The 115,343-nt window shown below is 67.6% G+C and carries 97 protein-coding genes, 1 pseudogene and 1 riboswitch (2 of these 99 running past the window's edge); of the genes and pseudogenes, 39 read left to right on the top strand and 59 right to left on the bottom strand.

Annotation, left to right across the window (positions count from 1 at the left end; translation table 11 throughout):
* The 4 genes from ABLE94_RS09465 to ABLE94_RS09480 all read right to left on the bottom strand — a co-directional run.
* Positions 1-495 carry the beginning of a DUF222 domain-containing protein gene (locus ABLE94_RS09465; RefSeq protein ID WP_348808642.1) on the bottom strand. Its footprint begins 1,776 nt before the window's first position, so 495 of the gene's 2,271 nt are visible here — the first part of the coding sequence; it begins with the start codon at positions 493-495; its stop codon lies off the left edge, out of view.
* Positions 496-779: 284 nt separating this feature from the next.
* A complete protein-coding gene (gene meaB / locus ABLE94_RS09470; protein WP_348808643.1) occupies positions 780-1,778 on the bottom strand; it encodes a methylmalonyl Co-A mutase-associated GTPase MeaB in 999 nt (332 codons plus the stop codon).
* A gap of 14 nt (positions 1,779-1,792) precedes the next feature.
* Complete coding sequence (scpA, locus tag ABLE94_RS09475; protein WP_348808644.1) at positions 1,793-4,057, bottom strand: methylmalonyl-CoA mutase; 2,265 nt, start codon at positions 4,055-4,057, stop codon at positions 1,793-1,795.
* Entirely contained in the window at positions 4,054-6,000 is a 1,947-nt protein-coding gene (locus ABLE94_RS09480; RefSeq protein WP_348808645.1) for a methylmalonyl-CoA mutase family protein, read from the bottom strand. Before ABLE94_RS09480 ends, scpA begins: the two co-directional genes overlap by 4 nt.
* Before the next feature lie 131 nt (positions 6,001-6,131).
* Here ABLE94_RS09480 and ABLE94_RS09485 point away from each other — a divergent pair, with 131 nt between their 5' ends.
* Positions 6,132-6,881: a TVP38/TMEM64 family protein gene (locus tag ABLE94_RS09485; RefSeq protein WP_348808646.1), complete on the top strand. Its 750-nt coding sequence runs from the start codon at positions 6,132-6,134 to the stop codon at positions 6,879-6,881.
* Between the two features lie 33 nt (positions 6,882-6,914).
* Here the strand turns inward: ABLE94_RS09485 and ABLE94_RS09490 are convergent, their stop codons facing one another.
* The 3 genes from ABLE94_RS09490 to ABLE94_RS09500 are packed head-to-tail and all read right to left on the bottom strand — an operon-like array spanning position 6,915 to position 9,464.
* A complete protein-coding gene (locus ABLE94_RS09490; RefSeq protein ID WP_348808647.1) occupies positions 6,915-8,174 on the bottom strand; it encodes an SPFH domain-containing protein in 1,260 nt (419 codons plus the stop codon).
* A complete protein-coding gene (locus ABLE94_RS09495; protein ID WP_348803790.1) occupies positions 8,162-8,590 on the bottom strand; it encodes an NfeD family protein in 429 nt (142 codons plus the stop codon). Before ABLE94_RS09495 ends, ABLE94_RS09490 begins: the two co-directional genes overlap by 13 nt.
* A gap of 46 nt (positions 8,591-8,636) precedes the next feature.
* Complete coding sequence (locus tag ABLE94_RS09500; protein WP_348808698.1) at positions 8,637-9,464, bottom strand: DUF3097 domain-containing protein; 828 nt, start codon at positions 9,462-9,464, stop codon at positions 8,637-8,639.
* A gap of 91 nt (positions 9,465-9,555) precedes the next feature.
* Between ABLE94_RS09500 and ABLE94_RS09505 the strand changes: the two genes are divergently transcribed.
* Positions 9,556-10,344, top strand: coding sequence for an Rv1486c family protein (locus ABLE94_RS09505; protein ID WP_348808648.1), 789 nt, complete (start codon positions 9,556-9,558; stop codon positions 10,342-10,344).
* A 45-nt stretch (positions 10,345-10,389) separates the two neighbouring features.
* Here the strand turns inward: ABLE94_RS09505 and ABLE94_RS09510 are convergent, their stop codons facing one another.
* The 8 genes from ABLE94_RS09510 to ABLE94_RS09545 all read right to left on the bottom strand — a co-directional run bounded on the left by ABLE94_RS09510 (position 10,390) and on the right by ABLE94_RS09545 (position 19,064).
* Complete coding sequence (locus ABLE94_RS09510; protein WP_348808649.1) at positions 10,390-11,523, bottom strand: ferrochelatase; 1,134 nt, start codon at positions 11,521-11,523, stop codon at positions 10,390-10,392.
* Positions 11,524-11,533: 10 nt separating this feature from the next.
* Positions 11,534-12,367, bottom strand: coding sequence for an NADH-dependent enoyl-ACP reductase InhA (gene inhA, locus ABLE94_RS09515; RefSeq protein WP_348803787.1), 834 nt, complete (start codon positions 12,365-12,367; stop codon positions 11,534-11,536).
* Positions 12,368-12,459: 92 nt separating this feature from the next.
* Positions 12,460-13,203 carry a 3-oxoacyl-ACP reductase FabG1 gene (fabG1, locus tag ABLE94_RS09520; RefSeq protein ID WP_348803786.1) on the bottom strand — a complete coding sequence of 248 codons (744 nt, stop codon included), beginning with the start codon at positions 13,201-13,203 and terminating at the stop codon, positions 12,460-12,462.
* 66 nt (positions 13,204-13,269) lie between these two features.
* On the bottom strand, positions 13,270-14,247 hold the full coding sequence (locus tag ABLE94_RS09525) for a VWA domain-containing protein (protein WP_348803785.1): 978 nt from the start codon (positions 14,245-14,247) through the stop codon (positions 13,270-13,272).
* 7 nt (positions 14,248-14,254) lie between these two features.
* Positions 14,255-15,193, bottom strand: coding sequence for a DUF58 domain-containing protein (locus ABLE94_RS09530; protein ID WP_348803784.1), 939 nt, complete (start codon positions 15,191-15,193; stop codon positions 14,255-14,257).
* Positions 15,180-16,388: an AAA family ATPase gene (locus tag ABLE94_RS09535; RefSeq protein WP_348803783.1), complete on the bottom strand. Its 1,209-nt coding sequence runs from the start codon at positions 16,386-16,388 to the stop codon at positions 15,180-15,182. The genes ABLE94_RS09530 and ABLE94_RS09535 overlap by 14 nt, the downstream gene beginning before the upstream one ends.
* A 139-nt stretch (positions 16,389-16,527) precedes the next feature.
* Positions 16,528-17,955: an NlpC/P60 family protein gene (locus ABLE94_RS09540; protein ID WP_348803940.1), complete on the bottom strand. Its 1,428-nt coding sequence runs from the start codon at positions 17,953-17,955 to the stop codon at positions 16,528-16,530.
* A gap of 494 nt (positions 17,956-18,449) precedes the next feature.
* Entirely contained in the window at positions 18,450-19,064 is a 615-nt protein-coding gene (locus tag ABLE94_RS09545) for an Rv1476 family membrane protein (protein ID WP_348803782.1), read from the bottom strand.
* A gap of 407 nt (positions 19,065-19,471) precedes the next feature.
* Here ABLE94_RS09545 and ABLE94_RS09550 point away from each other — a divergent pair, with 407 nt between their 5' ends.
* From ABLE94_RS09550 to ABLE94_RS09580, 7 genes are all read left to right on the top strand, one after another.
* Positions 19,472-22,288: an aconitate hydratase gene (locus ABLE94_RS09550; protein ID WP_348803781.1), complete on the top strand. Its 2,817-nt coding sequence runs from the start codon at positions 19,472-19,474 to the stop codon at positions 22,286-22,288.
* A gap of 17 nt (positions 22,289-22,305) precedes the next feature.
* Positions 22,306-22,890: a TetR/AcrR family transcriptional regulator gene (locus ABLE94_RS09555; protein WP_348803780.1), complete on the top strand. Its 585-nt coding sequence runs from the start codon at positions 22,306-22,308 to the stop codon at positions 22,888-22,890.
* 61 nt (positions 22,891-22,951) lie between these two features.
* Positions 22,952-24,598, top strand: coding sequence for a GMC oxidoreductase (locus tag ABLE94_RS09560; RefSeq protein WP_484494646.1), 1,647 nt, complete (start codon positions 22,952-22,954; stop codon positions 24,596-24,598).
* Positions 24,599-24,610: 12 nt separating this feature from the next.
* A complete protein-coding gene (locus tag ABLE94_RS09565) occupies positions 24,611-26,296 on the top strand; it encodes a thiamine pyrophosphate-binding protein (protein ID WP_348808650.1) in 1,686 nt (561 codons plus the stop codon).
* Positions 26,293-26,955 carry an SRPBCC family protein gene (locus ABLE94_RS09570; protein ID WP_348803778.1) on the top strand — a complete coding sequence of 221 codons (663 nt, stop codon included), beginning with the start codon at positions 26,293-26,295 and terminating at the stop codon, positions 26,953-26,955. The genes ABLE94_RS09565 and ABLE94_RS09570 overlap by 4 nt, the downstream gene beginning before the upstream one ends.
* Positions 26,952-27,980 (top strand): 3-oxoacyl-ACP synthase III family protein, encoded by a 1,029-nt coding sequence (locus ABLE94_RS09575; protein WP_348803777.1) that lies wholly within the window; start codon positions 26,952-26,954, stop codon positions 27,978-27,980. The genes ABLE94_RS09570 and ABLE94_RS09575 overlap by 4 nt, the downstream gene beginning before the upstream one ends.
* Positions 27,977-29,113 carry a pyridoxal phosphate-dependent aminotransferase gene (locus ABLE94_RS09580; RefSeq protein ID WP_348808651.1) on the top strand — a complete coding sequence of 379 codons (1,137 nt, stop codon included), beginning with the start codon at positions 27,977-27,979 and terminating at the stop codon, positions 29,111-29,113. The genes ABLE94_RS09575 and ABLE94_RS09580 overlap by 4 nt, the downstream gene beginning before the upstream one ends.
* Here ABLE94_RS09580 and ABLE94_RS09585 read toward each other — a convergent pair.
* A complete protein-coding gene (locus tag ABLE94_RS09585; RefSeq protein ID WP_348803774.1) occupies positions 29,020-29,862 on the bottom strand; it encodes an alpha/beta fold hydrolase in 843 nt (280 codons plus the stop codon). The two genes, ABLE94_RS09580 and ABLE94_RS09585, sit on opposite strands and share 94 nt — an antisense overlap.
* Positions 29,863-29,983: 121 nt before the next feature.
* Between ABLE94_RS09585 and ABLE94_RS09590 the strand changes: the two genes are divergently transcribed.
* Positions 29,984-31,531 (top strand): AMP-binding protein, encoded by a 1,548-nt coding sequence (locus ABLE94_RS09590; protein WP_348803773.1) that lies wholly within the window; start codon positions 29,984-29,986, stop codon positions 31,529-31,531.
* Positions 31,532-31,806: 275 nt separating this feature from the next.
* Positions 31,807-32,364, top strand: a complete 558-nt coding sequence (locus tag ABLE94_RS09595) for a hypothetical protein (RefSeq protein WP_348808652.1) — start codon at positions 31,807-31,809, stop codon at positions 32,362-32,364.
* A gap of 169 nt (positions 32,365-32,533) precedes the next feature.
* On the opposite strand, the gene ABLE94_RS09600 is transcribed toward ABLE94_RS09595, so the two are convergent.
* Entirely contained in the window at positions 32,534-32,917 is a 384-nt protein-coding gene (locus ABLE94_RS09600) for a hypothetical protein (protein ID WP_348808653.1), read from the bottom strand.
* A gap of 173 nt (positions 32,918-33,090) precedes the next feature.
* On the opposite strand from ABLE94_RS09600, the gene ABLE94_RS09605 reads away from it, so the two are divergent.
* Together ABLE94_RS09605 and ABLE94_RS09610 are read left to right on the top strand one after the other, a co-directional pair.
* Entirely contained in the window at positions 33,091-33,408 is a 318-nt protein-coding gene (locus ABLE94_RS09605; protein ID WP_348808699.1) for a prealbumin-like fold domain-containing protein, read from the top strand.
* A gap of 47 nt (positions 33,409-33,455) precedes the next feature.
* Positions 33,456-34,037 (top strand): class F sortase, encoded by a 582-nt coding sequence (locus ABLE94_RS09610; protein WP_498041313.1) that lies wholly within the window; start codon positions 33,456-33,458, stop codon positions 34,035-34,037.
* A gap of 275 nt (positions 34,038-34,312) precedes the next feature.
* Here the strand turns inward: ABLE94_RS09610 and ABLE94_RS09615 are convergent, their stop codons facing one another.
* Positions 34,313-35,941 (bottom strand): ABC-F family ATP-binding cassette domain-containing protein, encoded by a 1,629-nt coding sequence (locus tag ABLE94_RS09615; RefSeq protein WP_348808655.1) that lies wholly within the window; start codon positions 35,939-35,941, stop codon positions 34,313-34,315.
* 177 nt (positions 35,942-36,118) lie between these two features.
* On the opposite strand from ABLE94_RS09615, the gene ABLE94_RS09620 reads away from it, so the two are divergent.
* From ABLE94_RS09620 to ABLE94_RS09635, 4 genes are read left to right on the top strand one after another with little or no spacing between them, the layout of a single operon-like run.
* A complete protein-coding gene (locus ABLE94_RS09620; RefSeq protein WP_348808656.1) occupies positions 36,119-38,179 on the top strand; it encodes a glycosyltransferase in 2,061 nt (686 codons plus the stop codon).
* A complete protein-coding gene (locus ABLE94_RS09625) occupies positions 38,176-40,392 on the top strand; it encodes a hypothetical protein (protein WP_348808657.1) in 2,217 nt (738 codons plus the stop codon). Before ABLE94_RS09620 ends, ABLE94_RS09625 begins: the two co-directional genes overlap by 4 nt.
* A complete protein-coding gene (locus tag ABLE94_RS09630; protein WP_348803765.1) occupies positions 40,389-40,586 on the top strand; it encodes a hypothetical protein in 198 nt (65 codons plus the stop codon). The genes ABLE94_RS09625 and ABLE94_RS09630 overlap by 4 nt, the downstream gene beginning before the upstream one ends.
* Before the next feature lie 35 nt (positions 40,587-40,621).
* Entirely contained in the window at positions 40,622-41,512 is an 891-nt protein-coding gene (locus ABLE94_RS09635) for a glycoside hydrolase family 16 protein (protein ID WP_348803764.1), read from the top strand.
* Positions 41,513-41,554: 42 nt separating this feature from the next.
* On the opposite strand, the gene ABLE94_RS09640 is transcribed toward ABLE94_RS09635, so the two are convergent.
* Both ABLE94_RS09640 and ABLE94_RS09645 read right to left on the bottom strand, forming a co-directional pair.
* The gene (locus ABLE94_RS09640; protein WP_348803763.1) at positions 41,555-42,961 is read right to left on the bottom strand and encodes a lipopolysaccharide biosynthesis protein; all 1,407 of its coding nucleotides are present in this window, start codon (positions 42,959-42,961) and stop codon (positions 41,555-41,557) included.
* Positions 42,958-43,810 (bottom strand): annotated as a pseudogene (locus ABLE94_RS09645) (glycosyltransferase family 2 protein). Before ABLE94_RS09645 ends, ABLE94_RS09640 begins: the two are co-directional and overlap by 4 nt.
* A gap of 177 nt (positions 43,811-43,987) precedes the next feature.
* Between ABLE94_RS09645 and ABLE94_RS09650 the strand changes: the two are divergent.
* The 5 genes from ABLE94_RS09650 to ABLE94_RS09670 all read left to right on the top strand — a co-directional run bounded on the left by ABLE94_RS09650 (position 43,988) and on the right by ABLE94_RS09670 (position 50,857).
* Positions 43,988-44,812: a 2-amino-3,7-dideoxy-D-threo-hept-6-ulosonate synthase gene (locus tag ABLE94_RS09650; protein ID WP_348803761.1), complete on the top strand. Its 825-nt coding sequence runs from the start codon at positions 43,988-43,990 to the stop codon at positions 44,810-44,812.
* Positions 44,813-44,879: 67 nt separating this feature from the next.
* Positions 44,880-46,052 carry a 3-dehydroquinate synthase II family protein gene (locus ABLE94_RS09655; RefSeq protein WP_348808658.1) on the top strand — a complete coding sequence of 391 codons (1,173 nt, stop codon included), beginning with the start codon at positions 44,880-44,882 and terminating at the stop codon, positions 46,050-46,052.
* A complete protein-coding gene (locus tag ABLE94_RS09660) occupies positions 46,039-48,609 on the top strand; it encodes an AMP-binding protein (protein WP_348803759.1) in 2,571 nt (856 codons plus the stop codon). The genes ABLE94_RS09655 and ABLE94_RS09660 overlap by 14 nt, the downstream gene beginning before the upstream one ends.
* Entirely contained in the window at positions 48,606-49,577 is a 972-nt protein-coding gene (locus ABLE94_RS09665) for a beta-1,6-N-acetylglucosaminyltransferase (RefSeq protein ID WP_348803758.1), read from the top strand. Before ABLE94_RS09660 ends, ABLE94_RS09665 begins: the two co-directional genes overlap by 4 nt.
* Positions 49,574-50,857, top strand: coding sequence for a lipopolysaccharide biosynthesis protein (locus ABLE94_RS09670; RefSeq protein WP_348803757.1), 1,284 nt, complete (start codon positions 49,574-49,576; stop codon positions 50,855-50,857). Before ABLE94_RS09665 ends, ABLE94_RS09670 begins: the two co-directional genes overlap by 4 nt.
* Before the next feature lie 17 nt (positions 50,858-50,874).
* Here the strand turns inward: ABLE94_RS09670 and ABLE94_RS09675 are convergent, their stop codons facing one another.
* Positions 50,875-51,780 carry a glycosyltransferase family 2 protein gene (locus ABLE94_RS09675; protein WP_348803756.1) on the bottom strand — a complete coding sequence of 302 codons (906 nt, stop codon included), beginning with the start codon at positions 51,778-51,780 and terminating at the stop codon, positions 50,875-50,877.
* A gap of 4 nt (positions 51,781-51,784) precedes the next feature.
* Positions 51,785-52,771 carry a glycosyltransferase family 2 protein gene (locus tag ABLE94_RS09680; protein WP_348808659.1) on the bottom strand — a complete coding sequence of 329 codons (987 nt, stop codon included), beginning with the start codon at positions 52,769-52,771 and terminating at the stop codon, positions 51,785-51,787.
* Between the two features lie 124 nt (positions 52,772-52,895).
* On the opposite strand from ABLE94_RS09680, the gene ABLE94_RS09685 reads away from it, so the two are divergent.
* Together ABLE94_RS09685 and ABLE94_RS09690 are read left to right on the top strand one after the other, a co-directional pair.
* Positions 52,896-53,717: an SDR family oxidoreductase gene (locus ABLE94_RS09685; RefSeq protein WP_348803752.1), complete on the top strand. Its 822-nt coding sequence runs from the start codon at positions 52,896-52,898 to the stop codon at positions 53,715-53,717.
* Between the two features lie 22 nt (positions 53,718-53,739).
* Positions 53,740-54,879 (top strand): lycopene cyclase family protein, encoded by a 1,140-nt coding sequence (locus ABLE94_RS09690; RefSeq protein WP_348803751.1) that lies wholly within the window; start codon positions 53,740-53,742, stop codon positions 54,877-54,879.
* A 41-nt stretch (positions 54,880-54,920) separates the two neighbouring features.
* Here ABLE94_RS09690 and ABLE94_RS09695 read toward each other — a convergent pair whose 3' ends face one another.
* Together ABLE94_RS09695 and ABLE94_RS09700 are read right to left on the bottom strand one after the other, a co-directional pair.
* Positions 54,921-57,488: a polynucleotide kinase-phosphatase gene (locus ABLE94_RS09695; RefSeq protein ID WP_348803750.1), complete on the bottom strand. Its 2,568-nt coding sequence runs from the start codon at positions 57,486-57,488 to the stop codon at positions 54,921-54,923.
* Entirely contained in the window at positions 57,485-58,819 is a 1,335-nt protein-coding gene (locus tag ABLE94_RS09700; protein ID WP_348803938.1) for a 3' terminal RNA ribose 2'-O-methyltransferase Hen1, read from the bottom strand. The genes ABLE94_RS09695 and ABLE94_RS09700 overlap by 4 nt, the downstream gene beginning before the upstream one ends.
* A 196-nt stretch (positions 58,820-59,015) precedes the next feature.
* Here ABLE94_RS09700 and ABLE94_RS09705 point away from each other — a divergent pair, with 196 nt between their 5' ends.
* Positions 59,016-60,731 carry a flavin-containing monooxygenase gene (locus ABLE94_RS09705; protein ID WP_348808660.1) on the top strand — a complete coding sequence of 572 codons (1,716 nt, stop codon included), beginning with the start codon at positions 59,016-59,018 and terminating at the stop codon, positions 60,729-60,731.
* 45 nt (positions 60,732-60,776) lie between these two features.
* On the opposite strand, the gene ABLE94_RS09710 is transcribed toward ABLE94_RS09705, so the two are convergent.
* The 8 genes from ABLE94_RS09710 to ABLE94_RS09745 all read right to left on the bottom strand — a co-directional run bounded on the left by ABLE94_RS09710 (position 60,777) and on the right by ABLE94_RS09745 (position 67,896).
* The gene (locus ABLE94_RS09710; protein WP_348803937.1) at positions 60,777-61,133 is read right to left on the bottom strand and encodes a DnaJ family domain-containing protein; all 357 of its coding nucleotides are present in this window, start codon (positions 61,131-61,133) and stop codon (positions 60,777-60,779) included.
* Between the two features lie 90 nt (positions 61,134-61,223).
* A complete protein-coding gene (locus ABLE94_RS09715; RefSeq protein ID WP_348803748.1) occupies positions 61,224-61,655 on the bottom strand; it encodes a metal-sulfur cluster assembly factor in 432 nt (143 codons plus the stop codon).
* Entirely contained in the window at positions 61,652-62,122 is a 471-nt protein-coding gene (gene sufU, locus ABLE94_RS09720) for a Fe-S cluster assembly sulfur transfer protein SufU (protein ID WP_348803747.1), read from the bottom strand. Before sufU ends, ABLE94_RS09715 begins: the two co-directional genes overlap by 4 nt.
* Positions 62,122-63,402: a cysteine desulfurase gene (locus ABLE94_RS09725; protein ID WP_348808661.1), complete on the bottom strand. Its 1,281-nt coding sequence runs from the start codon at positions 63,400-63,402 to the stop codon at positions 62,122-62,124. The genes sufU and ABLE94_RS09725 overlap by 1 nt, the downstream gene beginning before the upstream one ends.
* 56 nt (positions 63,403-63,458) lie before the next feature.
* Positions 63,459-64,232, bottom strand: coding sequence for a Fe-S cluster assembly ATPase SufC (sufC, locus tag ABLE94_RS09730; RefSeq protein WP_348803744.1), 774 nt, complete (start codon positions 64,230-64,232; stop codon positions 63,459-63,461).
* Between the two features lie 183 nt (positions 64,233-64,415).
* The gene (gene sufD / locus ABLE94_RS09735) at positions 64,416-65,597 is read right to left on the bottom strand and encodes a Fe-S cluster assembly protein SufD (RefSeq protein ID WP_348803743.1); all 1,182 of its coding nucleotides are present in this window, start codon (positions 65,595-65,597) and stop codon (positions 64,416-64,418) included.
* Positions 65,597-67,051 (bottom strand): Fe-S cluster assembly protein SufB, encoded by a 1,455-nt coding sequence (sufB, locus tag ABLE94_RS09740; RefSeq protein WP_348803742.1) that lies wholly within the window; start codon positions 67,049-67,051, stop codon positions 65,597-65,599. The genes sufD and sufB overlap by 1 nt, the downstream gene beginning before the upstream one ends.
* Positions 67,048-67,896: a helix-turn-helix transcriptional regulator gene (locus tag ABLE94_RS09745; protein WP_425476172.1), complete on the bottom strand. Its 849-nt coding sequence runs from the start codon at positions 67,894-67,896 to the stop codon at positions 67,048-67,050. The genes sufB and ABLE94_RS09745 overlap by 4 nt, the downstream gene beginning before the upstream one ends.
* Positions 67,897-68,072: 176 nt before the next feature.
* Here ABLE94_RS09745 and mptB point away from each other — a divergent pair, with 176 nt between their 5' ends.
* The 4 genes from mptB (at position 68,073) to ABLE94_RS09765 (ending at position 72,893) form a co-directional block, all read left to right on the top strand.
* The gene (gene mptB, locus ABLE94_RS09750; RefSeq protein ID WP_348803740.1) at positions 68,073-69,872 is read left to right on the top strand and encodes a polyprenol phosphomannose-dependent alpha 1,6 mannosyltransferase MptB; all 1,800 of its coding nucleotides are present in this window, start codon (positions 68,073-68,075) and stop codon (positions 69,870-69,872) included.
* 79 nt (positions 69,873-69,951) lie between these two features.
* On the top strand, positions 69,952-71,022 hold the full coding sequence (locus tag ABLE94_RS09755) for an ABC transporter ATP-binding protein (protein WP_348803739.1): 1,071 nt from the start codon (positions 69,952-69,954) through the stop codon (positions 71,020-71,022).
* Positions 71,019-71,816: an ABC transporter permease gene (locus ABLE94_RS09760; RefSeq protein WP_348803738.1), complete on the top strand. Its 798-nt coding sequence runs from the start codon at positions 71,019-71,021 to the stop codon at positions 71,814-71,816. Before ABLE94_RS09755 ends, ABLE94_RS09760 begins: the two co-directional genes overlap by 4 nt.
* A 57-nt stretch (positions 71,817-71,873) precedes the next feature.
* On the top strand, positions 71,874-72,893 hold the full coding sequence (locus ABLE94_RS09765) for a COX15/CtaA family protein (RefSeq protein ID WP_348803737.1): 1,020 nt from the start codon (positions 71,874-71,876) through the stop codon (positions 72,891-72,893).
* Between the two features lie 57 nt (positions 72,894-72,950).
* Here the strand turns inward: ABLE94_RS09765 and ABLE94_RS09770 are convergent, their stop codons facing one another.
* Positions 72,951-73,340 carry a hypothetical protein gene (locus ABLE94_RS09770; protein WP_348808662.1) on the bottom strand — a complete coding sequence of 130 codons (390 nt, stop codon included), beginning with the start codon at positions 73,338-73,340 and terminating at the stop codon, positions 72,951-72,953.
* 129 nt (positions 73,341-73,469) lie between these two features.
* On the opposite strand from ABLE94_RS09770, the gene ABLE94_RS09775 reads away from it, so the two are divergent.
* Positions 73,470-73,979 carry a phosphoribosyltransferase gene (locus ABLE94_RS09775; protein WP_348803735.1) on the top strand — a complete coding sequence of 170 codons (510 nt, stop codon included), beginning with the start codon at positions 73,470-73,472 and terminating at the stop codon, positions 73,977-73,979.
* A gap of 52 nt (positions 73,980-74,031) precedes the next feature.
* Positions 74,032-74,997: a quinone oxidoreductase family protein gene (locus ABLE94_RS09780; RefSeq protein WP_348808663.1), complete on the top strand. Its 966-nt coding sequence runs from the start codon at positions 74,032-74,034 to the stop codon at positions 74,995-74,997.
* Positions 74,998-75,033: 36 nt separating this feature from the next.
* Here ABLE94_RS09780 and ABLE94_RS09785 read toward each other — a convergent pair whose 3' ends face one another.
* Positions 75,034-76,014 carry a heme o synthase gene (locus ABLE94_RS09785; RefSeq protein ID WP_425476173.1) on the bottom strand — a complete coding sequence of 327 codons (981 nt, stop codon included), beginning with the start codon at positions 76,012-76,014 and terminating at the stop codon, positions 75,034-75,036.
* 528 nt (positions 76,015-76,542) lie between these two features.
* Here ABLE94_RS09785 and tkt point away from each other — a divergent pair.
* The 5 genes from tkt to pgl are packed head-to-tail and all read left to right on the top strand — an operon-like array spanning position 76,543 to position 83,031.
* Entirely contained in the window at positions 76,543-78,621 is a 2,079-nt protein-coding gene (gene tkt / locus ABLE94_RS09790) for a transketolase (protein ID WP_348808664.1), read from the top strand.
* A 47-nt stretch (positions 78,622-78,668) separates the two neighbouring features.
* Positions 78,669-79,790: a transaldolase gene (tal, locus tag ABLE94_RS09795; protein WP_348803732.1), complete on the top strand. Its 1,122-nt coding sequence runs from the start codon at positions 78,669-78,671 to the stop codon at positions 79,788-79,790.
* 4 nt (positions 79,791-79,794) lie between these two features.
* Positions 79,795-81,339: a glucose-6-phosphate dehydrogenase gene (gene zwf, locus ABLE94_RS09800; protein WP_348803731.1), complete on the top strand. Its 1,545-nt coding sequence runs from the start codon at positions 79,795-79,797 to the stop codon at positions 81,337-81,339.
* Positions 81,340-81,373: 34 nt separating this feature from the next.
* A complete protein-coding gene (locus ABLE94_RS09805; RefSeq protein ID WP_348803730.1) occupies positions 81,374-82,288 on the top strand; it encodes a glucose-6-phosphate dehydrogenase assembly protein OpcA in 915 nt (304 codons plus the stop codon).
* Entirely contained in the window at positions 82,288-83,031 is a 744-nt protein-coding gene (pgl, locus tag ABLE94_RS09810; protein WP_348803729.1) for a 6-phosphogluconolactonase, read from the top strand. The genes ABLE94_RS09805 and pgl overlap by 1 nt, the downstream gene beginning before the upstream one ends.
* Positions 83,032-83,049: 18 nt before the next feature.
* Here pgl and ABLE94_RS09815 read toward each other — a convergent pair whose 3' ends face one another.
* The 12 genes from ABLE94_RS09815 to uvrC form a co-directional block, all read right to left on the bottom strand.
* Positions 83,050-83,832 (bottom strand): ABC transporter permease, encoded by a 783-nt coding sequence (locus ABLE94_RS09815; RefSeq protein ID WP_348803727.1) that lies wholly within the window; start codon positions 83,830-83,832, stop codon positions 83,050-83,052.
* Positions 83,833-83,835: 3 nt separating this feature from the next.
* Positions 83,836-84,789, bottom strand: coding sequence for an ABC transporter ATP-binding protein (locus tag ABLE94_RS09820; protein WP_348808665.1), 954 nt, complete (start codon positions 84,787-84,789; stop codon positions 83,836-83,838).
* Positions 84,790-84,808: 19 nt separating this feature from the next.
* Complete coding sequence (locus tag ABLE94_RS09825; RefSeq protein WP_348803726.1) at positions 84,809-86,923, bottom strand: glucose PTS transporter subunit IIA; 2,115 nt, start codon at positions 86,921-86,923, stop codon at positions 84,809-84,811.
* Positions 86,924-87,182: 259 nt separating this feature from the next.
* The gene (ppc, locus tag ABLE94_RS09830) at positions 87,183-90,017 is read right to left on the bottom strand and encodes a phosphoenolpyruvate carboxylase (protein WP_348808666.1); all 2,835 of its coding nucleotides are present in this window, start codon (positions 90,015-90,017) and stop codon (positions 87,183-87,185) included.
* Between the two features lie 161 nt (positions 90,018-90,178).
* Positions 90,179-90,418: a preprotein translocase subunit SecG gene (gene secG / locus ABLE94_RS09835; protein WP_348803724.1), complete on the bottom strand. Its 240-nt coding sequence runs from the start codon at positions 90,416-90,418 to the stop codon at positions 90,179-90,181.
* 119 nt (positions 90,419-90,537) lie between these two features.
* On the bottom strand, positions 90,538-91,326 hold the full coding sequence (gene tpiA, locus ABLE94_RS09840) for a triose-phosphate isomerase (RefSeq protein WP_348803935.1): 789 nt from the start codon (positions 91,324-91,326) through the stop codon (positions 90,538-90,540).
* The gene (locus ABLE94_RS09845; protein WP_348803723.1) at positions 91,320-92,531 is read right to left on the bottom strand and encodes a phosphoglycerate kinase; all 1,212 of its coding nucleotides are present in this window, start codon (positions 92,529-92,531) and stop codon (positions 91,320-91,322) included. Before ABLE94_RS09845 ends, tpiA begins: the two co-directional genes overlap by 7 nt.
* A gap of 36 nt (positions 92,532-92,567) precedes the next feature.
* Positions 92,568-93,584: a type I glyceraldehyde-3-phosphate dehydrogenase gene (gene gap, locus ABLE94_RS09850; RefSeq protein WP_348803722.1), complete on the bottom strand. Its 1,017-nt coding sequence runs from the start codon at positions 93,582-93,584 to the stop codon at positions 92,568-92,570.
* A gap of 185 nt (positions 93,585-93,769) precedes the next feature.
* Positions 93,770-94,747 carry a DNA-binding protein WhiA gene (gene whiA, locus ABLE94_RS09855; protein WP_348803934.1) on the bottom strand — a complete coding sequence of 326 codons (978 nt, stop codon included), beginning with the start codon at positions 94,745-94,747 and terminating at the stop codon, positions 93,770-93,772.
* A 104-nt stretch (positions 94,748-94,851) separates the two neighbouring features.
* Positions 94,852-95,856 (bottom strand): gluconeogenesis factor YvcK family protein, encoded by a 1,005-nt coding sequence (locus ABLE94_RS09860; protein WP_348803721.1) that lies wholly within the window; start codon positions 95,854-95,856, stop codon positions 94,852-94,854.
* Positions 95,853-96,752 carry an RNase adapter RapZ gene (gene rapZ / locus ABLE94_RS09865; RefSeq protein ID WP_348803720.1) on the bottom strand — a complete coding sequence of 300 codons (900 nt, stop codon included), beginning with the start codon at positions 96,750-96,752 and terminating at the stop codon, positions 95,853-95,855. The genes ABLE94_RS09860 and rapZ overlap by 4 nt, the downstream gene beginning before the upstream one ends.
* A gap of 62 nt (positions 96,753-96,814) precedes the next feature.
* Positions 96,815-98,893: an excinuclease ABC subunit UvrC gene (gene uvrC / locus ABLE94_RS09870; RefSeq protein WP_348803718.1), complete on the bottom strand. Its 2,079-nt coding sequence runs from the start codon at positions 98,891-98,893 to the stop codon at positions 96,815-96,817.
* A gap of 620 nt (positions 98,894-99,513) precedes the next feature.
* Here uvrC and ABLE94_RS09875 point away from each other — a divergent pair.
* Positions 99,514-101,730: an HNH endonuclease signature motif containing protein gene (locus ABLE94_RS09875; RefSeq protein ID WP_348808667.1), complete on the top strand. Its 2,217-nt coding sequence runs from the start codon at positions 99,514-99,516 to the stop codon at positions 101,728-101,730.
* Between the two features lie 54 nt (positions 101,731-101,784).
* On the opposite strand, the gene ABLE94_RS09880 is transcribed toward ABLE94_RS09875, so the two are convergent.
* The 5 genes from ABLE94_RS09880 to ABLE94_RS09900 are packed head-to-tail and all read right to left on the bottom strand — an operon-like array spanning position 101,785 to position 105,521.
* On the bottom strand, positions 101,785-102,612 hold the full coding sequence (locus ABLE94_RS09880) for an SAM-dependent methyltransferase (protein WP_348803714.1): 828 nt from the start codon (positions 102,610-102,612) through the stop codon (positions 101,785-101,787).
* The gene (locus ABLE94_RS09885) at positions 102,609-103,073 is read right to left on the bottom strand and encodes a PH domain-containing protein (RefSeq protein ID WP_348803713.1); all 465 of its coding nucleotides are present in this window, start codon (positions 103,071-103,073) and stop codon (positions 102,609-102,611) included. The genes ABLE94_RS09880 and ABLE94_RS09885 overlap by 4 nt, the downstream gene beginning before the upstream one ends.
* 32 nt (positions 103,074-103,105) lie before the next feature.
* Positions 103,106-103,591, bottom strand: a complete 486-nt coding sequence (gene ribH, locus ABLE94_RS09890) for a 6,7-dimethyl-8-ribityllumazine synthase (protein WP_348803712.1) — start codon at positions 103,589-103,591, stop codon at positions 103,106-103,108.
* A complete protein-coding gene (locus tag ABLE94_RS09895) occupies positions 103,588-104,880 on the bottom strand; it encodes a bifunctional 3,4-dihydroxy-2-butanone-4-phosphate synthase/GTP cyclohydrolase II (RefSeq protein WP_348803710.1) in 1,293 nt (430 codons plus the stop codon). Before ABLE94_RS09895 ends, ribH begins: the two co-directional genes overlap by 4 nt.
* Positions 104,880-105,521, bottom strand: a complete 642-nt coding sequence (locus tag ABLE94_RS09900) for a riboflavin synthase (RefSeq protein ID WP_348803709.1) — start codon at positions 105,519-105,521, stop codon at positions 104,880-104,882. The genes ABLE94_RS09895 and ABLE94_RS09900 overlap by 1 nt, the downstream gene beginning before the upstream one ends.
* A gap of 54 nt (positions 105,522-105,575) precedes the next feature.
* Positions 105,576-105,729, bottom strand: a riboswitch (FMN riboswitch).
* Between the two features lie 67 nt (positions 105,730-105,796).
* On the opposite strand from ABLE94_RS09900, the gene ABLE94_RS09905 reads away from it, so the two are divergent.
* On the top strand, positions 105,797-106,147 hold the full coding sequence (locus ABLE94_RS09905) for a lipopolysaccharide assembly protein LapA domain-containing protein (protein ID WP_348803708.1): 351 nt from the start codon (positions 105,797-105,799) through the stop codon (positions 106,145-106,147).
* 50 nt (positions 106,148-106,197) lie between these two features.
* Here ABLE94_RS09905 and ribD read toward each other — a convergent pair whose 3' ends face one another.
* From ribD to map, 3 genes are read right to left on the bottom strand one after another with little or no spacing between them, the layout of a single operon-like run.
* Positions 106,198-107,226, bottom strand: a complete 1,029-nt coding sequence (ribD, locus tag ABLE94_RS09910) for a bifunctional diaminohydroxyphosphoribosylaminopyrimidine deaminase/5-amino-6-(5-phosphoribosylamino)uracil reductase RibD (RefSeq protein WP_348803707.1) — start codon at positions 107,224-107,226, stop codon at positions 106,198-106,200.
* A 14-nt stretch (positions 107,227-107,240) separates the two neighbouring features.
* The gene (gene rpe / locus ABLE94_RS09915) at positions 107,241-107,933 is read right to left on the bottom strand and encodes a ribulose-phosphate 3-epimerase (RefSeq protein ID WP_348803706.1); all 693 of its coding nucleotides are present in this window, start codon (positions 107,931-107,933) and stop codon (positions 107,241-107,243) included.
* A 43-nt stretch (positions 107,934-107,976) separates the two neighbouring features.
* Positions 107,977-108,744 (bottom strand): type I methionyl aminopeptidase, encoded by a 768-nt coding sequence (gene map, locus ABLE94_RS09920; RefSeq protein WP_348803705.1) that lies wholly within the window; start codon positions 108,742-108,744, stop codon positions 107,977-107,979.
* A 77-nt stretch (positions 108,745-108,821) separates the two neighbouring features.
* On the opposite strand from map, the gene ABLE94_RS09925 reads away from it, so the two are divergent.
* Positions 108,822-109,088: a helix-turn-helix domain-containing protein gene (locus ABLE94_RS09925; RefSeq protein ID WP_348803703.1), complete on the top strand. Its 267-nt coding sequence runs from the start codon at positions 108,822-108,824 to the stop codon at positions 109,086-109,088.
* 159 nt (positions 109,089-109,247) lie between these two features.
* Here the strand turns inward: ABLE94_RS09925 and ABLE94_RS09930 are convergent, their stop codons facing one another.
* The 5 genes from ABLE94_RS09930 to coaBC form a co-directional block, all read right to left on the bottom strand.
* Positions 109,248-110,720, bottom strand: a complete 1,473-nt coding sequence (locus tag ABLE94_RS09930; RefSeq protein ID WP_425476174.1) for an RsmB/NOP family class I SAM-dependent RNA methyltransferase — start codon at positions 110,718-110,720, stop codon at positions 109,248-109,250.
* Complete coding sequence (gene fmt / locus ABLE94_RS09935; RefSeq protein WP_348803702.1) at positions 110,717-111,658, bottom strand: methionyl-tRNA formyltransferase; 942 nt, start codon at positions 111,656-111,658, stop codon at positions 110,717-110,719. The genes ABLE94_RS09930 and fmt overlap by 4 nt, the downstream gene beginning before the upstream one ends.
* Positions 111,659-111,702: 44 nt before the next feature.
* Complete coding sequence (locus tag ABLE94_RS09940) at positions 111,703-113,640, bottom strand: primosomal protein N' (protein WP_348803932.1); 1,938 nt, start codon at positions 113,638-113,640, stop codon at positions 111,703-111,705.
* A 78-nt stretch (positions 113,641-113,718) separates the two neighbouring features.
* On the bottom strand, positions 113,719-114,930 hold the full coding sequence (gene metK, locus ABLE94_RS09945) for a methionine adenosyltransferase (protein ID WP_348803701.1): 1,212 nt from the start codon (positions 114,928-114,930) through the stop codon (positions 113,719-113,721).
* Between the two features lie 105 nt (positions 114,931-115,035).
* Positions 115,036-115,343, bottom strand: partial view of a bifunctional phosphopantothenoylcysteine decarboxylase/phosphopantothenate--cysteine ligase CoaBC gene (coaBC, locus tag ABLE94_RS09950; RefSeq protein WP_348808668.1) — the end only. It continues 982 nt past the right edge of the window; only the last 308 of its 1,290 coding nucleotides appear in the window; its start codon lies off the right edge, out of view — the gene reads right to left on this strand; its stop codon occupies positions 115,036-115,038.

The following is a 115,343-nucleotide window of genomic DNA, read 5'->3' on the forward strand; positions in this document are numbered from 1 at the left end:
TTCGGTGGCCTTCTCACCCAAGGTGGCTTCGGCCGCGACCTTCTTGTCGTGCGGAACGGCGTTCGGGATGTTGTCCAACGCTTCGAGTGCTGCCGAGAGGTGGGTGTGGCCGATCAAGCCCTTCTCATACGCGGCCGACAAGGTCGGGAACTTCGGCTCCTCCGGTTGCCCGGTCAAACCGTGGAATCGGGCGGTGGCCTTCATGTGAGCGATGCGCATGGTGGGTTGCGCGATCCGCAGATCGTAGTTCAGAAAGTTCGACAGGCTGACTTTGCCGACCTTGCGGTGCACACCACGATCCGAGATTTCCAGGATCGCCCGATCACCTTGAAAGTGGGTACGGGTCGCGATCTGTTCGGACAGTTTCGCTGCCTCGATGACTTCGGTGTCGGAGCATGCGGTCATCGGGGTGGCGGCCAGTTCGTCGAGCAATGCGTTGATCTGGTGCATCAGTGCCAGTGGTTGCGACATGGGGGTGTCGGTGGTGTCTGTCATGCTGATGTCACCTCCCCCGAGAAGGCCGTTATGGCGTATGTGTTCTATTGTAGCTGTCCTGCATGACGCCGCAAGTGTTTTCTATCCACAGCTTATGGATGAACCAGTGTGGTTGGGGTGGTGGGGTTTTCGGCGTCGGCTTGCGTGGTCTCGACACGGGCTTCGCTAGCGCTCCGCCCGGCTCGACCGGCGGGATAGCGGCTCGACCTGCGGGATGAAAGTGTTCGACCGGCGGGATGAGGGTCTCGACCGACCGGGATGAGGGGTGCTCGAGGCGGGCGGAATCAGGTGCGCGATTCGCCGTCGAAGATCTCGACGATCTGTGCCGCACCGAGAGCCGGCGTCAATTCTGCTCCGCGCACGCGTCTTTCGATGTCAGACCGCTCGGCCTTGACGGCCGGGCTGTTGGCGAGGCGGGACACCACGGTGTCGCGGGCCATCTCCCACATCCAGTCGATCTGTTGACGACTGCGGCGCGCATCGAATTCGCCTGCGGCCATCAGTGTTTCACGGTGCTTCTCGATCGCCGCCCAGTAGTCGTCGACTCCGGTGTTCTCGATCGCACTCATGGTCTGCACCGGCGGGAACCACAGCGCGTCATGCGGATAGATCAGTCTCAGCGCGTTCTTCAGTTCGCGCGCAGCCGACTTGGCCTCGGTGAGGTGTTTGCCGTCGGCCTTGTTCACGACGATCACGTCAGCAAGCTCGAGCACACCCTTCTTGATGCCCTGGAGGGAGTCACCGGTGCGGGCCAGCGTGAGGAAGGAGAAGGTGTCGACCATGTTGGCCACAGCCACCTCGGACTGCCCGACGCCGACCGTCTCGACGAGCACCACGTCGAAGCCGGCAGCCTCGACCAGCACGATCGTCTCCCTGGTCGCCTTGGCGACGCCACCGAGAGTGCCCGAGGTCGGCGACGGACGGATGTAGGCGCGTCGGTCCATCGACAGCCGCGCCATCCGCGTCTTGTCACCGAGGATGGACCCGCCGGTGCGCGTCGATGACGGATCCACCGCGAGAACCGCGACCTTGTGGCCCTTCTCGATCAGATAGAGCCCGAGCGCCTCGATCGTCGTCGACTTCCCCACCCCGGGCACACCGGTGATCCCCACGCGAAAAGACTTGCCCGCGTGCGGAGTCAGCCGGAGCAACAACTCCTGGGCGGCCCTCCGATGCTCTGGACGGGTCGACTCCACCAGCGTGATCGCCCGCGCCAGATCTGAACGACTGTCCTCCAGGATCGCCTTCTCGAGCTGGTCGACATCGATCGGACGTCGCGTCACCCTCGCTGTACCGGTCACTCCGACGCGGCGCCCGCGAGTTCGAGGCCAAGGTTGTCGGCCAGTTTGTTGACCAGTTCCACCGCCGAGTCGGCGATGACCGTGCCGGGCGGGAAGATCGCGGCGGCACCGGCCTCGTACAACTCATCGAAGTCGCCGGGCGGGATCACGCCACCGACCACGATCATGATGTCCGGACGACCCACCTTCTCCAGGGCCTCCCGAAGTGCCGGCACCAGGGTGAGGTGCCCGGCGGCCAACGACGACACGCCCACGACGTGCACATCGTTGTCGGCGGCCTGCGCGGCCACCTCCTCGGGTGTGGCGAACAGCGGGCCCACGTCGACGTCGAAGCCGAGATCGGCGAACGCGGTCGCGATCACCTTCTGACCTCGGTCGTGGCCGTCCTGACCCATCTTGGCCACCAGCACGCGGGGACGCCGGCCCTCCGCCTCGGCGAAATCTGCCACGATCTTTGTGGCGGCGTCGACGCCGGTCACTTCGCCCACCTCATGTCGATACACCCCGCTGATGGTCTTGATCTCTGCCTGGTGCCGACCATAGACCTTTTCCAGCGCGGCGGAGATCTCACCGACGGTCGCCTGTTGCCGTGCCGCCTCGATCGCCAGGGCCATCAGGTTGTTCTCCATGCCACCCTCGGTGGCCGCGGCGGCCCGGGTGAGGTTGGCCAGCGCCGCCTCCACCGCCACCGAATCCCGGCCCGCGCGAAGACGTTCCAGCTTGTCGAGCTGTTCGGCGCGGACCTTGGAGTTCTCGACCTTGAGGACCTCGATCTCCTCGTCGTCGGCCACCCGATACTTGTTGACACCGATCAACGGCTGCTGTCCCGAGTCGATACGTGCCTGGGTGCGTGCCGCCGCCTCTTCGATGCGCAGCTTCGGCAGGCCCTCGTTGATGGCCTGGGTCATGCCGCCGGTCTCCTCGACCTCGGCGATGTGGGCGCGGGCCTTCTGCGCCAACTGATGGGTCAGCCACTCGACGTAGTTCGAACCGGCCCACGGATCGATGGGTCGCGTCGTCCCCGACTCCTGCTGCAGCAGCAGCTGGGTGTTGCGCGCGATGCGCGCGGAGAAGTCGGTCGGCAGGGCGATCGCCTCGTCGAGGGCGTTGGTGTGCAGCGACTGGGTGTGTCCCTGGGTGGCCGCCATCGCCTCCACGCAGGTGCGGGCGACGTTGTTGAACACGTCCTGGGCGGTCAGCGACCAACCCGAGGTCTGCGAATGTGTGCGCAGCGACAGCGATTTCGCACTCTTCGGATCGAACTGGGCGACCAGTTCGCTCCACAGCAGGCGTCCCGCACGCAGCTTGGCGACCTCCATGAAGAAGTTCATGCCGATGCCCCAGAAGAACGACAGCCGCGGTGCGAACTTGTCGATGTCCAGACCCGCGTCGAGACCCGCCCGGATGTACTCGACACCATCGGCGAGGGTGTACGCCAACTCCAGATCGGCGGTCGCCCCGGCTTCCTGAATGTGGTAGCCGGAGATCGAGATCGAGTTGAACTTCGGCATCTTCTGGCTGGTGTACTCGAAGATGTTCGAGATGATCCGCATCGACGGTTTCGGCGGATAAATGTAGGTGTTGCGGACCATGAACTCTTTGAGGATGTCGTTCTGGATGGTCCCGGCGAGCTTCTCCGGTGGCACGCCCTGCTCTTCTGCGGCAACCACATACAGCGCCAGAATCGGCAGCACCGCACCGTTCATCGTCATCGACACGGAGACGCTGCCGAGATCGATACCGTCGAACAACTGGCGCATGTCGAGGATCGAGTCGATCGCCACACCGGCCATACCGACGTCGCCGGCCACACGGGGATGATCGGAGTCATAGCCACGGTGGGTCGCCAGGTCGAAGGCCACCGACAGGCCCTTCTGTCCGGCCGCGAGGTTGCGGCGGTAGAAGGCGTTTGACTCGGCGGCGGTCGAGAAGCCCGCGTACTGACGGATCGTCCACGGCTGATTCACGTACATCGTCGGGTACGGACCCCGGATGAACGGCGCCGCACCGGGAATCGAATCCAGCGGATACGGATGGTCGTCGTCGGCGGTCACCGCGTCACGGTCGGCGCGGGTGTACACCGGTTGGACGTCGATCTGCTCCGGGGTGCTCCAGGTGACCTGCTCGGTGGTGTAGCCGTGAGCACCCGACAAGGTCTCGATGACGTCGTTGCCTGCGTCCGCACTCACCGCCGGGACGTCGACGTCGAGTTCGACGTCGGCGAAACTCGGTACGGCGGTGCGCTGTTCGGTGTTGGTCATGCGGATGCTCCCGAGGTCGCGGACTCGGCAGGTGCGAGCCGGTCGAACAGTTCGGTCAAGGTGGTCACCGCGTCGATCCCGACACGTAGCGAGCCATCCGGGCTGTCGTCGCCGGCCGGCCACTCCCGATCCGGGCCGGCGAGCAGCACCTTCTCGAGACCCGCGGCACGGGCGGCGGCGAGTGCGGCGGCACCGTCCGATGCATACCGCGCCTTGGTGCCGCAGAGGACGGCGATCGAGGTGTTGGCGTCGGCGACGGCTCCTGCGATGGCCTCGGCCGTCAGCGGTCCGGGATTGATCGCCGAGATGCCGCCGGCCGCGAGGAGGTTGGCGACAAAGGTGGTGCGGCCGTTGTGCTCGGCCACACTTCCCAGCGGCAGCAACACGATCCGCGGGCGGGATCCGGTCTCGGCGAGTACCCCGTCGGACCGGTCACGCAGTGCCTCGAAGGCCCGGCCGACCCTGGCGAGCCGTGGCGTCGCACCGACGAGGTCCGTCGCGGCGGAGACATCGGCACCCAGCGGCTTCTCGTCGAGGTTCGGGAATTCGTTGACACCGGTCACCGACTCGCGACGATGAGCGACCTCCACGTCGCGGGTGGCCAGCGATTCGGCAACCCGCTCGGCGATCCAGCCGTCGTCGAGGGCCGCACGGTAGCCACCCCGGGCCTCGATGTCGCCGAAGACCGCCCACGCATTGGCGGCGAGGTCGTCGGTCAGCGCTTCGACGAACCACGAACCACCGGCGGGATCGAGGACGCGCCCGACGTTGGATTCCTCGAGCAGCAGCAGCTGCGTGTTGCGTGCGATGCGTCGTGAGAACGTCGCGCTCGACGTGCGGTGGTCGGCCGGAATGGCCGCGTCGAAGCCGAGGACGGTCACCTGGTCGGCACCGCCGACGCCGCCGCCGAAAGCAGCGATCGTGCTGCGCAGCATGTTCACCCACGGGTCGCGCTGCGAGTACATCGACAGATCGGTGACCGCGTGGGTCAGGGCCGCTCCGGCCGCGCGTGCGCCGAGCACGTCGGCCACCCGTGCCCACACGCGACGCAGGACTCGCAGTTTGGCGATTCCGGCGAACTGGTCGTCGTCGACGGAGACCGCGAACGAGATCTGTCCGAGTGCCTGATCCACGCCGAGTCCCGCGGCGGTCAGCTCGCGCAGATGCGCCACGGCTGCGGCGACGACGAGCGCGAGCTCGAGTCCGTTGTCGGCGCCGGCGGTCGCGAAGTCGGTGCCGTCCACGCGTAACGTTCGCACCCCGGCCGGGCCGTCGGTGGCGACCTCGACGGCGAGCGCGGTGGCGGCCGCCGGATCGACGGTGTCACGACCGGAGAAGGCGGCGGTCAACGGGGACAGACCCAGCGACACCGTGGTGGCAGCGGTCGGTGCCGCGGCACCGGATACCGATGCGGATGCCTTCTTGAGATCGAGCAGCGCACGGGCGGCGTCGATGCCCAGGGCGCCGGCGTCCAGGGTGACCGGTACGAGGTCGAGGTACACACCGGAGAGAACTCCGGCGAGGTCGTCGACGCCGATGTCCTCGCCGATCTTGAGCCACAGTCCACTCGCCCCGTTGGTCATCGCCTCGAGGATGGTGGTGTTGATCTCGGAGATCGCCGTGGTGCCGGATTCTCCGGTGGTCGGGTCACCGAAACGTTCGGTCACCCGCCACCCGGTCAGCACGTCACGCTCGGGGTCGGCGCCCCGCACATAGGGGAACTGGCCGGGGACTCCGGGCTCGGTCGTCTCGTCGCGGCGTGTGTAGAGCGGGCGAACGGTGAGACCGTCCCGCGTCTTCGTCGACAGCAGTGCCTCGGGACTGTCGGGCAGATCCGCGACCTCGACTCGTCGGGACTTGGCCAACACCGCCGCCGCGGCCACCGACCACGCCTGATAGGCCTCATCGAGTGTCGGCTGAGCTTGGGCTGATTGCTCGGGCATCGTGTGGGACACACCTCCGTCGTGCACTCGGTTCGAGAGCGTAAATGACCTTAGCCGATCGCTCGCTCGGTCGACGCATGTGGTCGGCATCGTGAGATATGCCACGCCGTCACGGCCGGTAAAGTGAGCCGGTGCCCTCCGATTCTCCCATCACCGACGACGCCACGACGGCGGATCGGTCGGCATCGGCCCAGTCAACATCGGCCCAGTCGGCGCACCGATCCGTCCAGGCGCAGGGACGACGGAACATCCGCAACGCGGTGATCGGGTTTCTCGCCCTCTGCGCGGTGCTGGCCATCTCCTATCTCATCCCGATTCCGTCGATCTCCAGTGTCCGAAGCTGGGGTGAACACCTCGGACCGGCATTCGTCTGGGTGTTCTTCGTCGCCTACGTGCTGTGCACCCTGCTCCCGATCCCCCGGACGATCTTCACCGTCATGTCGGGTGTCTTCTTCGGTCCGGTCGTGGGCTTGGTCGGGGCGATGATCGCGGCCACCACCGCCGCCTTCCTGGCATTCGAGATCTCCCGGCGGGTCGGGCAGGAACGCGTGCAGAAACATCTGCGTCGACCGGTGATGCGCGCTATCGAGTACCGCCTCAACACCCGTGGGTGGCTCGCCGTCGGGTCATTGCGCCTCATCCCGATCTGTCCGTTCTGGCTTCTGAACTACTCGGCGGGACTCTCGTCGGTGCGCGTCGTGCCGTACATGATCGCGACGGTCGTCGCCATGGCACCGGGTACGACGGCGGTGGTGTTGCTCGGTGACGCGCTGACCGGCACCCGCAATCCGTGGCTGATCGCCCTCAGCGGCTGCTTCTTCGCCATCGGTGTGGTCGGGCTCATCCTCGACGCACGGATGCCGGTCCGACAGCGGTCCTGATCGATCCCGGACCGCGGGCCCCGGACTGCGGGCTCAGCCGGGCTGATACCCCTCCGCCGGCCCATCAACGGCGGGTGTCTGCGGCACGCCCGGCACCGCGGGAGTCTCGATGCCCGTGCCGCCGGCGATCCCCGGGGTCGCGATGTCCGGCTTCGTGATCTCCGGTCGACGCATCGGAACATCGGGTTCGACGGGCTGTCGTGCCACGGCCTCGGCGGCGGCAACCGCCTCGGCGACCTTGGGATCGGTCGACATGTCGAACCACGTCTCGGTCTCGGAGTCGTCGACGTCGGGCGCCGGGTCGTCGGCGGGTTGGTACCGGAACACCCCGTCGTCACCCTGGACGCCGAAGGACTTCGCGAATCCCTGCAGGGCCGAACCGAAGTCGGTGGGCAGCACCCACACCTTGCTGGCCTCGCCCTTGGCCATCTCCGGGATCTGCTGCAGGTACTGATAGGCCAGGATCTCCGGGGTGGGTTTGGCGGACTTGACCGCGGCAAAGGTCTTCTGGATCGCCTTCGCCTCGCCCTGCGCCTTCAGGTAGGTCGCGGCACGGTCACCCTGGGCGCGCAGGATCCGGGACTGCCGGTCGGCTTCGGCGCCGAGGATCGCGGCCTGCTTGGCGCCCTCGGCGGCCAGAATCTGACTTTGCTTGGCACCTTCGGCGGTCTTGATCGCCGATTCGCGTTGGCCCTCGGCCGCCAGGATGGTGGCGCGCTTCTCGCGGTCGGCCTTCATCTGCTTTTCCATCGACTCCTGGATCGACGGTGGCGGCATGATCGACTTCAGTTCGACTCGCGCCACCCGCAGTCCCCACCGGCCGGTGGCCTCGTCGAGGACGCCGCGGAGCTGACCGTTGATCGAGTCACGTGAGGTGAGGGTCTCCTCGAGGGTCATGCCGCCGACCACGTTGCGCAGCGTGGTGATGGTCAACTGCTCCACACCGGCGATGTAGTCGTCGATCTCGTACACCGCCGACCGAGGATTGGTGACCTGGAAGTAGACGACCGTGTCGATCGAGAGGGTCAGGTTGTCCTCGGTGATCACCGGTTGCGGCGGGAAGGACACCACGCGTTCACGGATGTCGACGCGCGCCCGGATGCGGTCGATGAACGGCACGAGCAACGTCAGTTGGCCCGACACGGTCCGGGTGTACCTGCCCAGTCGCTCGATCACGGCGGCCTCCGCCTGCGGGATCAGTGCCACCGACTTCGCCAGCACGACCACCACCAGCACGATCAGCAGGACCGCGATCGCCAGTCCGAGATACTCCACGCCACTCACCCTTTCCATACGACGGCGGTCGCGCCGTCGATCTGCATCACGGTCACTTCGTCGCCCGCCTCGAAGACATCACCGGGGGTCATCGACCTGGCCGACCAGATGTCCCCACCGATCTTGACCAGGCCCTCGTGCTCATCGACACGCGCGGTGACGGTGGCGTGCTTGCCCTCCAGCGCCTCGGTGTTGGTCAACAACGCGGGACGAGAAAGCATGTGCCGCTTGGCAACCGGGCGCACGAATGCGAGTAGCAGGACCGACACGACGGCGAAGACGATGCCGTCCACCCAGATCGGCGGGGAGAACAGGAAGTCGGTGGCCGACGCCGCGAGTGCTCCACCCCCGAGCATGAGCAGCACGAGATCGCCGCTGACCATCTCGCCGATCAGCAACACGATGACGGCTGCGAGCCAGAGCAATGCGCTCATACCACCAGTCTGCCAGACACCGGGCCGGCGGCAGCCCGACTCGAGGTCAGGCGTCGCCGTCTGCGGCGGTCACGAAATCGATGAGTTCCTCGACCGGCCGGAGCAGATCGACCTCCAGATCCTTGTACCCCGATACTCCGCCGAGCACCCGGCGCCAGCCGTCTTGTGGTGTGCCCCAACCCAATCGGGTGCAGATCCCGGTCTTCCAGTCCTCCCCGCGCGGCACCCTCGGCCACGCGGCGATGCCGACCGAGGTGGGCTTGACCGCCTCCCAGACGTCGATGAACGGGTGCCCGCACACCAGCACGTGTTCGCCGACATCGGCGGTCAGGCGTTCCTCCTTGGATCCGGCGACGAGGTGATCGACGAGGACACCGGCACGACGATGTGCGGCGGGCCCGAACTCCTCGAGCACGCCGTCGAGGTTGTCGAGTCCGTCGAGACCGACGACCACCACTCCCTCCGCGCGCAGGTCGGCGCCCCACACGCGTTCGATCAGCGTGGCGTCGTGGACGCCCTCGACGAAGATCCGACTCGCGCGCGCCCGACGGGCGCGGGTCGTGGGTGCCACCCGCGACCCGGACGCGGTGCGTGTCGCGGCGACGGGACCGCGGCCGCGAGGTCGCACCAGGGTGACGGGCTTCCCGTCGATGAGGAACGCGGCCGGATGCATCAGGAACACCCGGGTGCGTCCATGGCGGTCCTCGAGTCGGACCAGGTCGCCGGCGTAGCTCTTCTCGTGGCCGACGACTGCCCCGCAGAATCCGCTCGCCGCGTCCTCGACGACCAGATCTCGCTCGGCGGCGACCTCGGGCACTCGGGGTTTGGCCCGACGCGGCGACGACAAGACATCCCGTCCGTATCGATCATTCATCACTCGGGTCACGCTAGTTAACACGTGCCCCAGGACGTGGGTGCCACGCCGACGGGCCGGCCGGCATGGCGAACGGTACTGTGGAGTGCCTATGACCAGTACCGACCACGGCATCGCAGCGGCCTGGCCGGCCTGCGCCCTCGGGGCGTGGGCAGCGGCCTGGATCGCCGGTCGCTGCTCCCCCGACGACGTCGTCGACACCCTGGCGACCTCGGCGGACCTGCACATCGTCGACGATCGCACCGACGGAGCCGACACGTCGCACACCGGCGTCCTCGCGCTCCTCGGACGACTCCGCGGGGCGCACGGACTGTCGGTGCGGTTGCCCGTGGCCGGCGATCCCCAGGGCCTCCCACCGGGCACGGCGACGGCGGCGGCCCTGGCCGCCGGCGAGGTCCTGCTCGTCGACGACGGCCGGGCCACGCCGCTGGCCCTGATCCCCGCCGAACACGACGGCAGTTGCCGCTGGACGGTGCTGCGCTATGACGCCGAGGTGCCGCTGGCCCCGTCGCGGTCGCCCGGTGACGTCGAATACGAACTACGGCAGGCGGTGTCGTCGGCCACCGAGCTGATCACGCGTGTGGGTACCCGGTCCAGTACGGCGCCGGCCGACCTGCGCGGAACCCTGCGCACACTGACCCATCGGCACATCGTGGAACTGCCGCCGCACGACGACGCCCGCATCACCCGCATCATCGCCACCGCGGCACAGGTCGAGGCCATCGTCGCTCTCGCCGCCGACGGGGTGGGCATCGGCGACACGGCTGGCCAGTGGTCCGCCGGTGACGGCGAATTGCGGCGACTGGTGACCCTGACCCACGCCGCGCGGTCCGCAGCGGTCAACCGGCTCATCACCGAATTCCTGCCCCCTGCACCGTGATCGGTTGCGGGCGCCGACGGTGATCGGCTCGACCTCGACGCCCGGTCAGGACCGACGCGCCGGGCGTTGCACCGGGACGCAACAGCGGTCGCGGCACACCCGCCCGTTGTCACCGCATCCCATCGCGCCCAGATCGCCTGCGCCGGAGGCATACTCGTCGATGAGGTCGGCGATCATCGCGACGAAACGCCGATCGGTGCCGACCGTGTCGGCGCGTTCGTAGGCCATTCCCAGCCGGGCGGCGAGATCGGCGGCCTCGTTGTCGAGGTCCCAGATGACCTCGAGGTGATCGGAGACGAATCCGACCGGATAGACAACCACCCGCGAAACGCCCTCGGCGGCAAGATTTTCCAGATGATCACAGATGTCCGGCTCCAGCCATGGCACCTGCGGCGGGCCGGATCGTGACTGCCACACCTGGTCGAACTCGGTGAATCCCGCAGCGTGCGCGACGAGCTCGGCGGCGCGTGCCACCTGCCGCGAGTAGAGACCACCACCGTCGGCGGCGGGTCCGGATGCCGCGTCGGCGGACGTCGGCACCGAATGCGCGGTGCACACCAACCGCACCCCCGCCCGATCGCTGCCCACCCGATCGCTGCCCGCCCGAACATCGTCAGGCAGTGCGGCCACCGCCCGGTCGATGGCGTCGCGACCGGCGGCCACCATGGCCGGATGATCCCAGTACTGCGGAAGTTTGCGCACCAGTACCGGATCCGAGGCCGATGCGGGGCGTCGCACGGTCAACGCCGCGATCGCCCGCTCGATGTCCTCGTGATATTGCCGGCATCCGGAGTAGCCACCCCACGCCGACGTCGGGAACAGCAGGAACCGACGATGCCCGTCGTCATAGGCGTCGACGAGGACGTCCTCGATGAGCGGATGCCAGTTACGGTTCCCGAAGTACACCGGCAGAGCGCCACGTCCGCGGGAATCGAGTTCGGCGCGCAGCGTCTCGATCATGTCGAGGTTGAGGCGATTGATCGGCGACACCCCACCGAAGTGGAGGTAGTGTTCGGCGACCGCCTCGAGTCGTTCCCGGGGCACGCCGCGACCACGGGTCACGTTCTCCAGGAACGGCATCACCTCGTCGGGGCCGTTGGGCCCGCCGAAGGACAGGAACAGCACCGCATCGAAATCGGCACCGACGACGTCGGCGCGGCCGAGACCCCCGTCGCTCACCGACGCACGCTCACTTGATGAAGTCCTCCGGGAACCAGGTGTTGTGGCTGGCGCCGCCGTCGACGTAGACGATCGATCCGGTGGTGCCCGGCAGGTAATCCGACAGCAGGGTGCAGACGCTGGTACCGACCACCCCCGGGTCGTTGACGTCCCAGCCGATCGGCGAGGCCCCGTTCCAGTAGTCGTTGAGCATGTTCAGCTTCTTGGCATCGTCGGTGGCGGTGCCCGAGATCGCCTTGGCCGCAAGGGTCTTGATCGGTCCGGCGGCAACCAGATTCGACCGGACTCGCTTGGCGTAGCCGACCTCGCGGGCCACGTAACGGTTCACCGACTCCAACGCCGCCTTGGCCACGCCCATCCAGTTGTAATCGGGCATCGCCGTGCGCGGATCGAAGTCCATCCCGACGATCGAGCCGCCCTCGTTCATCACCGGGAGCACGGCGCGTGCCAGCGACGCGTAACTCCATGCCGAGATCTCGAACGCCTTGGCCACGTCGGGCCCGGGACCGTCGAGGAACGGCACCGCGTCCGGTCCCATCAGCGTCTTGGGGGCGAAGGCGATCGAATGGACCACGCCGTCAACGCCTTCGGGTGCGAGTTCACGCACGGCGTCGGCCAGGGCCGACAGCGACTCCTCGTTGGTCACATCGAGGGCAATGGCCGGCGGCACCTCCTGTGGGAGGCGCTTGGCGATGCGGTCGATGAGCCGCAGCCGCTCCGGGATGCCGGTGATGATCACCTTGGCGCCCTGTTCCTGGGCGACCTTGGCGGTGTGGAACGCAATCGATGCGTCGGTGATGATGCCGGTGATGAGGACGGTCTTCCCGTCCAGGATTCCGCTCATGGTGGGGCTCCTGTCGTACGTGGTCGAATCTGGTTGGCGGGGCCGTGGTCGGCGTGAGCCGATGCTGCTGTGGGAGTCGCGGGACGTGACGGTCAGTGCCCCATGCCCAGACCACCGTCGACGTTGATCACGTTGCCGGTGACGTAGGCGGAGTCGTCGGAGGCGAGGAAGCTCACCACGGCGGCGACCTCCTCGGGCTGTCCCATGCGCTTGGCCGGAATCGCCTGATCGACCGCGGTCTTGGTGTATTCCTCTGGCAGTCCGCGGGTCATGTCGGTGTCGATGAGGCCCGGTGCGACGACGTTGGCGGTGATGTTGCGGCTACCGAGCTCACGCGTCACCGACCGGGCGAGTCCGATCACGCCGGCCTTGGACGCGGCGTAGTTGGCCTGACCGGGGGTACCCATGAGTGCGACCACCGAACCGAGATAGATGAACCGGCCCCAGCGGGCACGCAGCATGCCGCGGGTGGCCGCCTTGGTCACCCGGAAGGCGCCGGTGAGGTTGGCGTTCACGACGTTCTCGAAACTGTCCACGCTCATCCGCATGATCAGCGTGTCCTCGGTGATGCCGGCGTTGGAGACGACCACCTCGACGGGGCCCTGGTGCTCGGCGACCTCGGCGAACGCCCGGTCGACGGATTCGGTGTCGGTCACGTCGCAGACGACGCCGAACAGCCCCTCGGGCGCTCCCGAACCGCGGTGGGTCACCGCGACCTTGTGGCCGTCGGCGGCGAGGCGGCGGGCCACCGCCAGTCCGATCCCCCGGTTACCACCGGTGACCAGCACCGACCGCGACACCTTCTCACCATTTCCGGCTTCGTTGCTCTGCACCATGCGCCCCAACCTATCGGTTCGGCCCTGTCCGGTTCCCGTCAGGTCCGGTTCGTATCGGCCCGCGTCTCAGGGGAGTCGCTGGTTGATCACCAGCGACCCGATCACCGCGACGATCGCCAGGATGGTTCCGGCGATGATCCACGGACGGGAGTTGTCGCCCTTGCGCATCTCGTAGCCGATCTCCTCCTGCAGTGTCTCGTAGACCTTGTTGAGTTCGTCGAGACTCGACGCGGTGAAGAATGTGCCGCCGGACAGGTTGGCGATCTCGCGCAACGAGTCGTCATCGACGGGAACCGGTACCCGATCACCGTCGAGATCGACCGTGCCCGTCATCGTGCCGAACGAGATCGTCGACACCGGGATGTTCTCCTCCTTGGCCTTGCGCGCCGCGGTGAACGCCCCGCGCGGGTCGTCCGGGTCGTCCGGGACGGTCTGCTTTCCGTCCGAGAGCAGCACGATCCGTGCGGGCGGGGCTCCGGCCGCGCCACCGAGCACCGCGTTGAGGGTCTGGATCTGCTGGATCGCGGCGAAGATGCCCTCACCGGTGGCGGTCTTGTCGGCGAGCACCAGCTTGTCGACCGCGGCCTTCGTCGCGTTGTGATCGGGGGTGGGCGTCACCAGGTTCGACGCGGTGCCGGCAAAGGAGATCAGACCGAGGTTGATGCCGTCGGTGAGTTCGTCGGCGAACTTCTTCGCGGCGGCCTGGGCGGCCTTGATCCGCGACGGCGCGACGTCGGTGGCCTCCATGGATCGGGAGACGTCCATGACGAGGATGACCGTGGCCTTGTTGCGGGGCACCTTGCGGTCGGCCTGCGGACCGGCGGCGGCCACCACCAGCAGCAACAACGCGACCATCAACAGTGCGATCGGGGCGTGCCGGAGCCACCGCATCCATTTCTTCTCGGGTGGGGTGATCTGGTCGAGCACCTCGAGATTCGCGAACTGCAGGGTACGCCGGCGACGCGCACGCAGGATGTAGGCGTAACAGCCGCCGAGGACGACGACGAGCAGGGCAAGGAACAGCCACCAGGGGTTGGAGAACACCGCGACCTCACCCCACCCCGGCCGCGAGCCCGCGGCGTCGTCGGCCGACGAACTTCACGACGTCGGTCAGCCAGTCCCGATCGGTGCGCAACGACAGCACCGGTCCACCGCAGCTGCGGATGGTGCGCAGCACCTGATTCTCGTGCGCCTGCGCAGCCGCGGCGAAGTCCCGGCGCAGGCCGTCGGTGATGGTCACCTCGCGGATGTCACCGGACTCGGCGTCGGCCAGCCGGACCTGTCCGACCGGCGGGAGTTCCTGATCTCGGGGATCGAGGACCGCAACGGCCAGCAACTCGTGGTGGCCGCCGATCGCCCGCAGCGATCGCTCCCAGTCGATCGGACCGAGAAAATCGCTGATCACCACGGCCAGTCCGCGTCGACGTTCCGGTCGACGCAGGGCTTCGATGCCGGCGTTGAGGTCACCACGTACGCCCGCGGAGGCACGTCGGGTGGTGGCGATGGCCTTGAGCAGGTGCTGGGCGTGCATCCGGCCGGTTCGCGCCGGGATCCGCACCACCTGATCGCCGGTCACGATGATGGCGCCGTGCCGGTTGCCCCCGCCGGAGGTCAGATGCACGATCGCGGCCGCGGCGGCGACGGCGAGGTCGCGTTTCGTGCAGTTCACCGTGCCGAAATCGAGGCTTGCCGAGGCGTCGACGACCAGCCAGGTCTCCAACTCGCGGTCGGCGATCATCTGACGGACGTGGGGCTGGGTGGTGCGGGCGGTGACCGACCACTCCATCTGACGGATGTCGTCACCGGGCTGGTAGGGACGGGCCTCCCCCGGCTCGGATCCCGGCCCGGGGATGAGTCCGAGGTGCTCGCCCTGGAGTACGCCGTCGAGCTTGCGGCGGACCGTCAGCTCGAGCATCTTGAGGGCGGCCGTCAGCTGCGGCTCCTCGGCCACCCCCGCCCCGAGCGACGGCAGATCGCTATTGGCCGCCATACTGCGCGGGTGCCTGGTTCGGAACGGGTGCCGCGGCCGCATTCGGCACCGGCGGCTGTACGGGATTCCCCACGCCGGGGCCGCCCTGTCCGGGTGCCGGATACTCGGTGGGTGCCGGCGGTACCGCGGGCGCCTGAGCGGGATACCCGGGGGTCGGGGCGACGGGTTGCGCGCCCACCTGGGGAAGTCCGATGGTCTGCAGGATGCGCGCGATGACGGCATCGGCGGTGACCTCGTCGGCGAGGGCGTCGTAACTGAGAACCAGCCGGTGCCGCAACACGTCCGGGATGATCTCGACGACATCGGCGGGGATCACGTAATCGCGGCCGCGCACCAGGGCCAGTGCCCGCGCCGCGGCGACGATACCGAGCGTCGCGCGAGGTGAGGCGCCGTAGGACAACCAGCTCGCGACATCGGTGAGACCGACCTCGGCGGGCCGGCGGGTGGCGTTGATGACGCGCACGACGTAGTCGACCAGCGCGTGGTGGACGAATACGTTGGCGGCGGTGCGCTGCAGGCGGATCGTCGTCTCGGGGTCGAGGATCTGCGAGGCCGTCGGCGGCACATTGCCCATCCGGTAGACGATCTCGCGTTCCTCCTCGACCGAGGGGTAGTCGACGAGGACCTTGAACAGGAAGCGGTCCCGCTGCGCCTCGGGCAACGGGTACACGCCCTCATTCTCGATCGGGTTCTGCGTCGCCATCACCAGGAACGGATCCGGCATCGGGTAGGTGGTCCCGCCGATCGACACATGCCGCTCGGCCATGACCTCCAGCAGCGCGGACTGAACCTTGGCCGGCGCGCGGTTGATCTCGTCGGCGAGGAGGAAATTGGCGACCACCGGTCCGAGTTCGGTGTCGAACTCTTCGCGGCCCTGGCGGTAGATACGGGTGCCGATGAGGTCGGTGGGCACGAGGTCGGGGGTGAACTGGACACGCGAGAAGCTGCCGCCGATCACGGTGGCGAAGGTCTCCACGGCCAGGGTCTTGGCGACGCCGGGCACGCCCTCGAGGAGGATGTGCCCGCGGGCCAGCAGACCGACGAGGATGCGCTCGACGAGCTGATCCTGTCCGACGATGACACGTTTGACCTCGTAGATCGCTCGTTCCACCAGCTTGACGTCGCTGTCACTCAATTCGACGCCACCGGCGCCGCCGGTCGGTGCCGACGAATCGGCGGTGGGATGTGAGGTCAACCCCTACTCCTGTCCTCGGCGAGGTGATGTGGTGGCGGTGCGGACCCTCGCGCCGCGCGCCGTTGCCAGCCTAGCGGCGTCGACTGAGAACTTGCCACGAAGGTCGGGGCGGGTGTCGGCCGGTCGAGTGAGTGTGGGCTCAGAGCAGGCGCACGACGTTGGGCATGGCGCCGTCGGTGCGCACCGGCGACACCTTGACCACGTCGCCGGATTGCGGGGCCTCGACCATCTTGCCGTCGCCGAGGTACAACGCGACGTGCTCGCTGGCGTTGGGACCGTAGAAGATCATGTCGCCGCGTTGCATCTGGGCGAGGGGGAACTGCGGTCCGGAGGTGTACTGGTAACCCGTGTAGTGCGGCAGTTCGATGCCGACACCGGCGAAGGCGTAGACCATCAGGCCCGAGCAGTCGTAGCCGACCTTGGCGTAGTCGCCGTAGCTGTCGGCGACACCGCCGTCGCGGATGCCCTGGGTCGGGCCCTCGGCGTTTCCGCCGCCCCACGCGTACGGCACGTTGAGTTGCGACAGGGCCCGGTTGACGACGATCTCGACCGCCTGGGGTCCGCGCAGACCGGGTCGGACCACGCCGCCGCCACCGCCGGAACTGCCGAACAGGCTGCCGAGGCTGCCCGAGCCGAGGCGGGCGCTCAGGGTGTCGCCACCGCCGTCGCTGCCGAGTCCCGCGCCGCCGACTCCCAGTTCGTCGAGCAGTTCCGAATGCGGCACCTGCTGCTGCCCGACGAGGGCGGCGAGCACCTTCTGCGAGACATCGAGCGCCAGTCGTGCCGCGGCCTCGGCGGCCACCTGCATCGTCTGGTTGTCGCCCTCGGCCTGGGTGGGACTGATCGCCGCGGGACCCGGTTGTTGTTGTCCGGGGAGGTTGCGGAACAGGCCGGTGAGCAGGTCGGTGGGCTCCGGGTCGGCGACCGGGGTCGGGCGCACGGTGCCGCGGAGCGCGTCGAGCCGCGCCTGCACCGAGTCACGCTGCCGAATCAGGGTGGCGCGTTGACGTTGTTGGTCGACGATCGCGGTACGGGCCTCGGTCACCGCCGCGACCGCCGAGTCACGTCGGGTCGCCGCTCCCTCGGTGGCATAGGCGGTCTGCCGTTTGGTCGCCTCGAGCGCCGCGACCTGGTTGGCCTGCTGATTGCGCGCCACCTGCAGCCGACGGATGGTCTGCTGTTGATCGCGACCGATCTGGTCGATCACCGCCGCCCGGTCGAGGACACGCTGCGGATCCGGCGACGACAGGTAGTTCGACATGGTGGCCTGATTTCCCCCGGTCCGATAGACCGACCGGACGAACTCGTCGAACTCGCGCTGGGCGGCCGCGGTTGCCTGCGTCGCGCGGGTGAGCGACGACCGGGCATTGGTGGCCGCCACACTGGCCAGGCGCTGAGCGGCCAGGGCGTTCTGGTAGTCGACGACCGCATGATTGGCCGCCTCCTGGCGCAATGCGACGGCCTTGTCGAGGTCGCTTAGGTTCTGGTTGACCTGCGCGATCTGATTGATCAGGGACGAGACCGGGGAGGTCGTCGGAGTCGGTGCGGCGTGGGCCGGCCCCATCATGGCGGCGGCACCGGCGATGACGGACGCCACCGCGGCCGTGACCTGCAGCCGACGCCGCGGCACATCGCGGCGTGTCGCCGTGGTCCTTCGCCTCACTGGCTGCTCCCTCACCGTTTGCCGAGTGCGGGTGCGTGGCAGTCGATCTGCCCCTCCGGCTCCGATGGCCGTCAGAAACCCCCGCACAGGCGCACCTCTGTCGCATGTACAACTCGCATCACATGGAGCGCACTGATGAGCAGATGCACCACACGTGACATTGGAACCGTACGTCACATCTACCACTCGCGAAAACAAGCGCAACGAATTACAAAGACGTGATTACCTGCAGAGATGGGCGTGAACAGCCGAAAGTCCGCGACCTCTGGTCACGTTTCGAATTGGTAACAGAGCCGGGCGTCGGCGGTCGCGACACTTGGAGAGCTCGGCGCCCCGGTGTAGATGCGGCCGATCATGAGAAGCCGAGCGGCGACGGCGAGACGCTGCCCGGTTGGCGATCAGTCGTTCGCCACCGCGGAAGCGGGCGTCGGGTCGACCTCCGCCTCATGATCTGGATCATCGGCACGTCGACGCAACGACCGAAGGCGGCCGAGGACGGCGCCGATCGCGACGACGACCATCAACACCAGCGTGATCAGCGTCCAATCCAGGCTCGGAGCCGTGATCGAATCGACCATCTCCGCGGCCGCCTGCGGCGGGTTGGACAGGGTGAGATTGTCGGTCGACTCCTCGAGGACCACGCGACTGAACTCCGGAGAGGCACTCCCGACCGCGTTCGGTCCGAACACCAGGACCGTTCCACCGACCTGTTGCTGCAACTCGGTGGCGATGTCGCGGTACATGGTGAACACCGGCATCTTCTGGTCGAGGACGACGATGTTGATGTCGTGGCCCTGTCCCTGGGCGTGATTCACCACGGCACGCAACGCGTCGACCTGATCGGGGTTCTGGGTGTAGACGTGATCGTCGCGCAGGCCGTCGGCGATGGTCGCGAGGACGATGCCACCGGGCGCCGTGGTGTCGGTGACGCCCGGCGAGTCGTACTCCGACGCCGGGGCGGCCACCGGAGCGGCGAGAATCAGCGAGCCGTCGGCGACGGGGCCAGGAGTCATGCTGTCGCTTCCTCACACCACCAGGTGACCCGCCCGGAACCGGACGGCCACGTTTCACGATCATTAAATGTGCGTGGTGCGGCGTCTGCTCACCGAACCTCGACCAGCACGGTACGACAGAATGGGATGGTCATGGGCCACCGGGTCCGCCGTGGCTCGCGCGCGTGTCGGTGGTTGTTAACAGTACGGACGTACTGTTAGACTGGTTTGCGTCGCCGCGGAAACCCCGCGGTCGCTGGATGACACAGCTGGATGACACAACAGCACGACCCCGGCGCAGCCCGTCGGGGGATGGTCAGAGTCGACGAGATGGTGACGCTCGCCGATGAGCCCGGAGTAGGCCCGGACTTCTCGCCCGGGACGCACAATGCCGACGCAGCCCGTCGGCCAGAGGAGAGTGGAACAACGTGAGCATCAATTCGTTTGGCGCCCAGGGCACCCTTGAGGTGGGCGACAACTCCTACGAGATCTTCCGCCTCAGCGCGGTCAAGGGCACCGAGAAACTCCCCTACGCCCTGAAGGTCCTCGCCGAGAACCTCCTGCGCACCGAAGACGGCGCGAACATCACCAAGGAGCACATCGAGGCGATCGCCAACTGGGATCCCTCGGCCGAACCGAGCATCGAGATCCAGTTCACCCCGGCGCGCGTCATCATGCAGGACTTCACCGGCGTCCCGTGCGTGGTGGACCTGACGACCATGCGCGACGCTGTCAAGGAACTCGGTGGCGACCCGGAGAAGGTCAATCCCCTCGCACCGGCCGAGATGGTCATCGATCACTCCGTCATCATCGAGGCCTTCGGCAATTCGCAGGCCCTCGAGCGCAACGTCGAGATCGAGTACCAGCGCAACGAGGAGCGCTACAAGTTCCTCCGCTGGGGCCAGGGCGCGTTCGACGACTTCCGGGTTGTCCCCCCGGGCACCGGCATCGTCCACCAGGTCAACATCGAGCACCTGGCCCGTTCCATCATGGTGCGTGACGGTGTCGCCTACCCCGACACCTGCATCGGCACCGACTCGCACACCACCATGGAGAACGGCCTGGGCGTGCTCGGTTGGGGCGTCGGCGGTATCGAGGCCGAGGCAGCGATGCTCGGACAGCCCGTGTCGATGCTCATCCCGCGCGTCGTCGGTTTCAAGCTCACCGGTGCCGCCAAGCCGGGTGTGACCGCCACCGACGTGGTGCTCACCATCACCGACATGCTCCGCAAGCACGGCGTGGTCGGCAAGTTCGTGGAGTTCTACGGCAACGGCGTGGCCGAGGTGCCCCTGGCCAACCGCGCCACCATCGGCAACATGAGCCCCGAGTTCGGCTCGACCTGTGCGATGTTCCCGATCGACGGCGAGACCATCAATTACCTCAAGCTCACCGGCCGCAGCCAGGAGACCCTCGACCTCGTCGAGGCGTACGCCAAGGAACAGGGCATGTGGCTGGAGAAGGATGCCGCCGAGGCCGAGTACTCGGAGTACATGGAGCTCGACCTGTCGACGGTCGTCCCGTCGATCGCCGGCCCGAAGCGCCCGCAGGACCGCATCGAACTGTGGGACGCCAAGAACGCCTTCCGCAAGGACATCCACAACTACGTCGAAGAGGGCAACACCCCGCAGATCAACGGCGTGGACGAAGCCAGCGAGGAGAGCTTCCCGGCCTCCGACGCGCCGGCCACCTCGCCCGGTGCGGCCAAGCTGTCGTTCTCCGACGACGAGGTTCCGGCGCACGACGCGTCGAAGGGTTCGGCGGGCCGTCCGTCCAAGCCCGTCGTGGTGGAGTCGGCCGAACGCGGCACGATGGTGCTGGACCACGGCATCGTGACGATCGCCTCGATCACCAGCTGCACCAACACCTCCAACCCGTCGGTGATGCTAGGCGCAGGCCTGCTCGCCAAGAAGGCGGTCGAGAAGGGCCTGACCTCCAAGCCGTGGGTCAAGACCTCGATGGCCCCGGGTTCGCAGGTCGTCACCGGCTACTACGACAAGGCCGGCCTCTGGCCGTACCTGGAGAAGGTCGGCTTCTACCTGGTCGGCTACGGCTGCACCACCTGCATCGGCAACTCGGGACCGCTGCCGGAGGAGATCTCCAAGGCGATCAACGACAACGATCTGACCGCCACCGCGGTGCTCTCGGGTAACCGCAACTTCGAGGGTCGCATCAACCCCGACGTGAAGATGAACTACCTCGCGTCGCCGCCGCTGGTCATCGCCTACGCCCTGGCCGGCACGATGGACTTCGACTTCGAGACCGATCCGCTGGGTCAGGACACCGACGGAAACGATGTGTTCCTCAAGGACATCTGGCCGTCCAACGAGGAGATCGCCGAGACCATCAAGAGCTCCATCTCGGCCGAGCAGTACGCCGAGGACTATGCCGACGTCTTCAAGGGCGACGAGCGGTGGCAGAACCTGCCGACGCCGGACGGCAAGACCTTCGAGTGGGACGACGAGTCGACCTATGTGCGTAAGCCCCCGTACTTCGAGGGCATGAAGCTCGAGGCCGACCCGGTCAGCGACATCAAGGGCGCGCGTGTGCTGGCGAAGCTGGGCGACTCGGTCACCACAGACCACATCTCCCCCGCGTCGACCATCAAGCCCGGCACCCCCGCCGCGCAGTACCTGGACGAGCACGGGGTGGCCCGAAAGGACTACAACTCGCTGGGTGCCCGCCGCGGTAACCACGAGGTGATGATCCGCTCGACCTTCGGCAATATCCGCCTGGCCAACCAGCTCGTCGATGTCACCGGTGGTTACACCCGCGACTTCACTCAGGAGGGTGCGCCGCAGGCCTTCATCTACGACGCCGCGCAGAACTACGCCGCCGCGGGTACTCCGCTGGTCGTGCTCGGTGGCAAGGAGTACGGCACCGGAAGTTCGCGTGACTGGGCCGCCAAGGGCACCAGCCTGCTGGGCGTCAAGGCCGTCATCACCGAGAGCTTCGAGCGTATTCACCGCTCGAACCTGATCGGTATGGGTGTCATCCCGCTGCAGTTCCCGGAGGGCGAGTCGCACAAGTCGCTGGGCCTCGACGGCACGGAGACCTTCGACATCACCGGTATCGAGGAGCTGAACTCGGGTACCACCCCGAGCACGGTTCACGTCACCGCCACCAAGGAGGACGGCTCGACGGTCGAGTTCGACGCCAAGGTGCGCATCGACACCCCCGGTGAGGCCGATTACTACCGCAACGGAGGCATTCTGCAGTACGTGCTGCGCAACATGATCAAGGGCTGATCGGGGGTATCTGCACAGTGCCCAAGGTCAGCGATGACCGCCTTGCCGCGCGTCGTCGGGAGATTCTCGACGGCGCGCGGCATTGCTTCGCGGAGTACGGATACGACGGAGCCACCGTCAAACGCATCGAGGAGTCGACGGGTCTGTCGCGCGGTGCGATCTTTCACCACTTCCGGGACAAGGAGGCGTTGTTCCTCGCCCTCGCGCAGGAGGACGCCGAGCGGATGGCCGACGTGGCGGCCGAGCAGGGCCTCGTCCAGGTCATGCGGGACATGTTGACCAGCCCGCAGGACTTCGACTGGCTCGGCACCCGGCTCGAGATCGCCCGGAAGTTGCGCACCGACACCAAGTTCCGGGATGCGTGGAGCGCCCACTCGGCGGATCTGGAGAAGGCCACGGCGGCGCGACTCGAACGAGGCCGCGCCTCGGGCCGACTCCGTGACGACGTGCCCACCGAGGTCCTCGTGGGGTACCTCGACCTCGTCCTCGACGGGTTGATCACGCGGCTCGCGACCGGCCAACCCACCGATGACCTGCACAAAGTTCTCGATCTCGTAGAGGAATCGGTGCGTGTCTCGCGAAATGCGGGAAGTGAGACGTGAATCACACCCAGGTGCCCCTAAAGAGGTATGCCTAGCCTAATTTTCTGGCTAGCTTCACAGGGTGCATTCAGACTTCTCGTCCACGGGACTCCCGACCGCCCCCCTGACCCGACGCTCTCTGCTGCGCGGCATCGGTGTCGGGTCGGTGGGTGCCGGCCTCGCCGCCGCCGGACTCGGTTCCACGTTCGCCGCCGCACCCGCGAGGGCCGCCGACGGTGCCACCGCCATCGTCATCGGCAGCGGCTTCGGCGGGGCCGTTGCGGCCCTGCGGTTGGGGCAGGCCGGAATCCGCACGACGGTCCTCGAACGCGGCCGCCGATGGCCGATCCGGGGCGACGGCAACACCTTCGCCACCTTCGACCGCCCTGACCGGCGGGCCGCCTGGTTCGACACCACCGCCGGGATCTCCAGCGTCGGCCGGACGCCCACCACCCCCTACCCCGGTGTGCTCGACACGATCCGCGGCAACGGGATCGAATCGGTCCACGGGGCCGGCGTCGGTGGCGGCTCACTGGTGTTCGGGGCCTTCACCCTGCAGCCGGACAAGGCCGACTTCGAGCATGTCTTCCCCGGTGGTAGCGGATACGACGAACTGTCGCGCACCTACTTCCCGCGCGCCCGGAAGGTGTTGGGTACCGGCCCGCTCCCCGATGACATCCTGGCGCATCCCAACTACGTCGGCGCCCGGTCGTGGCTGACGATCCTCAAGCGCTATGGAATCGCGCCGCAATTCGTCGACTACGCGATCGACTGGGACCGCGTGCGGGCCGAGTTGGCGGGTCGCGCACCGAAGGGCGTATCCATCGGCGACCTGTCCTACGGCGTCAACAGCGGCGCCAAGAACTCCGTCGACCACAACTACCTGCCGGCGGCCGAACGCACCGGATTCGTGACGATCAAACCGATGCACGAGGTCTTCGAGATCACCGAGCGCACCCGGCGACCGGGCTACGTCGTGCGGTCACGACTCATCGACGACGCCGGGCGCACCGTGCGGATCGTCACCACCGAGGCCGACTACCTGTTCATGGCCGCGGGCTCGTTCCACACCACCTCGCTGCTGGTACAGGCCCGGGCGCGCGGAACGCTGCCGCGCCTGTCCCCCAAGATCGGCAACGGCTTCGGCGGCAACGGCGACTTCCTGATCATCCGTACCGCGCTGCGCGATCAGCACGGGCCGGTCCAAGGTGGTCCCGGGTATGCCCGGATCCGGGAGGATCGCATGCCCGGCGGGCCGGCGACGATGATCTATCAGGCCAGTCCCTTCCCGGCCCCGGCCGGCTCACTGGCGACCACACACCTCATCCAGGTCCACACCGACGAGCGCGGCACCATCGACTACGACCACACCACCGGCCGCACCACGCTGAACTATCCGCACCCCGCGGGCACCAGCGACCTGGACCGGCAGGCCATCGCCTTCGCCCGGCACTTCCATGACCGGACCGAGGGTCGATTCGGGCACGCGCTCAACGGGATTCCGGTGTACGACCGTCTCTCCGGCTTTGGTTCGGGCGCTACCTTCCACGGACTCGGCGGAGTGGTGGTCGGACAGGCCGCCGATGCGAACGGCGCGGTCAAGGGCTACGACAACCTCTACGTCGTCGACGGTGCGTTCGCCCCGGGGGCCGTCGGCCTGGTCAATCCGTCCCTCACCATCACGGCACTCGCGGAGCGGACGATGGACCGCTTTCTGGCCGCACACTGATCCGCCTCGCAGATGACGCCGGGTGCGCGATCGGCCAGGGTCGCCGATCATGTCTGCGCACGACTGTACGAACTGGGCATCTCGACGGTGTTCGGGGTGCACGGCGCCAACATCGAGGACATCTTCGACGCGGCATCGGCTCACCCCGGCATCACGCCGGTGATCGCGAAACACGAGTTCGCGGCCGGCGCGATGGCCGACGGCGTGGCCCGCATGCGAGGCGCGCCGTCGGCGGTGCTGACCACCTCGGGCGGCGGAGCCCTCAACGTCATCGCCGCACTCGGCGAGTCGTATGACAGTCGGGTGCCGGTACTCGCCGTCATCGGTGCACCACCCTCGAACACCGTCGGCCGCGGCGGATTCCAGGACATGCTGTCGCCACCGGACACCATCGATCTCGAGGTGGTGCTGTCCGGGGTTGTCGGCGCCGTTGCGGTGGTGCGCACCGTCGACGACGTCGACGCCGCACTCGACACTGGCGCCGCGACACTGCGCCGATCGCTGCCGGCGGCCGTCGTGATACCGAAGAATATTGCGGCACAACATTTTTCCGAAGAAGCAGGCAACAGGCGTGCGCATATCGACGCCCCGGCCGATGTAACGGCTCATCCGGACCCGGACGTGTTGGACCACATCGCCGAAACCCTCTGCCGTACAGCAGGTCCCGGTCAGGTGTGCATCTGGTCGGGTGAGGAGGCGGCACGGCATCGTCTTGGTGGCGCGGTGACGGAGCTCGCCGACCTGCTCGGCGCCACCACGGTGGTGTCCCCGGGCGGTCGGGACGTCGCCGGGCCCGGGTGCGCGGGAGTGACGGGGGTGATGGGTCATCCGTCGGCACATGCCGCCCTGGCTGAAGCGTCGACGATCCTGGTGCTCGGCTGCCGGATGTCGTTGACCGATCGCGCCGGGCTCGACGACATCCTCGCCGAGCGGACCGTCGTTCATCTCGGCGCGCATCCACCGCGCACCGGCGGCGTTCGCCACATCGGCTGCGATCACCTCGAATACGCTCTCGCACAGGTGGTCTCACGAGTTCGTCGACAGTCGAGGTGCGTGCCCGGAGCCGCCGCCCGGGAGGTCGTCGCCCTCGTGACCCCGAAATTCGACGGCCCGCACCCCGACATGCGTTCGGTGATCGAGGCCGTCGGCGCGGCACTGCCCGACGACGCCGCGGTGTTCGCCGACGCCGGCAACACCGGAGCCGCCGCGATCCACCATCTGCCCTTCGGTGTCGGACGGTTCGCCGTGGCCCTGGGCATGGGCGGCATGGGATACGCGATCGCGGCCGGTGTCGGTGTCGCCATCGCCGGTGGCGACGGGGATACACCACGACGCACGGTGGTGATCGCCGGCGACGGCTCCTTCCTGATGCACGGTATGGAGATCCACACCGCGATCGAGCACGATGCGCCGATCACGATCGTGGTGGCGAACAACGACGCGCACGGCATGTGCCGCACCCGCGAGGATCTGTACTTCCCGGCCACCTCATCGCTGAACAGCTTCCGGCACACCGACTTCGCCGCCGGACTCGACGCGATGTTCCCGACGCTGACCGTCTGGCATGTGACCGAATCCGGCGAGCTCGACGCGGCCCTCGGCGCCGCACTGACACATCCCGGGCCGAACTGCGTCGTCGTCGAGGTCGACGCCGACGACCTACCGCCGTTTGCACCGTTTCTGAGAGGACACCCATGACGACGACCACCACCGCATTGTCGGATCTTCCCGAGGGAGAACACCTGCCGGGAGTGATCAGGGTCGAGACCCATTCCCGGGCCGAGTCGACACCGATGCTCGTCGACCGAATCCGGTCGGTCTATCCGCATCAGCAGATCTACGGCGACTACTGCACCGTGCAGGGCTACGTCGACGCGCCGCCGCGCCCGCTGTACGCATGGCTCGCCGACCCCCGGTCACTCGAGGAATGGACGTACAGCACACGGGGTCTGCGCGTCACGCGGACGCCCGGACTGTTCCTCGGCCAGGATCGCCTCAATGACGACACCGACATCTACGTGCGGGCCGTCACCCACGATGACGCGATGACGGTGGACTATCACTGCGCGTGGGACCAACCCGATCACCTGTGGATGGTCTATCTCATGCGGGTCGTCGACGCGCAGGTGGTCCTGAATCGCCCCGGTTCGGTGGTCACGTGGACCAACTGCCGGCACCCGTTCTATGACTCGAACCCCTACCCGGATACCGCCCCCGCGGGCCGGGAGGAGTGGGTCGGCGATCTCTGGGACATGTTCGCCGCCGGGCATCAGGTCGAACTCGACAATCTCACCGCGATTGCCGAGTCCCGGCACCGCGCCGGTCTTCCCCTCACCCCGGAATGGATGCGTTCATGACCGCCTCGATCAGCCCCGCGATCAGCCTGGCCGACGTGGCGACCTACCGCCCCACCAACCGGGTACCGGCCACGTGGTTCGCCGAGTATGCGGCCGACGACGCACTCGCCGACAATGTGATGTTCCGAGCCCCCGCACACCGCCATCATGCGGCGGACGGGGAGACCTCGGCCGACATGATCGTCGCTGCGGCAGCGGTATTGGCCGATCGGCACGGTTCGGACTACCTCGACGACGTGGACGTGGTGCTCACCCACAGCCAGCTTCCCGAGGTCCCGGTGCGCGGATGCGTGGGCGAGGTGGCCCATCGCCTGGGGTTGCGGCCGACGACCGTCCTCGACGTCCACAACGGCGGATGCGCCGCCTTCGTGCACATGATCGAGATCGCCGGCGCACTCCTGCGCGTCCGCGGCGGAGGCAAGGCACTGATCGGGGTGGCCACCAACACCGCCGGTCAGATCTTCACGCAGGAACAGGTGCGGCCCAAGGCGCAGGCGGCGATTCCCGGGGATGGTGCCGCGGTGGCCGTGCTCACCCTCGACGGGTGCAATCCGGTGCTGGCCACGGTGTGCCGGTCATTCGGGGAGTACTCGGCGGATATGACCGCGGTCAGCGATCCGCCACGCAAGTATTGGGAGGCCGGCCCCGGCCAGATCCACGTCGGCTTCACCGACGCCAAGATCGCCAAGGTGCTTTCCCGCGGAAACCGTCTCGTGCCGGAGGTGTCCTACGAGGTCGCCGGCCGAATCCCGGTGGCGCCGCGGGATCTGGACTGGTTCATCACCAATCAGCCGAACCGCATCTTCCTCCGGAACTGGCGCGAGGCCCTCGAGTTGCCGGAGTCACGGCATCCGGACACCTTCGACGACTGCGGCAATCTGTTCGCGGTCGGTATCCCGATGACGCTGGACGCCCTCGTCGACAGCGGCAAGGTCGCCGACGGTGACGTCATCATGATGTCGGCCTTCGCCCACGCCGGTGACTTCGCCGCGGCCTGCGCGGTGCGTTGGTCCGGACGGTCGTGACCCCGCGCGGGTCCACCGTCGCAGATACGCCGGTGCGGTGTGACCTCAACGAGTCGGCGTTCGCACCGCTGCCCGCCGTCGTCGAGGCCATGGCGACCGCCGTCCGCGACGCCCATCGATATCCGGAGTTCAGCGCCGACCGGCCGCGCCTGGCCATCGCCGCCCATCTGGGGATCGGCGCAGACCAGGTGACGGTCGGTCCGGGTGGAACCGCGGTGGCGCAGGCGATTCTGGCGGACGCCGTGTTGTGCGCCCGTGGACGCGGGATCGCCGGGCCCACCATCCTCACACCCGCCCCGACCTTCGACGGGTTCGGCATTCTCGCGCGGATCCTCGGCGTGCGACTCGTCACCACACCTCTCGACGAGCATGGATGTCCCGACCTCGATGCCCTGGCCGCTGCGGTCGACTCCTCGTCGGCCGCGGTGATCCTGTGTTCACCGCACAATCCGACCGGCGCCGTGCTCGGCGAGTCGCGCCTGCGCGCGTTCCTCGCGGATCTCGACACGGCGCTCCCGGTGATCCTCGACCAGGCCTACATCGAGTACTGCGAGCGCCCGGTCGATGCACTGGCCATTGCCGCGGAGTTCCCGAATGTCTGTGTGCTACGCACCTTCTCGAAGGCCCATGCCCTCGCCGGGGTCCGGATCGGGTACGCATTCGGCGCGCCGTCGGCGGTGGCCGGCGCACGCAGCCAGGAGATACCCTTCGCGATCAGCGCGGCCGCGGCCGCCGCGGCGCCGGTGGCACTGCTGGCCCACCGGGAACTCGACGCGCGGATGTCGGCCGTTCGCGCCGAACGCACACACCTCGCACGGTCCCTCGCCTCCGTGGGTGTGCAGGTCCTCGACGGCCACGCCAACTTCGTCTACCTACCGGGTGCCGACGGCCTCGCCGTGGGACGGGCGCTGGCCGCGAACGGGATCCACGGCAGGTTCTGTGGCTCGGACGGTTTCCTCCTGACGGTCCTCGACCGTGCGGTCACCGAGCGGATCATCGGTACCGTCGTTCGCACGCGGAAAGCCGGTCTGCCCCGCACTCACGAGTCGCCGTCGAGGAATCGGGTGATCAGCCGCCAGGCGGAGTCGACGAGGGCCTCATCGAGTTCGTCGGCGACCACCGCACCCAGGTAGTCACCGTGTGCCGCGGGCACCACCAGCGCTCGACCATCCGGGACGAGCCGGCTCATCGCGAGGGTGTGTTCGCCGCGGACGATGTCGTGGTCACCGCCGACGAACATCGTCGGCGCACGCAGGTTCGCCAGGGCGGCGTCGGTCCAGTCGACGAATCCACGCATCAGGGTGACGTCGAGTTCGAACATCCGGCGAAAGTCGTCCGGGGCGGGGTTGATTCGGCGATAGGCCTCGGCGAGCAGCGGCGGCACCCCGTCCGGATCCGGATCGTCGAAGGAGTCCCAGAAACCGTCGATCATGCCGTCGCGGCGCGTGAAACCCGAGGCCACCACCACACGCCTGGTGAGCTCGGGCCGACTCAACGCGAACCGCAGGACCGTCGGCCCGCCGTTGGAGAAGCCCATGATGTCGACCTGTCCCACACCGAGTGACTCCACCAGCGCCGCGATGTCGGCGGCGGAGTTGTCGAAGGTGTACGGCCGGCGATGGTGTGGGGTGTGGCCGTGTCCCTGCAACTCCACGGCGATCAGTGTGCGGTGTGGGGACAGCACGCGGATCCCGTGACCCCAGTCGACGTCGATCACACCGGCGCCGCCGTGTACCAGGACCAGCGGTGTGGAACCGTCGTCGGGTCCGTGGATCTCGTGGTACAGGTCGATCGTGGTCATCTCGGGCCTCTCGTGGTGGTGGTGTGTGGCCGGTGGTGCCGAGTGGTCGGGTACGTGCGCCGCGGTCATACGTGCGGTCATACGTGATGACCGTCGCCGACCGTGGAACTCACCGGTCGCACATCGGACAAATCGGCCCCGCCGAGCGAACGCTCGCTATAATCTGAGTTCTACTTGTGTCGTTCGTCACCGAGGAGTGAGCGTGTTCCCTGGAGTTTTTGCTGCCCGTACCCCCGACAAGCCCGCCGTGATCCGCGCGTCCACCGGCGAGCAACTCACCTACGCCGAGCTCGACGAGTACTCCACCCGACTGGCCAATCACCTCGAGACCCTCGGGCTGAAGCCCGGCGACTGCATCGCCATGATCTCCGAGAACGATCTGCACATGTTCGTGGCCTATTGGGCCGCGCTCCGCAGCGGGCTCTACATCACCGCCATCAACCATCATCTGACCGCGGAGGAGACGAACTACATCCTCACCGACTCCAACGCCCAGGTGCTGTTCGCCGGCGCCTCGGTGGCCGCCGCCGTCGAGAAGAGCGGCGACATCTCCGCTCTCGCCGTGCCGGGCCACCGCATTGCGTGGGGCGGCGACATCGCGGGCTTCGAGTCCTACGACGCCGTCCTCGCGAGCGCCTCCGCGCAACCGCGCACCGATCAACCGCGCGGCACCGACATGCTCTACTCCTCGGGTACGACCGGACGCCCCAAGGGAATTCAGACTCCGCTGCCCCAGGGCCAGGTCAACGAGATCCCGGACGCCTACACCGCGATCTTCGCCCCGATGTACGGATTCGACGAGAACTCGGTGTACCTCTCCCCCGCTCCGCTGTATCACGCTGCGCCACTGCGGTACTGCGGTGTGACCAACTCGGTCGGCGGCACCGTGGTCTTCCTGGACCGGTTCGACCCCGAGGACGCCCTCGCGGCGATCGAGAAGTACGGCGCCACCCACAGCCAGTGGGTGCCGACGATGTTCATCCGAATGCTCAAGTTGCCGAGCGAGGTTCGCGATCGTTACGACGTCTCCAGCATGAAGCTCGCCGTCCACGCCGCCGCCCCGTGTCCGGTCGAGGTCAAGCAGGCGATGATCGCGTGGTGGGGCCCGGTCATCCACGAGTACTACGCCTCGACCGAGGCCGCCGGTGCGACGTTCATCGGCCCGCAGGAGGCCCTCGATCACCCCGGTTCGGTGGGTAAACCGCTCCTCGGGGTCGTCCACATCTGCGACGAGGACGGCAACGAACTCCCCGTCGGCGAAGTCGGGCTGGTGTACTTCGAGCGCGAGGAGGTGGCCTTCGAGTATCACAACGACCCGGCCAAGACCGCCGAGGCCCGCCACCCGGCACACGAATTGTGGTCCACCACCGGCGATGTGGGATACGTCGACGACGAGGGCTACCTCTATCTGACCGATCGCAAGGCGTTCATGATCATCTCCGGCGGCGTCAACATCTACCCGCAGGAGGCCGAGAACGTCTTGGTGAATCATCCCGCGGTGTTCGATGTGGGTGTCATCGGTGTCCCCGACGCCGATCTCGGTGAGGTCGCCAAGGCCTGCGTGCAGTTGGCCCCGGGGTACACGCCGTCCGACGAACTCGCCGCCGAACTGCTCGAGTTCACCGGGTCACGCATCGCCACCTACAAGGTTCCGCGGTCGGTCGACTTCGTCGACGAACTCCCCCGCACACCCACCGGAAAGCTGGTCAAGGGCATTCTGCGCAAGTCCTACTGGCCCTCGACGGTGTAGGCCGCCGGTGTAGCCCACGATCACGAGCCCATAACATTCCTGCGCGACGCTAACGATCTCCCCGGCCCGACGGATATTCCCCTTGTCGGGATCACACAGTCGGGACCACACAGTCGGGACCACACAGTCGGGACCACACGATCCACTCCGGGTCGGGGAGATCGCGAGTCCGCGCCATGCGCACACTCACCGAATACCGTCGCACGCAGCCGCGTGGCGGACGTCCAACTCACCATCGAAACCGCTGCCACACAGGCCCTCCCATCCGAATCGCGATGGCCCTGACCGCCACGATCGGCTGTTCGCTGATCGCCGGCGTCGGCCCGGCTGCCGCCGAGCCGGTCAATACCACCACCACGCCGGCCCCGGACTCATCCACACCGGCCGATCCGTCGACGCAGCCCAGCCCGTCCACGCACCCCAACCCCACCACATCGCCCGGCCCACCGGTCACGTCGTCGTCCGAATCGAGCCCGAGTCCGCTGCGCCGTGCTCTGATCACCGCCGTCCTCGACGGCGCCCATGACACCGTCGCCGGGGTGACCGTCCGCATCGCGGCACCGTCGCCGTACGTCTACGAGCTTCCTGCCACCATCGACTCGCCGACCGACTCGATCCCCGTTCGGGTACTCACCGTTCCCGCCGGACTCACCCTCGTCGGTCCATCGGACTTCACCATCGGCCTCACGCCCGGCGAAACCGTCACCTACACGGTGCATCTCACCACTGCATCGACATCGCCGGGATCCCCTGGCGGAACCGTACCCGGCCGTGATCCCGCGGGCCGCGTGCCGCTGACCTCCATCCCGTCGGGTCCGATCACGCGGTCGTGACGTCGGCCGCGTGAATGACATTGTCCGCCCATTTCCTATGCACGGCTAACGACCGGACCGGGTCGCGCGACACACCCCATGCCGGCACCGGCACTCCGCATTCCAATCCGCATTCGAACCAGGGTCGGGGAGACCTCGGGAATCATCATGAGCCGAAAGCACTTCCGCGTCATCCGCACCGCTGCACTCCCATCGGTGGCGCTCGTCGTGGCCACCATGACAGCGGGCATCGCCGCGGCCGAGACACCACGACCACCACCCCACCGCCGATCGCGTCCACCACCACACAGACCACACCGCCGTCACCGGCAACCACACCACCATCCACCACCGGCAGCGATCCCGCTCCCCCGTCGACACCCGCGTCGACCAGCGTTTCGGTTCCGCCGTCGGCACCATCGACCAGCAGTCCTACTTCGACGCCGCCGGAGGGCCAGGGAACGCTGAACCTCACCACCCGCGACACCGCCGGCAACCCGGTCCCCGGGGTGGTGATCGACTTCGCCGGACCGTCGGGCAGCCAACCGATTCCGCTTCCGGCGTCGATCAACAATTACCCGGGGTCGTACGGCATCACCGTCACCGACGTTCCGGCCGGCTATCGGCTCGTCGGTTCCGGCGGATTCTCCGTCGACATCGTCGCCGGGCAGACGGTGAGCCATGAGTTCACCTTCACCCGCACCGACAGCGGACTGAACTTCGGTTGGCTTCAGGTCACCAAACGCGATCGGATCGACGGCCACACGTTGCCCGGGCGCCCAATTCGCCGTGGCGACCTGCGACGGGCAGGGCCTCGGCGTGATCACCACCGACGCCGAGGGTATCGCGTCGAAACGGGTTCGCGGCGGATGTTACACCGCCCGCGAAATCGCTGCTCCCGCAGGTTATCTCAACGACGGATTGACCTACACCTTCGACGTGCTCGGCGGCCAGACCACCGATCAGTCGATCTACAACACCCGCGCTGGGTATGTCAGCTCCCGCAATCCCGCAGGCCGAGTACCGCTCTCATCGATCCCGTCGGGACCGGTGAACCGGCCGTGACGACCATCGTGAGCACGGCGACGCCGACGCGCGCCACACTGCACCGCATGGCCTTCCTCCTGGCCTGCCTCGCCGCGGCGATCCTGACCGGCTGCGCGACCACCGGCACACCGTCATCCGAATCCGGCACTTCCACGGTGGCACAGTCGGATCTGCGTCCACCGGTCAGTGCGCGAACGGGCGATCCGGGCGCCCCTACCTCGGTGACCGCGGGTGGCGGGACCGCCCCCACCGAATCCGTGGCCACCGATACCTCGGGCGCATTGCTGCCGCCCCAGGATGTCGGCCACCTCGGCTGGTGGGTGGACTCGGCGCTACCCGGCTCGGGAACCGGCACGGTGGTGATCACCGGGCACGTCGACGACGTCGACCAGGGACGGGGATTCGCCGCCCGATTCGGTTCACTGACACCAGGATCCGAGGTCACCCTGCAGACCGCGGGCGGCGATACGGTCCGGTATCGGATCCGGGATGTTCAGACCGCCGACAAGGAAAACGGTTTCCCCGCAGCACAACTCAACCGGCTCGACGGACCGGAGACACTGGCACTGGTGACCTGTGGCGGACCATTCGTCGGTCCACCACTCGGATATCGGGACAACATCATCGCCTGGGCGGTCCGCTCCTAGACCGCCGACCGCATGCGCAATCGCGTTGACAGCGCCCACCCACCCACTGACTGTGCTCGCCTACCCGTTGGTCGAGCCCGACGAGGCGCCAGCCGAGGAGGTGTCGAGACCTCCGCAGGTTGCGCTGGGAAGACACAGAGCGCTGTCAACGCGAAAGCAAGCGCTGTCAACGCAATTCAGAGCGCTGTCAACGCGAAAGTGAGCGCTGTCAACGGATTTCAGAGCGCTGTCAGCGTGGTTCAGGGCGCTGTCGACGCAGCGAAAGAGAGTGGTGCTCAGGCCAACTCGATGAGTTCCTGATACTCGTCACTCCAGTGGTCCTCGGTGCCGTCGGGCAGCAGGATCACCCGCTGCGGCTCCAGGGCCGCCGCCGCACCGGGATCGTGGGTGACCAGGACCACCGCTCCGGTGTAGCTGCGCAGAGCCTCGAGGACTTGCTCACGCGAGATCGGATCGAGATTGTTGGTCGGCTCGTCGAGGAGCAGCACGTTGGCGGCCGAGGACACCAGCCCGGCCAGGGTCAGGCGCGTCTTCTCGCCGCCGGACAGCGTGCCCGCGGGCTGGTCGAGTTGGGCGCCGGAGAACATGAACGCGCCCAGCAGCCCTCGGAGATCCTGCTCCCCCGCGTCCGGCGCGGCGTGCCGGATGTTCTCCCACACCGACGCGGCGTCGTCGAGGGTGTCGTGTTCCTGGGCGAAGTAGCCGATCTTGAGTCCGTAGCCGGGTTCGATGGAGCCGGTGTCGGGGGCCTCGGCGCCGGCCAGCAGCTTGAGCAGCGTCGTCTTTCCCGCACCGTTGAGACCCAGGACGACCACCCGGCTGCCCTTGTCGATGGCCAGATCAACGCCGGTGAAGATCTCCAGCGAGCCGTAGTTCTTCGTCAGGCCGGAGGCCATCAGCGGGGTCTTTCCGCACGCGGCCGGCTCGGGGAACCGGATGTGTGCGGTCCGGTCGGCTACCCGCTCCTCGTCGAGCGCATCGAGCATCCGGTCGGCCCGCTTGAGCATGTTCTGCGCCGCGGTGGCCTTGGTGGCCTTGGCGCCCAGTTTGGCCGCCTGCGTGCGCAGCGCCGAAGCCTTCTTCTCCGCGTTGGCGCGTTCGCGTTTACGACGTTGCTCATCGGTGGCGCGGGCGTCGAGGTATCGCTTCCAGCCCATGTTGTAGATGTCGGCCTCGCCGCGCACCGCGTCGAGGAACCACACGCGGTTCACCACGTCGGCGAGCAGGTCGACGTCGTGGCTGATCACGATGAGTCCACCCTCATGGTTCTGCAGGAATCCACGCAGCCAGGTGATCGAGTCCGCGTCGAGGTGGTTGGTCGGCTCGTCGAGCAGCAACGTGGTCTGCGATTTGCCGGCACCGTCGGAAGCGGCGAACAGGATGCGCGCCAACTCGATTCGACGTCGCTGCCCACCCGACAACGTCCGCAGTGGCTGACCCAGCACGCGGTCGGGCAGGCCGAGGCTGTGACAGATCCGCGCCGCCTCGGATTCGGCGACGTATCCGCCGAGTGCCGAGAATCGCTCTTCGAGTTGCCCGTACTTGGTCACCGCGCGATCGCGGACCCGCTCATCGGCGGTCTCGGCCATGAGCGCCTGCTGCTTTTCCATCTGCCGCAGGATGGAGTCGAGGCCGCGCGCCGACAACACCCGATCCTTGGCGAGGACCTCGAGGTCACCCTCTTTCGGGTCCTGCGGAAGGTAGCCGATCTCGCCGCTGCGGACCACGGTGCCGGCGTACGGTTCGGTCTCTCCGGCCAGGATCCGCAGTGAGGTGGTCTTGCCTGCTCCGTTCCGACCGACCAGGCCGATGCGATCGCCCGGCTGGATACGTAGCGCGGAACCGGGCGCCGACAGCAGGGTCCGAGCGCCCGCACGGACTTCGAGGTCGGTCGCGGTGATCACGACGATCGAGTCTATCGACTTCACCGACGGCGACCGAATCGGCGAAAGGCGGCGACGGTCACCGCACTCGATTGGGTAGAGCCACTAAGGGTCCACTACAGTAGCTTAGGCTCACCTTATTGTGGGTCGTTATTGCCTGGCCCCCGACCCGATGCGCCCGACCGATGGAGATACGCGGTGACCACACCCCACCAGCTGGCACTCACCGATGCCGGTGCGATCAGTCTCGGGGTGATCATCTGTTGCTACACCACCGAACGCCGGGATCAGCTGGGCGCCGCGATCGACGCCGCGGCGGCTCAGCTCGGCGCGAATGACCGCCTCATCGTGGTCGCCGACCACAACGATGAGTTGCTCGGCTGGGTGAAGAGCCGGGTCCACGACGGGAACCGTCGCGTCGACGTCGTTCCCAACGCGCACGGCCGCGGACTGTCCGGCGCCCGGAACACCGGCCTCGACTGTTCGGACGAGGATGCTCTCGTCTTCCTGGACGACGATGCGGTGCTCGCCACCGATGGTCTGGCGGCGGTGCGTCGCGCATTCGGTGATCCGTCCGTCGTCGCCGTCGGCGGAGCGGTCACACCGCGGTGGCCCGCCGGCACCGCACCCCGCTGGTTCCCCGACGAGTTCGGTTGGGTCGTCGGCTGCGACTACCGCGGCATCGCCGAGGACGGCGCCGACATCCGCAATCCCATCGGCGCCGCCATGGCGGTGCGGCGGTCGGCCCTGCGCGAGATCGGTGGTTTCGCCACCGAGCTCGGCCGCGTCGGCGACCTCCCGGCGGGCTGTGAGGAAACACTCATGGGTATCGAACTGCATCGCGCGTTCCCCCGGGGGCGTGTGGTCCGCGACGTCGGCTTCGGCGTCGCCCACAGCGTGTCGACCGATCGCGAATCCGCCCGCTACTTCCTGCGACGGTGCCTCAACGAGGGAAAGTCCAAGGCGGTCCTGTCGAGGATGGCCGGTTCCGGCGACGCCCTGTCCGCCGAGACCTCCTACGTGCTGCGGACCATCACCTCCGGCGCGCTGCGCTACCTCTCCCACCTTCTGCGCGGCGACGCGGCCGCGGCCGCCCGCCTGGCGATGATGATCATCGGGGTCGCGGTCACCGCCGCCGGCACCGCGTGGGGCACCGGTGCCGGTGCGCGACAGCGCGCCGGCACCGACTCCCGGCTCGTGCCGGCGCGGTCGCGGCGTCGCCGGGCGTCCTCGATCGGACCCGACGATCTGGTGACCGTGGTGATCCCCACCATCGGCCGCGACCTGTTGATCGATGCCGTGGATGCCGCTCTGGCACAAGACCATCCGAACATCGAGGTGATCGTGGTGGACAATCGCCCGGGACACGGGCGGGTCGCCTCCATCCTCGCTGATCGTCGTGATCCGCGGCTGCGCATCGTGACCGAGACGTTCCCCGGCATCTCCGCGGCCCGCAACGCCGGTATCCGTGCGGCCCGCGGCCGCATCGTCGCGTTCACCGACGACGACGCCCACCCGGCCACCAACTGGGTGAGTGCCGTCGTGGCGGCGTTCACCGACGATACGACCGGATCGGTGGGCGCGGTCACCGGACGCGTCGTCGGGATCGACACCCCCACCGAGCTGCAGGAACTGTTCGAGGATGCCAAGGTTTTCGACAAGGGCTCCGACGCGATGATCTGGGCGTTGACACCCGAACCGGAGCATGTGGCCGCCGGTGTCGCCGGGCCGCACAACTTCTTCTTCCCCTACACCGCCGGACAACTCGGCAGCGGCAACAACTTCGCGCTGGATGTCGAGATCCTCTCCGACACAGGCAATTTTGACGAACGACTGGGGACCGGCACCCCGTCCAACGGCGGCGAGGACCTTGACCTCATGCGCGAGATCATCTTGTCCGGATGGGCCATCGCGTACCGGCCGGATGCGGTGGTGACCCACTATCACCGCGACAACATGGACGATCTGCGGACCCAGGCCTACGGATACGGCACCGGAATGTCGGCGTCGGTGACCAAACTGCTGTTCTCCCGCCATGCCGTTGCCGTGGCCAAGCGGATCCCGGCCGGACTCTGGGCGCTGCTCGTTCCCGGGTCGGAGAACACCTCGGCGTTCTCGCGTGCCCAGTGGCCCGCCGAACTGCGCAGCCTGGAATTGCGCGGCTATCTCGCGGGTCCGCTGCTGTTCGGCCGCGGCCACCTCCGCTGCCGTGGCCGTCGGCAGCAGGTCACCGGGCCACGGACGGATCACGCGTCGTGACACTCACAGTCTCACGATCCTCGGCTCGGCAGACCACACCGGATGCACCCATCTCCTACGGATTTCCGCCCGGTGGAGCGCTCGTCGTCGGTGGGGTACTGGCCGCAACGCTTCTCGTGCTCGATGTGCTGGACGGACTCGGTGCCGACCCACTTCCCGCCGCCGTCCGCGCACTTCTGGTGTTCGCCGGAATCCTCACCCTGCCGGGCATCCCGATCGTCGTGGCGCTGCGGATCCCCGGTCGAGCGCTGGCGGGGATCCTTATCCCCGCCATCTCGTTGTCGGTGACCGTCCTGCTCACCCAGACCACGATCGTCGCCGACTGGTGGAGTCCGCTGCGCTCCCAGGCGATTCTGACCGCAGGTTCGCTCGCCGCCTGCATCTGGGCCCGTCGCACCCTGCCCGCGCATACCCGCACGGGCTCATTCGGATTCGACCGAGCCCATTGGACCCGGCGCCGCGCGGTGGAACTCTCCGCGCTCGCCGCGTCGTTGGGATGCTTCGGGCTGGCCGTCGCCGATCTCGACGTCGCCGACACCGGCCGATTCGGGGTCATCCCCGCCCTCGACCCCGTCTATTTCCTCGGACTCGGCCTGCTGGCCGCGGTCATCGTGGCGGCACTGCTGTCACGACGACTCGACACCCTCGTCCTCGGCGCCGTCACCGTCGTCACGGTGGCCTACAACTCGATGCTGGTCGGCGGCGCCACCGGCGAAACATCCATCCCCACCTCGTTCGTCCACCGCGGCTTCATCGACGTCCTGGCCGCCAGTCACCATCTCCCCGACCAGATAGACGCCCGCTTCAGCTGGGCCGGATTCTTCACGATGTCGGCCCACGTGAAGGTCGTCGGCGGAATCGGTGACCTGACGCCGGTGCTGCTCTGGGCGCCGTTCGTCGCCGGGGTCGTCGTGTCATTCGGCATCTACGCGATCGCGATCGCCATCACCGGCCGTGCCCGACTCGCATGGGTGTCGGTACTGCTCTACCACGGGTTCAATTGGTACCAGCAGGATTACTTCTCGCCGCAGTCCATGGCGATCATCGGATACACGGCCATCCTCGGCACTCTGCTATGGCAGTTGCGCGCCGCGCCGTTGCCGCGACTCGACGGTGGCCGGATCGCGGGTATCGTCAACGGATTCCGCCGAACTCCGGGGCGGGTGCCGGGCTTCGGTCCGGGCCGGACGGTGGGCATCGAGATGGTCCTCATCGTGATCATCGCGGCCAACACCGTGTCCCACCAGATGACGCCCATGCTCACCGTGCTGGCGCTGGCGGCCTTCGCCGCCACCGGGACCACCCGCTACCGCACCCTGTGGCTTGCGGCCGGACTGATCTTCGCCGCCTGGTTCTCCTACGGCGCCACCGACTTCTGGCTCGGGCATCTGCAAAGCCTGGTCGATGAGGTGGGCAAGGTGGGTCAGTCCGTCGAGGCCGGCCTCGGCGATCGCCTCAGCGGCGATCCGACCTACACCCGCATGCAGTATCTGCGGATGCTCGCCTCCGGTGGCTTCGCCGTCGTCGGACTGATCGGTTGGCTGATCTGGCGGTCCAAGAAGGCCTGGCTGGTCGGCGGGTTGCTCTGCGCCGCACCCTTCGTCCTCGTCGCCCTGCAGAGCTATGGCGGCGAGATGATCATCCGCTGCTTCCTGCTCGCGTCTCCCGTGCTGGGACCGTTCGCCGCGCTGGCACTGGCCGCAGGCGGCGCCGCACTGCGACGACGACTACGCGCCACCCACCTCCGATACCTCGGATACGGGTTGCTGTGGGCAGTGGTGATGATCCTGGCGCTGCTCGAGACCACCAACCGCGGTCTGAACACGGCCTTCGAGGCGACCACCCGCGACGAGGTCACCACGACCGACGATTTCATCGCCTCAGTCCCGCCGGACGCCACGGTGATGAGTTTCAGCTACGCACCGCAGAGCACCGGCGTGCGGCGCATCCTCGACCCACACGGGCCGCGGTTCTCCTTCATCGACTCCTTCCCGTGTCTCGACGACGTCGCGCGGTGCGCCCGCGAGCGATGGCCGGACTATATCTACGTGACCAATCAGGGATTGAAGATGCTCGAACTGCAATACGGTCAGTCACCCGACGCGCTTCGGGACGCCGTCGACGGGCTGATACGGACCGGCGAATATCGCCTCGTCGTCCGTACCGAGAATGTCGAGATCCTACGCGCCGGAACACCTTTGGAGGACCAGTGAGCATCACCGTCGTTCTGCTCGTGATCAGCGCGGTACTGCTGGTGCTGGGTGCGGCGCTACGCGAGTTCGAGGTGGGCTCCGACGGCGCATCCCGCCGGGGCACGCTGGCCCACCGACTCACCCTGGTCACCGCCGGATGCGTCATCGTGGCAGCGTGTCTGACCTTGCAACGGTTGGCGGCAATGGCACTGTGAGGCGCCATGGACACCGCCGAAGACGTTGCCTGGCCATGGTCATCGGCGTCGCCGCGTCGGCGATGATCAGCAATGGTTGCACCATCGGCGACGGCCACGGTCTCCACAATGCCGCCCGGACGACGTGTCTGAGCGACCGCGGCCCGGACGGATCCGGTGCCACCCCCGAGACCGTCGACCGTGCCCTGTGGAAACGAACATTCCTCGACACGTTCGACCGGTGCGATCTCGGCGACCAGTGGGGTACCTATTCCGGCAGTCCCGGGGGCAATCCGGTGGGCCACTGGGATGAGTCGATGGTGTCGGTCGACGCCGGCGTGATGCGTCTGTCCGGCAAGAAGACCCCCTCCGGATGGGTCACCGGGGGCGTCTCGAATTACCCGGTCACCCAGACCTACGGACGGTGGGAGATCCGCATGCGCGCGACGCCGAGCGCGGATCTGTCCTACCACATGCTGTTGTGGCCCAAATCCGACGAGTGGCCGCCGGAGATCGACTTCGCCGAGAGCATCGCCTCACGGAGAGACGCGATCTCGGCGTTCGTGCATTGGAAGGACGACGGGGAGAACCGCAAGTCCCAGGCGGATGCCACCGGTGACTTCGCCGACTGGCATGTCGTCGGTGTCGAGTGGCTTCCCGGACTGATCCGGTACCTCCTCGACGGCAAGGTGTGGGCCGAGGTCCGCTCGGCCGAGATGGTACCGACGATTCCCATGTGGTTGGGCATGCAGGTGGAGGCCGGCGCATGTGAACGGCGCGCGGACTGGGGAATGACACCGTGCGCGGCCGGTGAACCGCGTCCGGTCACCGCCGAGGTCGACATCGACTGGGTGACGGTCTACGCACCGGTCGATGACGTGGCCGCGTTCACCCGCGCCGGATACCTCCGGCCGACCCGGGGCGCGATCCAGCTCCGCGACAGGTGATCTCGAGACCCCCTTGCGCGGTGGCCGGCGGATCGAACCCGCTCAGGACGCGATGCGCTCCGGGGTCGACGACCGGACGACGGGACGCAGCGGGGCGCGTCCCGATACCGCACGCGCCACCGGAATGATCACCAGTGCCGCCGCGGTGCCCTCGGCCAGGATCATCGCCCAGCCGGCGGCGACCAGGCCGTGCTCACCGATCCAGAATGCGGTGGCCGACAACATGATCGTGGCGCTGATGATCTGCACGACGAGCGCCGGCCACAACCGGCACCGTACCCGGGAGATCGCGACGTAACAGAGTCCGACCGCCGCCAACGGCAGAGCCACCGCTCCCAGACGCAGGAGCGGCGCACCGTATTCGGCGTAGTCGGGGCCGGCCAGGCGCAGGAACAGCGGACCGATCACCTCGAAGCCGACGGCCGCCACCGCCGCCCCGCCGATCATGATCGCCACGAACAGTCGTGTGAGCCGCAGTGCCGCAGTCGAATCGGGCCCCGCACCGAGACCATCGACACCACCGTCGGCGTCTCCGCCGGGTCGGCGATCGACGCCGGCGGCGCTCATCGACGCGACATACGGTCCCAGCATCATGGTCAGCAGCACGAGCACCGCGCTCACCAGTGACCAGACGATCGAGAAGTAGGCGTTGTGATCCGCGCCGACCCGCGCGATCACCACCGGGGGCAGGATCAGCGGCGTGATCGCACTCGCGATGTACACGCCGTAATTGCCGGCCAGGAACCGGCCCTGATCGCGCAGCGGCGGCATCAGGGTCGCATCGGCCCGCGCAACCCGACGTCGAAGTTCCCGTCCGGCGAACCACCACAGGACGCCGCCGGCCACCGCGGCTGTGACGATCCAAGTGCCGACGAGGCCCGCTCGACTGGCGAGTCCGGCGAGGGCGATCGCGCCGAGGAGTTTGACGACGGCGTGGATGACGTTCTTCTGTGCCGACCAGGTGGCCCGGCCCATGGCGATGCTCAGGTGATCGAGCAACGCAAACGAGGACAGGACCATCACCACGACCGGGAACAGCACGAGTTCGATTCTGCTGGTGAACATCTCATCGGTGGGCCCGACGAGCAGGAAACCCGTCGCGAGCACCGCGCCGCAGATGGCGCCGATGCCGAGTCCGAGGGTGGGCAGGGCGTAGCCCCGTCGACCCGCCACGGGCAGGAATCGCTCGAGATATGCCCCCAGACCAAGGTTCCCGAACGCCGAGAGCATCGTGGCCGTGGTGATCACCGCCGCCGCGGCCCCGACCTCGCGGGCCGGGTACAGGCGGCCGGCCACCACCCAGTAGACCAACCCCAGTGCTGCGGTGAGCATCCCGGATACGGCAACGGCGCCCGAGCTCTTGGCGAGCCCTGCGGATTCACCCGGCGCGCGCTGTCCCGATCCGCGGTCCCCCGGACCCGGTTCGCCTGCGACGCGGGCGGCGATCACCCCGCGAGTTCGTCGGAGACGACCTCGACGGCCGCCCCGGCACGCACGCCGTGCCGTGCCGCCGCGCGGTGGCTCCGCCAGTGCTTGAACTCCTGATTGATGGTGCGCAGCACCCGCATTCCGTCGCTGTAGGCGTTGAGGTTGCTGCGTCCGTGCAGACGCGGGCCCTCGAAGCTGCCGACCTCGGTGATCGCGAGTCCGGCGGTGGCGAGCCGGACATTGATCACCGTCTCGATCTCGAAGCCGTCACCCCACTGGGCGCGGCTGTACTGCGTCGGCGGCAACTCGATCTGCTCGGCGTGACGAGCCCAGAAGGCGTTGTAGCCGTAGCAGAGATCGGTGAACTTGGTATGGAAGTACACGTTGACGATGGTGTTGAGGACCTTGTTGCCCCATCGTCGCAGCGTGGTGATGTCGGTGCTGCCGCCACGTCCGACGAAGCGGCTGCCCTTGGCGAGATCGGCCCCGTCGATCAACGCGGTGACGAACAGCGGGATCTCGGCCGGGTCGGTCGAGCCGTCGGCGTCGATCATCACGATGATGTCACCGGTGCATGCCTCGATGCCGCAGGCCAGGGCGTTGCCCTTACCCGACCGGGACTGAGTGACGAAAGTGGCTTCGGGCCAGAGTTTTTTGGGCGACGGCGACGGTGTCGTCGGCCGAGTTCCCGTCGACGAAGACGATCTGATCGATGTCGTCGGGCATGCGGAATGCCACGTACGGGAGGTTCTTGGCCTCGTTCATGGCCGGGATGATGACCGACACACTCGGACGGCCCGTGCTGGCGTCGGAGATCGGCGACACCTCGGGCGATCCGGTCGAAGTGTCGGCTCGCGGGGTCTCGTGCATGCGGTCCCTACTCGTTGGGGTCGGTACTTCCTGAAGCTTGGCTTAGATTAGCGTAAAGGTTAGGCTAACCAAAGACCAGCCTGGAGTTGCTCTTCTCACCTCGGCGGAATTGCCGATGACCAAGAGGGTAGCCTACCCTAAGCACAGGTTGGGAACCAGGCATTCAGGAGCACGTTGATGACAACATTCGTGGACGGCCATCGCCGCCCAGCGCCCACCGGCGGCAAGGCGATTCGGCTGTCGAGAATCGCCGACCCGACCACGTTGCGGTCCCAGATCGTGCCGATGGACCATTCGATCACCCTCGGCCCGCTCGGACCCGTCCAGCACACCGAACGCATGGTGCGCCTGCTGTCGGATTCCGGTTGCGACGCCGTGGTGTTGCACCGAGGCCGGGTGGGACAGGTACCCCCGGCCGCATTCGCCTCCATGGGTCTGATCGTGCACCTGTCCGCCAGTACCTCCCTGGGACCGGATCAGGACGCCAAAGTTCTTGTCGGCGGCGTCGATTCGGCTCTACGCAGCGGCGCCGACGCGGTCAGCGTGCACGTCAACATCGGTTCCGGGACCGAGAGTGGTCAACTCGAGGACTTCGCGGCCATTTCGCGGGAATGCGAGACGCTCGGCGTTCCCCTGCTCGCGATGATGTATGCGCGCGGCCCGGCGATTCCCGCCCGGCCCACGACGGCGACGTTGGCGCATCTCGCCGCCATCGCCACCGACCTCGGTGCGGACATGATCAAGCTGGACTACGCCGAGTCGGCCGAGGCCATGCGCGCGGTCGTCGACTCCACCCCGGTGCCGATCTACGTCGCGGGCGGCGCGACGCGGGATGACGACGACGCCATCGCATTCGGCGCCCAGGTCCTCGAGAGCGGGGTCGCCGGCCTGAGCTTCGGCCGCAACATCTTCGGGGCGGAGAACCCCTACCGCGTGGCCAACACCCTCGCCGATCTGGTTCATCGGCGCAGCGTCGGGGTCTCGACGCTCGAATCCGCCTGATCACCAGGGCAATTCCACCCGGCCCTTCGCTTCGACAGCCCACATCATCGGCAGAACAGGAACACCCATGTCTTCGACCACCTCGAACGAGATCGTCGTCACCGATCAGATCATCCCGGAATCCGGTGTCACCCACGAGCGCTCCACCTCGCACTTCGGGTGGGTGGACGTCCGCGGTCTCACGGACTCAGTCCGGGACGCGGTCATCGCCGCCGCCCTGAACTATGGGCTGGACGGCATCATCTCCGACGACCCGGCCGTGCTCCGCGACCTGCCCCCCACCGTTCGTCGAATCCTGTTCTCCGACACCACCGGCGCCGTGGACTCCGATGAGACCGACTCGTCCGACGCCGATCTGGTGCTGGTCAATGACGCGAACTCGCCCGAGCACGCCCCGACCGCGGTCCACGTGGTCGTCTCCGATGCCCCCACCCTGTCGCGGGCCTGCGACCTGGTCCGCTACACCCCCTGGACCGTGCTCACCTTCACCGACCCGACCAAGATCCCGCTCGAGATCGTGATCGCGGCGGCGGAGAACTCCGGTGGTAAGACGGTGACCGTCGTCAACGACATCACCGATGCCGAGATCGTGAAGCTGGTGCTCGAGCACGGCTCGGACGGACTGCTGCTCGCCCCTCGGCACGCCGACGACGTCGTCGCACTGGCCGCCATCCTGACCCCGTCGGCCGACCGCGTGCAGTTGTCCCATCTGACGGTGACCGGCGTCGAGCACATCGGCATGGGTGAGCGTGCCTGCATCGACACCTGCTCGCTTCTCGAGCTCGACGAGGGGTGCCTGATCGGCTCCTTCGCCAGCGGAATGTTTCTGTCCTGCAGTGAAACCCATCCGCTGCCGTACATGCCGACGCGTCCGTTCCGGTGGAACGCCGGGGCCGTCCACTCCTACGTGCTCACCCCCGACAACCGCACCCGCTACGTCAGCGAACTGCGTGCGGGCCAGCCGATCCTCGCGGTTCGATCGGACGGCACGGCGCGCGAGGTGCGCATCGGCCGGGTGAAGATCGAACGCCGGCCGCTGATCTCGATCACCGCGACGAGCCCCGACGGCAAGGTCATCAACGTCATCGCACAGGACGACTGGCACGTCCGGTTGCTCGGCCCCGGCGGCAGTGTCAACAACGTCACAGAACTCCGGGCCGGCGACGTGCTTCTGGGTTATGTGCCGACCGAGGCCCGCCACGTCGGTCTGCCGATCACCGAATTCTGTGACGAGCGCTGACACAGTCGGGCAACGGTTCGCCGAAGTCTGCTCGGCGCAACCGGATTCGGTCGCACTGCAGATCGGCGAGCGACGCTGGAGCTACCGCGAGCTCGCGGACGAACTGAGCGCACGCAACGCCGAACTCGACCGCACCGAGCCCGACACCGCACGTCCGGTGGCGGTGGTGGTCGACGGCTCGCCCACCACCGTGCCGGCGATGCTGGCGGTCCTGATGTCGCCACGTCCGCTCATTCCGATCGACGCCGCCTCACCCGTATCGCGGATCGCCGGCATCGTGGCGGAGGTCGGCGCCCTGCTGCATCCCGACTCTGCGGTCACCGATCAGGCCGTCCCCGATCACGCCGTAGCCGGTGACCGGACCGCAACGACGCTGCACCCATCACCACGCCGCGCACCACTGGACGGCTGCGCGATCCTCGCGTTCACATCGGGCTCGACGGGAACGCCCAAGGCGGTTCGCCAGGGTCACGACCTGTGGCTGCATCAGGCACGTGATCTGTCCGGCCAACTCGGCATCACCTCCGGAACGGTGGTGGCGCAAGCCCTTCCACCGGGGTTCGGCGGCGGCCTGGACATCATCGTCACCAGCCTGCTCAACGGCGCGCATCTGGTGCTGGCCGACCCGCGACTGGACGGCACCGCCGAGCTGGTGGCCACGCTGAGCGCCTGCGCACCGGAGTCGTTGCAGTTGACCCCGGCGTTGCTGCGGGCCCTCATGGCGACCCCCGGCTGCGCAGCCGCGTTGGCGTCGGTGCAGGTGGTGGCCACCTGCGGCGAGGCCATCGACGCCGCCGACGTCGCCCGGCTGCGGTCGCTGGCCCCGACGGCAACCTTCGTCAACCGGTCCGGTTCCTCGGAGACCGGCAACCTCGCGTTCAACGTCTTCCCACCGCATCGACCGCTTCCAGCCGGCACGCTTCCCGCCGGAAAGGTCGCTTCCGGCAAGCAGATTCGCATACTCGGAGACGACGGGGCCACGGTCCCGCCGGGAACCACCGGCATCATCGAGGTGACCTCGCCCTACCTGGCGCAGGGCTACCTCGTCGGCGGCGAGATCATCGATTTCCCGGTGACCGCCACGGTGGACGGCCACGGCGCCCGACGGCATCTCGTCGGCGACGCCGGGCACCTCCTCGGCGATCAGCTGCACCTGACCGGCCGCGTCGACGACACCGTCAAGATCCGCGGATACCGCGTCGACGTCGGTGAGGTCGCCGCAGCGGCACGCGCCCTGCCCGACGTCGGCGACGCGGCGGTCGTGGTGCGTGAGATCGCCGGCCGGCCCGCCCTGGTGGCCTACGTATCTCCCCCGCCCGGGACCCGACCACCGGCGATCGCCGCAGTGCGACAAGGGTTGTCGCAATCCCTGCCGAGCTGGATGGTGCCCGCGCACACCGTCCTGCTCGCGGAACTACCGCGCACCGAACGCGGCAAGATCGACCGGATGGCGCTGCCCGACCCGGCCGTGCGCGCCGATCATGCCCCGCCGGCAACGACCACCGAACGCCTGCTCGCACCGATCTGGTCCGACCTGCTCGCCGTCACCGACATCGGCCGCGACGACGACTTCGTCGCGCTCGGCGGTGACTCACTGACCGTGCTCACCCTCCTCGATCGGGTCGACGACGCCTTCGGCGTGCGCCTGCCCGTCTCGGTGCCGGTCGTCGCCTCGACCCTTCGCGGGTTGGCCCGCGAGATCGACTCCGCCTCACCGACCACCGCGGCCGCCGAGGTGATCATGCTGCCGGGTTCACCCTCAACGCACGACACCGGCTCGACGACAACGGTCTTCGCCTTCGCCGGGGCAGGTGAGTCGGCGCTGGCCTTCGCGCCGCTGGCGCGTCGCTTACCCGGTGTCCGGATGATCGGACTGCACGCCCACGGTCTCGAATCCCGCGGGCTACCCGACTGGACCATCCGCCGCGCCGCCCGGCGCTGCGTGCGCCACATCCGGGCGGCCGCTCCCCACGGCCCGTACCGGTTCGTCGGACATTCCCTCGGCGGGGTCATCGCGATGGAGGCGGCGAACATCCTTGTCGCCGACGGCGAACGGGTCGAGCACATCGTCTGCCTCGACACCATCGTCACCGGTCCCCTGCAGCGACGCACCGAGCTGGAACTCGACTCGACAGTCGACGGTATGGATGAGGGGCATCGGGACTGCCGTGATCGCGACGTCCGAGATCACGGCGAAGCTGATCGGCAGGGCCTGCCCGCTACTCCCGACACCCCGACCGGCACGGCCGTGTGGCGCACCCGGCTGACCCTGATGACGGCCGGGTGGTGGCCCCGACCCACCGAGGAGCAGTGGTCGCTGTTCCACGAACTCGGCCGGCGTTCGGCGCTGCTGCACCGCCTGCGGCCCTGGCACGGGCCCGTCACCGTGGTGCTCGCCGAGGACAATCCCGACCCCATCCACTGGTGGGATGCGCTTGCCCCCGGACACGTCGGCATCCATCGGGTCACCGGCGACCACAACGGCATCATCCGGGCACCGCATGTCGACCGGGTGGCCGGTATCGTCGCCGACGCCGTCACCGGAGCCAGGGTATGACGGCGCGGTACGCGGTCCATGTGATGGCCCATCATCACCCGCATCTCTTCGCCGATCTCGTTGCCTCCCTGCGGCATCCCGACATCGACATCTATGCCCACATCGACCGGAAGGTGGATGAGGGAGGGTTCCGGAGGGCACTCGACCCCGACGCCAACGTGCACTTCGTCGACCGGGCCCGCCGCGTTCGGGTCCGGTGGGGTGCCCCGAGTGTCGTCACCGCGACGCTCACCCTGCTCGACACCTCCGCCGCCACGGGACGGCGATACCACCGCCACTCCCTGCTCTCGGGAACCGATCTCCTGCTGCGCCCACTCCCCGACCTGTTGGACGCGTGGGCCGACGACACGGAGTACATCCGGGTGGACTGTGAAGTGGACGGCGGCTCCGGCGGCTCCGCACCGGGGCGTCACAGTTCCACCATCACCCGGTACCACTTCGCCGATCATCCTGTCCTGCACCGCGTGTCGGGACGCATCCGGCGGCGTCCGGTCGATCCGCGGCTGTTCCGCGGATCCAATTGGTGGTCGCTGACCGACGCCGCGGTCACCGCCATCCGCACGACGTTGGCGCGCGACCCGGGATGGCGCCGAGACCTGCGGTTCTCGCTGTGCTCGGATGAGATCCTCTTCCATTCGATCCTGATGGCCTCGCCGTTCGCCGACGCCATGAACCAGAACTACGCCGGGTGCGTCCACCCCGACTATCGCGTCCTGTCCGACGAGTGCGTGCACTCCGATCAGACGATCCACGGTCAGCACTTCATCGACTGGAGTGATCCCGACGGGATCTCACCGCCGGAACTCGATGCCGATGCGCTCCGGCGGGCTCTGGCCGGCCCGGCGCTCTTCGCGCGCAAGGTCGGACCCGAGTGGACCTGGCGTGGCGGCGCGCTCCCCACACCGACCACCGCGCCGGTGGACGAGATCGCCCCGACCACCACCCGGCCGTCGCAGGTCCGGCAATGATCTGGCGATCGGCGAGTCGGGACCGACTGACCGTCAACGCCTCGGCGCTGATGGTCAGTTCGCTCGGCACCGGCGTCCTCGGGCTGGTGTATTGGATTGTCGCCGAACACTTCTTTCCCACCGCGGAGGTCGGACGCGCCTCGGCGGTGATCAGTTCGGCCACCGTCCTCTCGTCGCTGGCATGTCTGTCCCTCGGCGGTGCGTATCAGCGATTCCTGCCCGTCGCCGGCAACAGGTCACTGCGCTACATCGTCGGCGGGTATCTCCTCACCACCGCGATGTCGGTCGTCCTGGGAATCGGATTCCTGCTCATCGGTCTCGGCGACAAGATCCTTCACACCGCCGGGGAGCGCATCGGCTTCGTCGGCATGGTGGTGGCCTTCGCGCTGTACGCACTGACCGACCCGATCCTGACCGGGCTGCGCCGGGCTCCCGAGGTGGCGATCAAGAACATCACCCTCTCGGTGCTCAAGATCGCCCCGGTCGTCGCGTTGGCGGGTATCCCGTCGGCGTTCGCGATCGCCGGGTCCTGGGCGGTGCTGGCCGCGGTCGTCACCGCCGTGTTCGTCTTCCATTGTGTCCGTGTGGCATTGCGCCGCACCGACAGCGGCGCCGGACTCCCGACCGGCCGTGAGTTGATGTCGTTTCAGGGGGCGTTCTTCGCACTGATGCTGGTGTCGTCGGTGACCCCACTGGCACTACCCCTGGTGGTGGTCTCCCAGGCCGGCACCACCGAGAACGCCTACTTCAATCTGGCGTGGACGATGTGCTCGGCGGCCGGGATGCTGCGCGCCTCGGTCGGATCGGCGTTCGTCGTCGAGGCCTCACAACCCGGTGCGGACCGGGGCAGGCTGCTGCGGCAGCTGGGCAAGATGCTCGGCCTGATCACCGGTGTGGTGGCCGTCGGGCTGGCGGTCGGCGGACCGGTGATCCTCTGGATCGCCGGGCCGGACTACCTGCGCGCCGCGGGCCCGCTGATGGTGGTGATGGCGGTCGAATCGGTCGTCGAAACCGTTGTGGTGACGTATTTCCTGATCGCTCAGCTCCAGCGCCGAATGGGTCTGATGGTGTTCAGCCAGATCATCCTGGTGACCATCACCGTGGGTGGCGCATACCTGCTGATCGGTCCGATGGGTCTGGTCGGTGTCGCCGTCGCCTCCCTGGCCGCCGCCACCGTCACGTTGCTGATCGTCGCCCGGCCGATGTACGTCGGGGTCCGCCAGATGCTGCACGAGCGGCCGGATGTCGCCGTCGCCGACGTCGCACCCACCGGTTCCTGACGCCGGTTCCTGACGCTCTACGACGCCGTCCCGGCGCGCCGCGCCGCCAGGGTGGCCTCCACGACGCGTCGGCCGCAGAATGTCACGGTCTCGCGACTCGGGCGCCGCGCCACACACCGCACCGCGGCACGCGTGCTCACTCCGAACGTTCGGAGAACCCCGGTGGATCCGGGCCAGAGCAGATCCCGGATGACGTGCTCCGGCACCGGTCGCGCGCCGGTGCGTTCGGCGTGGGCGAGGGCGATCCGCAGATGCGCGGCGCGCTGCTGGGCGCTGTGACGAGTGCTCACCTGGGCGGGATGGATCCGGTACAGGTATCCGATCATCGGCACATTCCCGATCGCGCCGTGGCACGACAGTCGTGCGTAGAACTCGTAGTCCTCGGCGTGGGTGAAGTCGGCATCAAAGCGCATCCCTTCGCGTACGACGACGTCGCGGCGCATCATCACCGATGCGCCGCACAGACACCCGGCCAGCAGCAGCCGGTCGCGGCACGCACGATCGGTCCGCGGCATCCGCACCCGGACCGACATCGCGCCGAACAGTTCGTAGTCGGTGCCGCACGCGATCCCGTCGGGATGGCCGGCAAACCACTGCAGCTGGGCGGACAACCGGCCCGGCGGGCAGATGTCGTCGGCGTCCATCCGTGCGATGTAGTGTCCGGTGGCCTCGGACAGCCCGCGGTTGAGCGCGGCCACCAGGCCCGCATTGGGCTGTGAGATCACCCGGATCCGCGGATCGGCGAGGGTGGCCAGCTCCGCCATCCCGGCATCGGTGGAGCCGTCGTCGATCACCAGCAGTTCCAGATCGTCCACGCCCTGCGACAGGATCGATTCCGCCGCCTCGACGATGTATCTGGCCGCGTTGTAGGCCGGCATCAGCACGGTCACCGACGGCGCCCGGCCACCATCGGCGTTCACCATCGGGTCATCGCCACCTCAGCACCGCCGAGTACAGTCCGGGGACGAGCTTCACCAGGACCGCAAAGATCATCTCGCGGAGGTATTTTCCGGCCCACAGGGTCGGCAGGTCACCCAGTGAGATGTCGTCGCGGACCCGGGTCAGCGCGGTCCGATACAGATCGGAGCGATGGCCCGACGCATGCGCGGAACGCATCGCGACATGGGCCACCGATGTGAGCACCTCGCGATAACGGAAGCCGACGAAGTCGCGCCACCACCCCGCATCGCGGGTGGTGGCACAGATCAGTTGGCGGACATCGTCTTCGACGACAAAGAGATCGAGCGTCGAAGGACTCAGGGCGGTCGACAGGGAACCCTCGCGATAGAGGTAGCGGTACAACGGCTCCGCCACGAGGGCCACACGTTCCACCGACAGGGACAATCGGACGCTGGTGGCGAAGTCCTCATACGCCTGATCCTGTGCCCAGGGTCGCTCACCGAGAATCTCGCGGCGGAAGAGTTTGGTACAGGCGTACGCCTTCGCCCGTCCGCACAGGATCTCCCGGGCATACTGCTCGCCGGTGAGGACCGCCGCGGGCGGCGACGCCTCGTCGATCTGGAGTACCACACCGTTCTCGTCGACACGACGCGTCCGCGTCACGCCGATCTGCGCGTCGTGTGCGGTCATCGCGGCCACGATCCGGGCGACGAAATCGGCGTCGGCCTCGTCGTCGCTGTCGAGAAACCAGACGAGATCGGTCTGGACCGCCGCCAGTCCGGTGTTGCGGGCCCGGCCCAGTCCCCCGTTACGTGGTTGCCGGATCAGGCGGAACTCACGTCCGGCGTCATCGAGTGTCTGCCGGGCGACGGGAACGGAATCGTCGTCGCCGCAGTCGTCGACGATGACGATCTGGTCGACGGGATAGGTCTGTGCCAGAACCGATTCGATGCAACCACGGACATAGGGAGCACTCCGGTAGACCGGAATGATGACACCGACGCTCGGCTTCACGCGGCACATCCCTCCTTCCCGGTCCAGGCGATTAAGGATAGCCTAAGCACATTCACATGCCGGGGGCGGGATCGCGGGAAGCACCTCGTGTACACGCCACCGCGGCCGCACGTAGGGTGACACTGTGACCGACACCACTGCGACGACCGACACCACCCCCCGTGCGAACACCGCATTCCCCGCTCCCGACCTCACCGGTCGTTCGGCCCTCGTCACCGGTGCCAGCCGTGGCATCGGCCTGGCCATCGCCACCGAACTCGCCCGCCGCGGCGCCGCCGTCGTCATCACCGGCCGCAAACCCGACCCCCTCGCCGAGGCCGCGGCCGCCATCCGGGCCGAGGTGCCCGATGCCACCGTCACCGATGTACCCGGCAACACCGGCGACGCCGACCACCGCACCGCCGCGGTCGCGGCCGCCGTCGCCCAGGGCGGTATCCACATCCTGATCAACAACACCGGGATCGCCCCGACCGCGGGTCCGCTGATGGATGCCGACCTCGACGCGGTGCGCAAGACCTTCGACACCAACGTCGTCGCCGCACTCGGCTTCATCCAGGAGGCATATCGGGCCGGGATGGCCGAGACCGGCGGCACGGTCGTCAATGTCGTGTCCGTCGCCGGGCTTCGCTCCACCGGCGTGATCGCCGCATATGGCGCGTCGAAGGCCGCACTGATCCGCCTCACCGAGGAACTCGCGTGGGAACTGGGCCCGGCCGGGATCCGGGTCAACGCGATCGCCCCGGCGATCGTGCGCACCAAGTTCGCCGACGTGCTGATCAGTGGCGACAACGGGGCCAAGGCGATCGCCGGTTACCCCACCGGTCGCCTCGGCGAACCCGAGGACATCGCCCGCGCGGCGGCCTTCCTCGTCGGCGACGAATCATCGTGGATCACCGGGGAGACGCTCCGGGTGGACGGCGGCCTGATGTCCACCGGTTCGATGTGAGCGCGACGGGCGCACCGTCGCGATGAGCAGCACATCCGTGATCGTCGTGGGCGCGGGCCCGTCCGGCCGTGCCCTCAGCCACCGACTCCTGCACCACGGGGTCGCGGTGACGCTGATCGATCCGGCGCCGCACCGGCGCTGGACGCCCACCTATGCCGCCTGGACCGACGAGGTGCCCACCTGGGTGGGCGGTGACCTGGTCGCGGCCCGCGTCGACTCGGTCTCGGTCTATGCGTATCGGCGGCGAGACATCGCCCGCGGCTACACCGTCTTCGACACGCAGCGACTGCAAACCGGACTCCCGATCGACGATGCACACGTGATCGACGCGAAAGCCGTAGAGGTACAGACTCATTCGGTGATCACCGGCGACGGCGAGTCGATCACCGCCGACCACGTGATCGACTGTCGCGGCACCTCGGCCCGTCACCTGCCACGCCAGACCGCCTACGGTGTGATCGTCGGAGACGACGACGCGCGCCGGGTGCTCGACGGATCGCCGGCCATCCTGATGGATTGGCGCGCACCGGAACACACCGCGCCGTGGCAGCACGGCGGACCGTCGCCCTCGTTTCTCTACGCCGTGCCACTCGGTGAGGACACGGTCCTGCTCGAGGAGACCTGTCTGGTGGGCCGGCCCGCCCTCCGGATTCGTGAGCTGCGCGACCGTCTTGCCCGTCGTCTTGCCGCCTACGGCCTCGCCGACGCCCGCCTCCGCGGCTCGGAGACGGTGGCGTTCCCCATGCTGCCCGACACCCGAACGCCCTGGGAGACAACTCCGTTGACCTTCGGTGCGGCCGGCGGGCTGCTCAACCCGATCAGCGGGTACGGGGTGGCCACCGCCCTGCGCTGTGCCGATCTGCTGGCGCGCGGAATCCGCGACGGGGATGATCCGACCGAACTGCTGTGGCCCTTCTCGGCGCGTCAGGTGTGGCGGCTGCGATTGCGCGGTCTCGGGGTGCTGCTCGGCCTCGATCCCGCACAAACCGTCACCTTCTTCGCCGCGTTTCTCGCACTGCCGGTGAGCGCACAACGCAGCTACCTCAGTGAGCGCACCGATCTGGCCGGCACACTCGCGGCGATGCGATCGGTCTTCGCCGCACTCGACCACCGCACCCGACTCCGGTTGATGCGTGAGGTCACACGTCCCGGTCTCGGTTGATCACTCCCGTGAGAGCGCCGTCGATGTGTGGGTAAGCGCTGTCAGAGGCGGGTGTCCACCGGCTCGGATTCCAGTGCCAGCACACCGAAGACGCATTCGTGAACCTGCCACAGCGGGGCACCCTCGACGTGACGCGACAGCGCCTCCCGGCCCAACCGGTACTCGCGGGCGGCCATCGACCTCTTGTGCCGCAGGTCGCGGGATCGCAGGCGACCGAGGTCGTCGAGGTAGCCGGGGCCGTAGATGATGCGCAGGTAGTCCGGTCCGCGGACCTTGAGGCCGACGGGAAGAACGCGACCGGTGGTGTCGCGCACCATGTTCGCCGCCGCCTTGACCACCATCCCCTCGGCGCCGCCGGACGTGCGTTCGTGCCACCAGCTCTCGGCCCGCGCGACGGAGTCGGGGTCGCGGGCGTCGACCGTTATCCGCCGGGTGGTCGTGAACACCTCGGGGTCGGCCGCGACGAGTGCGTCCGCACACGCCAGATGCCATGCGCGTGGCCGGTTCTCGAGTGTCCGGTCACCGCTCGCGCCACCACCGCAGGCCAGTACCTCGAAGGGCGCGATCCGCACGTCCGCGAGTGTGGCCCCGGCGACGACATACCGGCCGTAGGCGGCCGTGAACGCATAGAGGTCGCGACGACGCGAACCGGCGCGACCCGTCAGCTCGGCCACGTCGAGACCGCGCTGTCCCGCCATCGCCAACTCGTCGGTCAAGAGGTCGTTCTCGTCGGTCGCGGCGGCCGACACCTCGGCGAACTCGGCTCGGATCAGGCCCTCCCCCTTGATGTTCCACGGCAGGATCTCGGCGTCGAGGATCATCCAGGAACACTCGAGATCGGCCATCACGGGCACGGCGGCCGCCGACACCCGCGCCAGCACCTCGGCGGTGTCCGCGTCGTCGAAGAATGCCCGGCCGGTCCGCGTGTAAATGGCACCGCGACCACCGGCGACACCGAAGCATCTCCGTGCGGTGTCCGGACCGTCGACGATGACGAGGCACGCGCGCGAACCCATGTGCTTCTCCTCGCACACGAGATCGCCCACGCCGAGTTCGGCGTAGTGCCGCACCGCCGCGCCGGGACTCTCCAGCAGGTCGTCACGGTCGGAGCCGACCGGACTCATCGTCGGAGGCAGGTATCGCAGCCACCGGGGATCGACGGCGAAGCGCGACATGGTCTCCAGTGCCGCGGCCGCGTTGTCCTCACGCACCGTCACCGGTGGGCCGAAACGTGTTCGGATCGAGCGTTTTCCGGCGACGTCGGCGAGCGTCAACCGGGCCCGCAGCTGATCGTCGGCGTTACTGGTTCCGTATCCCATGGGTCGACCCGGATCGTGATGAACGGCGCGGGCCGGTACCGACATGATCTCGCGCTCGGGATATCGCAACGCGGTCAGCGCCCCACCGAAGACACAGCCGGTGTCGATGCACAGCGTGTTGTTGACCCAGGCCGCCACCGGAACGGGGGTGTGGCCATAGACCACGGCCGCACTCCCCCGATAGTCGCGCGCCCAGTCGATGCGTACCGGGAAACCCCACCGGTCGGTCTCTCCGGTGGTCTCACCGTAGAGTGCGGCATTGCGTACCCGGCCCGAGGTACGGCCGTGATAGCGCTGCGCGAGCCCGGCGTGTGCGATCACCAGCCGACCGTCGTCGAGAACGTAGTGGGCAATCAACGAATTGAGGAAATCCAGCGCCCAGGAACGGAATTCCGGCGTCGTGCGCGCGAGTTGCGCCATCGATTCGGCGAGACCGTTGGTGAGCGGCGTCGGCCGCGACGCCCGAGTGCCCTCGCTCTCGCGGCGCAGCGCCCGCACCAGCTTCTCCTCGTGGTTTCCGCGGACACAGAGCGCCAAGTCCGCCTCGACCATCGCACCGACGATCGCGAGTACCCGGGGTGTGTCGGGGCCGCGATCGACGAGATCGCCGACGAAGATCGCCTTCCGCCCGTCCGGGTGATCGTCCACCCGTGCCACGAGACCGGTGGGATCGATCTCGATCCGCCAGCCGAGTTCGGTCAGCAGATCGACGAGTTCGTCGGCACAGCCGTGCACGTCGCCGATGATGTCGAACGGCCCGTGCAGATTGGTCTTGTCATGATAGAGCCGGGTCCGCACGATGGTGGCCGTGTCGATCTCGGCGACGCCGTCCAGGAGGTGGACATAGCGAAAGCCCTCCTTACGCAACGACTTCCGAGACGAGCGCAGCAGCGCCCGCTGACGGGTGACCACACCGGAGTCGCGGCCATCTCGCTGCGCACGCCGGTTCAGTTCGCCGGTCTCGACATCGAGGACGACGGCGACGGCGAAGACGTCGTTCTCCTTGGCCAGATCCAGGAGTACCCGGCGATCCTCCGGACGCAGCGACGTCGCGTCGACGACGGTGAGCTGGCCCCGGCGCAGCCGCCGACCGGCCACATCAGCGAGAACCGCGAACGCATCACCGGTGGCCGCCTGATCCTGCGGATCGTCGGACACCATGGCGCGCAGCGCATCCGACGACAGCACCTCGGTCTCCCGGAAGTGCCGGCGGGCGAAGGTGGACTTGCCCGAACCGGTCACCCCGACGAGGACCACCAGGCAGAGATCCGGAATCTCGATCGTGGTCATGATCTCACCTCGGTTGATCGGTCGTCGACGCGCTCGAAGACGGCGCACTGGGTCGGGCTCCCGTATTCGGGTGAACCGTCGCCGATCCCGTCGATCTCGACGGCATAGGAGTACTCGGCGGCGACATCTGCACACCAGGTGGCGAATTGGGCACGCGTGAACTCGAATCGGTGATCCGGGTGACGCATCTGCCCGTCCGGGATGCCGTATTCCACGTTGTACTCCCGGTTGGGTGTGGTGACGATGACCGTGCGTGGGGCGATGTCGCCGAACATCGTCCACGTCGCGGTGGGCAACCGCGACAGGTCGATGTGTTCGATGACCTCCATCAGCACCGCGACGTCATAACCGGTGCATCGTGGATCGGAGTACATCAACGAGGATTGCCACAGCGCGACGTGACGCCACCGCTCCAGACGCCGCCCGGCGGTACGAAGCGCTGCGGCGGACACATCCACCCCGCCGAGTTCGGCGATCCCCGGCAGGTCGGCCAGATCGGCGAGCAGGGCGCCCTCACCGCAGCCGACATCGAGCACGGTGCGGGCGCCTCGCCGGCGGATGACCTCGATCACGTGGGAACGTCGGGTCCGTGCCAGCGACGTCCGGCCGCACTCGACGGACACCTCGGCACCGACCAGTTCGGCCGCCTGATCGGCAAGTCCCGGTAGGTGTTTGACCGAGGCGCGGGCGATCGCGAGGCGGTGTGGATGCGTGGCGAGCCAGTCACCTGCCCGACGGCGGAGTTTGTCGATCTCGGAGTCGTCGACGAAGTAGTGCTTGTCGTCGGCGAGTACGGGCAGCAGCACCGCGAGATGCCGAAGCGCATCGCCGACGCGCTGACGTCCCCTCAACTGCAGACGGGCGTGGCCGGACGGACCCAAGTCACCCGGGGTCAGTTGCCCGCGATAAACGTCCACCTCCCACCCCAGCGGGCCGAACAGGTCAGCGGGTGTCAGTGCCGACGCGAGTGGCACGGCGGCGACGGTCACCGTCAGCTCCCACCGGCGCGCCACCAACTCCGGACGGGTGGCACACCGTCCGGCGAGCGCATCGCCGAACACCTTGCCCAGTGCCACCACCAGCCGTGACGACGCCTCGTACGGGAGCGCGTTCACGTACCGGTTCACCTCGGCCGTCCGCGGGGGCATCACGTCGGTGCCGTCGAGGTACAGCGCCGCCCGGCACACGGCCGGATCGGCCACCGGATAGAACACCGTCGCCTCGCCCTGGGTGGTCTCGAACCGCTGCACCCGGTCGGGATGCTTGTGCAGCAGGAAACCCAGATCGGTGGCGGGCGTCGTCGGGTCATCCGAGCGTGCCTCGATGGTCATCAACACACCGCAACGGTAGCGATGCGGGCAAGCGACTTCGGTTCCGAACCGCGGACCGAATGTCGTTTTTGCGCGGTTTGCGCTGGTCACGCAAGCCACCGCCGAGTTGGGCGGACCTCGAGATAATGTTCCTTCCCTAACGTGCGGCCTCGATAGGTGCGAGGTCGAGTCACGTTGCACTCCCGGAAGGCATCACATGAAGGTCTGCGTCGTCGGCGCCGGTCCCTGCGGACTGACCACCATCAAGCAACTCCTCGACGAGGGCCACGAGGTGGTCTGCTTCGACAAGAACCCCTCCTCCGGCGGCATCTGGCTGCGCGAGGGTGACGACGGCTCCACGATGAAGGCCTATGACAGCCTGATGCTGACCATCTCCATGAAGCTGATGGCCTACTCCGATTTCCCCTTCCAGGGTGGTCGCGTCTTCTATTCGCGCCGTGAGTATTTCGAGTACCTGCAGGAATACGCGACGACCTTCGGTCTGCATGATCACATCCGGTTCGGTCACGAGGTCACCGACATCGTGCGCAAGCCGGCCTCCTGGACGGTGACCGTGCAGCACGACGGCGTCGAGACGATCGAGGACTTCGATGCCGTGGCGGTGTGCTCGGGCCCGTTCAAGACCCCGCATCGCGACATCCCCGGTCTGGAGAACTTCACCGGCGAGATCGTCCACTCCGCCGAATACCGCGACAACGAACGGTTCCGCGGCAAGAAGGTCCTGGTGGTCGGGATGGCCGAATCCGGTGCCGACATCGTGCGGGAGGTCGGTGACGTCGCCGACGAGTGCACCCTCGCGATCCGGTCCTACACCTATCTGCTGCCACGCATCTTCAACGGCACCCGAACCACCGACAACGGTACGGTCCGGTCGCATCATCACGAAATGCTGGACCGCTCTTCGCATTACCCGTTCGCCCTGGACACGATCTGGGGACGCAGCCCGATCGCCAAGGCGGTGTTCGGGGTGGTGTCGGTGGTCCTCGGTGTCCTCACCACCGCACTCGGCGCGGCCCGGGTCTACCGCGACAAGCTGATCCCGTCGATGCGCGCCCCGCAGCCGGAACTCAATCCGATGCGCGAGGCCGTCGATCCGCCCAAACTCGACATCGGGACCGAGCACAACGACGCCAACTTCGAGATGATCCGCACCTGGAATCGCCGCTCGCACCCGGACGGCAGTTGGGCGCAACGTGGGATCTTCTGCAAGAACGTCAGTTTCATCCCGCATCTGGTCAGTGGCCGCATCACGCTGAACGACGCCGGTATCTCCTCCTCCGACGGCAACACCGTCACCTTCGGTGACTCCACCTCGGCCGAGTTCGACACCATCGTGCTGTGCACCGGCTTCACCAAGGAGGAGTTGTCCATCGGCGACCTGCAGGTCAAGGACGCCAACGTGCGCAACCTGTACAAGCACTTCCTGCATCCCGAACATCAGGGCACCGCCGCATTCATCGGTTTCGTCCGTCCGTTCTCCGGCGGCATCCCGATCTGCGCGGAGATGCAGGCCCGGTACTTCGCCCGCGTGCTGAGCGGAAAGCTCACTCCCCCAGCCGATCTCGACGAGCGCATCGGCCGCGAGAAGGAATGGGAGGAGCACTGGACCGAGTTGAGTCCCCGCCACACCGAGGCCATCCCGTCGCAGGTCCTCTACCTCGACGCGCTCGCACGCGAGATCGGCTGCCTGGTACCGATGAGCATGATGCTGCGCAACCCGAAACTGTTCATCCAATTGTGGTTCGGCTCGTTCAACCAGGCCTGCTATCGCATCGTCGGACCGCACAACCGCGGCAAGGCGGCACTCGACGACCTGTACTCCGAGATCGTCGACAACCGACGCGAGATGGCGTGGCGCATGTCCACGTTGCGGTTCCTGCCGACCGATGTGCATCCCGAACACATGATGTAGCAACGGTTCTCGCCCGGCAGTTGTCACACCGGGCAGGACCTGCGCTCAGCGCAGTTCGCGCCACCGGGCCACCATGTCGTCAACGTCGATGGTCCGCGCGACGATGTGCGACGCGGGACCCATGGTGGGCCGCAACCGATCCTGTTTCACCCGCTTGTTGTAGTCGTCGAGGATCGCACGCACCGCCTGCTCGTCGGAGATGCCGCGCAACGACTCCGGGAAGGTGTCGGCCTCTTTGCGCAGTTGCAGCGTCGGCGGTAACAGGGCGGTGGAGTCGAGTTCCTCGTCGCGGATCTTCTGCTTGGCCCACCAGTCGGGATCGTCGAGTCCGGACAGGTTCAGCGGCTTGCCCATGCCGGGGAGATTGTCGAAGTCACCGCGTTCGGTGGCCTCGCGGATCATCTTCTCCACGCGATCCTCATGCCGCTGCGGTTTCCACCGCCGGACACGACGGAAGTGTCCCTCCGGTGGATCCGTTCCTTCGGTCACGCCTCAGACGGTGAAACCGAGGGCACGCAGTTGCTCGCGGCCGTCGTCGGTGATCTTGTCTGGGCCCCACGCCGGCAACCAGACCCAGTTGATCTCCATGTCGGTGCACAACCCGCTGCTGACCAGAGCCGACCGCGACTGATCCTCGATCACGTCGGTCAATGGGCACGCCGCCGACGTCAACGTCATGTCGATCTTGGCGACCGCGTCGTCGGTGATCTCGATGTCATAGACCAGGCCCAGATCCACGACGTTGATCCCCAACTCGGGATCGACGACGTCGCGCATCGCTTCTTCGACGTCCTCCAGCAGCGGCAGCGACGTGCTCACCGGCGCTGGTACAGCGGTGGTCGGAGCTTCGGTTGTCGGGGCTTCGGTGGTCGGGGTGCCGGTGTCTGTGGCATCGATTGCCGTCTGATCAGTCTCGTTGCTCATGCGAGTTCCGCTCGTTGTGTCTCAATGGATTCCACCGACTGGGCCAGTGCGTCCTTGAACGCCAGCCAGCCGAGCAGCGCGCATTTGACGCGCGCCGGATACTTGCTCACACCGGCGAAGGCGATGCCGTCACCGATCACGTCCTCGTCGCCCTCGTCCTTACCGCGTGAGGTCATCATGGCGTTGAACGAGGCGACCGCCGCGAGCGCATCATCCAGGTTCAGCCCGACGATCTGGTCGTAGAGCACCGATGTCGACGCCTGAGAGATCGAACATCCCTGTCCGTCGTAGGAGACGTCGGCGATCGTCTCGCCATCGTCACTCAGCGCCACGCGCAGGGTCACCTCGTCCCCGCACGTCGGGTTCACGTGATGGACCTCGGCGCGGAACGGTTCCCGCAGTCCGCGACCGTGCGGATGCTTGTAGTGATCCAGGATGACGTCCTGGTACATCTGCTCCATCCGCATCAGCCGGCCACCCCGAAGAACTTCTGCGCCGTGCGGATGGCGTCGGCGAGGACGTCCACCTCGTCGAGGGTGTTGTAGGCGGCAAACGATGCGCGTGCCGTCGCCGCGATTCCGAAGCGACGATGCAGGGGCCAGGCGCAGTGATGGCCGACCCGGATGGCCACACCCTCGTCGTCGAGGATCTGCCCGAGATCGTGGGCGTGGATGCCGTCGACGACGAAGGACACGGCTCCGCCCCGGTTCTCGGTGGTGGTAGGCCCGATGATGCGCAGTCCGTCGATCTCACCCAGACGTGTCAACGCCCGCTCGACCAGTGAGTGCTCGTGGGCGGCAACGGCATTCATCCCCATCAGCGACAGATAGTCGACGGCGGCACCGAGCCCGACGACCTGCGAGGTCATCGGCACACCGGCCTCGAATCGCTGCGGCGGTGCCGCATACGTCGAGACCTCCATGGTGACGGTCTCGATCATCGATCCGCCGGTGATGAAGGGCGGCAACGCATTCAGCAGTGCGCTCTTGCCGTAGAGGACACCCACCCCGGATGGCCCGAACATCTTGTGCCCGGAGAATGCGGCGAAATCGACGTCGAGCGAGGCGAAGTCGACCGGCATGTGCGGCACCGACTGGCAGGCGTCGAGCACCACCAGAGCGCCGACCTTGCGAGCACGGCTCACCAGTTCGTCGACGTCGGCAACGGCGCCGGTCACGTTCGACTGGTGCGTGAACGACACCACCTTCACCGTCTCGTCGAGGACCAGGGAGTCGAGATCGATCCGGCCGTCATCGGTCACGCCGTACCAGCGCAAGGTCGCACCGGTGCGCCGGCACAACTCCTGCCACGGAACGAGATTCGCATGATGCTCGAGTTCGGTGATCACCACGGTGTCACCCGCACCGAGCGCGCGTCCGCCGAGGACGGCGGCGCTGCGGTCGTCACCGAGTGTGTAGGTGACCAGGTTCAGCGACTCGGTCGCGTTCTTGGTGAACACGATCTCGTCGACGCCCGCACCGACGAACGCGGCGATCTTCTCGCGCGCCTGCTCGTAGGCGTCGGTCGCCTCCTCGGCCAGCTGATGCGCGCCACGGTGCACGGCCGCATTGCGCGTGGTCAGGAACTCGCGTTCGGCGTCGAGAACCTGTACCGGGCGCTGCGAGGTGGCCCCGGAATCCAGGTACACCAAAGGTTTGTCGTCGCGGACGGTCCGTCCCAGAATCGGGAAATCGGCCCGCAGCGACGCCACGTCGAAGCCTGCCACCGGTGCGGCGGAGAGAGTCACGACGCCTCCTTCAAGATGATCTCGGTTCGGTGATCGGCGATCCCGGTGAGCCCGACTCAGCGGGCCGCGGCCGCCGAGGTGAATCGCACGTAGCCGTTCTCCTCGAGTTCGTCGGCCAGCTCCGGACCGGCGGACTCCACGATGCGACCGCCGACGAAGACGTGCACGAACTCGGGCTTGATGTAGCGCAGGATGCGGGTGTAGTGGGTGATCAGCAGAATGCCGCCGTTCTCGGCTTCCTTGTAGCGGTTCACACCCTCGCTGACCACGCGCAGCGCGTCGACATCGAGACCGGAGTCGGTCTCGTCGAGGATCGCGATCTTCGGCTTGAGCAGATCGAGTTGCAGGATCTCGTGGCGCTTCTTCTCGCCACCCGAGAAACCCTCGTTGACACTGCGTTCGGCGAACGACGGATCGATCTCGAGCGCGTTCATCGCCTCCTTGGTCTCCTTGACCCAGTGACGCAGCTTCGGCGCTTCACCGCGGACGGCGGTGGCGGCGGTGCGCAGGAAGTTCGACATCGACACCCCGGGCACCTCGACGGGATACTGCATCGCGAGGAACAGCCCGGCGCGGGCTCGTTCGTCGACGCTCATCTCGAGGACGTCCTCACCGTCGAGGGTGATCGATCCCGAGGTCACCTGGTACTTGGGATGACCGGCGATCGCATAGGACAGCGTCGACTTGCCGGAACCGTTGGGGCCCATGATCGCGTGGGTCTCACCGGAACGCACCGTCAGGTCGACGCCCTTGAGGATGTGGATCGGCTCTGCCTCGGAGTCGCTCTGGGCGACGTCGACGTGCAGGTCGCGGATTTCGAGTGTGCTCATTGATGGTGGTCTTTCGTTGTGTGGGCTGGGCTGGGTGATCTCGATACGGGCCTCGCTTCGCTCGGCCCTACTCGATCAGCGGGTGGATGGGGACTTCGCTTCGCTCGGCCCTCGATCGGCAGGTGGATTCCGTGGCCTGCGCTCGACCCTTCGCTCAGCGGGTGGTGGCGTGAGCGGGGGTGCTCAGGCGCCGGCGTTCTCGAGTTCGGCTTCCACCGCGGCCTCGAGGCGTTCACGCAGATCGGGGACCGAGATCTTGGCGATGATCTCGCCGAAGAATCCGCGGATCACCAGGCGTCGGGCCTGATCCTCGGGGATTCCGCGGGCCTGCAGGTAGAACAGCTGCTCGTCGTCGAAACGTCCGGTGGCACTGGCGTGTCCGGCGCCGACGATCTCGCCGGTCTCGATCTCGAGGTTGGGCACCGAGTCGGCGCGGGCCCCGTCGGTCAGGACGAGGTTCCGGTTGAGTTCGAAGGTGTCGGTGCCCTCGGCCTCGGGCCGGATCAGCACGTCGCCGATCCAGACGGTGTGCGCCTCCCTGCTCCGGTCACTCGGATCACCTTGCAGCGCACCCTTGTACACCACATTGGAGCGGCAGTTGGGCTGGCTGTGGTCGACGAGCAGACGCTGTTCGAGATGCTGTCCGGCGTCGGCGAAGTACAGACCCCACAGTTCGACATCGCCGCCGGGTGCGTCGTAATGGACCACCGGTGACAGGCGGACGAGGTTGCCGCCGAGACTCACCGCGAAGTGGCGCACCACCGCGTCGCGCCCGACCTTGATGTGATGCGCGGCCACATGGACGGCGTCGTCATCCCAGTCGTGCACGTTGACCACGGTCAGCGACGCCTGGTCACCGACCACGAACTCGACGTTCTCGGCAAAGGTGCCGCCACCCTTCTGGTCGAGGACGATCACCGCCCGGGAGAACGGTTCGAGCCGAATCTGGATGTGCCCGTAGGCGACATCGCCTTCACCGGGTCCGGTCACCCGGATGGTCACCGGGTCACTCAGTTCCACTTCCTTGCCGACGGTCACCACGGTGGCCTCGTCGAATGTCGAATAGGCTTGCGCCGCAACACGATCGAACGGAACGCCACCCTCGCCGAGGCGCGGGTCGTCACGTTCGACGGTCTCGGCGGTGACGCCGTCGGTGACACCGTCGACGGTCACCTTCGCGATCGCGGTGGCGGTCGCCGTTCCGTCATGCAGTCCACGCAGGCGACGGAACGGGGTGAACCGCCAGGCCTCCTCGCGCGGGCTGGGAACCTCGAACGCGTCCACGTCGAAGGAGGTGAACTGTTCGCCTTTATTGACCGGGGCGGCCGCATCGGGTGCGGTCACCGGGAGTGTGGGGTCCGCCATCAGCCGACGGCTCCTTCCATCTGCAGTTCGATGAGCCGGTTGAGTTCGAGGGCGTACTCCATCGGCAGTTCCTTCGCGATCGGCTCGACGAAGCCGCGCACCACCATCGCCATCGCCTCGTCCTCGGTCAGGCCACGGCTCATCAGGTAGAAGAGCTGATCGTCGGACACCTTGGAGACGGTCGCCTCATGACCCATCGTGACGTCGTCCTCGCGGATGTCGACGTAGGGGTAGGTGTCGCTGCGGGAGATCGTGTCGACCAGCAGCGCATCGCATTTCACCGTCGACCGGCTGCCGTGCGCACCGTTGTTGATCTTGATCAGACCGCGGTAGGAGGCGCGGCCACCGCCACGTGCGACCGACTTGGACACGATGTTGCTCGAGGTGTTGGGCGCCAGGTGCACCATCTTCGATCCGGTGTCCTGGTGCTGTCCCTCGCCGGCGAATGCCACCGAGAGCACCTCACCCTTGGCGTGTTCGCCGGTGAGCCACACGGCCGGGTACTTCATGGTGACCTTGGAGCCGATGTTGCCGTCGATCCACTCCATGGTGGCGCCGGCCTCGGCCTTGGCGCGCTTGGTGACCAGGTTGTAGACGTTGTTCGACCAGTTCTGGATGGTCGTGTAGCGGCACCGCCCACCCTTCTTGACGATGATCTCCACGACGGCCGAGTGCAACGAATCGGTCTTGTAGATCGGCGCGGTACATCCCTCGACGTAGTGCACGTAGGCACCCTCGTCGACGATGATCAGGGTCCGCTCGAACTGACCCATGTTCTCGGTGTTGATGCGGAAGTAGGCCTGCAGCGGGATGTCGACGTGCACACCCGGCGGGACGTAGATGAACGATCCGCCCGACCACACCGCGGTGTTGAGCGCGGAGAACTTGTTGTCGCCGGCCGGGATCACCGATCCGAAGTACTGACGGAACAGTTCCGGGTGCTCCTTGAGACCGGTGTCGGTGTCGAGGAAGATCACGCCCTGCGCCTCGAGATCCTCGCGGATCTGGTGATAGACGACCTCCGACTCGTACTGCGCGGCGACGCCGGCGACGAGGCGCTGCTTCTCGGCCTCGGGGATGCCGAGCTTGTCGTAGGTGTTCTTGATGTCCTCGGGAAGCTCATCCCACGTGGTGGCCTGCTTCTCGGTGGACCGCACGAAGTACTTGATGTTGTCGAAGTCGATGCCGTCGAGTTCGGCACCCCAGTGCGGCATCGGCTTGCGATCGAAGATGCGCAATGCCTTGAGGCGCTGTTCGAGCATCCACTCCGGCTCACTCTTCTTGCCCGAGATGTCGGCGACGACCGCGTCGGACAGGCCGCGCTGGGCACTCGCACCCGCGACGTCGGAATCGGCCCAGCCGTATCCGTAGTTGCCCAGCGAGGCGATTGTCTCTTCTTGCGTGAGCGGCGCCGCCTTGTCCGGGGCGGCGACCGAGGGATCGGTGACTGTCATCGCGAAGCCTTTCGACTCGTGGTGGGGCGAGCGGGTGCGGGCTGTGCATCGCTCGTTCGTGCATCTGCGGAGCCCGATGGGCTCGAGGGGACCGGCGGCGGCGGCGTTGCCGATGACCCGTCGGGAGGTGGATCCGGATGAGGCAGTGGTACGTGGGTGGTGCAGGCGCAATCACCGTTGGCGATGGTGGCCAGCCGCTGCACATGAGTGCCGAGGAGTTCGGTGAACACCGCGGTCTCGGCCTCGCACAGTTCGGGGAACTCGGTGGCGACGTGGGCGACCGGGCAATGATGCTGACAGATCTGCATCCCCGAACCGACCTGGCGGGTGTTGGCGGAATAGCCGGCGCTGGTCAGGGCGTCGGCGATGTCGGTGACGGTACCGGCGACCGCGTCGGCGTCGGTGGCCGGGGTCACCTCGGCGACGATGCGCTCGACGCGTTCCCGCGCGAACTCCGACACGGCCGCGGACCCGCCGAGATCGCGGAGCTTGCGCATGGCGGCACCGGCGAGATCGTCGTAGGCGTGCCGCAGTTTTCCGCGTCCGGCGGCGGTGAGCTGGAAGAACTTCGCCGGACGACCGCGACCACCGCGATGGCCGAAGGCCGCCGAGGCCTCCTCGACATCGCCCGCCGCGACCAGCGCGTCGAGGTGTCGACGGACGCCCGCGGCGCTGATGCCGAGGCGCTCACCGATCTCGCCCGCGGTCAGCGGACCGTCCTCGACGAGGAGATTCACCACTGCCGCACGGGTCTGACCGTCGGTGTGCACGCTCGTCGGGTGCACACCGGCATGCGCCGAGTCGGTCGACGACACGACCTCACCGCGCACTGATCCACCTGGCATGGTTTTCACAACACGAGTGTGACGTAAATGATTCCCGGGTTCCAGCAAGGGTGCCCTTAGCGGCGCTCATCACAGTGCGACCGCGACCACGATGCGGCCGACGGGGCACACCGTCGCACGGCGTCGATGACCTGGTGTGGCGATGACCTGGAGTGGCGATGACCTAGAGTCGTCGTGTGCCAGAAACCACGGTGCTGCGTCGGGCACTGGATTACGTCGGATTGAGCAAACCCGCTCGATCGACGCCACGCGATCCCGACACACGCGGTGGATACGGCGTGAGCGTCGCCAAGATGCACGACCGCGAACGTGAGGTCGGGCCACTCGATGCGGCCGAGAACCGACGACTGACCCGCATCAAACTCTTCGGTGCGACGGGCACGATCCTCATGCTCGTCGGTTCCCTGGCCACCGGGCAGATCCCGGTGCTGCAGAATCCCGTGGCCGGTGTGCGCGTGCTGTCGTTGCCGTCGCGGATGTGGAGCACCGCACTGACCCTGTCGATCGGCGGCACCATCATGCTGGTGGTGGCCTGGCTGTTGATCGGCCGGTTCGCGGTCGGCCGGTTCAGCGTCGAGGTCCTGCACGGACGCAGCCCGGAACGCCGCATGACCCGCGCACAGGCCGACCGGACCCTGCTGCTGTGGATCGCCCCGATCGTCATCGCCCCGCCGCTGCTGAGCAAGGACATCTACTCCTACCTGGCGCAGAGTGCGATCGCCTACCGCGGGATGGATCCGTACACGGTCAGCCCGCTGCGCGGACTTGGTGTGGAGAACACCCTGACCCGCTCGGTGCCCAACCTGTGGCGCGACACCCCGGCGCCGTACGGGCCGTTCTTCATCTGGATCGGCAAGGGCATCACCGCGCTCACCGGGGACAACATCACCCTGGCGATCTTCGCCCACCGGATCGTCGCCCTGATCGGCATCGCCCTGATCGTCTGGGCACTGCCCCGACTGGCGCGGCGCTGCGGTGTCTCCCCCGTCGCCGCGCTGTGGCTCGGCGCGATGAATCCGCTGGTCATCCTGCATCTGGTCGGCGGCATCCACAACGAGGCCCTGATGCTGGGCATGATGCTCGTCGGTATCGAACTCTCGTTCCGGGCGATCTACGGCACCGATCCGCTGTGGCCCCCCGGTGGTCGCCTGCCCGGCCGGGCGGGCTGGTTGCTCGTCGCCGGCGCGGCCATCATCTCGATGAGTGCGCTGGTGAAATTCACCTCGATCCTCGCGCTCGGCTTCGTCGGCATCGCCCTGGCGCTGCGCTGGGGCGCGACACTTCCGGCGCTGCGACGCGCACCGCTGGGCCAGTGGTGGCCGCGTTCACGCCAGACCGTTCGGGCACTCGCCGCCTCCGCCGGGCTGCTCGCCGCCATCCTCGCGGTCGTGATGGTGCTGGTCTGCCTCGGCACCGGCCTGGGCTTCGGCTGGACCAAGACCCTCTCGACCGGCGCCGTGGTGCGTTCCTGGATGTCCATGCCGACGCTGCTGTCGGTGTCGGCCGGTCGGGTCGGGGTGTTCCTCGGCCTCGGCGACCAGACGCAGGCCATCCTCGACGTCGTACGGCCCCTCGGGCAGCTCATCGCCGCGATCTTCGTGGTGCGGTGGATGCTGGCGACGCTGGCCGGCCGGTTGCATCCGCTGGGCGCACTCGGGGTGTCGATGGCCACCGTGGTGGTGTTCTTTCCGTTCGTCCAGGCCTGGTACCTGTTGTGGGCGGTCATCCCGCTCGCCGCCTGGGCCACCCGTCCCTGGTTCCGGATCGCGACCATCTCGGTGTCGGCGATCATCGCGATCGTCGTCATGCCGACCAGTTCCAACACCAGCGGCGTCGTCCTCGCCCAGGGCCTGCTCGCCGGTGTGATCATGGTCGCGGTCATGACCGCCCTGTTCTTCGAGGACTGGCCGTGGCTGCGCAGGCGACGGCGCAGGTCCGGCGACCGCGCCACCGAGACGACGCCGACCTCGACGTGATCGGCACCGCGTCAACGAGCGGGCGCCGAGCGCTGCCGTGGTTTTTTCCCTGCGCCCACGAGGGCATAGTCTGGCCGGTGTGCGCAGCGCGACCCACCCACCGTCGAGCGACGATCCGATGACGGGTCGTCCGCACGGTGGTCGCCCGCAGGGCACTCGTCGGGACGGTCTTCGTCAGGACGGTGCTGGTCCAGACAGGGCGTCGGCACCGAGTGCCACCGACAACCGCGCCGCCGAACCCGCCCTGCGGATCCGCGGATTGGTCAAACGCTTCGGCGGACACACCGCCGTCGACGGTCTCGACCTCGATCTCGCCCCGGGAACGGTCCTGGCACTGCTCGGGCCCAACGGAGCCGGCAAGACCACGACGGTGGAGATCTGTGAGGGATTCCAGACCGCCGACGAGGGAACGGTGCGGGTGCTGGGACTTGATCCGACCCGCGACAACGACGAACTCCGCCGGCACATCGGAGTGATGTTGCAGGGCGGCGGGGCCTACCCCGGTGCGCGCGCCGAGGAGATGCTGCGACTGTGCGCCGCCTACAGCGCCGATCCGATCGACCCGGATTGGCTGCTCGACGCGCTGGGACTGCGCGACGCGGCCCGCACCCCGTTCCGGCGCCTGTCCGGCGGCCAGCAGCAACGACTCTCCCTGGCCTGCGCCATCGTCGGCCGGCCGGAGTTGGTCTTCCTCGACGAACCCACCGCCGGCCTCGACGCCCATGCCCGGCTGGTGGTCTGGGACATCATCGACCGGCTGCGCGGCGACGGTGTGGCCGTCCTGCTGACCACACACCTGATGGACGAGGCCGAACACCTCGCCGACCACGTGGTCATCATCGACCGGGGCCGGGTCGTCGCCGACGGCTCACCGGCCGACCTCACCAGCCGCGGGGCCGAGAACGAATTACGCTTCACCGCGCCCCGGGGCCTCGACCTGACGCTGCTCGAGTTGGCCCTGCCCGAGGGCTACCACTGTTCGGAGACCGGACCGGGCAATTACCTGGTGCTGGGCACGGTCACGCCCCAGGTGCTGGCGACCGTCACCGGGTGGTGCGCGAAGATCAACGTCCTGGCGACCGATCTGCGGGTCGAGACCCGCAGCCTCGAGGATGTGTTCCTGGATCTCACCGGACGGGCACTGCGATGACCGGCCAGACCACGAATCGATTCCCGGCGGGCACCTTCACCCCCGGCGCCGGCGCGGCGTCCCTGCCCGCGATCCTGGCCGCCCAGACGCGCCTGGAACTGCGCCTGCTGCTGCGCAACGGCGAGCAACTGCTCCTCACGATGTTCATCCCGATCACGCTGCTCATCGGGCTGTGTCTGCTGCCCCTCGACACCGATCTGGGATCGAGCACCGCCGAACGCGCGGCGACGTTCGTCCCCGCGATCATGACCGTCGCGGTGATGTCCACGGCCTTCACCGGCCAGGCGATCGCAGTCGGCTTCGATCGTCGCTACGGAGCGCTCAAACGGCTCGGTGCGACCCCGATCCCGCGGTGGGGGATCATCGCCGGGAAGTCGTTGGCCGTCGTCGCCGTCGTGGTGATGCAATCGATCATCATCGGCGCGATCGGCGCCTCCTTCGGCTGGCGACCCGGCGTCGCGGGATTGGCGATCGGTGCGGTCGTCATCGCGATCGGCACCACCGCCTTCTCCGCACTGGGTCTGCTGCTCGGCGGCACCGGCAAGGCCGAGGTCGTTCTCGCCGTCGCCAACCTGCTGTGGTTTGCCATGGTCGGGATCGGCAGCGTCGTCATCATGGAGTCGCGGATCCCCACCGGCCTGTGGTGGATAGCGAGATGCATTCCCTCCGGCGCCCTGACCGAGGCGCTGGAACGCGCCACGCACAGCCAATTCGACGTCTTCGGCGTCGTGGTGCTGATCCTCTGGGCGGTCGTCGGCGGCGCCGCCGCCGTGCGCTGGTTCCGATTCGAGTGATCCTCATCAACCCCTGATCCTGATAATTCTCACAGCCCCCACGACGACCGGACCGCGATGACCACCTTCGACAAATCCACTTCCGACAAATCCGGCGCCACACCGGCCGGCACCTCCGACGCCGCGCCGACGGCGCCGTCGGGATTCGCTCGGATCCCCGGATTCGGCCGTCCCACCGCACGTTTCGTCCACCGGTGGGCCGTCGCGCTGCTCGTGGCCAACGTCGGGATCGTCGTCACCGGCGGGGCCGTGCGGTTGACCGGCTCCGGCCTCGGCTGCCCCACCTGGCCGCAATGCACCGACGGATCGTTCGTGCCGCATCAGGCGCTCGGCTACCACGGGGTGATCGAGTTCGGCAATCGCATGCTCACGTGGGTGTTGATCGCCATCGCCATCGCCACCTGGGTGGCGGTGTGGCGGCAGGCGTCATCGCAACGCCGCAATCGGGTGTTGGTCACCCTGCTCGCGCTGGGCATTCCGTTCCAGGGGGTCGTCGGCGGCATCACGGTGCTCACCGATCTCAACCCGTGGGTGGTGTCCCTGCACTTCCTGCTGTCGATGCTGCTGGTGTCCGGGGCCACCGTCCTGGTGTTCCGCACCACCCCGTATCCGCGGGAACAGTCACCGGCAGGCCTCGCCTCCCGGACCGGGTTGCTGCTGTCGTGGGCGGTGTACGTGGTGACGTGGGTGGCCATCTACCTGGGCACGGTGGTCACCGGATCGGGCCCGCACGCCGGCGACGCCGAGGCCCCCCGCAACGGCCTGACGCCCTCGCAGACCACCCAACTGCACGCCGACTCGGTGTTCGTACTCATCGGGCTGGCCGTGGCCGCGGTGGTGGTCACCCGGGTGATGCGACTCCCCCAGTCCCGCGCCGCACTGATCTACGTCGGGCTGCTGGCACTGCAGGGCGTCATCGGAGTGGTGCAGTACGCCACCGACCTGCCGATCGTGCTGGTGCTGCTGCACATGCTCGGAAGCGCGCTGCTCCTGATCGGAGCCACCTGGCTGGTGCTGTGGTTCGGCCAGTCCGAGCGGTCGACCGCCGAGAACGTCACACCCGTCCCGGTTCCCTGACACACGTGCGGCCCCGAGGAAGATCCTCGGGGCCGCACGTGTGTTGTTCTGAGTAGATCAGAGAATCGCCTGGTTACGCGGCTTCGGGAAACGCTTCTGGTGGGCAACCCAACCGGCCATCTGCCGGTAGTGACCGGGCTTGACGTTCGTCGACGAGGTCAGGTCCCGATCCCATTCACCGATCTCGAGTCCGTCGACGGCCTCGAGGACGGCGGCGGCGGTGTCGATGTCGTCGACGACGCGGTCACCGAGAATGCCGCCGTCCCGACCGACCAGGGTGATGCGGACACCGGCCGCGCCGATCGGCTGCAGGACGGCCGTCGCCGACCCGCCCTCGCGGGCCACGAACTTCCGGATCGACGAGACGACCTCGCCGGGCAGTGACGCCTTCGGGGCCGGCGACTTCGGGGCCGGGGCGGCAGGGGCGGATTCGGGCTGGTCGCTCATGGTTGACGAGCATACCGGCGAGCGGGCCACCGCCGACCATCCCCTCACCGCGAGTGTGAGCGGCATCGCTGCCCACCCGAATCCCGCTCTCACCGTGTACTCCGCCGCGTTCATTGGCACAGTTGAGCAATGTCGAGCATCGAGAACACCGACCGCGAGATCCTCACCTGGGAGCTGAACGGGGTGGCCTGCCGGGAACTGGCCCAACAGGTCGCCGACGACGGATTCGTCCCCGACATCATCCTGGGCATCGCCCGGGGCGGGCTCATCCCGGCCGGGGCTATGGCCTACGCCCTCGACTGCAAACTGATGATCTCGCTCAACGTCGCCTTCTACACCGGTGTCGGCGAGACACTCGCCGAACCCGTGATGCTGCCGTCGTTGCTGGAGAGCAGCGGCCTGCACGATCAGAAGGTCCTCGTCGTCGACGACGTCGCTGATTCGGGCAAGACGCTGGCCCTGGTCGACGACTACTGCGAACATCAGGGGCGCGTCGCCGAGGTCCGCAACGCGGTGATCTATCAGAAGCCGCACACGATCACCACGCCCGACTACTTCTGGCGGATCACCGACAAGTGGATCAACTTCCCGTGGTCGGTTCAGCCGCCGGTTACCGGAACGGGTCTCGCCGACTCCTGACGGCATCAACCCGGACCGAAGCGGTGGATCCGTCCGCGTGTAGAAACGAGACATGCGCGCAATCGAGGTCACCCGTCATGGCGGTCCGGACGTTCTGAGCTACGGCACCGTCGACGATCCGATCCCCACTCCCGACGAGGTGCTCGTCCGCGTCGACGCAGCGGGTGTGAACTTCATCGACACCTACCTCCGGCGCGGCCTCTACCCGTCTGCGCCGCCCTACGTACCGGGAAGCGAGGGCGCCGGTGAGATCGTCGCCGTCGGCGCCGACATCACCGACCTCGCCGTCGGCGACCGCGTCTGCTGGTGCGACACACCGGCGAGCTACGCCGAACTCGTCGCTGTGCGCGCCGCCCGGGCCGTGCGCATCCCCGACGGCGTCTCCGACCAGGTGGCGGGCAGCTCCCTGCTGCGCGGACTGACCGCGCACTACCTGCTCGACGGGAGTGCCCATCCGTCGGCCGGTGACGCGATCCTCGTCCACGCCGGCGCCGGCGGGGTGGGTCTGATCCTCACCCAACTCGCCAAGCGCAAGGGTCTGCATGTCATCACCACGGTGTCCAGCGACGAGAAGGCCGAGCTCTCCGCCGCCGCGGGCGCCGACCACGTGCTGCGCTACGGCGACGACCTCGTCGAACGGGTACGCGGACTCACCGACGGTGCGGGTGTTCGCGTCACCTACGACGGGGTGGGCGCCGACACCTTCGATCAGTCGGTCGCGACCACCGGCATCCGCGGCATCGTCGTCCTGTTCGGCGCGGCCAGCGGACCCGTGCCGCCGTTCGATCTGCAGCGTCTCAACGCGGCCGGATCACTGTCGGTGACCCGACCCACGCTGGCCCATTTCATCGCCGACACCGAAGAACTGCGGTGGCGGGCATCGGAGTACCTCGGGGCCATCGCCGACGGTCTGGAGGTGCGGGTGGGCCAGCATTATCGGCTGGCCGACGCGGCGCAGGCACATACCGACCTGGAGGGGCGGGTGACCACCGGAACCTCGGTGCTGCTGCCGCGCTGAGCCGCCGCCCCGCTGAGCGGTTGTGCGGGCCCGGCCTCAGAACAGGTCGGCGATGATCGGCAGGTTGACGACGGCGTCGATCGCGAGGCCGCAGAAGAGCACCGCGAGGTACTCGTTGGACTGCAGGAAGATCTTCAGCGGCGTGACCTCGGCACCGTTGCGGGTGTCGCGGTAGAGCTTGTGCACCCGGCTGAGGAACCAGCCACCGGCGAGGACCGCCACCGCGGCATAGATCCAGCTCGCGGCCGGGATCAGCACCAGCGAGGCGATGACCGTGGCCCAGGTGTAGAACACCATCTGCCGGGTCACATGCTCGTCGGAGGCGATGACCGGCAGCATCGGCACGCCGGCGGCCTTGTAGTCCTCGCGGTAACGCATGGCCAACGCCCAGGTGTGCGGGGGCGTCCAGAAGAAGATCACCAGGAAGAGCACGATCGGCTGCCAGCTGAGCGACCCGGTGACCGCGGCCCAGCCGACCAGCGTCGGCATGCACCCGGCGGCGCCTCCCCACACCACGTTCTGCCAGGTGCGGCGCTTGAGGATCAGGGTGTAGACGCCGACGTAGAAACCGATGGTGGCGGTCACCAGCAACGCGCTGAGCAGGTTCGCGGCGAAGTACAGGACGAGGAACGACGCCACCCACAGCAGCAGACCGAACACCAGCGCACTTCGGGTCGCGACCGCCCGGCGCGCCAACGGACGGCGGGCGGTGCGGCGCATCTTCTTGTCGATGTCGGCGTCGGCCACCATGTTCAAGGTGTTCGCGCTCCCCGCGCCGAGCCACCCACCGATCAGGGTGAAGGCGATGACCGCGATGTCGACGTGGCCGCGGGAGGCCTGCAGCATCACCGGGATGGTGGCCACCAACAGCAACTCGATGACCCGCGGTTTGGTGAGGGCGATGTAGGCCATCACGGTCGCGCGGGCCCGGCCGATCAACGAGGCGTTGTCCGCGCCGACCGGCGCGGTGTCGGCGGAGGCAGTGTCAGCGGAGCCCGCAGTGCCCTCGGCGGTCACCCGAACCTCGTCGGGCGCGCCGTCCCGGGAAGCAGACCGGTGAGGCGCGGGGCCGTGGGATGCGCTGCCGTGGGAGGGGGTGTACCGGGAGGCGGCGGCGCCTTCTCCGCTCGCACGTTCCCCAATCCTCACGTCCACTCCTCGCCTGCCCTGGCCGTCTGTTGTCCGGGTGATCTCGTCACGCTCCCTGCCCGCAGGTACACGGTGGTCCGGTGGAGAACCGACCTGACGTCTCACGCCTCGTGGCACATCCAGGGCAGTTGTCCGACTCCGAAATACTGCGCCACGGCTACTACACAGCATGGTAGACCGTGTGGTTCTCGATCGAAGAATTGAGTGTCGTCACCGTCGAGTCCCTCGGGTGCCGGGCACCGGTCCGGTCGGGCCGATTACTCTGGGTCGGGTGAGGCCCTGCCGATGTCCACGCACGCCGGTTCCGATCCCGGTGTGTCGGCGCGTCGGCCCCCGGTCACAGCATCACCGCACCCCCTCGCATGCACCCCGATAGCAACAGGAGACGGCACCACCGTGGCTGACACAGACGAGATCCGCGAACTCACCACCGCGGTTCACCCGCAGGACTGGACCGATGTCGATTCTCGCGCCGTGGACACCGCGCGTGTCCTCGCCACGGACGCCGTGCAGAAGTGCGGGAGCGGCCACCCGGGCACCGCGATGAGCCTGGCGCCGCTGGCCTACACGCTGTATCAGCGCGTGATGCGCCACGACCCCACCGATGTCGAGTGGGTCGGCCGCGACCGGTTCGTCCTGTCCTGTGGGCATTCGAGCCTGACCCAGTACATCCAGCTCTATCTCGGTGGTTTCGGGCTGGAGTTGCCCGACCTCGAGGCGTTGCGCACCTGGGAGTCGCTGACCCCCGGTCATCCGGAGTACCGCCACACCCGCGGCGTGGAGATCACCACCGGCCCGCTCGGTCAGGGCCTGGCGTCGGCGGTCGGTATGGCGTATGCCGCCCGGTACGAGCGCGGCCTGTTCGATCCCGATGCCGCACCCGGCACCAGCCCGTTCGACCACTTCATCTACGTCATCGCCTCCGACGGTGACATCGAGGAGGGCGTCACCTCCGAGGCCTCCTCGCTGGCGGGCACCCAGGAGCTGGGCAACCTGGTCGTCTTCTACGACAGCAACCACATCTCCATCGAGGACGACACGCAGATCGCGCTGACCGAGGACACCGCGAAGCGTTACGAGGCCTACGGCTGGCATGTGCAGCACGTCGAGGGCGGCGAGAACGTGACCGCCATCGAGGCGGCCATCACCTCGGCCCAGCAGGTCACCGACCGTCCGTCGCTGATCGTGGTGCGCACCATCATCGGCTTCCCCGCCCCGGACAAGATGAACACCGGCGGCATCCACGGCTCGGCGCTGGGCGCCGACGAGGTGGCCGCCACCAAGAAGGTTCTGGGCTTCGACCCGGAGAAGGATTTCGAGGTCGCCGACGAGGTGATCGCGCACACCCGCACGCTCGGCGAGCGTGGGGCCGCCGCCCACGCGGACTGGCAGAAGACCTTCGACGCCTGGGCCACCGCCAACCCGGACCGCAAGGCGCTGTTCGATCGCCTGTACGCGCACGAGTTGCCGGACGGCTGGACCGACGCGCTGCCGACCTGGGAGCCCGGCAGCAAGGCGCTGGCCACCCGCGCCGCGTCGGGCAAGGTCCTCTCGGCGCTGGCGCCGGTGCTGCCCGAACTGTGGGGTGGTTCGGCCGATCTCGCCGGTTCCAACAACACCACGATGGACGGCGCCGACTCCTTCGGCCCGACCTCGATCAGCACCAAGACCTGGTCGGCCAACCCGTACGGCCGTACCCTGCACTTCGGCATCCGCGAGCACGCGATGGGCTCGATCCTGTCGGGTATCGCACTGCACGGTCCGACCCGCGCCTACGGCGGGACCTTCCTGCAGTTCGCCGACTACATGCGCCCGGCCGTGCGTCTGGCCGCGCTGATGGAGATCGACCCGATCTACGTGTGGACCCACGACTCGATCGGCCTCGGCGAGGACGGCCCGACCCATCAGCCCGTCGAGCATCTCGCCGCGCTGCGCACCATCCCCCATCTCGACGTGGTGCGGCCCGCCGACGCCAACGAGACCGCGCACGCCTGGCGGCATCTGCTGACCCGCCGGGATCATCCGGTCGGGCTGTGCCTGACCCGCCAGGGTGTCCCGGTCCTCGAGGGCACCTCCTTCGACGGGGTGGCCGCGGGTGCCTACGTCCTCAGCGATCCCGAGGGCGACCCGCAGGTCGTGTTGATCGGCACCGGTTCCGAGGTCCAGCTAGCCGTCGAGGCCCAGAAGATCCTGGCGGACAAGGGAATTGCGGCTCGCGTCGTGTCCATGCCCTGCTTCGAGTGGTTCTTCGAGCAGGACCAGGCCTACCGCGATTCGGTCCTGCCGCCGTCGGTGCCCCGCGTCTCGGTCGAAGCGGGAATCGCCATGCCCTGGTACCAGATCGTCGGGGATTCCGGGGCGATCGTGTCGCTGGAGCACTTCGGCGCCTCGGCCGACTACAAGGTGCTCTTCGAGAAGTTCGGAATCACCGCCGACGCTGTCGCCACCGCGGCAACCGGCGTTGTCGCCGGCTGACCTGGCCGGGCGAGAAGTCCACACCCACGAGAACCCAGGAGAGAATCGTGACCCAGAACGCCAAGCTCGCCGAACTGTCCGCCGCCGGGGTATCCGTGTGGCTGGACGACCTGTCCCGTGACCTGATCTCCTCCGGCGGCCTGCAGGAGGTCATCGACACCAAGTCGGTGGTCGGCGTGACCACCAACCCGTCGATCTTCCAGGCCTCCATCTCCTCCACCCGCACCTACGACGCCCAGATCGCCGAACTCGCGGCACGTGACGCCGATGTGGACGCCACCATCCGCACCATCACCACCGATGACGTGCGTGCGGCATGCGACGTGCTCGCGCCGGTGTACACCGCGTCGGGCGGCATCGACGGCCGGGTGTCGATCGAGGTCGATCCGCGTCTGGCACACGAGACCGACACCACCGTCGCCCAGGCCGTCGAGCTGTGGAAGATCGTGGATCGGCCGAACCTGCTGATCAAGATCCCGGCCACCAAGGCGGGCCTGCCCGCGATCACCCGCGTCCTCGCCGAGGGCATCAGCGTCAACGTGACGCTGATCTTCTCCGTCGAGCGCTACCAGGGTGTGATGGAGGCCTACCTCGCCGGCATCGAGGCCGCGGCCGAGGCGGGCCACGATCTGTCCGCGATCCACTCGGTGGCGTCGTTCTTCGTGTCCCGGGTGGACACCGAGATCGACAAGCGTCTCGACGCGATCGGCACCCCGGAGGCCGTCGAGCTCAAGGGCAAGGCCGCCCTGGCCAACGCCCGGCTGGCCTACTCGGCGTATCAGCAGGTGTTCGAGGTCGAGTCCCGCTTCCCCGAACTGCTCGCCAAGGGCGCCAACCCGCAGCGTGCGCTCTGGGCGTCGACGGGCACGAAGAACGCCGACTACCCCGACACCCTGTACGTGAGTGAGCTCGTCGCGCCGAACACCGTGAACACGATGCCGGGCAAGACGATGGACGCCTTCGCCGATCACGGCTGGGTCAACACCGACTCCATCATCGGGACCGCCGCCGCCTCCCAGGAGACGTTCGACGCCATCGCGGCGCTGGGCATCGATCTCGTCGACGTGTTCGCCGTCCTCGAGGACGAGGGCGTGAGCAAGTTCGAGGACGCGTGGAACGAACTGCTCGACGCCACCTCCGAGCAGCTCTCCGCGGCGAAGAAGGCCTGAACGCGTGGCGTCGTCCTCGCAGAGCCCGACGTGGAAGAACCCGTTACGCGATCCCCGTGACAAACGGCTGCCGCGCATCGCCGGACCGTCGAGTCTGGTGATCTTCGGTGTGACCGGCGACCTGGCCCGCAAGAAGCTGATGCCGGCCGTCTACGACCTGGCCAACCGGGGTTTGCTGCCGCCGTCGTTCGCGTTGGTCGGGTTCGCCCGACGCGACTGGGACGACGAGCATTTCTCCACGGTTGTCCATGACGCGGTGCGACAGCACGCGCGGACCGGTTTCCGGGAAGAGGTGTGGGAACGCCTCGCCGAGGGGTTCCGCTTCGTGCACGGTTCCTTCGACGACGACGACGCCTTCCTCCGGTTGAAGCAGACCCTCGCCAAACTCGACGAGGAGCGCGGCACGGACGGCAATCACGCCTTCTACCTGTCGATCCCGCCGAAGGCCTTCCCGACGGTGTGTGAGCAGTTGCAGCGCAGCGGACTGGCCACCGAGCGGGACGATCACTGGCGCCGGGTGGTGATCGAGAAGCCGTTCGGTCACGACCTGGAGTCGGCGAAGGAACTCAACGCGATCGTCAACGCGGTCTTCCCCGAGTCGTCGGTGTTCCGCATCGACCACTACCTCGGCAAGGAGACGGTGCAGAACATCCTCGCGTTGCGGTTCGCCAACCAGCTCTTCGATCCGCTGTGGAGTTCGCACTACGTCGACCACGTGCAGATCACCATGGCCGAGGACATCGGCCTCGGTGGCCGGGCAGGGTACTACGACGGCATCGGCGCCGCCCGCGACGTCATCCAGAACCATCTGCTGCAGCTGATGGCGCTCGTCGCGATGGAGGAGCCGATCTCCTTCGAGCCCAAGCAGTTACAGACCGAGAAGATCAAGGTCCTCTCCGCGACCCGACACATCCTGCCGCTCGAGGAGAACTCGGCGCGCGGCCAGTACGGGCCCGGATGGCAGGGCAGCGAACAGGTCCCGGGTCTGCAGGACGAGGAGGGGTTCGCCGCCGACTCGACCACCGAGACGTACGCCGCCATCGCCCTGGAGGTGGACTCACGGCGGTGGGCCGGGGTGCCGTTCTATCTGCGCACCGGCAAGAGGCTCGGACGTCGGGTCACCGAGATCGCGCTGGTGTTCAAACGCGCACCGCACCTTCCGTTCGACAAGACGATGACCGAGGAGCTCAGCCAGAACGCCCTGGTCATCCGGGTGCAGCCGGATGAGGGGATCACGCTCCGGTTCGGTTCCAAGGTGCCCGCGTCGAGCATGGAGGTCCGTGACGTGAACATGGACTTCAGTTACGGCACCGCCTTCACCGAGGCGTCGCCGGAGGCCTACGAGCGGCTCATCCTCGATGTGCTCCTCGGCGAACCATCGCTCTTCCCGGTCAACGACGAGGTCGAACTGTCCTGGAAGATCCTCGATCCCATCCTGGCGAACTGGGCCGAGTCCGGGAAGCCGGACACCTACGAGTCGGGGACGTGGGGACCGGCGTCGGCCGAGGAGATGATGGCCCGCGCCGGGCGGGCGTGGCGGCGCCCGTGATCACCACGGATTCGACGCAAGCGGGAGGACACCGATGATCATCGACATGCAGCAGACCTCGACCAACGACGTCGCCAAGAAGATGGTGGCTGTCCGTGAGTCCGGCGGTGCGATCAGCCTGGGCCGCGTGTTGACGCTGGTGGTGGTCGCCGAACACGGCGAACCGACCGAGGCGGCGATCGAGGCCGCCGTCGGCGCGAGCAGTGAGCATCCGAGCCGGGTGATCGTGCTGGCGTGCGGCAGCCGTAAGGGCGAGTCGCGACTCGACGCGCAGATCCGGGTGGGCGGTGACGCCGGCGCCTCGGAGGTGGTGGTGCTCTCGATGCAGGGCCCGCTCGCCGATCAGCCGCACAGTGTGGTCACGCCCTTCCTGCTGCCGGACTGCCCGGTGGTGGTGTGGTGGCCGGGTGCGGCACCGGAGAATCCGGCCCGGGACCCGATGGGCCGCATCGGCAAGCGACGGATCCTCGATGCCAGCAAGTCCGCGCATCCGGACACGGTGCTCGAGCGTCGCCTGGCGACCTACTCCCCCGGCGACACCGACCTGGCGTGGACGCAGATCACCCATTGGCGGGCTCTTCTCGCCTCGGCCATCGACCGTCCGCCGCACACCCCGGTGCAGTCGGTGGAGGTCACCGGACCGGGTCACTCCCCCGGGATCGACCTGCTCGCGGGGTGGCTGCATTGGGCGTTGGGCGTGCCGACCACCCGCTCGATCGGCAGCTTCGAGGTGCGGTTGTTCCGCGACGAGGGCGCCACGGTGCTCTCGATCGATCAGAACGGCAACGCCGTCATCTCCGTTCCCGGCAAGCCCGACGGCCGGGTGGCGATGCTCTCGCGTGATCTCCCGGTCTACCTGGCCGAAGAACTGCGTCGCCTCGACACCGACGAGGTCTACGAGCTGTCACTGCGCGGTGCCGTCGAGGTCGCCCGCCAGGGGGCTGCGTGATGACCACGGAGACACTGGTTTTCGAGGACAAGACCACTCTGGTGGATACCGCCGCCCGACGGTTCGTCGATCTCGTCACCACCGCGCAGGCGCAACGAGGCGTCGCGTCGGTGGCCCTCACCGGGGGCAGCAACGGGATCGCCATCCTCGCCGCGCTCGCCGCCGACAGCGGTTCGATCGACTGGTCGAAGGTCGACATCTATTGGGGGGACGATCGTTTCGTCCCCGCCGACGATCCGGAACGCAATTACGGGCAGGCCGTCGAGGCGCTGCTCGGCTCCGTCCCGGTCGATCCGTCCCGCGTCCACCCGATGGCACCGTCGGACGGGCCTCTCGGCGACGACATCGAGGCGGCCGCGGCCGACTATGCGGCCACGCTCCTGGCGACCGCCGGCGGGGACGGCATGTCCCCGGCCTTCGACGTGCACCTGCTCGGGATGGGCGGCGAGGGACACATCAACTCGTTGTTCCCGCACACACCGGCCACCGCGGAAACCGAGAGAACGGTTGTGGCCGTGGAGAATTCACCGAAGCCACCGCCTCGTCGCATCACCCTGACGCTACCGGTGGTCAACCGGAGCCGGGCGGTGTGGTTCCTGGTCGCCGGCGCCGACAAGGCGCAGGCCGTCGCCGCGGCGCATGCCGGTGCCGATCCCGCCGACTGGCCGTGCGCCGGAGCCCACGGGACCGAGGAGACCGTGTGGTTCCTCGATCACGCGGCGGCCGCGGATCTGCCCGACTGAGGCGGCTGACGGCTCCGTTCACTCCCACCGGAAGAACCGGACGGACAGGGCGCCGAGGACCACCGACCAGGCGAGCAGTGTCAGAAGATAGGTCCACGAAGGCCATCCGCCCTGCGCCGAATCGGTGAGCGCCGCCACCGAGGCGCCGCTGGGTGTCGCGTCGGAGATGGCACGAAGCCACTCCGGCATGCTCTGCCGCGGCCACCACAGGCCGGCGAAGAACTGCAGTACGAAGAAGAGCACGGTGCCGGCGGCCGCGGCGACCTTGTTGTTGGCGAACACGGCCGCGATCATCATGCCCAACGAGATCATGGCAGCGGCCGAGAACACCACCGCGATTGCGAATCCGAGGAGGTTTCGCGGTACCGGCGCGCCGACGATGCCGGGCATGACGACGATGAGGACCACGACCGCGATCTCCACCGCGAACGTCAGGATGACCTGCGCGATCAGCAGCGCCGCGGGGGTTGCCGGAGTGGTGCGCAGACGCTTGAGGATGCCGCGCTCCCGATAGCGCGTCAATGTGTCGGGCAGGATCTGCACGCTGAGCATCACGGACGAGAACATCACCAGGATCGGCTGGTAGACGGCGAACCAGCTGTTGCCGTCCAGGTACGCCTGGGGCTCTCGGGTCGCCGGGATCGCACCGAGCACCACCGCCGCGACCACCGGCAACACACCCACCCAGACCACCAGCATCGGGTTGCGGCGCATCAAGCGCGCTTCGCTGATCAGCAGTGGACGCAGGCCACGCAAACCGGCACGGGAGCCCGCATGTCCCAGAAGGTGGGTGGCGGCCATGCCTCAGCCCTCCCCTCGATCGGCCCCGACCTGTCGGTCGTCTTCTCGATCGACCACCGCCACGAAAGCATCCTCGAGTCCCGCCTGATCGACCCGTAGCCGCATGGCCCGCGCACCCTGGTCGTTCAACGCCAGCACCACATCGGTGACGACCTCGGCGCCACCGACCACTTCGACGTGGTCGCCGTTGTCGACGGTGACGCTGCGCACCGACGGAAGGGCACGCAGGACCGATACATCGATTGGCGCACTGGGTGTGAATCGCAGTTTCTGCGTCGCCGACACCCGGGAGGCCAATCCGTCGGGAGTGTCGAGTGCGACCACCCGGCCGTGATCGATCACCGCCACCCGATCACAGAGATGCCGGGCCTCGTCCATGAAGTGCGACACCAGCAGGATCGTGGTGCCCCGATCGCGCAGTTCGCGCAGCACCTCCCAGACCGCGCGTCGCGCCCGCGGATCCAGGCCGGTGGTGAGCTCGTCGAGAATGGCCAGCCTCGGCTGACCGATCAGGGCGAGTGCCACCGACAATCGCTGTTTCTGTCCGCCGGAGAGCCGGTGGAAGTAGGAGTCGCGAACCTCGTCGAGTCCCAGCCTGGTCAGGAGCATCCCGGCGTCGGCGGGGTCGCGGTAGAACTGCGCGAACAGATCCAACGCCTCGACAACCCTGATCTTGTCGGGCAGGAGACTTTCCTGCGGTTGGATACCGACGACCTCACGCATTGCCGTCTGATCATCTGCCGGGTCATATCCCAGCACGTCGACGTCGCCACCGTCGCGGACTCGTAACCCGCCGATGCACTCCACGGCGGTCGTCTTTCCCGATCCGTTGGGCCCGAGCAGGCCGAAGATCTCACCCTCGGACACCCTGAACGAGATATCCAGCGCACCAACATCTCCCGGATACACCTTGCGCAGGTGACGAACGTTGATCGCTACTTCGGCTGCGGCCGGCACCCCGCCAGTCTATGGCAGCTCAGGTCGCCACCGCCTTCGCCTTGGCCTCCACCGCGACAAGCGGATCGCCGTGTGTGACCGAGACCGCACCCTGGGCGATCTTGGTGACCGAGGCGAACTTCTTGGTGTTCATCACCACGACGGGAGTGATCAGCGGATAACCCGCCGCCTCGATCACCGCACGGTCGAAGGTGACCAACGGTGTTCCGGCGGTGACCTTCTGGCCCGCCTTGACCTTGACGTCGAAGCCCTCACCCTTCAGTTGCACCGTGTCGATGCCGACGTGGATGAGCAGTTCGATGCCGCCGCCGAGGACCAGCCCGAAGGCATGGCCGGTCGGTTGGGCCGCCACCACCATGCAGTCGGCCGGCGCGTAGACGGTGTCGCCGGACGGGATGATCGCGGCGCCGCCGCCCATCGTGCCGCCGGCGAAGGCGGGATCGGGGACCTCGGTCAGGGAGACCACCGTGCCGTCCAGCGGCGAGCCGATCTCGGTGACGTCGCCACCACCGGTCGGCTCCTTGGTGAGACTCATTGCGGCGGGGGCGGGAACGGACGTGGCGCCGCCCGCGGCACCGGTCGTGGCCGGCTCGGCGGCCGCCGCCTCCCCGGCCGCCTGCACACCCAGGGCGGAGTCGTCGAGGGGAATGGCACCGGGCGTCTCGAGGCCTTTCGCGCGGGCGGCCTCGAACTCCGCCTGCTGTTCGGGGGTGCGATATCCGGCGAGGATCACCAGCACCATGGCCGTGATGAAGGCGGCGGCCACCGCGATTCCGTACAGTCCGATCGGATCGAAGGCGGGAATCGTCAGCAATGAGGTGAACACGAAGGCGTTCGTCTTCACACCGCCGCCCACGCCGATGATCACACCGCCGACCAGACAGCCCACGAGCATTCGTGGATATATTCGTTTGAACCGCAGGTGGATTCCGTAAAGCGACGGTTCGGAGATGCCGCCGAGCAGGCCTGCGGCGAGGGCACCGGTGGCGGTCTGGCGCATCTGCGAATCACGCTCCCGCCACGACAGATACAGGACGCCGGCGGTGGCGCCGAAGCAGGCGAAGTTCCACGCGCCCATCGGCCCCTGGATGAAGTCGTACCCCAGCGTCTGGATGTTGATGAGCATGATGGCGTTGATCGGCCAATGCAGTCCCAGCGGCACCATGAACGGATAGGCCAGCGGGATGACGATCGCGAAGATCAACGGGGAGAAGTCGTTGATGGACTTGAGCAGATCACCCAGGCCGGCTCCGACGTACACCCCGATCGGGCCGATGATGAACGCGGTCAACGGGATCATGATCAGCATCGCGAAGAACGGCACGAAGATCAGTTGCACGTTGGACGGGATGAGCTTGTTGAGCAGTTTGTACAGCGCACCGAGCACCGCGGCCATCAGCAACGGCGGGAAGACCTGGGAACTGTAGTCGTTGACGGTCAACGGCAGTCCGAAGACATCGATCGTCTTGACCGTGAAGCCGAAGATCGTGTGCGTGGTGGCGATGTCGGCGAACCCGGTGTACGCGGGCAGCATCAGCACGGCCATGATCGCGAAGCCCACCCAGGGATCGGCGTTGACCTTCTTCGACGCGTTGTAGGCGATCATCAACGGCAGGAACACGAACACGCACTGCCAGCAGAGGTTGATGAACGTCCACGACGGACTCAGCGTGACGCCCGGCGCATTCCAGGACGGGATGACGTCCAACGTCGCCATCAGCGACATGAAGGTGATGAACAACGACGCACCGAGCAGTGCACCGAGAATCGGCCGGAACGAGTCGGACAGGTACTCGAACAGGGTGTCCAGCCAGGCGGTCTTGCCGCGTGGTCCCTGGGCGCGCGCCGCCGCCTTGATGTCGGCGTCCGAGGGGGCACCGACGGTCGCCATCGCCGGCAGGTCCATGATCTCGTTGTAGATCGTCTGCACGCCACCGCCGATGATCACCTGATAGCCGGTGGTCGCCTGCGGCACCGCACCCAGCACGCCGTCGATGGCCTCGACCCGGTCCTTGTCGACACCGGAGTTGTCGTGGAGCTGAAAACGTAATCGCGTCGCACAGTGGGTGAGGCTGGTGATGTTCTCCGGACCGCCGACCGCCGCGACGATCTCCGAAGCCGATGTTGGGGACATGTCTGCACCTCGCAGTCCGAGAAAGGCGTCAACCTGTTCATACCCGGACGCTGGCGGTCCCCCAGTCGTCTGCAACCGGCCCTGTGACAGTAGAGCGCAACGAGTCGGGCTGTGACCCACTTCACCAAAATCGCCGACGAATCGGCATCGTCGGTGCGTAACGGCCGGCCGAAGTGCGCCGAGCGTGCACGAAGAGCGGAGACACCCGTTGCCGGGCGTCTCCGCTCTTCGTCACACCTGTGTGGTGCGTGTCCTGGCCCTAGCCGCTGTTGCGCAGCGCGGTGGCCAATCCGTTCATCGTCAGCTGGATGCCGCGACGGATGCGCGGCTCGTCGTCGCCGGCACGGAACCGGCGCAGCAACTCCACCTGCAGCAGATTCAGCGGCTCCAGATACGGGAAGCGGTTGTACACCGATCGTTTCAGTGCGGCGTTGTCGGCCAGCAGATCGTTGGTCTCGGTGATCTTCGCGTACATCGCGATGGTGCGTTCGTGTTCGTCGACGATCATCCCGAACACCTTGTTGCGCAACTCCTCGTCGGGAACCAGCTGCGCGTAACGATGCGCCAGACCCATGTCCGATTTCGCCAGGACCTGCGCCATGTTCGACATGACGGTGCGGAAGAACGGCCACTGCTCGTAGTAACGGCGCAGGGTCGCCAGCCGCGTCTCGTCGTCGCCGATCCACTGTTCGAAGGCCGAACCCGTCCCGTACCAGCCGGGCAGCATCACCCGCGACTGCGTCCACGACAGCACCCACGGGATCGCCCGCAGATCGGAGATCTTCTCGGTCTGCTTCCGCGAGGCGGGACGCGAACCGATGTTGAGCGCACCGATCTCCGACAGCGGGGTCGAGGTGGTGAAGTACTCGACGAAGCCGGGTGTCTCGTGCACGAGTTTGCTGTAAGCCGAGCGCGCCAGCGCGGCGATCTCGTCCATCGCGGTGTAGGCCTCCTCGGAATCGTCACCGAGGCCCTCCACGTCGAGCAGGGACGACTCGATCGTCGCCGCGAGCAGGGTCTCCAGATTCCGCTCCGCCGTCACCGGCTCGGCGAACTTGGCGGCGATGATCTCGCCCTGTTCGGTCAGTCGCAACGATCCCTGCACCGCACCCGGGGGCTGGGCCAGGATCGCGTCGTAGCTCGGACCACCGCCACGGCCGACGGTGCCGCCGCGGCCGTGGAACAGGCGCAACCGGATCCCCGCCTTCTTCGCCGCCTCGACCAGGTCGAGTTCGCCGCGGTACAGCGCCCAGTTGGCGGCCATGTAGCCGCCGTCCTTGTTCGAGTCCGAATAGCCGAGCATCACTTCCTGCATGTCGGCCTGTGAGGCGACCAGATCCCGGTAGAACGGCAGATCCAGTACCGCCAGCAGGGTTTCGGCACCCTGCTGCAGGTCCTCGATGGTCTCGAACAGCGGCACGATCCGCACCGTGGACACCAGCGAACCGGTCTCGTCGATCTCGATCAACCCGGCTTCCTTGAGCAAGATCATCGGTTCGAGCATGTCGCTGACCGAGGTACACATGCTGATGATGTAGTTCGGGACCGCCTGCGGACCGAACTTCGCCACCGCCCGCGCGGCGGCACGCACGATCCCGAGTTCCTTGATGGCCAGCTCGCTCAGATCGGCGTCGGGGCTGGTCAGCGGCCGACGTGCGGTCAGTTCGGCGGTGAGGATCTCCACGCGCTCGGCCTCGGCGAGCGACTTGTAGTCCGGATGTACGCCCGCCCACGCAAGGAGTTCGGCGATGACATCCTCGTGCATGTCCGAGTTCTGTCGCATGTCGAGCCCGGAGAGATGGAAACCGAAGGTGCGCACCGCCTCCCGCAAGGTCAAGAGGCGGTCGTCGGCGATGATGTCGTCGCCGGTGGACCGCAGGCCCTCATCGATCACGTCGAGATCGGCGAGCAATTCACCGGCGGTGACGTAGGGTTCGGCGCCGTCGAGCAGGAACAGATCCGACTGCCGCATCACCTCCTCGCCGAAGAGGTCGGTGGCCGAGGCGACGAGGCGAGAGCGGATGTGGCGCAGGGCGCGACGGAACGGCTCGTCGGCGGCCGGATCCTCGCGCCCGACGCCGGCGAGTTCGTAGATCGGGTCATCGGCCGAGATCAGCCGGGTCGACATGCTCAATTCCTGTGCGAGACTGTGCAATTCATTGAGATGGTGACCGACTGCGGTACGTGCGGCCAACGTGGTGGCCATCTCCACGATCTCGGCGGTGACGAACGGGTTGCCATCGCGGTCGCCGCCGATCCAGGATCCCATCCGCAGCATCGGCTCGTCGGCGAGATCGGCGTCCGGGTACGCCGCGCGCAGCGACTCCCGCACCCCGGTGTTGATCGTGGGGATCACGTCGAAGAACGCGGCGTCGTAATACCGCAGCCCGGAACGGATCTCGTCCTGGATGGTGAGTCTCTCGAGCCGGATCAGCGCGGTCTGCCACAGCGTGAGGATCTGCCGGCGCAGCCCCTGGGTGACCTCGTCGGCCTCCGACGGTGTCAACTCGGTGCGGTCGCGGTAACGCATCAGTTCGGTGATCCGGTTCTGCGCCTCGAACACCGAACGACGACGTGTCTCGGTGGGGTGCGCGGTGATCACCGGGACGACCGTCGCGTCCGCGAGGGCCGCCCCCACCTCGGCGTCGGACAGATCGGCGGCGGCGAGTTTCGCGTAGGTCGCTGCCAGGCTGCTGTCCTGCGGCGGGTCGCCGGCGCGCACGTGGATCGCGCGGCGACGCTCCCGGTGGATGTCCTCGGCCAGGTTGGCCAGCAGGGCGAAGTTGCTGAAGGCGCGGATGACCGGCATCGCCTTGTCGAGGTCGAGGTCGGTGAACAGGTCGGCCAGTTCGGCCCGATCGATCTCGGCGCGGCGGATCTTGAACGCGGCCACCCGGGCGTTCTCGACCAGATCGAACACATCGGTTCCCGAGTGCTCCCGCACCATGTCGCCCAGGATCCCGCCGAGGAGCCTGATGTCCTCCCGAAGGGGCTCGGTGAGCGCACGGCCCTCCTCGTCCACGGTGATGTGGTCGACAATGGGAATCGAGGGACGCCAACCCGGAGCGCCTGCGGACGGGTTCGATTGAGTCATGGGTGCAAGTATTCCGCGTCGGCATCACCGTGGCATCTCGGGACAAGCCTCGTCACACAAACGCAAAGTGGCCCGGTTCCCCCGAGGCGGGAGACCGAGCCACGATGACCAGGCCGATCACGGCCGGTCGTGCAGATCAGACGGAGTAGTTCAGGCGCAGATCAGGCGGACAGCTTGATGTCGACGCCGATGCCGATGATGAAGATGAACCAGATGAGGCCGACGAAGATGGTCAGCCGGTCGAGGTTGCGCTCGACGACGCTGGATCCGGACAGACTGGACTGCACGCCGCCGCCGAACAGCGACGACAGGCCGCCGCCCTTGCCCCGGTGCAGAAGAACCAGGATCACCAGCAGCACGCTGGTGATGATGAGGCCGATATCCAGCACAGTTTCGAGCACGGCGTAGGAATTCCTCTTCGATCGTCGGTGCGCACATCACCTGCGGATGCGCATCTGGGCAGGCCAGATCACCGTCGACGATGACCCGGCCCGCCCAGTGTACGCGTCGGAACTGCCCGTCAGGGCAGCGGGCCGCCCGCGGCGATCGCCGAGAGCGTCGCGAACTCATCGGCCTTGAGCGACGCCCCACCGACCAGCGCCCCGTCGACGTCGGTCTGACCGACGATCTCGCCGACGTTCTTGGAGTTCACCGAGCCGCCGTAGAGCACGCGGACCGACGCGGCGGTCGACTCGTCGGCGATCTCCGCCAGCGCTGCGCGCACCGCGGCACACACCTCCTGTGCGTCGGCGGCACTGGCCACCCGCCCCGTGCCGATCGCCCAGACCGGCTCGTAGGCGATGACGACCCTGCCGATGTCCTCGGCCGACAGCCCCGCCAGCGATCCCTTGAGCTGGGTGACGTTATAGGCCACATGCTCGCCGGACTCGCGGATGTCGAGTCCCTCACCGATGCACACGATCGGGGTCAGACCGTGCTTGAGCGCCGCCTTGGTCTTGGCCAGCACGACCTCGTCGGTCTCGGCATGCATGGTGCGGCGCTCGGAGTGCCCGACCACCACGAAGGTGCATCCCAGCTTGGCCAGGAACGCCCCACTGATCTCACCGGTGTAGGCACCCGAATCGTGTTCGGACAGATCCTGCGCACCGTAGGTGAGTAGCAACTTGTCGCCGTCGACGACGGTCTGTACCGATCGGATGTCGGTGAACGGCGGGATCACCGTCACGTCGACCTTCTCGAAGTACTTGGCCGGCAACGCAAATGCGATCTTCTGCACCAGCGCGATGCCCTCGAGGTGGTTGAGGTTCATCTTCCAGTTGCCGGCGATCAGGGGTTTGCGGCTCATGATTCCAGCACCTTCAGACCGGGGAGTTCCTTGCCCTCCAGATATTCCAGCGACGCTCCGCCGCCGGTCGAGATGTGCGAGAAGTCCTCGTCCGGCAACCCGAGCGTGCGGACCGCCGCGGCCGAGTCACCGCCGCCGACCACCGAGAACGCGCCGCCGGCCGTGGCCGCGGCGATCGCCTCGGCCACGCCCTTGGTGCCCGCGGAGAACTTCTCGAACTCGAACACGCCCGACGGGCCGTTCCAGAAGATGGTCTTGGCGCCGGAGAGCAGCGCGGCGAAGCGCTTGACCGACTCGGGACCGATGTCCAGGCCCATCCAGCCGTCGGGGATGGCGTCGACGGCCACCGTGTCGGATTCGGCGTCGGCGGCGAACTTGTCGGCCACCACCACGTCGACCGGCAGGTGGATGACGTCGCCGAACCGCTCCAGCAGATCCTTGCAGACGTCGATCTGATCCTCCTGCAGCAGCGACGATCCGACCGAATGCCCTTGCGCCGCAAGGAAGGTGAAAGCCATGCCGCCGCCGATCACCAGGGTGTCGACCTTGGGTGCCAGGGCCTCGATGACGCCGAGTTTGTCCGACACCTTGGAGCCGCCGAGAACGACGGCGTACGGCCGTTCCGGATCCTCGGTGAGCGTCGAGAGCACCTTCACCTCGGCCGCCACCAGCTCACCCGCGTAATGCGGGAGCAGCTTGGCGACGTCGTAGACCGAGGCCTGCTTGCGGTGCACCACTCCGAAACCGTCGGACACGAAGGCCCCGTCGTCACCGACGAGTTCGACGAGCGCCTTGGCGAGGGATTCCCGTTCGGCCTCGTCCTTGGAGGTCTCCCGCGGATCGAACCGGATGTTCTCCAGCAGCAGCACGTCACCGTCGGTCAGTCCCTCGGCGCGGGCGAGCGCGTCGGACCCGACCACGTCCGCGGCGAGTTGGACGTTGCGGCCCAGTTCCTCACCGAGGCGCGCGGCCACCGGCGCCAACGAGTACTTCGGATCCGGTTCGCCCTTCGGCCGGCCGAGGTGAGCGGTGATGATCACCTTCGCCCCGGCGTCGATGAGCGCCGTCAGCGTCGGCAGAGAGGCGAGGATGCGGCCCGGATCGGTGATCGTCGATCCGTCCAGCGGGACGTTGAAGTCCGACCGAACCAGCACCCCGCGACCCGAAACGCCTTCGGCCAGAAGGTCTTTCAGAGTGGGTACACCCATTGCAGCGTTACTCCGTTGAGGTTGTGGACGTGTCGATCAGAGCGACTTGCCGACCAGGCCGGACAGGTCCACGAGGCGGTTGGAGTAGCCCCATTCGTTGTCGTACCAGGAGACGGCCTTGACCTGATTGCCGATGACCTTGGTCAGGCCCGCGTCAAACAGCGACGAGTGCGGATCGGTGACGATGTCGCTGGAGACGATCGGTGCGTCGTAGTACTTGAGAATGCCCTTGAGCGGCCCGTCGGCAGCGGCCTTCATGGCGGCATTGATCTCGTCGGCGGTCGCGGACTTCTCCAGGATCGCGGTCAGGTCGGTCACCGAGCCGGTCGGGATCGGCACGCGCAGTGCGTAACCGTCGAGCTTGCCCTTCAGTTCCGGCAGCACCAGGCCGATGGCCTTGGCCGCACCGGTCGAGGTGGGCACGACGTTGATCGCGGCGGCGCGCGCACGACGCAGATCCTTGTGCGGACCGTCCTGCAGGTTCTGATCCTGGGTGTAGGCGTGCACGGTGGTCATCAGACCCGAGACGATGCCGAACTCGTCGTTGAGGACCTTGGCGAACGGCCCGAGGCAGTTCGTGGTGCACGACGCGTTGGAGATGATGTTCTGGCTGCCGTCGTACTTGTCGTCGTTGACGCCCATGACGATGGTGATGTCCTCGCCGCTGGCGGGGGCGGAGATGATGACCTTCTTGGCACCGGCATCGATGTGGCCCTTGGCCTTCTCCGCCGCGGTGAAGATACCGGTCGACTCGACGACGACGTCGACACCGAGGTCTCCCCACGGGAGGGCGGCCGGGCCTTCCTTGACCTCGAGCGCCTTGATGCGCTGGTCGCCGACAACGATGAAGTCGCCGTCGAGCGAGACGTCCTGCGGCAGGCGTCCCAGGATGGAATCGAACTTCAGCAGGTGAGCGAGAGTCGCATTGTCAGTGAGGTCGTTGACCGCGACGATCTCGATATCGGTGGTGCCCAAAGCCTTTTGCGCCTCTACGGCACGGAAGAAGTTGCGGCCGATGCGGCCGAATCCGTTGACGCCTACCCGAACAGTCACTTGATCGCTCCTTAGCGTTGGTCTCGGCGAGGACGAGGCGCCCGCGCCGCTCCGGTGGGCCGGTCCGCTCCTGGCAGACCGACGTCACCATCAGCCTAGTGGGACGCCCAATCGATGGCAGCCCGACGGGTCGATTAACGCGGCCCGGCCCCCGGTGGGGTGATCGCCCGGGTCCTCCCGTCGCCTCACTCGTCGTCGAGGAGTTCCGAGGTGACCGCGGACTCGGTGTCCGGGAGGCCTTCGGCATGTGCCTTCTTGTCCGCCGTCGACAACAACCGCCGAATCCGGCCGGCGACCGCGTCCTTGGTCATCGGCGGGTCGGCGAGCTGGCCCAGTTCCTCCAGCGACGCCTGTCGGTGTGTGATCCGCAGATGCCCGGCCGCGGCGAGATGGTCGGGCACCTCGTCGCCGAGGATCTCCAGGGCCCGTTCCACCCGGGCGGCCGCGGCCACCGCGGCCCGCGCCGAACGACGCAGGTTCGCGTCGTCGAAGTTGGCGAGCCGGTTGGCCGTCGCGCGTACCTCACGGCGCATCCGTCGCTCTTCCCAGATCAGCCGGGTGTCGTGGGCACCCATCCGGGTGAGCAGCGCCCCGATGGCCTCGCCGTCGCGGATCACCACGCGGTCGGCCCCACGGACCTCCCGGGCCTTGGCCGACACCCCGAGACGTCGGGCTGCACCGACGAGCGCCAGCGCCGACTCCGGTCCGGGGCAACTCACCTCCAGCGCCGAGGAACGTCCCGGCTCGGTCAGTGAGCCGTGCGCCAAAAACGCTCCGCGCCAGGCGGCCTCGGCATCGGCGACGCTGCCGCCGACCACCTGGGCGGGTAGCCCGCGAACCGGCCGGCCGCGCAGGTCGAGCAGTCCCGTCTGCCGGGCCAGACCTTCGCCGTCGTTGGTGACCCGCACGATGTAGCGGGCGGTCTTGCGCAGACCGCCACCCCGCAGGACGTGCACCTCGGAGGTGTGTCCGTACAGATCGTGGATCTCGCGACGGAGTCGCCGGGCGACGTTGCCCATGTCGACCTCGGCCTCGACGACCACGCGACCACCGACGATGTGCAGTCCTCCCGCGAATCGCAGTAATGCCGACACCTCGGCCTTGCGCGGGTTCACCTGCGTCACGGTGAGCCGACTCAACTCGTCCTTCACCGCAGCAGTCATCGCCACCGGTCCCTGGCCTCCTGTCATCGACTCACACCCACACCGGCCGTACTCACGACCGCCCCCCGTATTGTCGCCCGCCCCCGCATTCTCGTCCGCACAGCCTATCGGCTGAGTTCACGTAAGCACAGTTGCTTCACCAGGGCAGCGACTTTGACCGGGTCATGGACGTGACGTCCCGGCACGGCGAGATCACCGACGTCCACGGTCGCGCCGAACTGTGCCGCCGCACGTTCGAGGTGTTCCCGCTCCCGGCCGGCCGGCACCGAGGCCTCGTCGACGACGACGTGATCGATCCGCAGCGTATCGGCATGTGCATGCAACACGTGCAGGTGGCGCTCCACCGAGAACCCGGGCGTCTCCCCCGGCTCGGGCGCCAGATTGACGAACAGGATCTTGCGGGAGTTGCTGCGCCGCAACGCATCCAATTGATCGGGAACCAGCACGTGCGGGATCACGCTGGAAAACCAGGACCCCGGGCCGAGTACCACCAGATCGGCCTCGTCGATCGCGGCCAGCGCCGGTTCACACGCCGGCGGATCGTTGGGTATCAGCCGCACCCGACGCACCTTGCCCGGTGTGGTGGCCACCGCGACCTGCCCACGGATCACTCGCGAGATCCGCGGATCCGATTCCAATCCCGAGACATCCGCCTCGATCTCGAGCGGCACCGCCGACATCGGCAGGACCCGGCCGCCCACGTCGAACACCCGCATCATCTCATCGAGCGCGGTCACCGGGTCGCCGAGAACCTCGGTCAGCCCGGCCAGCAACAGGTTGCCCACCGGGTGACCCGCCAGCGCGCCGTAACCACCGAACCGATGCTGCAGCGCCTCCGCCCACAATTCGTGCCGGCGCCGACCCTCACCACGATCACCGTCCGACGACATCTCCTCGAGTGCCGCGGGGGCGCACATCAGTGCCGCGATCGCCATCCGCAGATCCCCCGGCGGGATCACTCCCAACTCGCCACGCAGCCGCCCCGATGAGCCGCCGTCATCGGCGACGGTGACCACCGCGGTGATATCGGGACTGAGGTAGCGCATCGCCGTCAACGTCGCGTACAGGCCGTGCCCGCCGCCGAGCGCGGCGATCTTCATCGACGTCATTCGCGTCCCAGATCCCGATGCATCACCCGGACGTCGTAGCGGGCCGCGCCGCCGTCGTCGGCCAACGCCCGGAGATGGCGGGCCAACTCCTCGGCAATGGCCACGCTGCGGTGCTTGCCACCCGTGCACCCGATACCGATTGTCATGTACCGCTTACCTTCTCGCAGATAGCCCTTGCCCACCACACCGATCAACTCGGTGTAGAGGTCGACGAATCGTCCGGCTTCCTCCTGACCGAGGACGTAGTCGCGGACCGGCTCGTCGCGGCCGTTGAGTTCACGGAGTTCGGCGACCCAGTACGGGTTGGGCAGGAACCTGACGTCGGCGACCAGGTCGGAGTCGATCGGCAGCCCGTACTTGAAACCGAAGGACTGCACCGCCACGCTCAACCTCGAATTGGCGTCGTGCGGATACGAGTCCTCCACCACCTCACGCAGTTTCGCCACGGTCAGCGAGGAGGTCTCGACGACGAGGTCGGCGGTGTCCTTGAGCGGCGCCAGGATCACCCGCTCCCGCGCGATACCCTCGATCAGGGTTTCACTGCCCTGCAGCGGATGGCGGCGACGAACCTGTTCGAACCGGCGGACCAACACCTGATCGGAGGCGTCGAGGAACAGCACCCGCGTCTGCGTGCCCGATTCCTCGAGTTCGGAACGCAGCGAACGAACCTCGTCGCCGAGCGATGAATCGGTGGCGCGCAGCACCATCGCCAGACGCAGGATGGGCGGGTCGCTGTCACGCACGACGTCGACCATCGTCGAGATCAGCGCGGGCGGCACGTTGTCGGCGACGTACCAGCCGTCGTCCTCGAGCACATTGGCCACCGTCGAGCGCCCCGCGCCCGACATGCCGGCCACGAACAACACCACCAGAGAGTCGACGTCGTCGTTGCTCATGGATACTCCGCTCACTCGCTGGTGGTCTGCGGGCGCTGGGCCCGCCTGATCATTGCCGGTCGTCATCGGGTGCTGCTCGCTTCCGGGGTGCCGTGTTCGACGCTGTGGTTCGGACCGGGCTGTTCGGGAGCTCCGGAGGCGACACCGACCGAGGCCGGATCGGCCGTCACGTCGGTGGACGCGGGCTCCGACGCGGTGGTGTCGGCGGCCAGCGCGTCGTGCACCACGGTCGCGGTGGTCACCCCGATCCCGGGGACCTGCGCGATGTCGTCGACCGTTGCCTCGCGCAGGCGCGCCACCGAGCCGAAGTGGGTGACCAACGCGTTGCGCCGGGTACGGCCGAGACCGGGCACGCCGTCGAGGACCGACTCGGTCATCCGTCTGCTGCGCTTGCTGCGATGGAAGGTGATCGCGAACCGGTGCGCCTCGTCACGGACCCGTTGTAGCAGGAAGAGCGCTTCGCTCGACCGTGGCAGGATCACCGGTTCGTCGTCGCCGGGAACCCAGATCTCCTCGAGTCTCTTGGCCAGACCGATGACCGCGACGTCGGTGACGCCGAGTTCGTCGAGGACCGCTGCGGCGGCATGCACCTGCGGCGCGCCACCGTCGACGACGAAAAGGTTGGGCGGATAGGCGAAACGCCTGGGCTTGTGGGTATCCGGGTCGATCACCTGCGACGCGACACCCTGCTCCTGATCGGCTCGATGCCGCAGGAAACGACGCCGGGTGACCTCGGCGATGGAGGCCACGTCGTCGGAGTGGCCTTCCCCGGCCGCCTCGCGGATGGAGTAGTGGCGGTAGTCCGACTTGCGGGGCAGTCCGTCCTCGAACACCACCAGCGACGCGACCACGTCGGTCCCCTGCACGTGGCTGATGTCCACGCATTCGATGCGCAGCGGCGCCTGATCGAGGCCGAGGCCCTCCTGGAGTTCGGTCAACGCCGCCGAACGTGTGGTGAGATCACCCGCGCGACGTAATTTGTGCTGCGCCAGGGCCTCTGACGCGTTGCGTTCGACCGTCTCGAACAGGGCTTTCTTGTCACCGCGCTGCGGCACCCGCAGGCTGACCCTGCTGCCACGCAGGTCGGAGAGGAACTCGGTGAGTTCGTCGACCTCGGCGGGCACGGCGGGGACCAGCACTTCACGCGGCACCGACTCCCCGCGGGCACGGTCGGAACCGACGGATACCGTCGCGTCGAGATCGACCTGCGCACCATAGAACTGGGTGAGGAACTGCCCGACCTGCTCGCCGAGCGAATCGTCGTCGGATTTCTCCACCACCCATCCCCGTTCACCGCGGACACGTCCGTCTCGCACGTGGAAGATCTGCACCGACACCTCGAGGTCGTCGCCGACCATGGCGATGATGTCGGCATCGGTGCCGTCACCGAGGACCACCGCCTGCTTCTCCATCGCCCGCCGCATGGCACCGAGGTCATCCCGCAGGCGGGCCGCGCGTTCGAAGTCGAGTTCTGTTGCCGCCGCGGTCATCTCGCGCTCCAGACGCTTCATCATCTGGTCGGTACGGCCGGCGAGGAAGTCACAGAAATCGTCGACGATCTCGCGGTGTTCGGCAGCGGAGACCCGCCCGATACAAGGCGCAGCACACTTGTCGATATAGCCGAGCAGGCACGGGCGATCGATCTGTCGGTGACGTTTGAACACCCCGTTCGAGCATGTCCGCGCGGGGAAGACCCGCGTGAGAAGGTCGACGGTCTCCCGGATGGCCCAGGCATGTGAGTACGGCCCGAAATAGCGCACGCCGCGTCGCCGGGGACCGCGGTAGACGAACAGCCGCGGATACTCCTCGTTGAGGGTGACCGCGAGCATCGGATAACTCTTGTCGTCGCGGTAACGGACGTTGAAGCGCGGATCGAACTCCTTGATCCAGTTGTACTCGAGCTGGAGCGCCTCGACCTCGGTGCCGACGACGGTCCACTCCACCGACGCAGCCGTCGTCACCATCTGCCGGGTGCGTGGATGCAGCGACACGATGTCGGCAAAGTAGGAGGTCAGCCGTGACCGCAGATTCTTGGCCTTACCGACGTAGATGACCCGCCCGTGGGTATCGCGGAACTTGTAGACGCCGGGATCGGTGGGAATCGTCCCGGGCGCGGGACGGTAGGTACTCGGGTCGGCCACTCCTCCAGGCTAGTCGTCCGTCCCGACAGGCGAGGCGCTCACTCGTCGCACGGGCCCCGACAGCCGGGTCGCGGCCTGCCCATCCCCCGGTCGAGCAGCCCGTCCGCCGGCCGAGCGTCTTCATGCCCATCGATCGCGCACCCTTGATTCCTTGACTGAGACCCCTCATCCCGCCGGCCGAGACCCATCCATAGTTCGCCGGCCGAGACCCGTCATTCGTTGCTCGAGCCCCCAGATTGTTGGTCGAGCCCATAATTCGTTGGTCGAGCCGCTATCCCGTCGGTCGAGCCCGCATCCCGCCGGTCGAACACCTTCATCCCGCAGGTCGAGCCCCTCATCCCGCAGGTCGAACACCTCTATCCCGCCGGTCGAGCCGGTGAGGAGCGCTAGCGACGAACCGTGTCGAGACCCGGTGACACAAGGCTGGAAATAGCCAGCACCCCAACCACATTCACGCATCCACACCCTGTGGATAGAAAATACTTACGAGTCTTGATGCGGGTGACTATAATAGAACACATACGCCACAACGGCCTTCTCGGGGGAGGTGACATCAGCATGACAGACACCACCGACAGTCCCATGTCACGACCACTGCAGCTGATGCACAGATCAACGCGATGCTCGACGAGCTGGCGAAGACTCCGATGACCGCATGCTCCGACCTCGAGGTCGTCGAGGCGGCGAAACTGTCCGAACAGATCGCCACCCGCACCCACTTCCAGGGCGACCGCGCGATCCTGGAAATCTCGGATCGTGGTGTGCACCGCAAAGTCGGCAAAGTCAGCCTGTCGAACTTCCTGAACTACGATCTGCGGATCGCGCAACCCACCATGCGCATCGCCCATATGAAGGCCACCGCCCGATTCCACGGTTTGACCGGACAACCCGAGGAACCGAAATTCCCGACGCTGGCCAAAGCGTATGAGAAGGGTCTGATCGGTCACACCCACCTGTCGGCAGCGTTGGAAGCCCTGGACAACATCCCGAGCGCCGTACCCCATGACAAGAAGGTCGCCGCCGAAGCCACCTTGGGTGAGAAAGCCACCGAACACATCCCCGCCGACATCACCAAGATGGGTGCCCGAATTCTGGCGCACCTCGACCCCGACGGGCAGTTGGTGGAGGAGAAGGAACGCCAACAGCGTCGCAACCTGTGGATCAACCAGTCCCGTGTCGATGGGATGGCGAAACTCAACGGGCACCTCCCCCCGGTCACCCGAGCCCTGTGGGACACCATGCTGGACGCCTGGGCCAAGCCCGGGATGAACAACTTGCACGATCCGGAATCGCCGACCGGCGCGATCGGTGACGCCGACCCCGACATCCTCGCGGCGGCGGTCAAGCGTGACGATCGTTCCCAAGCCCAACGCAACCACGATGCCATGCACGTGTTGTTGGTGTCGGCGATGAAAGAAGGAGTCCTCAGCAAAACGCATCGGGGTTTGCCGGTCGCGTTGATCATCAAAACCTTCCTGCAAGATCTGCTCGCCGGCGCCGGGTATGCCACCACCGCGTCTGGATCCACCATTCCCATCCCGGATTTGCTGAGTGCGCTGGGTGACATCAAAGACCCCAACGATCTGCAGCAGTTCCTGGCGGTGTTCTCCGACGCCATCGACCTCCCCCTGTATCTCGGGCGGTCCCGCCGCCTGGCATCCACCGAGCAGCGGATCGCGTCGTTCTCCCGCACCGGCGGTGAGGTGTGCTCCTTCCCCGGCTGCGGACAACCCGCCTCCCACTCGGAAATGCATCACGCCAAAGAGGACTGGGCCAACGGCGGGAAAACCGACATCACCGATCTGGCGCCGGCGTGCGGGCCGCACAACCGGATGGTCGGCCCCAACCCTGGGCAGTACACCACCGGCATCTACGAAGACGGCCCCCTCGCCGGTCGGTGCTGGTGGCAACTCAACGCCGCACCCGGCATGCCGGAGAACCCGAAGATCGTCAACGACCATCCCGACATCACCGCCCTCTACGAGCAGAAACTCGACCAGATCCGCGACCAGCTCCACCGCGACCACACCACCAGCGGCACTGATAGTGATACCGGCGCAACCGAACCCGACCTCGAAGCGGTCGATGCCGAAGCGGTCGATGCCGAAGCGGTCGATGCCGAAACTGCTGACATCGAAGCTGACGCCGCTGACGGTGACGTGAATGGTGAGGCCGAGTCGGTCGATTCCGACGCCACCGCCGGAGACCTCGACGACTCGGCAAGTTCGGACGCTGACAGCGAGTCCGACCACGAGGACGCGGCACCGACTGTCGGGGCCGAAACCTTGTCCGATCGCGGTCTTTCGAAGGATCATCCGGCTCCGACCGCCGACTCGACCACCGTCGACAGCATCGACATCGAAGACAGCATCGACCAGGACCACGAGTCCGGCGTCGCTGACCAACCCGAACCAGCCGTCGACGAATACGATTCAGGCGCAGCCCAATCCGATCCGGTCGAACCCAGGCCGCCCGATCAGCGGGACGGGCCCGACGCCGCAGGCGACAAGCACCCCGACAAACCTGGTGTCACCAACACCGGGGAGATCGACCTGGTCATCTTCGACGGAGACGGTGTCCCGATCACCGACGATCCCGACGACCCTGACACCGCTGCCGCGCTCGATCGTGCCTCGCGCACCCGGAGTCGTGTCCGCGACACGACCACCGAAAGTCAGGCACGCGAGCGCCGCATCCGTGATGGCGGCATCCGTACCAGCGACGCCGACCGCGAACGTGAGCTCGAGGAACTGGCCGCCATCGGCATGAACCCTCGCAACAGCCGCATCGAACGTGTCCTGGCAGCCCGGCTTCACTACCGGCTCGACACCTCCTGAACCAGCCCGCCCAGGCGGACCGGTGCTCCACGGGCGGCCGAAGCGTGCGCTCGATCAGCGGTGTGGTGTACCCGCAGCCGACCGAACCGCCACAAGCAGTTGCGAACGATTGTCCTCGGGCCCGTCGGCAGCCCGGCCATGCTCGCGCAGGATTCGGCGCGCTCCGTCGATCTCGCAGACCCATCCGGTGCGCTCAAAATTCTCGACGATTCCAGGGTCCGGGTGCCACATGGCACTCACGTCGGCGAACGGACCGCCGGGCGCATGTGCTGAGGGGCGGCGCAGTGTCGCACCCACGCGCGAACCCGGCACCGAGACGGCACTGATCGAGTCGATGACGGAGAACACCACGTCGTCGGTCAGGTAAACGAAGAGACCCTCGGCGAGCCAACAGATCCGGCGATCCGTGCGCAATCCGGCACTACACAGTTCTTCGGTCCATGACTCGGTGAGATCCGCCGCGACCACCTGCCGTACCGTCTTACGTGGTGGTCGGTACTGGTGTACCAGTTCATTCTTGACGTCGATCACCTGTGGTCGATCGAGTTCGAAGATGACGCATTCCGAACCCAGATCCAACCGGAACGCACGCGCGTCGAGTCCTGCACCCAGGATCACGAACTGAGTGATCCCGGCGGCGGCCGCCCGACGGCAGACATCGTCGAGAAACAGAGTGCGTCCGACGATGGACTGGTACATCGCGACGCGCTCGCCCGCCGTGTCATCGGCACCGTCGTCCCAGCGCGCCGCCTCCGTCTGCACCTCGTCGAACATGCTCGTGGCCAAGGGATCTGTGAAGAGTGCGTCCCTCCGCCGCGACTCGACCGCTCGGACGTAGGCTACGCCGAGTGCGGTCTGTCCGACGGCGTCGAGATCGGTCATCCTCGGCGGTAGCGCTGCTCGATCTGGCGATACCGTTCCATCGCGGCGACGGCGCGCTCGCCATCCCCCGCCTGGATCGCGAGGACGGGCACGTGCTCATCCGCAGGAAGCTCGAGTTGGCCACCAAAACCCTTGTCGGGATAGGTCAATCCACGAACCTGATCCCAGGTGAAGAGTCGCTCGGTGGCCAGATTGCGGACCGACACCCCGCTCCTGCCCACTCGCAGCCGAGGTCTGGTGAGCAACATGCACGCACCGGCGATCACGATGCCGATGGTGATCACGGCGGCCTGATCCGACCAGCCGATGTTATCGGGGCCGGTGTTGGAGATGGTCAGCAACAGCCCGAAGGTGATGTGGATGATCAGGACCACGACGGCGGCCGCGACCGCGATCACCGCGAGTCGACGCGAACGATAGTCCATGTCCCACTCCGCCTCAGCATCGGAGTCGCCGGTCATCTTGGTACGTCCAGGGTTTCGGGCCACATCACTCACGACGAGACGCCGGTACGCAACGAGCGCAGGGTCAGTGCCGACGCCAACGCCGCAGTGGTGGCCTGAGCTCCCTTGTCCTCCTTGGAATCCGGGAGTCCGGCCCTGTCGAGGGCCTGTTGTTCGGTGTTGGTGGTGAGCACACCGTTGCCGACCGGTGTCGACTCGTCCAACGAGACACGGGTCAGACCGGCGGTGACGGCGTCGCAGACGTAGTCGAAATGCGGTGTCTCACCCTTGATCACGACACCGAGGGCGACCACGGCGTCGTGGGTTCGGGCCAGTGCCTGCACGATCACGGGCAGTTCGATCGCCCCGGCGACGTGCACGATCGTGGGGTCGGTCACGCCATGCTGCTCGGCTGCACGAACAGCTCCGTCGAGCAGGGCGCGGCAGATCGTGTCATGCCACTGCGAGGAGACGATCGCCAGTCGTAGTGCGCCCGCATCGCCGAGGTCGAGCGTGGGTTCGCCGTGGCCGCTCACGCAAGATCCCCGTCCCCGGCCGCCGCCGGCGCGTCCCAGGTGTCCAGTCCGGTCAGATCGTGACCCATCCGGTCACGTTTGGTCTGCAGGTAACGCAGGTTCTCCTTGTTGGCGCGTACCGGCATCGGGACCCGCTCGACGATCTGCAGTCCGTAGCCGTCCAGGCCGACACGCTTGGCCGGATTATTGGTGAGCAGACGCATCGACGACACACCGAGATCGACAAGGATCTGAGCGCCGAGACCGTAGTCGCGGGAGTCGGCGGGCAGGCCGAGTTGCAGATTGGCGTCGACGGTGTCGGAGCCGGCGTCCTGCAGCTGATAGGCCTGGAGCTTGTGCAGCAGACCGATGCCACGACCCTCATGGCCGCGCATGTAGAGGACGATGCCGCGTCCCTCGTCGGCGACCATCTCCATTGCGGCGTCGAGTTGCGGACCGCAATCGCAGCGCAGTGAGCCGAACACGTCACCGGTGAGACACTCCGAGTGCACCCGCACCAGCACATCGCTGCCGGTGCCGTCCTCGCCGGCGATGTCGCCCTTGACGAGCGCGACGTGCTCGACGTCGTCGTGGATGCTGGTGTAGCCCACGGCCCGGAAGTCCCCGTGGCGGGTGGGGATTCGCGCATCGGCGACACGGACGACGTGCTTCTCGTGACGGCGACGCCAGGCGATGAGGTCGGCGATCGAGATCAGTGCGAGGTCATGTTCGTCGGCGAAGATCCGGAGCTCGTCGGTCTGGGCCATCGCGCCTTCGTCCTTCTGCGACACGATCTCGCAGATGACACCGGCGGGGGTGAGCCCGGCCAGTCGGGCCAGGTCGACCGCGGCTTCGGTGTGGCCGGGACGGCGCAGCACGCCGCCCTCCTTCGCACGCAAGGGCACGACGTGACCCGGCCGGGTGAAGTCCGCGGGCCCTGTCGTCGGGTCGGCGAGCAGGCGCATCGTGACCGAACGGTCGGCGGCGCTGATACCGGTACCGATGCCCTCCTTCGCGTCGACGGTGACGGTGTAGGCGGTGCCGTGCTTGTCCTGATTGATCGAGTACATCGGCGGCAGACCGAGCCGATCGCAGTCCTCACCGTCGAGCGGGACACACAGATACCCGGAGGTGTAGCGCACCATGAACGCCACCAACTCGGGAGTGGCCTTCTCCGCGGCGAAGATCAGGTCGCCCTCGTTCTCGCGGTCCTCGTCGTCGACCACGACGACCGCCTTGCCCGCGGCGATATCGGCGATCGCACGCTCGACGGTGTCGAGTTGGACTCTCTCGGTTGTGGTGTCACTCATCAGTTCGCCTCTGTCTTGCTCTGGTGTTCGGTCTTCGTGCTCTGGGCGCTCTGCAGTCGCTCAACGTATTTCGCGATGACATCGACTTCGAGGTTGACCACAGCGCCCACCGATGCGGTACCCAGATTCGTTTCCTGCAACGTCGTCGGGATCAGCGAAATTTCGAACCAGTCACCGGTGTCGTCGACGCCGACGGCGGACACGGTCAGCGACACCCCGTCGACGGTGATCGACCCCTTCTCGACGAGGTAGCGACTCAGATGCGGATCCATGCCGATCCGTACGACCGTCCAGTTCTCCGACGGGCTGATGGCCCGGATGGTGCCGGTGCCGTCCACATGTCCCTGGACGATGTGCCCACCGAATCGGCCGCCCGCGGGCATGGCGCGTTCCAGGTTGACGGGACTGCCGGGTTCGAGTCGGTCCAGCGAACTGCGGCGCAGGGTTTCGGCCATCACGTCGACGGTGAACTTCTCGTCGTCGTATTCGACCACCGTCAGACAGACACCGTTGACGGCGATGGAGTCGCCGAATCCCGCGTCGGAGGTGACCAGCGGGCCACGGATGGTGAGTCGGGCGGCGTCGGTGAGGTCGTCACGACCGACGAGTGAACCCAATTCTTCGACGATGCCGGTGAACACCTGCTCCTCCTGTCGACTCTCGCTCGGGAGCGGACAGGACGGCGCCGGTCGCCGTCATGTTCTCTCGCATCCGGACTGTGACCGTCGGCTCCGGAATCACACCGGAATCTGCTGACCCCGTCGGTGAGACGGGCGCTCGCGGGCTCGGTGCCGCAACTGCGACGCCATCACCGCCGGTGGGGACTTTCACCCCGCCCCGAGAACGTACGACATCGACGCTAGCACGTGGGAAAACGCCGAACCAGTACGCCGGTCCACTTACGGTTCTCGCCGGGGTGGGGCGGGTAACATCACGCCGTGGATTCTGCCGGGCCGCCAACGTCGGCCCGGCACTCGAGAAGGGCAACGCGAACATGGCCGATTCCAGTACGACGACGTCTCCCGGTGCGTCGCGACGCTCCCCCGGAAACGTGATTGCCGGACTGCTGAAACGCTTTTGGCTCCCGCTGATCCTGATTGTTGCCGCGGTGATCTTCATCGCCCAGAACACCCAGCATGTCAGCGTCGACTTCCTGTTTCTGCAGATCAGTTCCTGGCTGTGGTTGATCCTCACGATCGTTGCCGTCGGCGGGGTGCTCGCCGGGTGGATTCTGGGCCGCAACGGAGCGCGGAAGAAGTCGGACTGACACCGGCGGGCTTCGTCGTGAGGCGGCCCGGACCGGATCGGTGCGATGACTCAGTTCGGCAACCGCGGGGAACGGCAGGTCAGCAGGATGTCGTCGCCCAGTCGTTCGATTCCGTCGAGTCGCAGTCGGGTCGCATCCGACAGGGTGGTGACCGCGTCGCTGTGCACCGCTGACGCCCCGGCACCGAGGACGGTCGGGGCGAGGTAGGCCTCCACCTCGTCGACGAGGCCGGCGTCGAGGAATGCCCCGATGATTCGGGGACCGCCCTCCACGAGCACCCAGGTGGTGTCATCGAGTGCGGCGAGGACCTGCTCCGGGTCGTGGGTGTGGACGTGGCGGAACTCGCCGAACGGACGGCTGATCGCCGCACCGTCCGGAATCTCTCTGTGCCCCATGGCAACCCGGATCGGCTGTCGGTCGGAGAGGGAGCCGTCGGGCAGGCGTGCCGTCAACGCGGGATCGTCGGCGAGCACGGTGCCGGTGCCGACGATGATGGCGTCGATCTCGGCGCGCTGCCGGTGCGCTCGGGCCCGGGCGACGCCACCGGTGATCCACTGACTCGTTCCGTCCGGGGCGGCGATGCGGCCGTCGAGGGTGGCCGCGATCTTCGCGGTCACCAGGGGCCGACCGTACTGCTGCCGGAACAGCCATCCGCGCAACGGGCCCGAACGCGCGGCCGCTTCGCCGACGGCGTCGATCACCTCGACGCCTGCGGCGCGTAGCCGGTCGGCGCCACCGGATGCGGTGGGGTTCGGATCGGCGACCGCGTAGACGACCCGACGCACGCCTGCCTCGATGAGCGCCACGGCGCACGGCCCGGTGCGGCCGGTGTGGTTGCACGGTTCGAGTGTGACCACCGCGGTCGCGCCGCGGGCGGCCTCACCCGCCGCCCGCAATGCCATCACCTCGGCGTGCGCCTCGCCGGCGCGTTGGGTGTGGCCGCGCGAGATCTCGGTGCCGTCGTCGGCGATGATGAGCGCCCCGACCGCCGGATTGGGCCGGGAGAGACTCAGCGCCAGAGACGAATACGCGATCGCGTCGGCCATCGCCGCGTCGAGGACGGTCATCGGGGGCGCCATGGCGTTCCTCGCGGCTAGTGGACGCGCGCTGCGGCGGCCTTCTCGCGGAGCGCCGCCACCGCGGCTCCGGCATCCTCGGCTCCGTAGACCGCCGACCCGGCGACGAAGCAGTCGACGCCGGCCTCGGCCGCCTCGGCGATCGTGGCGTCGGCGATGCCACCGTCGATCTCGACGAGCAGGCGCAGATCGCCGGAGTCGATGACCTTGCGGATCTCGCGGACCTTGCCGAGCACCTCGGGCATGAACTTCTGACCACCGAACCCGGGTTCCACACTCATCACGAGCAGGGTGTCGAACCCGCGCAGGATCTCCAGGTAGGGATCAAGGGGCGTGCCGGGCTTGATGGCCAGCCCGGCCTTGCCACCGGCAGCGCGGATGTCCTTGGCGACCAAGACCGGGTCGTCGGTGGCCTCCGCGTGGAAGGTGACGTTGTAGGCGCCGGCCTCGGCATACGGCGGGGCCCAGCGGCCCGGGTCCTCGATCATCAGGTGACAGTCGAGCGGGATGTCGGTGGCCTTGAGCAGGCTCTCGACGATGGGCAGCCCCAAGGTCAGGTTGGGGACGAAGTGGGCGTCCATCACGTCGACGTGCAGCCAGTCGGCGCGCGAGGAACCGGGACCGGACACGGCGGCGGCCTCGGCGGCCAGATTGGCGAAGTCGGCCGACAGGATCGACGGCGCGATCATCGGGGCAATCGGGGAACTCATGGCAGACAATTTACGCGGCCGGTGGTCGTGCGGTGGGCACCGGTCACTCGGGCAGCGTCAGGATGCGCGGTCCGTCGTCGGTGATGGCGATGGTGTGTTCGGAGTGCGCGCCGTACGAGCCGTCGGCCAACCGCAGCGTCCAGCCGTCCGGGTCGGTGACCAGCTCGTCGGTGCCCAACCCCCACCACGGTTCGAGCGCCAGGGTCATTCCGGTCGCCAGTTTCAGCCCCCGATGCGGCTTGCCGCGGTTGGGGACGTGCGGGTCCTCGTGCATCGTCTTTCCGAGACCGTGGCCACCGAAGTCGGTGTTGACCCGGTAACCGCCTCGCCGCGCGACCGCTCCGATCGCGGCGGACACGTCGCCGAGCCGATTGCCCGGCAGTGCGGCGGCGATACCGGCATCGAGGGCGGTGCGGGTGGACGCGATGAGCGTGTCGATCTCGGTGGTCGCGGTTCCGACGGGAACGGTGATCGCCGAATCGGCGACCCAGCCGTCGATCGACACGGCGAGGTCGAGGCTGAGCAGATCACCGTCGGCGAGAACGTGATCGTGCGGAAGACCGTGCAGCACAGCGTCATTGACGGATAGGCAGATGACATTGCGGAACGGCCCGCGCCCGAAGGACGGCGAGTAGTCCCAGTAGCACGACACCGCTCCCCGAGTGTCGAGCATCGTGCGCGCGTGGCGTTCGAGATCCAGCAGGTTCACGCCGGGTTCGGCGCGTGCCGCGAGTGTGTGGAGCACTTCCGCCACGAATCGGCCCGTCACCGCCATCGCGTCGATCTCTCGGGGTGACTTGAGTTCGATCATGCCGGGCAATCCTTCGGTCGTCGGTATTTCAATACCAACGTACCAGGAGCGGTAAACAAATACCGTAGGCTGGGGACATGGTCCGCATCCCCCTGACACCGGAACAGATCGAGGCAGGCTGTCGGCTCGGCGCCCTCTTGCGCTCCGAGCGCGCCGGCCGCGACCCGGAAGCCGTTGCGCGACAAGCCGGAATCTCGCCGGAAACCCTCCGCAAGATCGAGGTGGGGAGGATACCGAGTCCGAGCTTCGGGACCGTCGTGGCCATCTGCGACGCCATCGACCTGCCGATTCAGGTCGCGGTCGAGGTGTGGCGAAACGGTCCGGCAACATCCGTCGCAATGTAGTCAGGTCGCAGCCACTCCGCTGACAGCGCTCTGCCCGACGTTCACAGCGCTCTGCCCATTACCTGACAGGTCCACTCGAGCGCTGTCAGTGTGTGGGCGAGCGCTGTCAACGTTCCCGCGAGCGCTGTCAGTGGCGCGGATTCACGTGGGCGAGCGCTGTCAGTCCTTGGTGATCGCCGCGAGGAACATGGCGTCGGTGCCGTGGATGTGCGGCCACAGCTGCACATGCGGACCGTCGCCGACGTCGTCGGCACCCACCAGCGGACGCGCGTCGAGCTGCCGGGCACCGTCGACGGACGCGACGACCTCGTCGACCACGCCGGTGGTCTCGGCGGGATGCGGTGAGCAGGTCGAGTAGACGACGATGCCGCCGGGCCGGACCAGCCGCAGCGCCTCGCCCAGCAAGTCCTTCTGCAGCGCAACGAGTTCCGGCACATCACTCGGCTGCCGACGCCAGCGGGCCTCGGGGCGTCGACGCAACGAGCCCAGGCCGGTGCACGGGGCGTCGAGCAGGATGCGGTCGAAGCCGGCGGCGAGTCCGGTGTGTTCGACGATGTCGCGGGCGTCGGCCACATGCACGTCGACGGGCAGGTCGCGCACCACGCCACGGATCAGGTCGGCGCGGTGGGCGCTGACCTCGATGGCGTCGAGGTGGGCGTTGTCGATGTCGGCGATCGCGCCGATCAACGCCGCCTTGCCACCCGGTCCGGCGCACATGTCCAGCCAGCGTCCGCCGTCCTCGCCGATGTCGGCGACGGTGACCGCGCGGGCGACGAGCTGGCTGCCCTCGTCCTGCACTCCGGCGTATCCCTGCCGGATGGCCTCGACATCGCCCGGGTCGCCACCGGGGAGGTAGACGCAATACGGCGAATAGCGACCGACCTCTCCCCCGCTGGTCAACGCCAACTCCTCGGCGGTGATGAAGCCCGGACGGGCGACCAGATGCACCGGCGGGCGCTCGTCGTCGGCGGCCAACGCCGCCTGCAACTGCCCGTACGACCCGCCGAGCGCGTCGAAGAACACCTCCGCGATCCACCGCGGATGTGCGTAGCGGAACGCGAGATTGCCGAGCAGATCCTCGCTCATCGGCGGGGCGAGTTCGTCGGTCCACAGATCTTCGTCGCGTTGGGACACCTTGCGCAACACCGCATTGACGAATCCGGCCGGACCCTGCCCGTCCTCCGCACGCACCAGGTCGACCGATGTCGACACCGCCGCGTGTGCACCGATGCGGGTGCGCAACAGCTGATAGGTTCCCAGCCGCAGCACGTCGAGGAGCTTGCCGTCGATGTCGGCGACCGGACGTCCGGCAGCCGCGGCGATCACCGCGTCGAGAAGCCCCTGGGCGCGGGCGGTCCCGTAGGTCAGTTCGGTGGCCAGGGCGGCATCCCGCCCACTGATATGGCGCTCCCGCAACAACTTCGGTAACAGCAGGTTGGCGTAGGCATCACGTTCACGCACCGCGCGTAATACGTCGCGGGCGGTGACGCGGACCTGGTCGACGGCCTTGTCACGGATCTTGGGATCACCGCGGCCATCGCGTCCCGGCCCGGTGCGTCGCTGCTGGGCCCGAGGCTGGCCGCCGCGTCCGCGGCCCTGATCGCCGTACCGGTCTCCGCGTGGTCTGCTCACCCGAGCACACTCCCCTCATCCAGTCGCGCGCCGCGCGCCCAATCGGTGGCCGGCATCGGCTTCTTGCCGGGTGCCTGGACCAGCCCGAGCCGCACAGGTGCGGTGGCGGTGCCCACGTAGACGGCCTTCTTGGTCAGGTGCAGGGTTCCGGGGGCCAGCGCCTCGGGCGCCTGCGGATCGCCCGCGGTCAGGGCCACCGGGCCGAGTTTCAGCCGCACATCGCCCAGCGTCGTCCAGGGTCCCGGCGCCGGTGTGTGCGCACGGATCCGACGGTCCACGATGTGCGCGGGCAGATCCCATCGCACCGCCGCATCGTCGACCTCGACCTTGGGGGCGTGGCTGATCCCGTCGGCGGGCTGCGGTTGCGGCACCAACCGGCCCGCCTCGATGCCGCTGAGTGTGTCGGCGAGCAGGCCGGCGCCCGCCTCCGCCAGCCGGTCCAGGAGGTCGCCGCTGGTGTCGGTGGCGCGGATGGTCTCGGTGAGCACGCCGAACACCGGTCCGGTGTCGAGACCCTTCTCCAGCCGGAACGTGCTGGCGCCGGTGGTCTCGTCGCCGGCGGCGATGGCCGCCTGGACCGGGGCCGCGCCACGCCACGCCGGCAGCACCGAGAAGTGCAGATTGATCCACCCGTGGGTGGGCAGTTCCAGCAACGCCGGCGGGACCAGACCCCCGTAGGCGACGACAGCGCCCACGTCGGGGGCCCACTGCGCGAGGGTGTCGGCGACCTCCGGCTCGGACAGGCGGCGTGGGGTGAGGACGGGAATCCCGTGCGTGTCGGCGAGTTCGGCGACCGGAGCGCGACGCACCTTGCGTCCGCGACCGGACACCGCGTCGGGACGGGCGATGACGCCGACGATCTCGTGAGCGGGATCATCGATCAGCCGCTGCAGTGACGGCACCGCCACCTGCGGCGTTCCCGCGAACACGACTCTCACGTGTCATTCCTCCTCATCGCCGGCACATCTGCTCACATCACAACTCATCCGATGGTAGGCGGGTCGACCTGAACGCGGATCGGTCCGGTCTGCCGCGCCGCGTTGCGATGGACCTGGGCGGCCGTCAGTGCGCGTGCGAGGTCACGGCCGTGACGCCGATCGGTACGGACGAGCAACCGCTCGATCTCCCCGAGATCCTCCTCGTCGCTACCCGCGGGTGGACGCACGCCGTCGGGCAGCGGCACCGGCCCGAGCACGTCGGCCCCGGACGGAAGGTCCAGGAGGTCCATGAAGGTGTTCACCGACTCGGCGGGGCCGTCCACCGAGGCCATCGTGACGGCCGGCGGGAATCCCAGCTCGGTGCGGTGATCGAGTTCGGTGACCGCGAATCCGACCGGGTCCCAACGGATGACGGCCTGAACCGCCGGCAGCGACGAGTCGGCCACGATGACCAGCGCCCCGCCGTCCCGTCGGGACCGCACCTGCGCACCGATGGCCAGCCACCTGCGCACGGCGTCCTCCCCGGCACGCAGATCGGCGCGGTCGAGTTGTGCCCAGGTGTCGAGGATCACAGCGGCACCGTATCCACCCGGCGCCATCGGCTCGGCACCCGGCGTGGCCACGACGACCCGCTTGCCCTCGGGCACCTCGTCGATGACGGTGCTCCCGCCACTGGTCACGACGGGCACCCCGGCGAACGCGCGGCCCAGCTCCTCGGCGGTGCGACGCGCCCCGAGGGTCAGGGCCCGCACCGCGGTGCCACCGCATTCCGGACAGCGAAACGACATCTCGGCGCGGCCACACCATCGGCAGCTCAGGGCGCCGTGCGCGTCCATCTGAAGCGGACCGTGACACGCCCGGCACCGGGCGTGGGTGCGGCACTTGGCGCAGGCCACCGACGGGATGTATCCGCGTCGGGGCACGCTGAACAGTACCGGGGCACCGTCGGCGAGGGCCCTGCGCGCGGCCTCGAAGGCGACCGCCGGGATCCGTGCGGTACGCGCCAGCGGGTCGCGGGCGATGCGGACGTCCTCGTCGGTGATGGCCTCCACGGCCGGACTGCGGTCGCGCACCACGGCGCGGTCGGCGACGAGGTCGTGCGCCCACCCGGACGAGACCAGCGCCTGCGCCTGCGCGGTCCGCGCGAAACCACCGATGACCAGCCCGGCCTGCTCCTGATGGGCACGGAGCACCGCGACCTCACGGGGATGCGGGTACGGGGCGCGGGGTTCGTTCAGGCTGTCGTCACCGTCGTCCCAGACCACGATCAGACCCAGATCGTGGACGGGGGCGAAGATCGCCGATCGGGTGCCCAGCACGACGTCGGCGACGCCACGCCGCGCCGCGAGCCACCGGCGATATCGCGCGGTCGGCCCCAGGCCGGCCGACAACGTGACGCAGCGGTCGCCGAGCAGGGGTTCGCACGCCGCCGCGACCCGATCGAGGTCACGTTGATCGGGCACCACCATCACCACTCCGCGGCCGGCGTCGGCGGTGATGGCGGCCAGGTCGGCGAGTCGTTGTGGCCACAGTTCCGCCGGGGCCGCCTGCCACACCGCACGCGGCGCACCCGAGGCCAACGATTCGAGAAACGATGCCCCGGTGCGGTAGGTCGTCCAGTGACTCCGGTCGGGGACGACGATGGCGGTGGTCGGCGGTGGGCTCGGCTGCGCCTCGGTGCGCGCATGGCGTGGCGGCACGGCCAGCCGCAGCACGTCCGACATCGTTCCGGCGTACCGATCGGCCACCGCGCGCGCGAGATGGCCGATCGGCTCGGTGAGCACCGGCTCCGGGGACACCACCCGATCGAGGAATCCGAGCTTTCCCTCGTGCTCGGACACCTCGACCCGCTCGAGCAGGAATCCGTCGACGAGGCGTCCGGCGAAACGTATCCGGAGCCGCACACCGGGTACGGCGTCGGCGTCCTGGTCGGTGTCGATCAGATAGTCGAACGGGCGATCGAGGTGCGCCAGGCCGAGCATCGGCAGCACCTTGGCGATCGGTGCCGTCGCGGCACGTTCACGAGCCCCGGCACGCGTGGTACCGGCCACGGATGTGCGTCAGAGACCGGCGGCGGCGCGCAGCTTCTCGGCGCGGTCGGTGCGCTCCCACGGCAGATCGACATCGGTACGACCGAAGTGTCCATATGCGGCGGTGGGACCGTAGATCGGACGCAGCAGGTCCAGGTCGCGGATGATGGCCAGGGGACGCAGATCGAAGACCTCGGAGATCGCCCGCTGGATCGTGGCCGGGTCGGCCTTCTCGGTGCCGAAGGTCTCCACGAACAACCCGACCGGCGCGGCCTTGCCGATGGCGTAGGCCACCTGGACCTCGATGCGATCGGCCAGTCCGGCGGCGACGGCGTTCTTGGCGACCCAGCGCATCGCGTAGGCGGCGCTGCGGTCCACCTTCGACGGATCCTTGCCGGAGAAGGCGCCACCGCCGTGGCGGGCCATCCCTCCGTAGGTGTCGACGATGATCTTGCGGCCGGTCAGCCCCGCATCACCCATCGGCCCACCGAGGACGAACTTGCCGGTCGGGTTGACCAGCAGTCGCACATCGGAGGTGTCGAGGTCGGGCAGTTCGAGGTCGGCGAGGACGCTCTGGAGGACCTGCTCCCGCAGATCGGGGGTGAGCATCTTCTCGAGATCGATGTCGGCGGCGTGCTGGGTGGAGATGACCACGGTGTCCAGGCGGACCGGCTTGTCGCCGTTGTATTCGATGGTGACCTGGGTCTTGCCGTCGGGTCGCAGGTAGGGCAACACACCGGACTTGCGGACCTCGGTCAGGCGACGCGACAGCCGATGTGCGAGGGCGATCGGAACCGGCATGAGCTCGGGGGTCTCGTTGGTCGCGTACCCGAACATCAGACCCTGATCGCCGGCGCCCTGGGCGTCGATCTCGTCCTCGGAGATTCCGCTGCGGTTCTCGTGGGAATTGAACACGCCGCCGGCGATGTCGGGTGACTGCGCGCCGATCGCGACGTTCACCCCGCACGACGCGCCGTCGAAGCCCTTGGTCGACGAGTCGTACCCGATCTCGAGGATCTTTGCGCGGACGATGCCGGGGATGTCGACGTATGCGTCGGTGGTGACCTCACCGGCGACGTGCACCTGCCCGGTGGTGACGAGCGTCTCCACGGCGACACGGGCCTTGGGGTCGTCGGTGAGGATGGCGTCGAGGATCGAGTCGCTGATCGCGTCACAGATCTTGTCCGGGTGCCCCTCGGTGACGGACTCGCTGGTGAAAAGGCGTGACGCGCTGCTGGTCATCGGATCCTCTCGGGTCATGTCGGCGGTTCACCCCGACTGTCGGGGGCCCTATGGCGGTGGTGGTGTCAAAACTACTAGAGCGGTGTGACACGGGTGGTTCGGGTGTCAGGCGCCCGATCCATCAGGCACCAGCGAACGGACCGCGTCAAGAATCCGGCTCGCCATGAGTGTTTTCGATCCCGGCGGCAACGCCGTTTCCTCCCCCGTCGCGGCGAGCAGCCACCCGGTGTTGTCCTCGGTGCCGAAGGCCTTGCCATCGCCGACCGCGTTCACCACGAGCAGGTCGCAGCCCTTGCGCTTGAGTTTCGCACGTCCGTGGTCGAGGACGCCACCGGTCTCGTCGCCGGTCTCCGCGGCGAATCCGACGATGACCGTGTCGCCGGCGATGTCACCGGCATCCCGCGCCTGCACCA

Origin of the sequence: Gordonia sp. VNK1 (genome assembly GCF_040049135.1) — a bacterium.
Classification (GTDB): domain Bacteria; phylum Actinomycetota; class Actinomycetes; order Mycobacteriales; family Mycobacteriaceae; genus Gordonia; species Gordonia oleivorans.

Coding starts and splice junctions, on each gene's coding strand:
- ABLE94_RS09705 (WP_348808660.1), top strand. CDS start 59,016: ATGAAGGTCTGCGTCGTCGGCGCCGGTCCCTGCGGACTGACCACCATC.
- ABLE94_RS09895 (WP_348803710.1), bottom strand. CDS start 104,880: ATGAGTGACACCACAACCGAGAGAGTCCAACTCGACACCGTCGAGCGT.
- ABLE94_RS09505 (WP_348808648.1), top strand. CDS start 9,556: ATGACCAGTACCGACCACGGCATCGCAGCGGCCTGGCCGGCCTGCGCC.
- sufB (WP_348803742.1), bottom strand. CDS start 67,051: ATGACAGTCACCGATCCCTCGGTCGCCGCCCCGGACAAGGCGGCGCCG.
- ABLE94_RS09700 (WP_348803938.1), bottom strand. CDS start 58,819: ATGACCATCGAGGCACGCTCGGATGACCCGACGACGCCCGCCACCGAT.
- ABLE94_RS09710 (WP_348803937.1), bottom strand. CDS start 61,133: ATGATCCGCGAGGCCACCGAACGCGGTGACTTCGACAATCTCCCCGGC.
- ABLE94_RS09670 (WP_348803757.1), top strand. CDS start 49,574: ATGATCTGGCGATCGGCGAGTCGGGACCGACTGACCGTCAACGCCTCG.
- rpe (WP_348803706.1), bottom strand. CDS start 107,933: ATGAGTTCCCCGATTGCCCCGATGATCGCGCCGTCGATCCTGTCGGCC.
- ABLE94_RS09925 (WP_348803703.1), top strand. CDS start 108,822: ATGGTCCGCATCCCCCTGACACCGGAACAGATCGAGGCAGGCTGTCGG.
- ABLE94_RS09805 (WP_348803730.1), top strand. CDS start 81,374: ATGATCATCGACATGCAGCAGACCTCGACCAACGACGTCGCCAAGAAG.
- ABLE94_RS09610 (WP_498041313.1), top strand. CDS start 33,456: ATGGCCTTCCTCCTGGCCTGCCTCGCCGCGGCGATCCTGACCGGCTGC.
- inhA (WP_348803787.1), bottom strand. CDS start 12,367: ATGAGCGGAATCCTGGACGGGAAGACCGTCCTCATCACCGGCATCATC.
- ABLE94_RS09875 (WP_348808667.1), top strand. CDS start 99,514: ATGCTCGACGAGCTGGCGAAGACTCCGATGACCGCATGCTCCGACCTC.
- ABLE94_RS09765 (WP_348803737.1), top strand. CDS start 71,874: ATGACCACCTTCGACAAATCCACTTCCGACAAATCCGGCGCCACACCG.
- ABLE94_RS09500 (WP_348808698.1), bottom strand. CDS start 9,464: ATGAATGATCGATACGGACGGGATGTCTTGTCGTCGCCGCGTCGGGCC.
- map (WP_348803705.1), bottom strand. CDS start 108,744: ATGATCGAACTCAAGTCACCCCGAGAGATCGACGCGATGGCGGTGACG.
- sufU (WP_348803747.1), bottom strand. CDS start 62,122: ATGCGGATGGAGCAGATGTACCAGGACGTCATCCTGGATCACTACAAG.
- ABLE94_RS09635 (WP_348803764.1), top strand. CDS start 40,622: ATGGTCATCGGCGTCGCCGCGTCGGCGATGATCAGCAATGGTTGCACC.
- ABLE94_RS09570 (WP_348803778.1), top strand. CDS start 26,293: ATGACGACGACCACCACCGCATTGTCGGATCTTCCCGAGGGAGAACAC.
- scpA (WP_348808644.1), bottom strand. CDS start 4,057: ATGACCAACACCGAACAGCGCACCGCCGTACCGAGTTTCGCCGACGTC.
- ABLE94_RS09690 (WP_348803751.1), top strand. CDS start 53,740: ATGAGCAGCACATCCGTGATCGTCGTGGGCGCGGGCCCGTCCGGCCGT.
- ABLE94_RS09695 (WP_348803750.1), bottom strand. CDS start 57,488: ATGACCACGATCGAGATTCCGGATCTCTGCCTGGTGGTCCTCGTCGGG.
- ABLE94_RS09575 (WP_348803777.1), top strand. CDS start 26,952: ATGACCGCCTCGATCAGCCCCGCGATCAGCCTGGCCGACGTGGCGACC.
- ABLE94_RS09770 (WP_348808662.1), bottom strand. CDS start 73,340: ATGAGCGACCAGCCCGAATCCGCCCCTGCCGCCCCGGCCCCGAAGTCG.
- ABLE94_RS09940 (WP_348803932.1), bottom strand. CDS start 113,640: ATGCTCGGCCTGGCGCACCTCGATCGCCCGTTCGACTATCTGATCGAC.
- ABLE94_RS09715 (WP_348803748.1), bottom strand. CDS start 61,655: ATGAGCAACGAGACTGATCAGACGGCAATCGATGCCACAGACACCGGC.
- metK (WP_348803701.1), bottom strand. CDS start 114,930: ATGACCAGCAGCGCGTCACGCCTTTTCACCAGCGAGTCCGTCACCGAG.
- rapZ (WP_348803720.1), bottom strand. CDS start 96,752: ATGAGCAACGACGACGTCGACTCTCTGGTGGTGTTGTTCGTGGCCGGC.
- ABLE94_RS09665 (WP_348803758.1), top strand. CDS start 48,606: ATGACGGCGCGGTACGCGGTCCATGTGATGGCCCATCATCACCCGCAT.
- ABLE94_RS09490 (WP_348808647.1), bottom strand. CDS start 8,174: ATGGAAAGGGTGAGTGGCGTGGAGTATCTCGGACTGGCGATCGCGGTC.
- ABLE94_RS09845 (WP_348803723.1), bottom strand. CDS start 92,531: ATGGGTGTACCCACTCTGAAAGACCTTCTGGCCGAAGGCGTTTCGGGT.
- sufD (WP_348803743.1), bottom strand. CDS start 65,597: ATGGCGGACCCCACACTCCCGGTGACCGCACCCGATGCGGCCGCCCCG.
- ABLE94_RS09585 (WP_348803774.1), bottom strand. CDS start 29,862: ATGACCGCACGTATGACCGCGGCGCACGTACCCGACCACTCGGCACCA.
- ppc (WP_348808666.1), bottom strand. CDS start 90,017: ATGACTCAATCGAACCCGTCCGCAGGCGCTCCGGGTTGGCGTCCCTCG.
- ABLE94_RS09825 (WP_348803726.1), bottom strand. CDS start 86,923: ATGTCCCCAACATCGGCTTCGGAGATCGTCGCGGCGGTCGGCGGTCCG.
- ABLE94_RS09650 (WP_348803761.1), top strand. CDS start 43,988: ATGACAACATTCGTGGACGGCCATCGCCGCCCAGCGCCCACCGGCGGC.
- ABLE94_RS09860 (WP_348803721.1), bottom strand. CDS start 95,856: ATGACGTCGATGAAGATCGCCGCGCTCGGCGGCGGGCACGGCCTGTAC.
- ABLE94_RS09655 (WP_348808658.1), top strand. CDS start 44,880: ATGTCTTCGACCACCTCGAACGAGATCGTCGTCACCGATCAGATCATC.
- ABLE94_RS09815 (WP_348803727.1), bottom strand. CDS start 83,832: ATGGCCGCCACCCACCTTCTGGGACATGCGGGCTCCCGTGCCGGTTTG.
- ABLE94_RS09760 (WP_348803738.1), top strand. CDS start 71,019: ATGACCGGCCAGACCACGAATCGATTCCCGGCGGGCACCTTCACCCCC.
- ABLE94_RS09530 (WP_348803784.1), bottom strand. CDS start 15,193: ATGGCGGCCAATAGCGATCTGCCGTCGCTCGGGGCGGGGGTGGCCGAG.
- ABLE94_RS09885 (WP_348803713.1), bottom strand. CDS start 103,073: ATGACCGGCGACTCCGATGCTGAGGCGGAGTGGGACATGGACTATCGT.
- ABLE94_RS09595 (WP_348808652.1), top strand. CDS start 31,807: ATGGCCCTGACCGCCACGATCGGCTGTTCGCTGATCGCCGGCGTCGGC.
- whiA (WP_348803934.1), bottom strand. CDS start 94,747: ATGACTGCTGCGGTGAAGGACGAGTTGAGTCGGCTCACCGTGACGCAG.
- ribD (WP_348803707.1), bottom strand. CDS start 107,226: ATGGCGCCCCCGATGACCGTCCTCGACGCGGCGATGGCCGACGCGATC.
- ABLE94_RS09775 (WP_348803735.1), top strand. CDS start 73,470: ATGTCGAGCATCGAGAACACCGACCGCGAGATCCTCACCTGGGAGCTG.
- ABLE94_RS09495 (WP_348803790.1), bottom strand. CDS start 8,590: ATGAGCGCATTGCTCTGGCTCGCAGCCGTCATCGTGTTGCTGATCGGC.
- fabG1 (WP_348803786.1), bottom strand. CDS start 13,203: ATGGTGCAGAGCAACGAAGCCGGAAATGGTGAGAAGGTGTCGCGGTCG.
- ABLE94_RS09480 (WP_348808645.1), bottom strand. CDS start 6,000: ATGCCCGAGCAATCAGCCCAAGCTCAGCCGACACTCGATGAGGCCTAT.
- ABLE94_RS09545 (WP_348803782.1), bottom strand. CDS start 19,064: ATGACTCCTGGCCCCGTCGCCGACGGCTCGCTGATTCTCGCCGCTCCG.
- ABLE94_RS09565 (WP_348808650.1), top strand. CDS start 24,611: ATGACGCCGGGTGCGCGATCGGCCAGGGTCGCCGATCATGTCTGCGCA.
- ABLE94_RS09675 (WP_348803756.1), bottom strand. CDS start 51,780: ATGGTGAACGCCGATGGTGGCCGGGCGCCGTCGGTGACCGTGCTGATG.
- ABLE94_RS09540 (WP_348803940.1), bottom strand. CDS start 17,955: ATGATGGGGCCGGCCCACGCCGCACCGACTCCGACGACCTCCCCGGTC.
- pgl (WP_348803729.1), top strand. CDS start 82,288: ATGACCACGGAGACACTGGTTTTCGAGGACAAGACCACTCTGGTGGAT.
- ABLE94_RS09780 (WP_348808663.1), top strand. CDS start 74,032: ATGCGCGCAATCGAGGTCACCCGTCATGGCGGTCCGGACGTTCTGAGC.
- ABLE94_RS09880 (WP_348803714.1), bottom strand. CDS start 102,612: ATGACCGATCTCGACGCCGTCGGACAGACCGCACTCGGCGTAGCCTAC.
- ABLE94_RS09745 (WP_425476172.1), bottom strand. CDS start 67,896: ATGCCAGGTGGATCAGTGCGCGGTGAGGTCGTGTCGTCGACCGACTCG.
- sufC (WP_348803744.1), bottom strand. CDS start 64,232: ATGAGCACACTCGAAATCCGCGACCTGCACGTCGACGTCGCCCAGAGC.